This window comes from Ruminococcus sp. MSJ-25 (assembly GCF_018917825.1).
Classification (GTDB): domain Bacteria; phylum Bacillota; class Clostridia; order Oscillospirales; family Ruminococcaceae; genus Hominimerdicola; species Hominimerdicola aceti.
Genome location: NZ_JAHLPI010000014.1, coordinates 1 through 115,343 on the forward strand (window position 1 = coordinate 1; position 115,343 = coordinate 115,343).

99 protein-coding genes, 1 tRNA gene and 4 pseudogenes (1 of these 104 running past the window's edge) are annotated in these 115,343 nt (G+C 42.7%); 72 read left to right on the forward strand and 32 right to left on the reverse strand.

Annotated features, from left to right (window positions below; all coding sequences use genetic code 11):
• The coding region (locus tag KQH97_RS04155) for a hypothetical protein (RefSeq protein ID WP_216552903.1) at nt 1–229 on the forward strand (229 nt) is incomplete at its 5' end.
• Between the two features lie 291 nt (nt 230–520).
• Here KQH97_RS04155 and KQH97_RS04160 read toward each other — a convergent pair.
• Complete coding sequence (locus KQH97_RS04160) at nt 521–910, reverse strand: hypothetical protein (protein WP_216552905.1); 390 nt, start codon at nt 908–910, stop codon at nt 521–523.
• A 451-nt stretch (nt 911–1,361) separates the two neighbouring features.
• Between KQH97_RS04160 and tnpA the strand changes: the two are divergent.
• Nucleotides 1,362–1,775: pseudogene (gene tnpA / locus KQH97_RS04165) on the forward strand (IS200/IS605 family transposase).
• A 4-nt stretch (nt 1,776–1,779) separates the two neighbouring features.
• Nucleotides 1,780–2,878, forward strand: a pseudogene (gene tnpB / locus KQH97_RS04170) (IS200/IS605 family element RNA-guided endonuclease TnpB).
• Here tnpB and KQH97_RS08855 read toward each other — a convergent pair.
• Nucleotides 2,812–3,117: pseudogene (locus tag KQH97_RS08855) on the reverse strand (hypothetical protein); the annotation flags it as partial. The pseudogenes tnpB and KQH97_RS08855 sit on opposite strands and share 67 nt — an antisense overlap.
• Nucleotides 3,118–3,635: 518 nt before the next feature.
• Here KQH97_RS08855 and KQH97_RS08860 point away from each other — a divergent pair.
• The 3 genes from KQH97_RS08860 (at nt 3,636) to KQH97_RS04190 (ending at nt 9,238) form a co-directional block, all read left to right on the forward strand.
• Nucleotides 3,636–4,802, forward strand: a complete 1,167-nt coding sequence (locus KQH97_RS08860; protein WP_216552908.1) for an AAA family ATPase — start codon at nt 3,636–3,638, stop codon at nt 4,800–4,802.
• Entirely contained in the window at nt 4,799–5,317 is a 519-nt protein-coding gene (locus KQH97_RS04185; RefSeq protein WP_216552909.1) for a hypothetical protein, read from the forward strand. The genes KQH97_RS08860 and KQH97_RS04185 overlap by 4 nt, the downstream gene beginning before the upstream one ends.
• A gap of 387 nt (nt 5,318–5,704) precedes the next feature.
• Nucleotides 5,705–9,238: a leucine-rich repeat protein gene (locus tag KQH97_RS04190; protein WP_216552911.1), complete on the forward strand. Its 3,534-nt coding sequence runs from the start codon at nt 5,705–5,707 to the stop codon at nt 9,236–9,238.
• A gap of 188 nt (nt 9,239–9,426) precedes the next feature.
• Here KQH97_RS04190 and KQH97_RS04195 read toward each other — a convergent pair whose 3' ends face one another.
• From KQH97_RS04195 to KQH97_RS04240, 10 genes are all read right to left on the reverse strand, one after another.
• Nucleotides 9,427–9,684 (reverse strand): hypothetical protein, encoded by a 258-nt coding sequence (locus tag KQH97_RS04195; protein ID WP_117928428.1) that lies wholly within the window; start codon nt 9,682–9,684, stop codon nt 9,427–9,429.
• 4 nt (nt 9,685–9,688) lie between these two features.
• Nucleotides 9,689–10,159, reverse strand: a complete 471-nt coding sequence (locus KQH97_RS04200; RefSeq protein ID WP_216552913.1) for a hypothetical protein — start codon at nt 10,157–10,159, stop codon at nt 9,689–9,691.
• Nucleotides 10,160–10,438: 279 nt separating this feature from the next.
• Nucleotides 10,439–11,359, reverse strand: a complete 921-nt coding sequence (gene tsf / locus KQH97_RS04205; protein ID WP_022287299.1) for a translation elongation factor Ts — start codon at nt 11,357–11,359, stop codon at nt 10,439–10,441.
• 75 nt (nt 11,360–11,434) lie between these two features.
• The gene (gene rpsB, locus KQH97_RS04210) at nt 11,435–12,178 is read right to left on the reverse strand and encodes a 30S ribosomal protein S2 (protein WP_038671579.1); all 744 of its coding nucleotides are present in this window, start codon (nt 12,176–12,178) and stop codon (nt 11,435–11,437) included.
• Nucleotides 12,179–12,353: 175 nt separating this feature from the next.
• Nucleotides 12,354–12,644: a YlmC/YmxH family sporulation protein gene (locus KQH97_RS04215; RefSeq protein WP_038671581.1), complete on the reverse strand. Its 291-nt coding sequence runs from the start codon at nt 12,642–12,644 to the stop codon at nt 12,354–12,356.
• 64 nt (nt 12,645–12,708) lie between these two features.
• A complete protein-coding gene (locus tag KQH97_RS04220) occupies nt 12,709–13,494 on the reverse strand; it encodes a sporulation initiation factor Spo0A C-terminal domain-containing protein (RefSeq protein WP_216552915.1) in 786 nt (261 codons plus the stop codon).
• Between the two features lie 182 nt (nt 13,495–13,676).
• Nucleotides 13,677–14,447 (reverse strand): RNA polymerase sporulation sigma factor SigG, encoded by a 771-nt coding sequence (sigG, locus tag KQH97_RS04225; protein ID WP_117863719.1) that lies wholly within the window; start codon nt 14,445–14,447, stop codon nt 13,677–13,679.
• A gap of 138 nt (nt 14,448–14,585) precedes the next feature.
• The gene (locus tag KQH97_RS04230; RefSeq protein ID WP_038671587.1) at nt 14,586–14,795 is read right to left on the reverse strand and encodes a hypothetical protein; all 210 of its coding nucleotides are present in this window, start codon (nt 14,793–14,795) and stop codon (nt 14,586–14,588) included.
• 2 nt (nt 14,796–14,797) lie between these two features.
• Nucleotides 14,798–15,913, reverse strand: a complete 1,116-nt coding sequence (locus KQH97_RS04235; protein WP_253286365.1) for a phosphodiester glycosidase family protein — start codon at nt 15,911–15,913, stop codon at nt 14,798–14,800.
• Nucleotides 15,903–16,949 carry a bifunctional glycosyltransferase family 2/GtrA family protein gene (locus KQH97_RS04240; RefSeq protein ID WP_253286366.1) on the reverse strand — a complete coding sequence of 349 codons (1,047 nt, stop codon included), beginning with the start codon at nt 16,947–16,949 and terminating at the stop codon, nt 15,903–15,905. Before KQH97_RS04240 ends, KQH97_RS04235 begins: the two co-directional genes overlap by 11 nt.
• Before the next feature lie 217 nt (nt 16,950–17,166).
• Between KQH97_RS04240 and KQH97_RS04245 the strand changes: the two genes are divergently transcribed.
• Nucleotides 17,167–17,943 (forward strand): LytTR family DNA-binding domain-containing protein, encoded by a 777-nt coding sequence (locus KQH97_RS04245; RefSeq protein WP_181983769.1) that lies wholly within the window; start codon nt 17,167–17,169, stop codon nt 17,941–17,943.
• A 38-nt stretch (nt 17,944–17,981) separates the two neighbouring features.
• On the opposite strand, the gene sigE is transcribed toward KQH97_RS04245, so the two are convergent.
• The 8 genes from sigE to KQH97_RS04285 all read right to left on the reverse strand — a co-directional run bounded on the left by sigE (nt 17,982) and on the right by KQH97_RS04285 (nt 24,773).
• Entirely contained in the window at nt 17,982–18,701 is a 720-nt protein-coding gene (gene sigE / locus KQH97_RS04250; RefSeq protein ID WP_051706493.1) for an RNA polymerase sporulation sigma factor SigE, read from the reverse strand.
• Nucleotides 18,702–18,717: 16 nt separating this feature from the next.
• Nucleotides 18,718–19,548, reverse strand: coding sequence for a sigma-E processing peptidase SpoIIGA (locus KQH97_RS04255; RefSeq protein WP_216552917.1), 831 nt, complete (start codon nt 19,546–19,548; stop codon nt 18,718–18,720).
• Nucleotides 19,549–19,667: 119 nt separating this feature from the next.
• Entirely contained in the window at nt 19,668–21,080 is a 1,413-nt protein-coding gene (locus tag KQH97_RS04260) for an aminopeptidase (RefSeq protein ID WP_117856302.1), read from the reverse strand.
• A gap of 82 nt (nt 21,081–21,162) precedes the next feature.
• The gene (locus KQH97_RS04265; protein ID WP_022287287.1) at nt 21,163–21,825 is read right to left on the reverse strand and encodes a lytic transglycosylase domain-containing protein; all 663 of its coding nucleotides are present in this window, start codon (nt 21,823–21,825) and stop codon (nt 21,163–21,165) included.
• The gene (gene coaE, locus KQH97_RS04270) at nt 21,815–22,417 is read right to left on the reverse strand and encodes a dephospho-CoA kinase (protein ID WP_216552919.1); all 603 of its coding nucleotides are present in this window, start codon (nt 22,415–22,417) and stop codon (nt 21,815–21,817) included. The genes KQH97_RS04265 and coaE overlap by 11 nt, the downstream gene beginning before the upstream one ends.
• Nucleotides 22,414–23,433, reverse strand: a complete 1,020-nt coding sequence (locus tag KQH97_RS04275) for an L-threonylcarbamoyladenylate synthase (protein WP_216552921.1) — start codon at nt 23,431–23,433, stop codon at nt 22,414–22,416. The genes coaE and KQH97_RS04275 overlap by 4 nt, the downstream gene beginning before the upstream one ends.
• A 3-nt stretch (nt 23,434–23,436) precedes the next feature.
• Nucleotides 23,437–24,516 (reverse strand): peptide chain release factor 1, encoded by a 1,080-nt coding sequence (prfA, locus tag KQH97_RS04280; protein WP_216552924.1) that lies wholly within the window; start codon nt 24,514–24,516, stop codon nt 23,437–23,439.
• A 68-nt stretch (nt 24,517–24,584) separates the two neighbouring features.
• Nucleotides 24,585–24,773 (reverse strand): DUF951 domain-containing protein, encoded by a 189-nt coding sequence (locus KQH97_RS04285; protein WP_022287283.1) that lies wholly within the window; start codon nt 24,771–24,773, stop codon nt 24,585–24,587.
• 273 nt (nt 24,774–25,046) lie between these two features.
• On the opposite strand from KQH97_RS04285, the gene KQH97_RS04290 reads away from it, so the two are divergent.
• The 27 genes from KQH97_RS04290 (at nt 25,047) to KQH97_RS04420 (ending at nt 63,396) form a co-directional block, all read left to right on the forward strand.
• Nucleotides 25,047–25,502, forward strand: coding sequence for a MarR family winged helix-turn-helix transcriptional regulator (locus KQH97_RS04290; protein WP_117876180.1), 456 nt, complete (start codon nt 25,047–25,049; stop codon nt 25,500–25,502).
• A 15-nt stretch (nt 25,503–25,517) separates the two neighbouring features.
• A complete protein-coding gene (locus tag KQH97_RS04295) occupies nt 25,518–27,275 on the forward strand; it encodes an ABC transporter ATP-binding protein (protein WP_216552926.1) in 1,758 nt (585 codons plus the stop codon).
• Nucleotides 27,276–27,291: 16 nt separating this feature from the next.
• A complete protein-coding gene (locus tag KQH97_RS04300) occupies nt 27,292–29,070 on the forward strand; it encodes an ABC transporter ATP-binding protein (RefSeq protein ID WP_216552928.1) in 1,779 nt (592 codons plus the stop codon).
• Between the two features lie 220 nt (nt 29,071–29,290).
• Complete coding sequence (locus KQH97_RS04305; protein ID WP_038671606.1) at nt 29,291–30,565, forward strand: diaminopimelate decarboxylase; 1,275 nt, start codon at nt 29,291–29,293, stop codon at nt 30,563–30,565.
• Between the two features lie 151 nt (nt 30,566–30,716).
• On the forward strand, nt 30,717–31,028 hold the full coding sequence (gatC, locus tag KQH97_RS04310; protein WP_117927440.1) for an Asp-tRNA(Asn)/Glu-tRNA(Gln) amidotransferase subunit GatC: 312 nt from the start codon (nt 30,717–30,719) through the stop codon (nt 31,026–31,028).
• Nucleotides 31,029–31,068: 40 nt separating this feature from the next.
• Nucleotides 31,069–32,502 (forward strand): Asp-tRNA(Asn)/Glu-tRNA(Gln) amidotransferase subunit GatA, encoded by a 1,434-nt coding sequence (gatA, locus tag KQH97_RS04315; RefSeq protein ID WP_117856442.1) that lies wholly within the window; start codon nt 31,069–31,071, stop codon nt 32,500–32,502.
• A gap of 14 nt (nt 32,503–32,516) precedes the next feature.
• Nucleotides 32,517–35,390, forward strand: coding sequence for an Asp-tRNA(Asn)/Glu-tRNA(Gln) amidotransferase subunit GatB (gatB, locus tag KQH97_RS08865; RefSeq protein WP_216552929.1), 2,874 nt, complete (start codon nt 32,517–32,519; stop codon nt 35,388–35,390).
• 317 nt (nt 35,391–35,707) lie between these two features.
• Entirely contained in the window at nt 35,708–36,865 is a 1,158-nt protein-coding gene (locus tag KQH97_RS04325; RefSeq protein WP_253286372.1) for a glycoside hydrolase family 10 protein, read from the forward strand.
• A gap of 204 nt (nt 36,866–37,069) precedes the next feature.
• Nucleotides 37,070–37,903 carry a sulfide/dihydroorotate dehydrogenase-like FAD/NAD-binding protein gene (locus tag KQH97_RS04330; protein WP_046440370.1) on the forward strand — a complete coding sequence of 278 codons (834 nt, stop codon included), beginning with the start codon at nt 37,070–37,072 and terminating at the stop codon, nt 37,901–37,903.
• A complete protein-coding gene (gltA, locus tag KQH97_RS04335; RefSeq protein ID WP_117892367.1) occupies nt 37,903–39,288 on the forward strand; it encodes an NADPH-dependent glutamate synthase in 1,386 nt (461 codons plus the stop codon). The genes KQH97_RS04330 and gltA overlap by 1 nt, the downstream gene beginning before the upstream one ends.
• A gap of 94 nt (nt 39,289–39,382) precedes the next feature.
• On the forward strand, nt 39,383–39,715 hold the full coding sequence (yajC, locus tag KQH97_RS04340; RefSeq protein ID WP_117897579.1) for a preprotein translocase subunit YajC: 333 nt from the start codon (nt 39,383–39,385) through the stop codon (nt 39,713–39,715).
• 106 nt (nt 39,716–39,821) lie between these two features.
• Nucleotides 39,822–40,226, forward strand: a complete 405-nt coding sequence (locus tag KQH97_RS04345) for a TIGR04086 family membrane protein (RefSeq protein ID WP_117856332.1) — start codon at nt 39,822–39,824, stop codon at nt 40,224–40,226.
• A gap of 98 nt (nt 40,227–40,324) precedes the next feature.
• Nucleotides 40,325–40,468 carry a six-cysteine ranthipeptide SCIFF gene (gene scfA, locus KQH97_RS04350; protein ID WP_013498654.1) on the forward strand — a complete coding sequence of 48 codons (144 nt, stop codon included), beginning with the start codon at nt 40,325–40,327 and terminating at the stop codon, nt 40,466–40,468.
• A 118-nt stretch (nt 40,469–40,586) separates the two neighbouring features.
• Nucleotides 40,587–41,960: a thioether cross-link-forming SCIFF peptide maturase gene (scfB, locus tag KQH97_RS04355; RefSeq protein ID WP_216552934.1), complete on the forward strand. Its 1,374-nt coding sequence runs from the start codon at nt 40,587–40,589 to the stop codon at nt 41,958–41,960.
• A gap of 397 nt (nt 41,961–42,357) precedes the next feature.
• The gene (locus tag KQH97_RS04360) at nt 42,358–43,407 is read left to right on the forward strand and encodes a hypothetical protein (protein ID WP_216552936.1); all 1,050 of its coding nucleotides are present in this window, start codon (nt 42,358–42,360) and stop codon (nt 43,405–43,407) included.
• 166 nt (nt 43,408–43,573) lie between these two features.
• Nucleotides 43,574–44,320, forward strand: a complete 747-nt coding sequence (locus KQH97_RS04365) for an EAL domain-containing protein (RefSeq protein WP_216552938.1) — start codon at nt 43,574–43,576, stop codon at nt 44,318–44,320.
• Between the two features lie 18 nt (nt 44,321–44,338).
• A complete protein-coding gene (locus KQH97_RS04370) occupies nt 44,339–45,073 on the forward strand; it encodes a hypothetical protein (protein ID WP_207732694.1) in 735 nt (244 codons plus the stop codon).
• Nucleotides 45,074–45,117: 44 nt separating this feature from the next.
• Nucleotides 45,118–45,777: a signal peptidase I gene (locus KQH97_RS04375; RefSeq protein ID WP_216552940.1), complete on the forward strand. Its 660-nt coding sequence runs from the start codon at nt 45,118–45,120 to the stop codon at nt 45,775–45,777.
• A gap of 21 nt (nt 45,778–45,798) precedes the next feature.
• Complete coding sequence (locus KQH97_RS04380; protein WP_216552942.1) at nt 45,799–47,367, forward strand: hypothetical protein; 1,569 nt, start codon at nt 45,799–45,801, stop codon at nt 47,365–47,367.
• 36 nt (nt 47,368–47,403) lie between these two features.
• Nucleotides 47,404–49,518 carry a DUF2357 domain-containing protein gene (locus KQH97_RS04385; protein ID WP_216552945.1) on the forward strand — a complete coding sequence of 705 codons (2,115 nt, stop codon included), beginning with the start codon at nt 47,404–47,406 and terminating at the stop codon, nt 49,516–49,518.
• Nucleotides 49,519–49,572: 54 nt separating this feature from the next.
• Nucleotides 49,573–50,223, forward strand: coding sequence for a signal peptidase I (locus KQH97_RS04390; protein ID WP_216552946.1), 651 nt, complete (start codon nt 49,573–49,575; stop codon nt 50,221–50,223).
• Nucleotides 50,195–50,647: a hypothetical protein gene (locus KQH97_RS04395; RefSeq protein ID WP_117897570.1), complete on the forward strand. Its 453-nt coding sequence runs from the start codon at nt 50,195–50,197 to the stop codon at nt 50,645–50,647. Before KQH97_RS04390 ends, KQH97_RS04395 begins: the two co-directional genes overlap by 29 nt.
• An 18-nt stretch (nt 50,648–50,665) precedes the next feature.
• Nucleotides 50,666–50,893, forward strand: a complete 228-nt coding sequence (locus KQH97_RS04400) for a hypothetical protein (protein ID WP_022286677.1) — start codon at nt 50,666–50,668, stop codon at nt 50,891–50,893.
• A gap of 14 nt (nt 50,894–50,907) precedes the next feature.
• Entirely contained in the window at nt 50,908–51,858 is a 951-nt protein-coding gene (locus tag KQH97_RS04405) for a hypothetical protein (protein WP_216552948.1), read from the forward strand.
• Between the two features lie 35 nt (nt 51,859–51,893).
• Nucleotides 51,894–61,658 (forward strand): hypothetical protein, encoded by a 9,765-nt coding sequence (locus KQH97_RS04410; protein ID WP_216552950.1) that lies wholly within the window; start codon nt 51,894–51,896, stop codon nt 61,656–61,658.
• Nucleotides 61,659–61,687: 29 nt separating this feature from the next.
• Complete coding sequence (locus KQH97_RS04415; RefSeq protein ID WP_216552952.1) at nt 61,688–62,386, forward strand: hypothetical protein; 699 nt, start codon at nt 61,688–61,690, stop codon at nt 62,384–62,386.
• A gap of 32 nt (nt 62,387–62,418) precedes the next feature.
• Nucleotides 62,419–63,396 (forward strand): hypothetical protein, encoded by a 978-nt coding sequence (locus KQH97_RS04420; RefSeq protein ID WP_216552954.1) that lies wholly within the window; start codon nt 62,419–62,421, stop codon nt 63,394–63,396.
• A 107-nt stretch (nt 63,397–63,503) separates the two neighbouring features.
• On the opposite strand, the gene KQH97_RS04425 is transcribed toward KQH97_RS04420, so the two are convergent.
• The 5 genes from KQH97_RS04425 to KQH97_RS04445 form a co-directional block, all read right to left on the reverse strand.
• Complete coding sequence (locus tag KQH97_RS04425) at nt 63,504–63,749, reverse strand: TIGR03905 family TSCPD domain-containing protein (RefSeq protein WP_022286682.1); 246 nt, start codon at nt 63,747–63,749, stop codon at nt 63,504–63,506.
• 12 nt (nt 63,750–63,761) lie between these two features.
• The gene (locus tag KQH97_RS04430; RefSeq protein WP_117905156.1) at nt 63,762–64,934 is read right to left on the reverse strand and encodes an NADP-dependent malic enzyme; all 1,173 of its coding nucleotides are present in this window, start codon (nt 64,932–64,934) and stop codon (nt 63,762–63,764) included.
• Between the two features lie 91 nt (nt 64,935–65,025).
• Complete coding sequence (locus KQH97_RS04435) at nt 65,026–65,898, reverse strand: PHP domain-containing protein (protein ID WP_216552955.1); 873 nt, start codon at nt 65,896–65,898, stop codon at nt 65,026–65,028.
• 206 nt (nt 65,899–66,104) lie between these two features.
• Nucleotides 66,105–67,073 (reverse strand): RluA family pseudouridine synthase, encoded by a 969-nt coding sequence (locus tag KQH97_RS04440; RefSeq protein ID WP_216552957.1) that lies wholly within the window; start codon nt 67,071–67,073, stop codon nt 66,105–66,107.
• Nucleotides 67,074–67,081: 8 nt separating this feature from the next.
• On the reverse strand, nt 67,082–67,498 hold the full coding sequence (locus KQH97_RS04445) for a hypothetical protein (RefSeq protein WP_022286686.1): 417 nt from the start codon (nt 67,496–67,498) through the stop codon (nt 67,082–67,084).
• Nucleotides 67,499–68,385: 887 nt separating this feature from the next.
• Between KQH97_RS04445 and uvrB the strand changes: the two genes are divergently transcribed.
• The 14 genes from uvrB (at nt 68,386) to thrC (ending at nt 84,766) form a co-directional block, all read left to right on the forward strand.
• Nucleotides 68,386–70,356, forward strand: a complete 1,971-nt coding sequence (gene uvrB / locus KQH97_RS04450) for an excinuclease ABC subunit UvrB (RefSeq protein WP_216552959.1) — start codon at nt 68,386–68,388, stop codon at nt 70,354–70,356.
• Entirely contained in the window at nt 70,353–71,195 is an 843-nt protein-coding gene (locus KQH97_RS04455; RefSeq protein ID WP_117876157.1) for a GIY-YIG nuclease family protein, read from the forward strand. Before uvrB ends, KQH97_RS04455 begins: the two co-directional genes overlap by 4 nt.
• An 86-nt stretch (nt 71,196–71,281) precedes the next feature.
• Nucleotides 71,282–74,104 carry an excinuclease ABC subunit UvrA gene (gene uvrA / locus KQH97_RS04460; protein ID WP_216552962.1) on the forward strand — a complete coding sequence of 941 codons (2,823 nt, stop codon included), beginning with the start codon at nt 71,282–71,284 and terminating at the stop codon, nt 74,102–74,104.
• Nucleotides 74,105–74,604: 500 nt separating this feature from the next.
• Nucleotides 74,605–75,165 (forward strand): peptidase M50, encoded by a 561-nt coding sequence (locus KQH97_RS04465; protein ID WP_216552964.1) that lies wholly within the window; start codon nt 74,605–74,607, stop codon nt 75,163–75,165.
• Nucleotides 75,166–75,308: 143 nt separating this feature from the next.
• Nucleotides 75,309–77,162 carry a TIGR03960 family B12-binding radical SAM protein gene (locus KQH97_RS04470; RefSeq protein ID WP_216552966.1) on the forward strand — a complete coding sequence of 618 codons (1,854 nt, stop codon included), beginning with the start codon at nt 75,309–75,311 and terminating at the stop codon, nt 77,160–77,162.
• Complete coding sequence (locus tag KQH97_RS04475; protein ID WP_216552969.1) at nt 77,149–77,850, forward strand: TIGR03936 family radical SAM-associated protein; 702 nt, start codon at nt 77,149–77,151, stop codon at nt 77,848–77,850. Before KQH97_RS04470 ends, KQH97_RS04475 begins: the two co-directional genes overlap by 14 nt.
• Before the next feature lie 191 nt (nt 77,851–78,041).
• Nucleotides 78,042–78,386: a 50S ribosomal protein L19 gene (gene rplS, locus KQH97_RS04480; RefSeq protein WP_022286692.1), complete on the forward strand. Its 345-nt coding sequence runs from the start codon at nt 78,042–78,044 to the stop codon at nt 78,384–78,386.
• Between the two features lie 448 nt (nt 78,387–78,834).
• Complete coding sequence (locus KQH97_RS04485) at nt 78,835–79,671, forward strand: DUF6291 domain-containing protein (protein ID WP_216552971.1); 837 nt, start codon at nt 78,835–78,837, stop codon at nt 79,669–79,671.
• Between the two features lie 435 nt (nt 79,672–80,106).
• Nucleotides 80,107–80,742 (forward strand): signal peptidase I, encoded by a 636-nt coding sequence (gene lepB, locus KQH97_RS04490; protein ID WP_051706514.1) that lies wholly within the window; start codon nt 80,107–80,109, stop codon nt 80,740–80,742.
• Nucleotides 80,739–81,308 (forward strand): signal peptidase I, encoded by a 570-nt coding sequence (gene lepB, locus KQH97_RS04495; RefSeq protein ID WP_216552973.1) that lies wholly within the window; start codon nt 80,739–80,741, stop codon nt 81,306–81,308. The genes lepB (KQH97_RS04490) and lepB (KQH97_RS04495) overlap by 4 nt, the downstream gene beginning before the upstream one ends.
• Before the next feature lie 20 nt (nt 81,309–81,328).
• Nucleotides 81,329–82,225 carry a ribosome biogenesis GTPase YlqF gene (gene ylqF, locus KQH97_RS04500; RefSeq protein ID WP_022286696.1) on the forward strand — a complete coding sequence of 299 codons (897 nt, stop codon included), beginning with the start codon at nt 81,329–81,331 and terminating at the stop codon, nt 82,223–82,225.
• A 1-nt stretch (nt 82,226) separates the two neighbouring features.
• On the forward strand, nt 82,227–82,841 hold the full coding sequence (locus KQH97_RS04505) for a ribonuclease HII (RefSeq protein WP_117927414.1): 615 nt from the start codon (nt 82,227–82,229) through the stop codon (nt 82,839–82,841).
• Entirely contained in the window at nt 82,819–83,211 is a 393-nt protein-coding gene (locus tag KQH97_RS04510) for a YraN family protein (RefSeq protein WP_253286367.1), read from the forward strand. Before KQH97_RS04505 ends, KQH97_RS04510 begins: the two co-directional genes overlap by 23 nt.
• Nucleotides 83,212–83,275: 64 nt before the next feature.
• Nucleotides 83,276–84,766 carry a threonine synthase gene (thrC, locus tag KQH97_RS04515; RefSeq protein WP_022286699.1) on the forward strand — a complete coding sequence of 497 codons (1,491 nt, stop codon included), beginning with the start codon at nt 83,276–83,278 and terminating at the stop codon, nt 84,764–84,766.
• Nucleotides 84,767–84,838: 72 nt separating this feature from the next.
• Here the strand turns inward: thrC and KQH97_RS04520 are convergent, their stop codons facing one another.
• Nucleotides 84,839–85,003, reverse strand: coding sequence for a DUF1540 domain-containing protein (locus KQH97_RS04520; RefSeq protein ID WP_117856355.1), 165 nt, complete (start codon nt 85,001–85,003; stop codon nt 84,839–84,841).
• A 96-nt stretch (nt 85,004–85,099) separates the two neighbouring features.
• Between KQH97_RS04520 and KQH97_RS04525 the strand changes: the two genes are divergently transcribed.
• The 10 genes from KQH97_RS04525 (at nt 85,100) to pfkB (ending at nt 95,267) form a co-directional block, all read left to right on the forward strand.
• Nucleotides 85,100–85,810 carry a metallophosphoesterase gene (locus tag KQH97_RS04525; protein ID WP_216552976.1) on the forward strand — a complete coding sequence of 237 codons (711 nt, stop codon included), beginning with the start codon at nt 85,100–85,102 and terminating at the stop codon, nt 85,808–85,810.
• A 72-nt stretch (nt 85,811–85,882) separates the two neighbouring features.
• Nucleotides 85,883–87,163: a trigger factor gene (gene tig, locus KQH97_RS04530; protein WP_117856357.1), complete on the forward strand. Its 1,281-nt coding sequence runs from the start codon at nt 85,883–85,885 to the stop codon at nt 87,161–87,163.
• A 63-nt stretch (nt 87,164–87,226) separates the two neighbouring features.
• Nucleotides 87,227–87,817 carry an ATP-dependent Clp endopeptidase proteolytic subunit ClpP gene (gene clpP / locus KQH97_RS04535; RefSeq protein WP_022286703.1) on the forward strand — a complete coding sequence of 197 codons (591 nt, stop codon included), beginning with the start codon at nt 87,227–87,229 and terminating at the stop codon, nt 87,815–87,817.
• A gap of 14 nt (nt 87,818–87,831) precedes the next feature.
• Complete coding sequence (gene clpX, locus KQH97_RS04540; protein WP_216552979.1) at nt 87,832–89,097, forward strand: ATP-dependent Clp protease ATP-binding subunit ClpX; 1,266 nt, start codon at nt 87,832–87,834, stop codon at nt 89,095–89,097.
• A 406-nt stretch (nt 89,098–89,503) separates the two neighbouring features.
• Complete coding sequence (locus KQH97_RS04545; protein WP_117856359.1) at nt 89,504–89,794, forward strand: hypothetical protein; 291 nt, start codon at nt 89,504–89,506, stop codon at nt 89,792–89,794.
• 22 nt (nt 89,795–89,816) lie between these two features.
• Nucleotides 89,817–91,079, forward strand: a complete 1,263-nt coding sequence (locus KQH97_RS04550; RefSeq protein WP_181982707.1) for a replication-associated recombination protein A — start codon at nt 89,817–89,819, stop codon at nt 91,077–91,079.
• A gap of 206 nt (nt 91,080–91,285) precedes the next feature.
• Nucleotides 91,286–92,533, forward strand: a complete 1,248-nt coding sequence (gene glyA / locus KQH97_RS04555) for a serine hydroxymethyltransferase (RefSeq protein WP_117905178.1) — start codon at nt 91,286–91,288, stop codon at nt 92,531–92,533.
• A gap of 156 nt (nt 92,534–92,689) precedes the next feature.
• Nucleotides 92,690–93,625, forward strand: a complete 936-nt coding sequence (gene metA / locus KQH97_RS04560; protein ID WP_216552981.1) for a homoserine O-succinyltransferase — start codon at nt 92,690–92,692, stop codon at nt 93,623–93,625.
• A complete protein-coding gene (locus tag KQH97_RS04565; protein ID WP_216552983.1) occupies nt 93,622–94,302 on the forward strand; it encodes a YoaK family protein in 681 nt (226 codons plus the stop codon). Before metA ends, KQH97_RS04565 begins: the two co-directional genes overlap by 4 nt.
• 65 nt (nt 94,303–94,367) lie before the next feature.
• Nucleotides 94,368–95,267: a 1-phosphofructokinase gene (gene pfkB, locus KQH97_RS04570; RefSeq protein WP_216552985.1), complete on the forward strand. Its 900-nt coding sequence runs from the start codon at nt 94,368–94,370 to the stop codon at nt 95,265–95,267.
• Between the two features lie 195 nt (nt 95,268–95,462).
• Here the strand turns inward: pfkB and KQH97_RS04575 are convergent, their stop codons facing one another.
• Nucleotides 95,463–96,383 carry a S1 RNA-binding domain-containing protein gene (locus KQH97_RS04575; protein WP_022286716.1) on the reverse strand — a complete coding sequence of 307 codons (921 nt, stop codon included), beginning with the start codon at nt 96,381–96,383 and terminating at the stop codon, nt 95,463–95,465.
• A 425-nt stretch (nt 96,384–96,808) separates the two neighbouring features.
• On the opposite strand from KQH97_RS04575, the gene KQH97_RS04580 reads away from it, so the two are divergent.
• Together KQH97_RS04580 and KQH97_RS04585 are read left to right on the forward strand one after the other, a co-directional pair.
• Nucleotides 96,809–97,687: a fibronectin type III domain-containing protein gene (locus KQH97_RS04580; RefSeq protein ID WP_253286368.1), complete on the forward strand. Its 879-nt coding sequence runs from the start codon at nt 96,809–96,811 to the stop codon at nt 97,685–97,687.
• 120 nt (nt 97,688–97,807) lie between these two features.
• Nucleotides 97,808–98,590 (forward strand): AraC family transcriptional regulator, encoded by a 783-nt coding sequence (locus KQH97_RS04585; protein ID WP_216552987.1) that lies wholly within the window; start codon nt 97,808–97,810, stop codon nt 98,588–98,590.
• A gap of 86 nt (nt 98,591–98,676) precedes the next feature.
• Here the strand turns inward: KQH97_RS04585 and KQH97_RS04590 are convergent.
• Both KQH97_RS04590 and KQH97_RS04595 read right to left on the reverse strand, forming a co-directional pair.
• A pseudogene (locus tag KQH97_RS04590) lies at nt 98,677–98,808 on the reverse strand (alpha-amylase family glycosyl hydrolase); the annotation flags it as partial.
• 26 nt (nt 98,809–98,834) lie between these two features.
• Nucleotides 98,835–100,025 carry an ATP-binding protein gene (locus tag KQH97_RS04595; RefSeq protein ID WP_216552989.1) on the reverse strand — a complete coding sequence of 397 codons (1,191 nt, stop codon included), beginning with the start codon at nt 100,023–100,025 and terminating at the stop codon, nt 98,835–98,837.
• Between the two features lie 215 nt (nt 100,026–100,240).
• On the opposite strand from KQH97_RS04595, the gene KQH97_RS04600 reads away from it, so the two are divergent.
• The 3 genes from KQH97_RS04600 to KQH97_RS04610 all read left to right on the forward strand — a co-directional run bounded on the left by KQH97_RS04600 (nt 100,241) and on the right by KQH97_RS04610 (nt 102,077).
• Nucleotides 100,241–101,347 (forward strand): SGNH/GDSL hydrolase family protein, encoded by a 1,107-nt coding sequence (locus KQH97_RS04600; RefSeq protein WP_216552991.1) that lies wholly within the window; start codon nt 100,241–100,243, stop codon nt 101,345–101,347.
• Between the two features lie 98 nt (nt 101,348–101,445).
• Nucleotides 101,446–101,817 carry a zinc ribbon domain-containing protein gene (locus tag KQH97_RS04605; RefSeq protein ID WP_216552995.1) on the forward strand — a complete coding sequence of 124 codons (372 nt, stop codon included), beginning with the start codon at nt 101,446–101,448 and terminating at the stop codon, nt 101,815–101,817.
• Between the two features lie 184 nt (nt 101,818–102,001).
• Nucleotides 102,002–102,077, forward strand: a tRNA-Lys gene (locus KQH97_RS04610).
• 208 nt (nt 102,078–102,285) lie between these two features.
• Here KQH97_RS04610 and eno read toward each other — a convergent pair.
• From eno to KQH97_RS04625, 3 genes are all read right to left on the reverse strand, one after another.
• A complete protein-coding gene (gene eno / locus KQH97_RS04615; protein ID WP_117927404.1) occupies nt 102,286–103,581 on the reverse strand; it encodes a phosphopyruvate hydratase in 1,296 nt (431 codons plus the stop codon).
• A 411-nt stretch (nt 103,582–103,992) separates the two neighbouring features.
• Nucleotides 103,993–104,700: a 2-C-methyl-D-erythritol 4-phosphate cytidylyltransferase gene (locus KQH97_RS04620; RefSeq protein WP_216552997.1), complete on the reverse strand. Its 708-nt coding sequence runs from the start codon at nt 104,698–104,700 to the stop codon at nt 103,993–103,995.
• 71 nt (nt 104,701–104,771) lie between these two features.
• Nucleotides 104,772–105,917 (reverse strand): ribose-phosphate pyrophosphokinase, encoded by a 1,146-nt coding sequence (locus KQH97_RS04625; protein ID WP_046439785.1) that lies wholly within the window; start codon nt 105,915–105,917, stop codon nt 104,772–104,774.
• Between the two features lie 335 nt (nt 105,918–106,252).
• On the opposite strand from KQH97_RS04625, the gene murD reads away from it, so the two are divergent.
• From murD to rapZ, 9 genes are all read left to right on the forward strand, one after another.
• Entirely contained in the window at nt 106,253–107,644 is a 1,392-nt protein-coding gene (gene murD / locus KQH97_RS04630) for a UDP-N-acetylmuramoyl-L-alanine--D-glutamate ligase (RefSeq protein WP_117927402.1), read from the forward strand.
• Between the two features lie 26 nt (nt 107,645–107,670).
• On the forward strand, nt 107,671–108,687 hold the full coding sequence (locus KQH97_RS04635) for a M42 family peptidase (protein ID WP_216552999.1): 1,017 nt from the start codon (nt 107,671–107,673) through the stop codon (nt 108,685–108,687).
• A 6-nt stretch (nt 108,688–108,693) separates the two neighbouring features.
• Complete coding sequence (locus KQH97_RS04640) at nt 108,694–109,713, forward strand: M42 family metallopeptidase (RefSeq protein ID WP_118053967.1); 1,020 nt, start codon at nt 108,694–108,696, stop codon at nt 109,711–109,713.
• Nucleotides 109,710–110,486 carry a hypothetical protein gene (locus KQH97_RS04645; RefSeq protein WP_216553002.1) on the forward strand — a complete coding sequence of 259 codons (777 nt, stop codon included), beginning with the start codon at nt 109,710–109,712 and terminating at the stop codon, nt 110,484–110,486. Before KQH97_RS04640 ends, KQH97_RS04645 begins: the two co-directional genes overlap by 4 nt.
• Nucleotides 110,479–111,750: a methionine gamma-lyase family protein gene (locus KQH97_RS04650; RefSeq protein WP_216553004.1), complete on the forward strand. Its 1,272-nt coding sequence runs from the start codon at nt 110,479–110,481 to the stop codon at nt 111,748–111,750. Before KQH97_RS04645 ends, KQH97_RS04650 begins: the two co-directional genes overlap by 8 nt.
• 27 nt (nt 111,751–111,777) lie before the next feature.
• On the forward strand, nt 111,778–112,737 hold the full coding sequence (gene hprK / locus KQH97_RS04655) for an HPr(Ser) kinase/phosphatase (RefSeq protein WP_022286731.1): 960 nt from the start codon (nt 111,778–111,780) through the stop codon (nt 112,735–112,737).
• Nucleotides 112,738–112,776: 39 nt separating this feature from the next.
• Complete coding sequence (locus tag KQH97_RS04660) at nt 112,777–113,499, forward strand: phosphatase (RefSeq protein ID WP_216553006.1); 723 nt, start codon at nt 112,777–112,779, stop codon at nt 113,497–113,499.
• A 45-nt stretch (nt 113,500–113,544) separates the two neighbouring features.
• Nucleotides 113,545–114,459, forward strand: coding sequence for a UDP-N-acetylmuramate dehydrogenase (murB, locus tag KQH97_RS04665; protein WP_216553008.1), 915 nt, complete (start codon nt 113,545–113,547; stop codon nt 114,457–114,459).
• Between the two features lie 61 nt (nt 114,460–114,520).
• Nucleotides 114,521–115,343 carry the 5' portion of an RNase adapter RapZ gene (rapZ, locus tag KQH97_RS04670; protein WP_216553135.1) on the forward strand. Its footprint extends 35 nt past the window's final position, so only the first 823 of its 858 coding nucleotides appear in the window; its start codon is at nt 114,521–114,523; the stop codon falls past the right edge of the window.

The window sequence follows — 115,343 nt, forward strand, 5'->3', positions numbered from 1 at the left end:
TGTAAGAGACGGGAAAGGTTATTCATTTGAAATTCTAAGAGGAAAGGTTCTTTATGGTCAAGCCTATAAAACCAAAGCCATTTTTTCGTATAATAAATTTTCGCCGACAATACACTATGTAACTGGTCCTTCGACCCGCTCGTCATTAAATATGATCCAAAATCTTATGAATTCGTACAAACAGATATCAGGAGCCGATATTGATAGGTTAAAATTAGGACTATTCTAAATAGAATAAGCTGCCACAGATTTTTCTGTAGCAGCTTATTTTTGTTTGTGCTATTTCTTCTTGCGAAGATATCCGTCATCATCATATTTCTTAGCTATATGCTGTGCAGCTTCTCTTTTGGTATAATGTTGCGATCTGACTATATACCAAAAATCATCAAGATCGATCAAGTTTTACACCCTCTTTTTTTTATTTAATTCTATACTATATTATATCATATTTTCTAAAAAAGTTTACATTTATCAACACGGAAGTTGAAATAGCCAAGTTCAGAGGATGCCGCTTCTTATCTTATTTCTCATTCCAGTACTTATCCACATACTTTTCTGCATCTTCCTGTGCCAGCTCATACTGTTTCAGCACAAGTGAGATAGTCTGTTCTTTTGTTTGGCCTAGTTCTCGAGCAATTAAAACAGCCCCTCTAACGCCTTCTTCAAAACCTTCGTCATGGATACACTTTTCATCACGTTCACTAAAACTTGTAATACACAAAAGTTCCACCTCCGATTTGTTTTTTCTGAGAAATCTCTTTATTGCAAAGCTTTCAGGCATTTCATCGATAGCTATATCCACAGCTTCTTCTATACCCATTTCTTTGCATAGAGTTCTAACTTTTTCTACAAACCACGAATAGTTCATCAATGGTTTGCACGCATTAAGCAGTTCTTCGTTGTTGCCCATATTAATATTAAGCATTAATACCGAAAGTTCTATATCCGACTCTTTTTCAAAGCTGTCAGATAGTTTGAGAACTTTTCTTTCTTCCTGATAATCTGTTCCGTTGTAGAAACAAATACATTTTGGCGTAGGCAGTTTAAATCTTTTTCTTAAATATAGGCTCAGATTGTTTTGGCACGATTTCAGTTTCTTCGCCAGTGCTCATATTGAACACTTCCTTTCTGTTATTATACCTCTTTTCAGAGGCTTATGTCAAGTCTATTTTTCCTCTGTTGCTGACCTCAACAAAAGAAAAAGGTCAACAAAAAAGAGAGCATCTTATATTTAACCATATATAGCAAGAAGTCCCCCACCTCTTAGGTGGTGGATGAATTGCCTCTCTACGATACTTGACCAAACTTGAGAAAAATGCTATACTGAAATCAGTCGAATGAAAGAGAAAGGCTGAAAAACTATGGAATTAGACAACAACGCACATTCAATATTTTTGTTGCACTATTATTTAGTGCTTGTAGTAAAATATCGTAGACAGGTTTTTTATGATGAGATATCAAAACGATCAAAAGAGATATTTGAGTATATATCACCAAAATACAATATTACTTTGCAGGAATGAAACCATGATAAGGACCATGTACATATATTATTCAAAGCACATCCCAACTCGGAAATCAGCAAATTCATAAACGCATATAAAAGTGCAAGCAGTAGACTTCTGAAAAAAGAATTTCCGCAAATACGCCAAAAACTTTGGAAAGAATATTTCTGGAGTCAGAGCTTTTGTTTGCTAACAACAGGTGGAGCATCGATTGAAGTGATAAAGAAATATATCGAAAGCCAAGGACAAAAAAACCGAAAAAGGAAGTGAAACCATGGCGAACAAGGCATACAAATTCAGAATATATCCAAACACAGAACAGCGGGTCTTGTTTGCTAAGACTTTTGGCTGCGTTCGATTTGTATACAATCGCATGTTGGCGGATAAAATTAAGTATTATGAAAAAACCAGAAAAAAGTTGAATAATACACCCGCTCAATACAAAAAAGAATTTGAATGGCTGAAAGAAGTAGACAGCCTTTCACTAGCAAATGCTCAAATGAATTTGCAGACAGCGTACAACAGTTTTTTTAGAAGTCCTAAAATTGGTTTTCCGAAATTCAAATCCAAGAAATCTAACCGCAAGAGTTATACAACAAATTGCATAAACGGAAATATTTTGATGGAGAATGGTTATCTGAAACTTCCGAAAATCGGCTTTGTTAAGCTGAAACAGCATAGGCAAATTCCATCTGATTACAAGCTGAAATCTGTTACAGTTAGCCAAACTCCAAGCGGAAAGTATTATGCAAGCGTTCTTTTTGAGTACGAAAGTCAAGTACAAGAAAAAAGAGCCTCATAATTTCTTGGGTTTAGATTTTTCCATGCACGAGTTGTACAAGGATAGCAATGGAAATGAACCATCATATCCAAGATACTACAGACAGGCTGAGAAGAAACTAAAACATGAACAACGCAAGTTGTCCCTTATGCAAAAAGGCTCTAAGAATCGAGGTAAACAACGTGTCAGAGTTGCAAGACTACATGAAAAAGTAGCCAATCAGCGTAAGGATTTTTTGCACAAACAATCAAGGCAGATAGCCAATGCTTATGATTGCGTATGCATAGAAAATCTGGATATGAAAGCAATGTCACAGGCTCTGCATTTCGGCAAATCTGTTTCGGACAACGGTTGGGGAATGTTCACAACGTTCTTACAATACAAACTTGAAGAACAAGGCAAAAAGCTTGTTAAGATAGACAAATTCTTTGCAAGCAGTCAGATTTGCTCGTGCTGTGGTTACAAAAATCCCGAAACAAAAAATCTTGCGGTTAGAGTATGGGTTTGTCCAGAATGTGGCACACATCACGATCGAGATGTGAACGCTGCAATCAATATCAGAAACGAGGGCATGCAAATCGTTTTCGCATAATGATAGATCAAAAACCGTGGGACACACGGGGTTAGCTCGCTTATGCTTAGTACATTAGTACTATCGAACGAGAACCTACTGCTTGCTTTTGCAAGAGGAAGCCCCCACCTCTTCTGGTGGGGGAGGATGTCACTGCCCGAAAAATCAAAGTTTGTTAAATTCGAGCACTCTGAAAAACAATAGGCAGGAATCACATCACTTTTGCAATTCCATTTGACTGAACTTAGTTTTTCACAGCTATAAAAGGAGCGTCCTTTACCTCCTTATATTTCCACTGATTTTTATATAAGTAAAATCTCAAAATGGAAAATGAAATCAATGAAAACACTTATAGCCTCTGATAGGTATGAAGATATAAGTTTTGGTATAAAATTAAACAATGGAAATATAGGGCATGATAGCGATGTATATAACTTTCCATATTTCTGTTCTTTTCTCGTTAAGTCTTTTCTTAAACAAACATTTTGATTTATCACAAACAAAGTATAGACATTTTATGCGAAATGTGATATTCTTATATTATTTCCATTGTTAATATTGCACTTTGACAAATGTTGTCGAAACGAGCAGACATTCTGATTATACCCAAAGAATGCCTGCTTTGTTTTTTTGCAATGAGATTGATTTTTCTGTATAATGGGCATACTATAGATAATAAATGTTAAAGTTACACGAATGTAAAAACAAAATATTTGTTTTTACGCTTGACTTTTTTAATTGATTGTATTATAATAATATTGAAAGGAGCTGATAATCGGTGATTAAAGTTTTAAAAATATCTGCCGAAGGTCTTCCACTATGCGATGGAAAATGTGAAATCAACTTTATCAATACACAAAGAACAACCTCGAATGATACCGAAGGAATGTTTAAACTTTCTTCCTCAAACGCCAACAGGCTGTATACAAATAATATAGAAAGTTTTTTTGGAATCAATGCTTCCGGAAAGACCACAATTTTAAGGCTTATTTCTTTTGTTTTTTCTGTTTTAAACAACGAGCAAATAAATAATATAAAATACTGTGGAATACTTGGGGAAGGCAACGAGCAGAATGAGATTGTTTTTAATATTGTATTTGCAAACTGCGATACTGTAAACCTGCTGCACACAGTTATTAAATATGCAGATGAACACTATATAATAACTGAGGAATATATTAAGTCTAGAAAGTTGCTCGCATCTGACAACAAAACAAGCATCTTTGACTTTTCTTCGGCAACAATGATAATGAAAAGGAAAGATGACGAACAATACCTAGTAGACGATATGAGCATTATCGTGGGATACAAAAAAGCAGAAAAAACAACGATCGTATTTACTGATATGCTTGAAATCACAAATATGAACAGGCTCAAACTCTTAAAAGAATATCCTCTAAGCGTTCTATCTTATTTTGATTCCAAGATAGAATATATAAATACTAGGGAAATCAACGGAAAAACGGTTATATATCTTAAGTTCCGAGGAGAAAAAGAGAAAATTCTATATGATCTTGCAGAACTCAATACCTATTTATCTTCAGGAACGATAAAAGGAATAAATATTTTTGGAAGAGCTATATCTCTTTTTGAAACTGGAGGATATCTTATAATTGATGAACTAGAGAATCACTTCAATCAGGAGATCGTGTCAACGCTGATAAGATTCTTCACGAACAAAAAAGTAAATCCGCATGGGGCAACCCTTATTTTCTCCACACATTACTCCGAACTCCTTGAACGCATAAAAAGAAATGACTGCATTTATATTGTGGAAAACAAAGATAAAATCACAATAACTCCATTAAATGAACGAATGCAGAGAAATGATGAAAATAAAGTGCAATCGTTTAAAAGTGGGCTCATAGGCAATACTGCTCCTTCATATGAAGCATATATCCAGCTCAAAAAAAGTATCATAAATAAGGTGGAGACAAAGCCATGACAGAAGAAGTATATATAGCCTGCATCTGTGAAGGAGCTGCAGAAGAAACTATAATTGATATTTTACTTGATAATGATAAACTTATATTTTCAAGAAAAGATATGATTGAAGAGGACCCCATAAGATGCAGGGGCGCAAAAAACTTTGAACGAGAATACTTGAATAAAAGTTTTTCAAAGAAAATAAGGATATACCGCATTCTTGATTCAAAACGAGAAAAATTCAAGCTTAGTGATGCATATAAAGATAAAGTTGAGGTCATTAACGTCATCACCTCTCCCGAAATTGAGATGCTCGTTATTATCAGTGAAAATAAATATAATGAGTATAAAAAGTCGAAAGAAAAGCCAAGCATATACTGTGTGAAAAACTTGAAATTCAAAAATGTAAAGAGTGAGAAATTTATAACACACTATTTTTCGGATGTTACAAAGCTGATTTCTGCTATAAAAGAATATAGGCGTGTGTCAAAACCGGAACCTGAGTTCAAGTTTTTAAGCGATTTACTTAAATAATAGGGAAACACCTTTGTTTGCTCTTGCCAAAATTAATATAATATAATGTTACTGGAAATATCTTATTCTGTCATTACATGGGAGCTATAAAGATGCATTCTATAAATGTCCACTTTGCAACTGACCTTCTACAAAATTAAAATCTAGCGTTTTGCCTATAATTTGACGAGTCGCAAGATTTTCTGCTGATGTATTTTTTGTGCAATGGTCACATTTTAAGTTACTATCTTTTGTGCATTTGTAACGAATTTTTATAGAAAGTTGTTTTTGTAAGTCCGAAATTTGACTATGTTTTTAACTTACGCTATAATTAATTATAGAAAGAAAACAACAATTAAGGTCTTTCACATATATAATAATTTGCTAAAAAAGCGGAAAGGGGTAATTATGAAAATAAACATTAAAAGAATCATAGCAGGTGTTATGGCCGCCGCTATTTTATCTTCTTCGACTATAATGCCTTCATTAGCTTTAGAAGAAGCGTATTACGGCGATAATGAAAAGGCATTTATAGAAAGTCTTGATAAGAATTTGGATACATATTCAAAGGTAAGAGCCATTGCAAATTATGTATCTAACATAGATGACGCTAATAAAAACTGTCAGGTCGCAGCGGGATATATGTATACCCTCTGTGAAGCAACAGGAATAAGATGTTCCATAAGAACTAGAGCAAGGAACGATACGATCGCTGCTCAGGACCACGTTAACAATGTTGTTGATATAGATGGAACTCCATATATTGTTGATGCAAATTTTGCTAAAGGAAAACCTTTATTCTATTCTGCTGTTAATTATCCATATTACTGCAGCAACTCAGAACATAAGTCAAGAGGCTTTTCTGACGGCAAATTTGTATACCATGTACTTGATGATGGCACACTTACAATCTGCGAGTGTTTGATGTGGGACTATAGCAATGTTGTATTTCCAACAGAAGCAACAAATCCAAAGACTGGAGAGACAATAAAGGTCACTGCTGTAAACAATATTGAGTTTGTAGATTCAAACGCAGTAAGGAGCGTTACAATTCCTGACGAAATTGTAACGCTAAGAGAAAGAGCGTTTTATAACCTTAAGAGTCTTGAAAAGGTAACTTTGGGTGCTGGCATCACAGCATTGCCAGCTCATTGTTTTGACGGCTGTGAAAAGCTTTCAGATATCAATCTTGACAACGTTATAAGCTATGATGATGAAAGCTTGACCGGAACGAGCCTCTCTAGCGTCACAGTGAATTGCAATGCAACATTTCTGGCAGGATCCTTTAATAGCAATAAGAGTCTCGTGTCAATAACTCTTCCAGACAATCTTATAAGCATTCCCAAATATATGCTGGCAGACTGCACCAATCTTGTGGATTTCAAACTTCCAACAGCAACAACTGAGATTAAAGATATGGCCTTTGCGGGTTGTACAAAGCTCGAACTAACAGTTCCGGATACAGTTGTGACTTTTGGAAGGAATTGTTTCGAAGATGTCAAAATGGTCTACTGCACATCCAACAGTGCCTGCGCTAAGTATTGTGAAGAAAACGGCGTAAAGTATAAGCTAACAGACGTTGCACCACCAAATGCAAATGATTTTGAGGTAACTCTTTCTGAAGACTCTTTTGTATACAGTGGTTATGAGGAAAAGCCAGAGAATGTTACTGTATACTATAAAGGAAAAGAACTTTGGGGAGCAAGCCCATATGTGGATAATCCGGATTATTCGGTTCAGTATACGAACAATATAAATGCAGGAACAGCTTCCGTCGTTATAACCGGTATGGGTGATTATATCGGGACAAAGGTCGTTAACTATACGATCAATCCTCTTGCTCTCACAAGCAAGAGCTCAAGAATAAACTTCGCCGACGGTTCAATGGGACAGTATAAATGTACCGGTTCAGAGATAAAGCCAAAGATCAATGTGTTTAAGAGTGACGATGATACACGTCTGACTGAAGGCAAGGATTATAAAGTATCCTACTCGGATAACATAAATGCAGGAACAGGAACTATAAAAGTAACCTTTATGGGTAACTATACAGGTTCCATTTCCAAAACATTTAAAATAACCCCAGCTCATCAGCACACATTTGGCTCTTGGAAAATAACAAAGGTCCCTACTTGCACAACTGACGGAGAGCAGAAGAGAAGCTGTACAAGTAAGGACTGCGGCCATTATACCGAAACAGCAACGATTCCAGCTAAGGGACATTCATATAAGATAACAAGTGAAGCCAATCCTTGCACCGGTGGTAAGGTAACATATACTTGTTCAAAGTGTGGTGACTCATATACAGAAGACGTTGCAGCTCAGGGACATAAGTATGTTGATACGGTTGTTGCTCCAACTTGCACAACTGGCGGATATACACTTCACACCTGTTCCGTATGTAAAAAATCATACAAGGATAACGAAACGCAGCCAACTGGTCACAAGTATATAACTAATACAGTTGAAGCTACTTGTGAGACAGACGGATATACTGAAAAAAAGTGTTCTAATTGCGATTATTATACAAAAACCATTATTCCTAAGAAGGGACACACTCCTTCTTCCGAATGGACAGTAATAAAGCAGACTACTTGCGCTGAAGCTGGTGAGCAGGTAAGATACTGTACGACCTGCAACAAGATCATTGAAAGAAAATCCATAGATAAGCTTGCTCATACACCTGCAGACGAATGGATAATAACAAAACAGCCAACTTGTGCTGAGTTTGGTGAACAGGTAAGATACTGTACGATCTGTGGAGAGGTCGCTGAAAAGCAGGAGATAACAAAGCTTCCTCATACGTCAAGTGATTGGATAATCGATAAGGAAGCGGCTCCGGGTATAGCAGGCTCCATGCATACAGAGTGTACAGTGTGCCATGAAAGGCTTGAAACGGCAACAATACCGGCTCTTGCTAGGATAGATATAAGTGAAGCAGACGCTACGCTTTCAACGTCAATATATGAATATGACGGTGGATATATGAAGCCTGGCGTTGTTGTAAAGCTAAACGATACATTACTTGTCGCAGGTAAGGATTATACTGTATCATATATCAATAATAAGAAGGTTGGTACGGCAACCGTGATCGTTAACGGAATTGTACATTATACTGGTTCTATTTCAAAGACCTTTACTATAAATCCTGCAAAGCAGAACATTCAGAAGATTGAAACCAGATACGGCGGTTTCTTTGTGGACTGGGCTCAAAAGGGAAGTGCTACTGGTTATGAAATTCAGTATGCGACAAACTATGGCTTTACAAACGCTGAAACAAAGAGACTTACGGCAAATAAGCCGGATACAGTCACAATAAGCGGTCTTTATCGTGGACGCAATTACTTTGTAAGAGTACGTTCTTACACTATTGTAAGAGGTTCTACATACTATGGAGAATGGTCTCCTATAAAAAACGTGGTAACAGCGTCCAAGAATATGTCTTCTGTATCTATCTCAAATATTTCTACCAAGAGTTTTACCGGTAAGGCTATTGCACAGTCAGCAAAACTCAAGCATAGCGGAAGTACACTAAAAAACGGCAGAGATTACACGGTTTCATACAGCAGCAATAAGAATGTTGGCACAGCTACTATTAAGTTTACTGGCAAGGGCTCATATGGCGGTGTTGTAACTAAGACCTTTAAGATAAACCCTGCAAAGCAGAATATACAGAAGCTTAAGTCAAAGAGCAGATCATTCTTTATCGACTGGGCTCAAAAGGGAAGTGCTACTGGTTATGAAATTCAGTATGCAACAAATTCCAAGTTCAGCGGAGCTAAAAAGGTAACTGTTACAAACAACAAGACCGATAAAAAGACCATTTCCAAGCTGAGTGGCAAGAAAAAGTATTACGTTCGTGTAAGGTCCTACACAACTGTAAAGGGTAAAAAGTACTATGGTGCATGGTCCTCTACAAAGAGCGTAACTACTAAGAGATAACGCTTATTTCCTAATATTCTCCTTTATTATATTTTTTGAGGGTATGAGTTTTTTTGAGCTCATACCCATTTTTCTTCATATATAAAGAAAAGCGGTACCCTCTTTTCAGAGGATGCCGCTTCTTATCTTATTTTTCGTTTCAATACATTTTTAGATAGTTTTTCAGTTTCGCTACTAAAAAAGCTACACTACGCAAGATATTTTTTAGTGTGTTCTGTCTGCTCAAAAACGAGCTTGCCATTCTTTTCACGGCGTATCAGCAAAACCAACGGACACGGAGTATCATCAAGAAGTCCATTTGAACCTTTGCTTGGATCACGGTAAGACAACGCCACCGTATTCTTATTCCAGGATTGTGACAACTTTTCAGCCGTATCAAAGTTAAGCCCCTGCTGCTTGCAATAATCTTTAATTTCGTTTCTCCATTCATCAAAAAGTTTGCACATAATATCACTCCTTTTGGAAAGTAAGATATTGACCTTGTGAGTTATAAATAACGCTTGTGTTATGCTTGAAACACTTGAGTATCTCGTGATCTCCAAGGGAAGCAACCAAGCAATTATATCCGGTACCGGGGTGTGTATGCCCACTCCAACGATAGCCCTGAGCTGCAAGCTTTTTAGCCTGCTCGGTATCAAGATTTACCATTGAGGAATTACCACGAATTATGAGCCTATTCTTGCCCTTTGTGAACAATGCGAACTCATCACCTGTGTGAGCAGTCAACGCCGAAAGATCAGCCATATTAACGCTTTTCTTATCGACTATTACTTTGCTGTCAAACTCAGAAAGCTTTTCGAGTAGATCCTTTTGGCGATTATTAAGCTCAACACCAAAAGTAAGAACAGCGTTTGGATTGCCCTTACCTGTATGTTTCTGCTCAATAGGCAATTCAATAGGTTTTTCTATTGAATTTATCATTATATTTTCAACTACATTTCTATTATTATACCTCTTTGCAGAGGCTTCTGTCAAGTCTATTTTCCCTCTGTTGCTGACCTCAACAAAAGAAAAAGGTCAACAAAAAAGAGAGCATCTTATATTTAAGACACTCTCTACTGAAGACATATTAACTTGTATTTGCATTATATCGCATAGTCGAATGACGCAGTATAATAAAACTTGACAAGTTACAATCAAAAGCCCATAAAAAAAGTCCCTCGGCTCACCACCGAGGGACTTTCATTTATGTCAGAAAGATTACTTTGTCATTGCTGCAACTTCGTCAGCGAAGTTCTCTTCCTTCTTCTCTACGCCTTCGCCTCTCTCGAAACGAACGTACTCAACAACGTCGATCTTGCCGCCAAGCTTCTTAGCTACAGACTCAACGTACTTGCCAACAGATACCTTATCATCCTTAACGAATGCCTGCTCAAGGAGGCAGTTCTCAGAATAGTATTTGCCGATCTTACCGTCGATGATCTTGTGCTTAACCTGCTCAGGCTTGTTAGCCATCTTAGGATCCTCAGCCATCTGAGCCAGCATGATCTCTCTCTCCTTGTCAAGAGCGTCAGCAGGAACAGCCTCTCTGTTCAGATATGCAGGATTCATAGCTGCAACCTGAAGTGCACAGTCCTTACCAGCAGCAAGGAGCTCAGCATTGTCAGCTGCTATATCAGAATCAAGCTTTACCATAACGCCGATGCTGCCTGCACCGTGAACGTAAGGAACAAGAATGCCTTCCATTCTCTTGAATCTTCTGATTACCATGTTCTCTCTGATCTTGATGAACAGATCCTGAAGTGTCTCTTCAACTGTCTTGTCACCGCCGCTGATCTTTGTTGCCTTAAGTGCGTCAACGTCAGCAGGGTTTGTCTCGATTACTGTATCAGCAACTGCTGCAACGAAAGCCTTGAACTCATCATTGTTAGCAGCAAAGTCTGTTTCGATGTTTACTTCAAGAACGCAGCCTACGTTGCCCTTAACTACAGCTGTGCAGATACCCTCTGCTGCAACTCTGCCGCTCTTCTTAGCCTGTGTAGCAAGTCCCTTTTCACGGAGAAGTGTTACTGCCTTTTCCATATCGCCGTCAGCTTCTACAAGAGCCTTCTTGCAGTCCATCATGCCAACGCCTGTTGCTGTCATAAGTTCTTTGATCTCTGCTACGGATACCTTACCCATTATTATTCCTCCTAGTGTTTTATATCGAAATAGGCAGACAAATATACTATAAATGCCTGCCTGAAATTTCAGCTCTTATTCAGCAGCCTCGTCAGCTTCTTCCACCTTATCTGCCTCTTCAGCGGACTCAGCGTCCTCACCCTGTCTGCCTTCGATTATAGCGTTAGCCATGCAACCAGCGATAAGCTTAACTGCTCTGATAGCGTCATCGTTACCTGGGATAACATAATCAACATCGTCAGGATCGCAGTTTGTGTCAACGATAGCTACTACAGGTATGCCAAGCTTCTTAGCCTCTGCTACAGCGATCTTTTCCTTTCTTGGGTCAACAACGAAAAGTGCGCCTGGAAGCTTCTTCATGTTCTTGATACCGCCCATGAACTTTTCAAGCTTTTCTATCTCAAGCTTCAGCTTAACAACTTCCTTCTTAGGGAGAAGGTCGAATGTGCCGTCCTCTTCCATTGTGTGGAGCTGCTCAAGTCTCTTGATTCTCTGCTGGATCGTCTTGTAGTTTGTCATCATACCGCCGAGCCATCTTGCATTTACATAATGTGCATTAGCTCTCAGTGCCTCTTCCTTGATAGAATCTCCAGCCTGCTTCTTTGTACCTACGAAAAGTACCTCTTCGCCATTAGCTGAGATGTCACGGATAAACATATAAGCTTCTTCAAGCTTCTTAACGGTCTTCTGAAGATCGATGATGTAAATTCCGTTTCTTTCTGTGAAAATGTATGGAGCCATTTTAGGGTTCCATCTTCTTGTCTGGTGACCAAAGTGTACACCAGCTTCAAGAAGCTGCTTCATTGATACTACTCCCATTGTAGTAACCTCCTGTTTGGTTTTAGATTTCTGCTTTCGCAGATGTTTTTATCCTCCGGACGGCTTTACTTGCTTTCACCTGTCTTACGGCAGGACCAACGGCAAAAACCTGTCCGTGCGAATTGCTTTAATATTATATCATATTTTCTGTTTCATTTCAAGAGCTTTCGACAATTTATTTTAACAAATTTTCGATTTTTACAGTTCTGCTCTTTGTGCATACTGCACTATCGTTGAATTTTACAAGTATGGTATCTTCGCCGATAAGCTCAATATCCGAGCATTTTATGATAATATCCTCATCTCTGCCCATGATACCGAAAGCCCTTGGTTTGCCATAGACGATCAGTGAAACTATATTCGCTCCCTGAGTATCCATTTCTATATCATCAACATAGCCTATTTTCAGTCCTGTTCGCATATTGACGACCTCTTTATTTCGTAAGCTTGAAAAACTACATATCATGAAACCTTCCCCTTTCAAAAAAAGTGCATACCCTTTATAATAGGTATGCACTTTGGGGATCGTCCTATGTATGATCGTTTTTGTTTTTGTAATACATCTCCAACTGATCGTTATACAAATGCTTTATATATAAAGCTATTGTGTTTATGTACATTGCATTTGTAGGCTTTGTTCCGTTAGCAAGGCAACTTTCAAAAAGCATTTGCTTATCCACAGGCTTCATTTTTTCCCAGCCTGAAACTATAGCACTTCTTGTTGAGCGTTCAATAGCTGCAGCGTTTTTTCCGTATTGTTTTTCAATGTCCTTATAAAGTTCGCCTATTTGTACTTTATTACCGCTATATTTGAATATAATAAGAAATATCATGTAGTAGATATGGTCATATCCTGAATGCTTGCGGTTTATGCCCGTTGATGTTATGATCCTATGTATCTCCTTTGAAATATTCTGTTTAAGGATATCAGGATCGACAGGTATCCTTTTTAGCTTGTCAAGCATATAGTGGCATACGTTCTCAGCGTTGTATGGCATAAGTATGTGCAGAATATCATCATAATCGAGAAGAATACGGATCGTTTCTGTGTCATCATAAGTGTAGATGTTATATATTATGGGATGAATGTCATCTTCGTGAAGTATCTCACGAAAATGCAGAAGCTTTTTATATCCCAGCTTACAGCAGTCAATAACGATAACGTCAGGAGTATATTTTACAGCACCTATCTCAAGCTCTATTTCAGTATCACCGCATATATGGACCTTTGTACCCTTGCGTCTCAGTTCCTCGGTCAACAGTTTATGCTGGCCGTCATATGACTCGGAAATAAGGACCGAATATTCAGTCAGCATACACTTCAACTCCCTTATGACGATTTAACATAATAATACCTACATATATTATATCAAATTTTTTGACTGCAAGCAACTTTAACGGCACATTATTAATCGAATTGTTTCAAAAATGTGACTGTAATGTAATTGTATATATCAAAAATATTCATAAACGTCGATTTAACGTATTGCGACAGACGTTAGATACTTTTCTTGATGTGTTCCAATGCACCTTTTTCAAGCCGTGATACCTGTGCCTGAGAGATGCCAATATTTTTTGCTACCTCCACCTGAGTTTGTCCTTTGAAAAAGCGCAGGAAGAGTATATTACGTTCACGAGGCTGAAGCTCGCTCATGGCTTGCTTCAATGAAAGCTCTTCAAGCCAGCTTTTATCGTCACAGTTGTCGCTCACCTGATCCAACACATAAAGAGCGTCGCCGTTGTCAGAATACACAGGCTCATAGAGTGAGACCGGGTCGGTTATGGCTTCAAGGGCAATGACCACCTGACTAGGCTTTTCGGTGATAGTGTCTGCTATCTGCTCAACAGTAGGCTCTTTCTGGTTTTCACATATGAGCTGTTCTTTTGCCTGCATTGCTTTATAAGCAAGGTCACGGAGAGAACGGCTCACCCTCATGGGTTGAAAATCACGAAGAAATCTTCTAAGCTCTCCTGCTATCATAGGCACAGCGTAGGTAGAAAACTTCACATCAAGAGAGGTATCGAAATTATCTATCGCCTTGATAAGCCCCACAACACCCACCTGAAAAAGGTCGTCAGGGGAGTCGCTTCGACTCACAAACTTCTGCAAAACGCTCAGCACGAGCCTGAGATTGCCGTTTATAAGCTCCTCACGGGCTTTCTTGTCACCTGAATGGGCTTTTTTCAAAAGCTCCAGCTTTTCCGACTCTTTCAGCGTTTTAAGCTCATTGGTGTTCACTCCGCTTATCTCAACTTTATTGTACTGCATCGCACGCTCCTGTTAAAAAGCAGCATTTTATGCTGCCGTGATAATATAATTATTACCTTTCAATCAGGAACTATACAGATATTTTTCAGGAAAATCTGACCATAAAAAAATGCAGAGCCGTGTGACTCTGCATTAGTTCTATTCTTTTCTGTCGCTCTTGCGCTGATAGTAGACCGCTAGTATCGCTGTTATTATGGCTGATATGCAAAATGCCAGCAGAAGCTTGTTGGATATTTTTCTGTTTATGAAATTCATTGTAGGGTTGAGTATATCCAATATCCAGAATACAATGAACATTCCCGCAAGTATTATCGTGATATGTGGGAGAATTTTGCTTAGTCTTTTCATTTTTATCCTCCTATATAGATAATGTCGCTGAGGTCACGTCCACCGCCGTCAGGAGCGTTCACAATGCTGTTGTTGAAGTACATCATAGCGGACTTTCCACCGTCAAGATTGAACGCAGACATACAGCCCTCATCGCTCATGATAGCCGCAAGCTCGCTGAGAGTTGCGCCCTTTGAGTAGCCTTCGTTTCTGCCGTCAACTGTCACGAAAATATAGTGGCCTGCCGACACACAGCCGATAGCTGAACGTGGATTTGAACTGTTGAGATATTTTGTTGTGTTGAACGTTTCAAGAACGTTGCCACTTCCGTCAAGAAGTGCAGGACCAAAGTTCCAAGCCTGCCATGCACCCTTTGCTATAACAGCGTCGCTGTCATATTCAGACGGGGAGTAGGTCTGCATTGTGCCGTCTGTGAACAGCACGCACACGTCTGCGTCGTTGACATCATCACGGTATTTTATACCGTTTCTTATAACGATACTGCGTTCCGAATTACCATAGAAATCACCGTTTATGGCGAAAAGAGCTTTGTTTTCCACCGCCATACTGAATACTGAGTCCTTGATGTTCTTACCGAATTCTCCGTCTGCAAAGGCGGCTTTTATCTCGCTTGCGCTTGTGACATAAACATCAGCCACAAAATAGGTTATCTTGTTGCTGCCCTCACCGATAGATTTTTTGTATACTGTCACCTGAGCATTGTCAGTTGAAGCCGAACCAAGCTCCTCAGAGGTTATGGCACCGTTTGTTATACTGCTTATAGCATTCTGGTCTGAACGATAGTCGGCAGTGTCCTGATTGCCCCAGTTCCTGTGGTTCGTCTGCTCAGTACGCAGTGTGGTTGTAGCCTTTTCTGCCTGCGGAGCTGTTGTGGTAACTGCAGGCTCGCTATCGTCCTGTGCTGTGCTTTCTTCCTGCGAGTTGTCAGCCGCATTTGGCAGGGTGAAGCTACCCTCTGCGGAGCTGTCAACTGTTGCGATCACTTCTCCCTTTACTCCTGAACTTTGCGGCATAACGTAGTCAAAAAGCATGAACACGCCTATCGCTGCCGCTGTAAGCACGACGTCCGTTATGACCATTGCCCAGACAGGCATTGGCTTTTTTGTCTTATTCGTCAATTTTTCTTTCCCTCTTTCTGAAAACGAAACTTTTTTGCGCCGCCCAGCTTATAAAGAAAAGCAGCACTTCTATAAGTATTTTGCTGATATATTTGTTGTGTATGAGATATTTCACACATAGCTCCAGCATTATTGTGTTTGCAGCTAGTATGAATGCGGCAAGCAGAAAGTATTTTGCGGCTGTCTTTGCAATGCCTTCCTTATTTTTAAAGACGAACTTTTTGTTCATCGAAAAGTTGAAAATGGAGCTTATCACTCTTGCGCATATGTTAGAAAATGCTACGCTCCCGCTTATCATTGCGAAAATGCTGTAGAAAATATAGTCCACGCAGAAGCTAAGAAGTGATGAGCAGGAGAATTTCAGTATATCCTTGTATATCCTCCATGAGTCTTTGACAGGATTAAAATGTGATGACTCGTTTTTGCCAAGATAAACAGTTTCGATAGGCACTTCATAGAATCTTATGCCTTCTCTTGCACATTCAAGCAGCATATTCATCTCAAACTCATATCTGTCACCGTTTACCGACAGCATAAAAGGTATGAGCTTTGAGGAAAAGCCACGCAAGCCCGTCTGCGTGTCGCTTACCTTTACTCCTGCGGCAAATGAGAAAACGAATTTTGTGATGTTGTTGCCGAATTTGCTTCGCAGTGGTATCTTTCCTGAAAATCTGCGACAACCCATAATAAGCTTGTCAGGGGAGCTTTTCAGGGCTTCCGACACCCTTATTATATCCTCCACCTTGTGCTGTCCGTCTGCGTCTGCAATGACGATGCCCACAGTGTCGGATTCATGTTCTTTTATGTATTCAAGTGCGGTTTTTATGCCACGCCCCTTGCCTTTGTTTACCTCATGGGTGAGAACTATGGCTTTTTTTGCGGCTTCGGCAAAAATCGGCAGCTTATCCTTGCCGCTGCCGTCATTAATGACTATTATATGAAAATCGGTCAATGAAGATATATCGTCAATAACAGCCAGCATTTTTTCATCAGGCTCATAAGCGGGTATCACCGCATAAAATCTATCTATCGCCAAGATATCTTCTCCTTTCATTTATCGTATGGTCTAAGTATATCACATATGCTTTAAAAATACAATAAAACTTCTGAAGAATTTATACATAGTTTATCTGTCGAAATTTTGCGAAAATGAAATTGTGTCAGTATTATTGACAAAATAATAAAAATGTCGTATAATAAAAGATACAATAAAAAATGTACAAATTAATTCAGCAAACGGAGGATTTGATTTCATGGAATATAGAGTTCTTGAAACACGTTCAGCCGATATTCTCACTAAGTACTACAATAACGAGATAGACAGCTTTCTTAATGCCTGCCATGAAGACATTCTGTGGATAGGTCCCGCTGAGAAGCATGTGATACGCACCAGAGAGGCGCTTGTTGATGCTTTTTCGCAAGAAGAACACAAGCTTGAATTTGTGCTCAGCGACCTAAAGGTGTTTTCCATAGGTCTTACTGAAAGATCCTGCGAGGTCATAATGTTTTTCATTTTGGATACGATTTGGCCTGACAGCAGTGTTGGGAGAGCAGATCAAAGGATACAGTTTTCATGGGTGAGTGAGAACGGCGAGGAAAAAATAAAGCTTTGTCACATTTCCAATGCAATTAAATATGATGAACGTGACAGGATATATCCTGTACATTATGAAGAAATATACAAGAAAAATGTCTGTTCAGGTGAAAGGCGTACAAAGAGAGTGATAGTAAATGGCGTAGACAGGTCGCTTGTTTTTCTGGATAGGTCGTGGATAGCTTATGTGGAAAGCAGTGGCAGTCACTGCGTCATATATACCATTGACGGCTCTTTTGAATCAGTGCAGAGCCTTAAGGTGTTTGAAAGACGATATAGGGATATGTTTGTGCGCTGTCATGAAAATTATCTTGTAAATCCTGAATATGTAAGCCGCATAAGCCGTTACAGAATAGAACTTACATATGGCAAGGTGATCCCTATTTCTGAGAAGAATTATACTGCTGTGAAAACAAAATTATCCCATATAACATAAAAACTGGTGAACATTTTGCGTGTTCGCCAGTCTTTTAATCAGCATATTTTTTCTAAATTTCGCCGTATGGATTTTATTATCCGCTTTTCAAGTCTTGATATGTAGGATTGGGATATACCGACTTCATCAGCGACCTGCTTCTGGGTCATTTCTTTTTTGCCTGAGAGCCCGAATCGCATTTTCATTATCTGCTTTTCACGAGGGCAGAGCTTTTCGATCTCCTCCAGAAGAAGCTGTTTCTCAACTTCGCTTTCTATGCCCTTGTTCACGGTGTCGTCATCGGTGCCTAGAATATCGGATAAAAGCAGTTCGTTGCCGTCCCAGTCAACATTCAGCGGTTCGTCTATGGATATTTCATTTTTATACTGATTTGATTTTCTCAGAAACATAAGTATCTCGTTTTCTATGCACCGTGAAGCATAGGTCGCGAGCTTGATGTTTTTATCAGGACAGAAGGTGTTCACAGCCTTGATAAGCCCTATAGAGCCTATTGAGATAAGATCCTCTATGCCTGTGCCTGTTGACTCAAACTTCTTTGCTATATATACCACAAGCCTGAGATTATGCACGATAAGCAGTTCTCGGGCTTTTTTCGGGTCTGTTTCAAGAAGCTCAAAGGCTTTTTTCTCTTCCTCTTTGTTTAGGGGCGGCGGTAACGAATCTGCACCATTTAGGTAATCTATAGTTTCGGGGTCGTCTGAAAACAAACGGCTCAAAAATCTGTTCAGCCCTAGAGCGAGTGTTTTAAGTGTTGTCATTTGTATTCCTCCTGTATTATCCCAGCAATGCGGGGTTGAATATAGCCCGTGACTTTCCGTTCAGCGAGGGCTTTATGCCCACATAGCACCTGACGTTGTGTACACGGTCTTTATCGTCGATTATCTTTACGCTTCCTGCGGCGGTTATGTGGATAATTCCCTCTCCGCTAACAGTAGAGCAGGGGATAAGCCTGAAACCGCTTAGAGGGTCAGGCTCGTCACGGTCAAGGTCATAGTGATAGAAAAGCCTGTCACAGCAGAAAACCACCACTGGCGTTCCTGTGAAGCTGTCGCAAAGTCTGTTCCCACTGTCGCATATGGCAGGGACTTTCACTATACAGCCACCATTTTCGTATATGGCTTCGTATTTTGCGACCCTGTTGAAACACCTGCGTGTGATGTTCTCATAAAGACAGAGCAGACCATATGCTATACCGCAGGCAAGGGCAAGCTTAAATAGAGAGATGTCAAAATACACAGTGAGGTTTCTGAAAAAAATCACCTTGCTCCCTGATATCTGCCAAAGGGTCACCACTATACCCGTGAAAACTGCGTCCACTGCACTGTATATGATAAAGTATCGAAGTAGTTGCCAAGGGTCTTTACACCCAAAGGCTATAAGCACTGTGAATACCGCACTGACAAGCTTTATCACCACAATAAGAACTGCAGCGAAATATCCTCTGCTGTCTATAGCCATAACAAGCGACGAAAGTCCTCCCACCGAGCAAGCTGTCAACAGCCGCAGCGGACTTATGACCTTGTGACATACCCTGCCTGCCGCCTCCAGCATGATAAGCGTCATAATGGCGTTTGTCACAAGTAGTATATCTATGTAAATTTTCATGGCGTTCCTCCCTTTGATATTATGATAGCACTGCTTGAATGGAAAAATTGTCGCAATGGGGACAAAAAAAGATCCGCCTTCCCCAAATGGGAAAGCGGATATGCTTATTTGATATCAAATTAGTCAGCAAAGAAAACTGAGAAAGCCTTATATGCCATATAAGTGTCTATCTTCGAGGTTATCTCAAATGGTGCGTGCATTGAAAGCACTGGTACGCCAACGTCGATAACGTTCATGTCAAGGTTTGCGATATACTGTGCGACAGTTCCTCCACCGCCGCCGTCTACCTTGCCAAGCTCGCCTGTCTGCCAAACGATGTTGTGTTCGTCAAAGAGTTTTCTTACTCTGCCCACAAACTCAGCAGAAGCATCGGAAGTGCCTGACTTGCCTCTTGCACCTGTGAACTTTGTGGCAACAACGCCGTAGTTTATCTGTGATGAGTTTCTTATCTCGAACGGCTCTGAGAATGTTGGGTCATATGCCGCATTTACGTCTGCTGAAAGGCACTCGGAAGCAGAGATAACGTTTCTGCCCTCAAGTCCGTATACCTTTGCAAGGTCAGCAATGAAGTATGGCAGATATGAGCTGTTAAGTCCTGTGTTGCCGTCACTTCCTGTTTCTTCCTTGTCTGTGAGTATGGTCATGCAGGTCTTTTTAGGGTCTTTGCATTTGAGGATAGCCTGCAAAGCTGTGTATGCACAAACTCTGTCGTCCTGACCATAAGAGCCTACCATGCTTCTGTCAAAGCCAACGTCCTGTGCCTTGAATGCAGGAACAGCTTCAAGCTCTGCGGAAACGAAATCGTCCTCTACAATGCCATATTTCTCGTTAAGGATAGCCATTATGTTGAGTTTTACCTTGTTTGAAACAGCGTCATCTCTGAATGGTCTGGAGCCTATGAGCAGATTAAGCTCCTCGCCCTTGATGAGCTGTGGAGCAGGTCTTTTCATCTGAGCGTCTGCAAGGTGCGGCAGGATATCAGTTACGCAGAAAACAGGGTCGTCCTTGTCCTCACCGATATTTACCGTAACGCTTTCGCCGTCAGCCTTTATAACAACGCCATGAAGCGACATTGGAACAGTTGTCCACTGATATTTCTTTATGCCGCCGTAATAGTGTGTCTTGAACAGGCAAAGTTCCTTGTCCTCATAGAGAGGGTTCTGCTTGAGGTCAAGACGTGGTGAGTCGATATGAGCGGCAGCAAGTCTGATACCTTTTTCAAGACCGTCCTTGCCCATAACTGTAAGTATGATAGCCTTTCCTCTGTTTACAAAATAGAACTTGTCGCCGGCGTCATACTTCTTGCCCTTTTCATAAGGCTTGAAGCCTGCTTTTTCAGCCTGAGCCACTGCCTCGATAACAGCCTCACGCTCTGTTTTTGCAGTGTTCAGAAAGCTTTTATAGCCCTCGCAGAACTTGTCTGCCTTTTTGAGCTTTTCTTCGCTAAGGCGAAGTCCACCGTTTTTCTTATCCGAAAGAAGCTTTTCTGCAAGCTTTTCGCCCTCGGACTTTTCTTTCTTCTTGTTATCCATTGTAAAGTCCTCCTTTTAATATATTCTTATTGAAACTGCGTTACAATGGGCGGACACTGTTCGCCCCTGCGCATGGTTTTGCTTAACTGTTTTCTGTAATATCCCCATGACTGCTGAGTATATCCTTATAATTGTCATAGGCTTTGCGTATCTTGCGCACATAGTTTGAAGTCTGGTCATTTTCGTCAGGTATGTCGCTGACTTTGAAATTGTCAGGGTCAACAGTGCCGTTTTCTATCCAACTGTCAACAAGATTCATTCCGCAGTGATATGCCGCCGCTGTCAGCTCTACTGAACCGTCATACTTTTCCATAAGATAGCTGAGATAGTATGTGCCATATTGGATATTAAGCTCAGGGTCGAACATATCGTCATAGGTGTTGTCACGCTGATCGTCAAGGCGATATTTTATCCAATCGTATGCGTCCTCCATAAGCTGCATAAGACCTCTGGCACCCACTGATGAAACAGCGTCCTTATTAAAGCCGCTTTCCACTTTTATTACAGAGAACACAAGCACAGGGTCGCACTTGTACTTGGTGCTGTATCTTATTACATACTCCTCATAATCTGTAGGATATGAAAAAGAGTTCGGAATATCCTTTGCCTTGTTGATTATCTGCTCGTGATAAAGATATGTGAGCCAGCCTATACCGCACAGCAGAAGTATGACTGCTATGAGTACGGGACCTTTTTTTATGTGCCTTTTCTTTTTACGCCTGCTGTTTTTTCCATTAGCCGCCATTATATCTTTCCTTTATTGTTTCTATGACCTCACAGGTCTTTTGGAATGTGTCATTCACAGAGCCGTTGTTCTCAATGACGAAATCGCTGTGAGCTTTGAAAAATTCCATAGTATGCTGAGAAGAAAAACGCTTTTTTGCAAGCTCCGCCGTAATACCGTCCCTTTTGGTTATCCTTTCAAGCCTTATGCCAAAGTCTGCCACAACGCTTACGATAACACTGCAAAGCTTATCCGCACCTGCTTCAAAAAGGGTCGGTGCGTCAAGAAGAACAAACTCGCTCTTTGTAGCGTTTATCTTTTCGTCAATAAGCTTGTTTATAAAAGGGTATATGGTATCATTGAGCATTTGAAGCTTATTCTTATCTGAAAAAACTATCTCCCCGAGCTTCTGTCTGTCAAGAGAATAGTTCTCGTCAAAGCAGCTTGGGAAAAGCTTTGCAAGCTCTTTACAGCATTCGCTATCAGCGTTTGTGACTTCTCTTGCGACTATATCGCAGTTTATTATCTCAAAGCCATTTTCTCTGAAAGCGTCCGATATAGTTGTCTTGCCTGCACCGCTTTGACCTGTAAGCCCTACTACTGTTTTTTTCACAGTTTCACCACCTGAAAGCCTGCGGCTCTTAAAAGTCGGTTATACACTGCAAGCCCCACGCCGTCTTTGTTAGGACAGCGTGCAAAAACTTTCTTTGCACCTATATCGTCAAGCTCTCTGAGGACGTCAAAAAGCTCTTTTGCCTGTTCCTCGTCATTTGCGCCATAGCAGATATGCGGGATATCAAGCTCATCACAATCGCTGTCAGTGAACACCATAAGAGTGGTGTCATTGTCAGCGTGAGTTTTCACATATTCTCTGAAAGCTTCAAGACTGCTGTCAATGATAGTCACATCAGCCTTTGGGGCATAGTGCTTGTATTTCATGCCAGGGGAGCGGACTTTTACGTTCTCACCCAGCTTTTCCAAAACGCCCTTGTCGATAAGAACGTTCGGGGTGATCTCCATAAGATCCTCGGCTGAGATAAATCCCGGTCTGAGAAGTCTTATTCCGTCCTCGCCTTCAAAGCTTATGACAGTTGATTCAACACCCACTCCGCAAGCTCCGCCGTCTATTATGGCAGGTATCCTGCCGTGCATATCGTTAAGGACGTGCTGTGCTGTTGTAGGTGATGGGCTGCCTGAAAGGTTAGCCGACGGTGCGGCGATAGGGAAGCCGCAGGCTGAGATAAGCGCTCTTGCCACCTTATGTGACGGCATTCTTATGCCCACTGTGTCAAGTCCTCCGCTCGTTACCATTGGTATTTTTTCAGACTTTGGCATTATCATTGTGAGAGGTCCTGCCCAAAATTTTTCTGCGCACTTTACAGCAAGGGACGGTATCTTATCCACAAGTCCCTCAAGCTGAGAAATGTCAGATATATGCACTATTAGAGGATTGTCGGCAGGTCTGCCCTTTGCGGCGAATATTTTTCTTACAGCCGCTTCATCAAAAGCGTTCGCCGCAAGACCATATACAGTTTCCGTCGGCATACCAACGACTTCACCCTGTGAGAGCAGCTTTGCGGCATATGCTATGCTGTCCTCGTCAGTGCCCAGTATTTTTGTGTCAAACATTTTTTATTCTTCTTCCTGACTTGCAAGCTTGGCAGCCTGATCGGCTGTTGCAAGTGCGTCGATTATTTCATCAAGTGCGCCGTTAAGCACCTGTTCAAGTCTGTAGATAGTAAGACCTATTCTGTGGTCGGAAATTCTTCCCTCAGGATAGTTGTAAGTTCTTATTCTTTCGGAACGGTCACCTGTTCCCACTTGTGAACGTCTGTTATCTGCTATTTCCTTGTTCTGTGCCTGAACTTTCTGATCGAGAAGTCTTGAACGGAGAACTTTCAGAGCCTTTTCCTTGTTCTTGAACTGCGAACGCTCGTCCTGACACTCAACTACCATGCCTGTAGGCAGATGAGTTATTCTGATAGCGGAAGATGTCTTGTTGATGTGCTGTCCGCCTGCTCCTGATGAACGGAACACGTCTATTTTCAGGTCTTTTTCTTCGTTAAGGTCAAGCTCCACCTCATCAGCCTCTGGAAGCACGGCAACTGTAACAGTAGACGTGTGAACTCTGCCCTGTGACTCAGTTTCAGGTACACGCTGAACCCTGTGTACTCCGCTTTCATATTTAAATCTTGAATAAGCTCCCTCGCCTGACACGCTGAAAGTTATTTCCTTATAGCCGCCAAGCTCTGTTTCGTTGGCGTTCATGACCTCTATAGTCCAGCCCTTTGAAGCGGCATACATTGAATACATTCTATAAAGAGAGCCTGCAAACAGCGCAGCTTCCTCACCGCCTGCTCCGCCTCTTATCTCTATGATAACGTTACGCTCATCGTTAGGGTCTTTCGGCAGCAGGAGAAGCTTAAGCTCTTCTTCAAGCTTAGCCATATCTTCCTTGGATTCTTCAAGCTGCATCTGCACCATTTCCTTGAAGTCCTTATCCATTCCGCCTGCGTCAAGAAGTTCAAGAGCCTCGTCATTGGCAGCCTTTGCCTTTTTGTATTCGCCGAACTTTTCAACTATCGGCGTAAGTGTCTTGTATTCTTTCATAAGGCTCGTATACAGTGAAGTGTTGTTTACAGTTTCAGGCTGCATGAGCTTTTCGTTTATTTCATTGAATTTATCTTCGAGTGCTTTGAGTTTTTCAAACATAGTTATATTCTCCTGTCATTTTTATTTCATATCATACATTTGTTATATATCATAAATTGCGAGAATAGCTATGACTCAGCCTCTCTGATAATAGTTTTTACGTTCTTTTCGGCTTTGCTGCGTACTATCATGAACTCTCGTCCGCAGCCCTCGCAGCGCAGCTTGAAATCCATGCCTGAGCGCAGAACTATCATTCTGTTACTGCCGCAGGGGTGACTTTTCTTCATTACAAGAATATCGCCTTTTACAATATCCATTTTGCACCACTTTCCTTTCTTAAAAGGTGAAGCAGAGCGAATACTCTGCCCATACATCATTATTATAACACATTTCTCCCTTTATTGCAATAGCGGAGAGGGCGGTTTTATTGCTGTACAAATATTATAGTCCATATATTTGATTTTTGTTGCATTGTTACAAAAACGACATTATAAGAAGCTGAATTTACAAAATGTTCATTGAACGCCCTGCTGAAAAGTGTTAATATTAGATTGTTCAAATTTGAAATATCTAATATTGGAGGTTTGACAATGAACGATAACATGACAACAGCAACGCATATGTTTGATCATTCAAAGAAGCTTGCAGAAGCATATGAAAAGGTCATGCAGCCCCTTTGTAAAAAGCTCGATATGCCAAAGACTGCCCTTGACGTGCTTATGTTCCTTGCGAACAATCCTGAGTTCAACACAGCGGGTGATGTGTGCAGATACAGGAATATCAAGGCGGCGCTTGTGTCTTTCCATGTAGAAAAGCTTGTGGAAGCAGGCTTTGTTGAAAGGCAGGCGGTAAAGGGCGACAGAAGAAAATGCCGTCTGGTCTGCACAGAAAAGGCCCAGCCTGTTATAAAAGAGGGCAGAGAGCTGCAGAAAAAGTTTGCACAAAAGCTTATCGCTGGCTTTTCGGACGATGACATGGCACATTTCAAAAAATGCCTGCATATCGTTAGCGACAATATAGACAGCATTCTTAAAGAATGTATGTAGAAGGAGGTAGCAACTATGATAAAACTGCTTAAAAGGATGGGCAAGCGTGAGGTGCTTATGGCTGTTCTCTGTACACTTCTGGTGCTGGGACAGGTGTATTTTGACCTGACGCTGCCTGACTATATGACTGACCTGACAATGATGCTCAACACGGCAGGCAGTGAAACTTCCGATATCCTGAACGTCGGACTTAAAATGCTTGGCTGTACCCTTGCAAGTGCCGCTCTTGCTATCGGCTGCGGCTATCTTTCCGCAAAGACTGCCTCAGGATTCAGCTACACAATAAGAGAAAAGCTTTTTAACCACGTTATGGATATGGGCAGCGAGGAGATGCAGGACTTTTCCATACCTAGTCTTATAACAAGGACAACAAACGACATTACACAGATACAGATGATAATATCAATGGGCTTGCAGATGATAATAAAATCGCCTATCATGGCGGTTTGGGCTGTTATAAAGATACTTGGCAAGAGCTGGGAGCTTTCAGCGGTGACTGCGGCGTTCGTTGTGGTGATATGCGTATTCGTTCTTGCAGTAATGGCGACCTGCATACCGAGATTCCGTATCGTTCAGAAGCTAACTGATAAAATAAACCGTGTGGCAAGAGAAAATCTCACAGGCATAAACGTTGTCCATGCTTTCAATGCTGAGAAATATCAGAACGACAAGTTCGATGTTCCAAGCAAGGATATGATGAACACACAGCTTAAAAACCAGAGAATGTTCGCACTTATGATGCCAGTTATGAATATCGGAATGAATGGTCTGACCCTTGCTATCTACTGGCTTGGTGCAGTGCTTATCCAGCAGATAGCCCTGACGGCAGTTCAGGACAGGATAACGCTTTTCAGCAACGTTGTTGTTTTCAGCACATATGCCACATACGTTGTAATGTCATTTATGATGCTCGTTATGATATTCATGATGCTCCCTGCGGCTCAGGTATCAGCAGAGCGTATCAACGAAGTGCTTGAGCGTGACGTGAACATAAAAGAGGGAAGCGTCAGCGAGGGAAGAGAGCAGGGCACTGTGGAATTTAAAAACGTTTCTTTCAGATATCCTCATGCCTCTGAGGACGAGCTGAGCAACATAAGTTTCAAGATAAACAAGGGTCAGACCCTTGCCATAATCGGTGCAACAGGAAGCGGCAAGACAACGCTTATAAGCCTTATACCAAGATTTTATGACGCAACAGAGGGCGAAGTCCTCGTGGACGGCGTAAACGTAAAAAACTATAAGTTTGACACCCTTTATGACAAGCTTGGATATGTCACACAGAAGGCTGTGCTTTTTGCAGGAAGCATAAGAGAAAACGTATTTTTCGGCGAAAGCGGTGCACCTGAAACTGACGAGGAGCTTAAAAACGCTATCGGGCTTTCTCAGGCGGAGGAGTTTGTGAATAAGCTTCCTGACGGCACAGAGCATATGATATCTCAAATGGGCAGAAACGTTTCAGGCGGACAGAAACAGCGTTTGTCTATTGCAAGAGCGCTTTCAAGAAAGCCTGAGATACTTGTATTTGATGATTCTTTCTCAGCCCTTGATTACAAGACAGACGCAAAGCTCAGAGAGGCTCTTAACGAGAAACTTAAAGACACGACAAAGATAATCGTTGCGCAGAGAATAAGCACTATCCGTCATGCAGACAAGATAATAGTCCTTGACCGTGGCGAAGCCGTGGGCATGGGTACTCATGAGGAGCTTATGAAAAACTGCGACGTATACAAAGAGATAGCACTTTCACAGCTTAGTGCGGCAGAGCTTGCATAGAAAGGGGGACTGCACAATGAGAAAATACGAAAAGGCTAGTAAGGGCGAAATGGCGTCCGCTATGAAAAAAATAATAGAGTATATGAAAGGCAGTGTAGGTATCGTTGCAGTGGCATTGGTTCTTGCGGCGCTTGGTGCGGTGCTGACTATTATAGGGCCTGACAAGGTGGGCGAGATAACCGACCTTATGGCAGACGGACTTATGACAGGCATTGACCTTAAAGCGGTGGCAAGGGTAGGAATTTTCCTTGGAGCGATATATATTTCAAGCTCGCTGTTCACATTTATTCAGCAGTATATAATGGCGACAGTCACCCTGAAAATGTCATACAGAATGAGAAGCGACCTTTCAAGAAAGATAAACTGCGTTCCGCAGAAATATTTCAACTCACATTCACAGGGCGATATACTCAGCCGTATCACAAATGATGTATCAACTTTACAACAGGGTCTTACAAACAGTCTTCCGACCATAATCAGTGCGGCGGCACAGTTTGTTGGCTGTCTTATAATGATGTTCGTTACAGAATGGCGACTTGCACTCATCTCACTGTTCATCACATTCTTCGGACTTTTCCTGATAGTTTTCATAATGTCAAAATCACAGAAGTTTTTCCTAGACAGACAGGAAAGCCTTGGTAAGCTCAACGGCTATGTTGAGGAGATGTATTCGGGTCACGAGGTGGTAAGGATATCCCGCGGAGCAGATAATGTAAAGAAACATTTCGCCGGACTTAACGAAGCTGTATACAACGCAAACTGGAAGTCACAGTTTCTTTCAGGCATGATGCAGCCACTTATGAACGTTATCGGAAACCTTGCATACGTTGCGGTATGCGTTTTCGGCTCGATGCTCGCTCTTAACGGCACTATCACATTCGGCGTTATAATATCGTTCATTCTTTATGTAAGACTTTTCACATCGCCTCTTGGTCAGATAGCTCAGGGCATGACAAATATGCAGACAGCTTCCGCCTCAGCTCAGAGAATATTTGACTTTATCGAAAGCGAAGAGCTTTCAGACGAGAGCGGAAAGAGCAGTGAAGTCCCTGAGGTAAAGGGCAACGTAAGCTTTGAAAATGTACGTTTCAGCTATCCGGATACTCCTGACAAGGTGATAATAAAGAACTTTTCCGCAGAGGTAAAGGCAGGTCAGAAGGTGGCTATCGTCGGACCTACCGGTGCAGGAAAGACCACAATGGTAAATCTGCTTATGAGATTTTTCGAGATAAACAGCGGAAGTATCTCCATAGACGGCACGCCTATCTCACAGCTGAGCCGTGAAACGGTGCACAATATGTTCAGCATGGTTTTGCAGGACACATGGCTTTTTGAGGGCACTGTAAGAGAAAACCTTGTATACAACATGGAGGGCATAAGCGACGAGTCCCTTGAAAGAGTGTGCAAAGCCTGCGGTCTGGATAAGTTCGTTCATACGCTCCCTGAGGGCTTTGATACAGTGCTTTCAGAAAGCGTGGCAATATCCGCAGGACAGAAACAGCTTCTCACTATCGCAAGGGCAATGCTCCAGAACGCGCCTATGCTCATACTTGATGAAGCAACATCTTCTGTCGATACGAGAACGGAGCTTCTTATCCAAAGGGCAATGGATAAGCTTACAAAGGGCAGAACGAGCTTTGTTATCGCACACAGACTTTCGACTATCAAAAACGCAGACCTGATACTTGTTATGCGTGACGGCGACGTTATCGAAAGCGGAAACCATGAAACCCTTATGGCAAAGGGCGGATTTTATGCCGAGCTTTATAACAGCCAGTTCGATCAGGCTTCATAAAGCAGGCTTTTATATGCAAAGCACACGGCTTTTACGGCTGTGTGCTTTGTGCTTTTTTTACTAAAATGGGTGTGACAGTGGTGTGGCTGTATTGAAAAATGACAATAAAGTGTATTTTATTTCTTAAAATCAGATATTTCACTTGACTAATCCGTATTAAAATGGTATGATAAATATGTATTTTTATAAAATATATTATTTGCAGAAGGATTGATATATAATGAAAACACCATTTATAACTAAGGAAAAGGCTGAGGAGATAATCAAGCAGTATCCTACACCTTTTCATATCTACGACGAAAAGGGTATCAGACAGAGAGCCAGAGATCTTTACAAGGCATTTAGCTGGAACAAAGGCTTCAAAGAGTATTTTGCTGTAAAGGCTACCCCTAACCCATTCATTTTGAAAATACTCAAGGAAGAGGGCTGCGGCGTTGACTGTTCTTCTCTTACTGAGCTTATGATGAGCGACTGCTGCGGATTCAGCGGAAGCGACATCATGTTTTCTTCAAACGTAACTCCAAAAGCGGATTTTCTCAAGGCAAGAGAGCTTGGCGCTTATATCAACCTTGATGATTTCACACACATAGATTATCTTGACGACCTTTGCGGTATTCCTGAAACTATCTGCTGCCGTTTCAATCCGGGCGGACATTTCGAGATAGAAACTCAGATAATGGACAACCCTGGCGAGGCTAAGTACGGCTTCACAAGAGAGCAGCTTTTTGAGGGCTTCAAGGTACTTCAGCAGAAAGGCGCAAAGCATTTCGGACTTCACGCTTTCCTTGCTTCAAACACTGTTTCAAACGCTTATTATCCAAAGCTTGCAAGAATACTTTTTGAGCTTGCTGTTGAGCTTCATGAAAAGACGGGTGCAGACATCAAGTTCGTAAACCTTTCAGGCGGTGTTGGCATAGCATATGAGCCTGACAAGCCGCAGAACGATATCTTCGCTATCGGCGAGGGCGTTCGCAAGGCATTTGAGGATATAATGGTTCCTGCCGGTCTTGGGGACGTTGCTATCTTCACAGAGCTTGGCAGATATATGCTTGCTCCGTTCGGTCATCTCGTTGCTACCTGCACACATCACAAGCACACATACAAGGAGTATGTTGGACTTGACGCTTGTGCCTGCAACCTTATGCGTCCTGCTATGTACGGTTCATATCATCACATCACAGTTCTTGGCAAGGAGAACGCTCCATGCGACCACAAGTATGACGTAACCGGCGGTCTTTGCGAGAACAACGATAAGTTTGCGATCGACAGAATGTTGCCTGAGATAGACACAGGCGACATCATCGTTATCCACGACACAGGCGCACACGGCTTCTCAATGGGTTACAACTACAACGGAAAGCTCCGCTCAGCAGAGATACTTCTCCATGAGGACGGCTCTTTCGACATGATAAGACGTGCCGAAACTCCTGCTGACTATTTCGCAACATTTGATTTCACTGATATTTTCGATAAATATACAAAGAATAATAAGTAATGGTGCTTAGATCCACAGGGAATTTCTCTGTGGGTCTTGCTGTTTTTGGGCGTTTGATGAGCAAATATTAAAAAAATCGGAATTTATGTGATTTTTGCTTGCAAAATAGTATGAGATGTAGTATAATATTAAATTGAATTGGTGTATTTTTATGCCTAATATTAAGAAAGGTCAGGGATTATATATGGATTTGAACATGGTCAAGTATCTGGCAGAGCTTAGCAAGCTGGAATATTCCGATAAAGAGCTTGCAGCCACAGCCGAGCAGATGACTGATATTATTGATCTTATGGATACCGTAAAGGAAATCGACATTACCTATGACGATCTCAAGGACAATCATGATGTTTACCTCAACGATCTGAGAAAAGACGAGGTCATCGAATCTATGCCTACTTCAAAGGTCCTTTCAAATGCAGTGAATACAAACAACTGCTTTGTAGTGCCTAAGGTCGTAGAGTAAATTTAACAGGAAGGTAGTGTGAAATTTGGACGTTTCTTCAATGAAAATCCGTGATATGCGTAAGGCTCTTGACAGTAAGGAAATTTCCGCTAAAGAGCTTGCACAGACATATTTTGAGAGAATAAAGAAATATGACGATAAGGTAAAGAGCTTTATCACTGTTACTGAGGAAAAGGCTCTGGAGCAGGCTGAAAAGGCTCAGGGCGTTATCGATAAGGGCGAGGCAAAGGCTCTCACAGGAATACCTGTGGCAGTAAAGGACAATATTTGTACAGAGGGCGTAAAGACCACTTGTGCGTCAAAAATGCTTGAAAACTTTGTTCCGCCTTATAATGCGACCGTTATGGAAAAACTCGACGCTGAGAATATCGTAATGCTCGGCAAGACTTCCATGGACGAGTTCGCAATGGGAGGCTCTACACAGACCTCCGCTTTTGCAAAGACTAAAAACCCTTATGATCTTGACCGTGTACCTGGAGGCTCATCAGGCGGATCTGCTGCGGCAGTTGCTGCGGGACTTGCTCCTGTTGCTCTTGGTACTGATACAGGCGGATCTATCAGACAGCCTGCTGCTTTCTGCGGCGTGACAGGTATCAAGCCAACATACAGCAGAGTTTCAAGATTTGGTCTTGTGGCTTTCGCTTCATCTCTTGACCAGATAGGCTCTATCGGTCTTGACGCTCATGACTGTGCTATCCTTCTTAACGAGATATGCGGTTATGACTTCCATGACGGCACAAGCTCAAAGCTTGAAGTGCCTGACTTCACTGCAAAGATAGGCGAGTCAATGAAGGGCATGAAGATAGCACTCCCTAAGGAGTTCTATGCAGAGGGCATCAATGATGAGGTAAAGGCTGCCGTTTTAAAGGCTGCTGAGGAATATAAGGCAATGGGCGCTGAGCTTATCGAGTGTTCAATGCCGTCGCTTAAGTATGCTGTTCCTTGTTATTATCTTCTTGCCTGTGCTGAGGCGGCTTCAAACCTGTCAAGATATGACGGTATCAAGTATGGTCACAGAACGCTCACAGCTGACAGCTATGAGGAGCTTATAATCAAGTCACGTTCAGAGGGCTTCGGCGAGGAAGTGAAGAGAAGAATACTTCTTGGAAACTATTGCCTGTCAAGCGGATATTATGACGCTTACTATAGAAAAGCAATGGCTCTCAGACAGCTTATAAGAAAAGAATACAACGATATATTCGAGAAGTGCGACGTTATTCTTACGCCGACAACTCCTGCTGTTGCATACAGCCCTGAGATGACTTCCGACCCTGTTCAGATGTATCAGGCTGATATATGCACAGTTACAGTAAATATCGCAGGTCTGCCTGCAATATCAACTCCTTGCGGCTATGACAGCAAGGGTATGCCTATCGGTATGTCTGTTATAGGCAGAAAGTTCGACGAGGCAACTATCATCAAGACTGCCGACGCATACGAAAAGGGCTTCAAGCCTGTTGCGCCAAAGCTTTAAGGGAGGTAAGACAAATGGAAAAATGGAGAACGGTCATCGGCCTTGAGATCCACGCCGAGCTGCTTACCAAAACTAAGATCTTTTGTAACTGCTCCGCTGAGTTCGGAGGTGCGCCAAATACAAGATGCTGCCCTGTATGTACAGGTATGCCCGGTACTCTGCCTATCATCAATCAGCAGGCTGTAGAGTATGCTGTAAAGGCAGGATATGCGCTCAACTGCGGTATCAACAAGTTTTCGGTATTCGACAGAAAGAACTACTTCTATCCTGACCTGCCAAAGGCATATCAGATATCACAGCTTTACAGACCTATCGTAGGTCCCGGATATGTACCTATCGAGGTGAACGGTCAGAAAAAGAATATCAGAATAAACCATATCCACCTTGAGGAAGACGCCGGTAAGCTCGTTCATGACGCTTTCAACGGAATCTCAATGGCTGACTATAACAGATGCGGTATCCCGCTTATCGAGATAGTTACTGAGCCTGATATAGCGTCAGCAGAAGAAGCTATGGCTTTTGTTGAGCAGATTTCTTTGCTTTTGCAGTATGCAGGCGTTTGCGACTGTAAAATGGAGCAAGGCTCACTGAGATGCGACGTTAATATCTCTCTTATGCGTCCAGACGCAACTGAGTTCGGTACTCGTGCGGAGATAAAGAACATCAACTCTATCAAGTCTGTGGGCAGAGCTATCAAGTATGAGGAAAAAAGACAGGCGCTTCTTCTTGAAGCTGGCAAAAAGGTCGTTCAGGAAACAAGGCGTTACAACGCAAACAGAGATAAGACAACTTCAATGCGTACAAAGGAAAACGCTAACGACTATCGTTATTTCCCGGAGCCTGATATTCTTCAGGTGAACCTCACTGACGCTCAGCTTGATGAGATAAAGGCTAAGCTGCCTGAAATGCCAAGCAGCAGATTCAAGAGATACACTGAGGAATACGGTATTTCTGAGATAGACGCAAAAACGCTTATCCAAACAAAGATAATCTCAGATTTCTTTGAGAATGCACTTAAGAGATATAACAATCCTAAGAGCGTGGCTGTGTTCATTCTCGGCGAGTTTATGAGAAGAGTAAATTTGGGCGAGATAGATATAAACAATATCAGCTTTACACCTGAGGAATTTGCAGAGCTTGTTGAAATGGCTGATACTGAAAAGGTATCAAAGAACGACGCTAAGACCGTGTTCAGAGCAATGGTAGAAGAGGGCGGCAAGCCTATGGACATTGCAAAGAGCAAGGGTATGATAATCACTGTAGATACTGCAAAGGTTGAGGCAGGCGTTGACGAGATACTCGCCGCAAATGCCGCACAGGTAGAGCAGTATAAGAACGGCGAAACAAAGGTATTCGGCTTTATCATGGGTCAGTGTACAAAGGCTCTCAAGGGCGTTGCAACACCTAAGATAATCAAGGAAATTCTTGAAAGCAAGCTGAAAGCTGCCGCCGCAAGTGCCGCTTCTGATGCAGAGAAGAAAGAGGACGTAAAGGATAACGTTATCGACACTTCAAAGCTCACAAAGTATGAGAACGCTGATAAATATGTACCTGAAAATGACGGCAAAATGCTTATGATAGATACGGCTGACGTCAAGAAAGAGTTTATGCTTGCTGACGCTAAGGCTAACATGGGCAAGGAAGTTGAGTTTTCAGGCTGTGTTCACAGAATAAAGAACATGGGAAGCATTGCATTTATCGTTGTAAGAACCTCAAGAGATGTTATACAGACAGTTTACTCTGCTGACAACTGCAAGGATTCTATCGAGGGTCTGAGAGAGGGCTTCTTTGTAAACGTAAAGGGTATCGTTAAGGAAAACCCTAAGGATTTCAACGGTCTTGAAATAGAGCTTGATTCTATCAAGCTTATCTCAACGAATGCCGCTGAGCTTCCTTTAAAAATATCACAGGGCAGGCTTAACTGCACAATAGAAGTAAACCTTGATAACCGTGCGGCTTCACTGAGAAACCCTTATGAGAGGGCTATATTCAAGCTCCAAGAGGGTCTTGTTCAGGGTATGCACAAGTTCATGCAGGCAAACAACTTCACTGAGATACACTCGCCAAAGATAGTTGCTCAGGGTGCAGAGGGCGGCGCTAACATCTTCCGCCTTGACTATTTCGGTAAGTCTGCGTTCCTTAACCAGTCACCGCAGTTCTATAAGCAAATGGCTGTGGCATTCTTTGACAGAGTTTATGAGATAGCACCTGTATACAGAGCTGAAAAGCACGCTACTTCACGTCATATCAACGAGTATATCGGTCTTGATTTTGAAATGGGCTATATCGACAGTATGTATGACGTTATGAAGATGGAGATCGCAATGCTCAAGTCCATTTTCGAGTATATCAAGGAGAACTATCAGAACGAGTTGAAGATACTTGACGCTGACGTTCCTGAGATAAAGGAAGTTCCGTCTATCAAGTTCGCTGACGCTATCGAACTGCTGAGAGGCGGCGAGGGAAGCGGCAAGAAGTTCGATCTTGACCCGGAGGACGAGGTAAACCTCGGCAAGTATGCAAAGGAGAAGTACGATTCAGACTTTATCTTTGTTACACACTTCCCATCATCAAAGCCTCCGTTCTATGCAATGAACTCTAGGGAAGACCCAAGAGAGGCATACAAGTTCGACCTGCTGTTCAGAGGACTTGAAATTACTTCGGGCGGTCAGAGAATACACGATTATAACGAGCAGGTAGAGAAGATGAAGGCTCAGGGACTTGACCCTGATGATTTCAAGAACTATCTTGAGGCTCACAAGTATGGTCTGCCACCTCACGGCGGACTCGGTATCGGTCTTGAAAGACTTCTCATGAAGCTTCTTAACAAGAACAACATCAGGGAAACATCACTGTTCCCAAGAGATATCAACAGACTTCTTCCATAGTCTGCAAATATGTTTATCAAAGAACGGGCAGGTCTGTCCGTTCTTTTTTGTATGGGCGACCTGAGGTCGTCCGCATATCACCATGCCATTTTTATGTTTTTTGCTTGGCAATAAGACGAAAACGGGACGTCGGGGGCGCCGTCCCCTACAGTATTTGAATATAAGCTGAATATTTGTCCAATAAGAATAGTATAATTCAATGAAACTGATTCGGAGGACTGATATTCTTGAAAAAAATTCTTACTTTACTTATTTGTTTTTTGACCCTTTGCTCCTGCGGAGGTGAGGTAAATTCCCAGAGGGACAGGCTTGTGACTATGGAAAAAGCATCGGTGATACCTGTGCGCGGAGAGAAAAACTACACTGATGTGGAAACGTCACACAAGCTTAATTATACTGTGCAGAAAGCCATATGGATATCCTATATTGACCTTGCGGATATGCTTACAGGGAAAAGCTGCGAGGAATTTCGTGTGAATTTTTCGCAGGCGTGTGAAAATGCTTTGAGCATAGGTTGTAATACGCTGTATGTTCACGTCAGACCTTTCGGGGACGCTATATACGACTCGGAACTTTATCCTGCATCAAGATATATGACAGGCGTGGCAGGTGAGCAGAGTGACTTCGACCCGCTTGATATAATGATACAGACTGCACATGATAAGGGGCTTTCTTTTCACGCATGGATAAACCCTCTTAGGTGCGAGAACGAGGAATGTTTTCAGACTTATGACAGCAGCTTTTTGCTGAAAAAATGGTATGATGAGGACAACGGCTATCTTGAAAGCGTTGATGGCGACAGCCATTTGTGGCTCGATCCTGCTTATGATGAGGTAAGACAGCTTATAGCAGAGGGTGCAGCGGAGCTTGCAGAAAATTATGATATTGACGGCTTGCACTTCGACGATTACTTTTATCCCACAACTGACGAGGATTTTGACGCTCAGTGCTTTTCTGCTCAGACGGAGTTTGACGATCTGGCAAAATGGCGGCTGAACAATATCTCCCTTATGGTGGGGAAGATATACAGTGCGGTAAAAGCAGTGGATAAGGATATTCTGGTGGGAGTTTCTCCGCAGGGAAATATGGAAAATAACTATGAGTATATGTACGCTGATGTGAAAAAGTGGTGCAGCGAGGAGGGGTATATAGACTATATCTGTCCGCAGATATACTTCGGTTATGAAAATTCTGTCAAGCCTTATGAGGATACCCTACAGCAGTGGGCTGATATCTGCACAACTGATGTTACGCTGGTGGCAGGGCTGGGAGTATATAAGATAGACGACGAGAGTGAATTTTCTGAAAATATCGGCATTATCGGCAGGCAGATAAATGACGCTGTAGTTAGTTATAACTACGCAGGAGCGGCGGTATACGGCTATGCAAGCTTGTTTGGTGGCAGTGATAGAGGTGTTCAGGAGCAGGAGTGTATCGAAATTGCTTTTGATAAACTTGATACATCTGTAAAATGATATGCGATATATAAATTATGGCATGTTAAATGTAAACAAATTGTGATATATTATTATAAAATTTATGGAAGTAAACAAAAAACTATTGAAATTTCTTTTTAAATATAGTATAATGTTATATGCTGTAAGGCGATAATAGAAAATGTTTTTGTATTATTTGCCTAAAACAATATTATTTTGCTAATTATTCAGGGAGGGATTTTAGTGTACAAAATCGTAACAAGAAGACAGCTCAACGACGCTGTTGTTCTTATGGAGATCGACGCACCTTACATTGCCGCTAAGGCTGAGGCTGGTCAGTTCATCATCTACAGAGTTGATGAGAAGGGCGAGCGTGTTCCGCTCACTATCGCTGACTATGACAGAGAAAAGGGCACGATCACAATTATTTTCCAGGTAGTAGGTGCATCTACAACTGAGCTTGCAAGACTTAATGAGGGCGACTATATCCATGACGTTGTTGGTCCTCTCGGCGTTGCCACAGAGTATGACGAGGGTATCAAGAGAGTTGCAGTAGTAGGCGGAGGCGTTGGCTGTGCTATCGCTTATCCACAGGCTAAGAAACTCCACAGCATGGGCGTTGAAGTTGATCTTATCGCAGGCTTCAGAAGCAAGGATATTGTTATTCTCGAGGACGAAATGGGCAAGGCATCTTCACATCTTCACATCTGTACAGACGACGGTTCATACGGCTATCACGGATTTGTTACAAACAAGCTTCAGGAGCTTATTGACGGTGGTGCTAAGTTTGACGAGGTCATCGCTATCGGACCTGTTCCAATGATGAAGTTCGTTTGCAAGGTAACAAAGCCTTATGACATCAAGACACTCGTTTCACTCAACCCTATCATGATCGACGGCACAGGAATGTGCGGCGGATGTCGTGTAACTGTTGACGGCAAGATCAAGTATGCTTGCGTTGACGGCCCTGACTTTGACGGTCAGAAGGTAGATTTCGACGAGCTTATGAGAAGAAACTCAACTTATAAGGAGCAGGAAAAGGCTCACTTGTGCAGACTTACTGGAGGTGTAAGATAATGGCTAATATGAGTTTGACAAAGACTCCTATCGCAGAGCAGGAGCCAAAGGTAAGAGCTAGAAACTTCAAGGAAGTTACTTTGGGTTACACCCCTGAGCAGGCTATAGAAGAAGCTCAGAGATGTCTTAACTGCAAGCACAAGCCTTGTATGACAGGATGTCCTGTAAGCGTTAGGATCCCTGAGTTTATCGCAAAGGTAGCAGAGGGCAAGTTTGAAGAGGCTTATGCTATCATCAAGACAACAAACGCTCTGCCGGCTGTTTGCGGACGTGTATGTCCACAGGAGCATCAGTGCGAGGGCAAGTGTGTAAGAGGTATCAAGGGCGAACCTGTCGGTATAGGCAGACTTGAGAGATTCTGTGCAGACTATATGATGGACAAGGCGGTTGCCGTAGAAAAGGCTGAGCCAAACGGTCATAAGGTAGCTGTTGTCGGCGGTGGTCCTTCAAGCCTTACAGTTGCAGGTGACCTTGCTAAGCTTGGTTACGATGTAACTATCTATGAGGCATTCCATACAGCAGGCGGCGTTTTGATGTATGGTATCCCTGAATTCAGACTTCCAAAGGCTATCGTTCAGCACGAGATAGACAATCTGACAAACATGGGCGTACATATCATGACAAACATGGTTATCGGCAGAGTTCTTTCTATCGACGAGCTTATGGGCATGGGCTATGAAGCTGTATTTGTAGGTTCAGGCGCAGGTCTTCCAAGATTCATGGGTATCGAGGGCGAAGGCCTTGTAGGCGTTTACTCTGCTAACGAGTACCTTACAAGAATCAACCTTATGAAGGCATACAAGGACGATTATGATACCCCTATCATGAAGTCAAAGAACGTAGCTGTTGTCGGCGGCGGTAACGTTGCTATGGATGCTGCTCGTTCTGCAATGAGACTTGGCGCTGAGCACGTTTATATCGTATACAGACGTTCAATGGACGAGCTTCCTGCAAGAAAGGAAGAGGTTCATCACGCTCAGGAAGAGGGCATTGAGTTCCTCGTTCTTAATAACCCTGTTAAGATAGTTGGCGACGAGAACGGTCATGTAAACGGCATGGAGTGCATCAAAATGGAGCTGGGCGAGCCTGACGCAAGCGGCAGAAGACGTCCTATCCCTATCGAAGGTTCAAACTTCATTCTTGACGTTGATACAGCTATCATGTCTATCGGTACATCACCTAACCCACTTATCAGAAGTACAACTCCTGGTCTTGAAACAAACGATCACGGCTGCCTTATCGTTGACGAGAACGAGTCAACAACTAAGGAAGGCGTTTACGCAGGCGGTGACGCTGTTACAGGCGCTGCTACTGTTATCCTCGCTATGGGCGCAGGCAAAAAGGCTGCCGCTGCTATCGACGAGTATATCAAGAACAAGAAATAATTTCTTGTAAATGAAAATTATTTGTTAAAAGGCTTGAAGTTTGTGCAAATATCTGATATACTAATATAGTATTATTAGATTTGGAGGTCTTTTGATGAATTTGTCAGCAATTATTTCAGTTTTGGCAGCTGAGCAGAGTTCACCTGCATCACTTGCCATGACTTTTATCCCACTGGTACTCATAATCGTGTTCTTCTATTTCTTTATTATCCGTCCGCAGAAAAAGCAGGATAAGAAAGACGCTGAGATGAGAGATAACCTTGAGATAGGTGACGAGGTCGTTACAAACGGCGGAATCGTTGGTATCGTGTTCTCTATCAAGGACGACACTGTTGTTATCGAAACAGGCGGCGACAGAAGCAAGATCCGTGTTAAAAAGTGGGCTATCGCTAAGAACGAAACAATTCATGACGGTGACGTAAAGTAAATATCGCTGTTGAGGGACGGGTAGTTTTATCCGTCCCTTTTTGTGTTCTTATTGTCCGTGGCTTTGAATATAATTTCTTTAGGATATTCAGTGTGGGGGTGCGGATATGAAAAATAACAGGCTTTTTGGGGGCAGAAAGCTTTCTGTGCTGTCATCTACGGCAATTTCTGCCTGCGTGGGGTGCGGTGCGATATTTGTTGCTGTGCTTGCTTTTGCGTATGTTATCACTAAGATAGATGCCACCGATCTTATGCTGTCGGTGATGTCAACAGCGGCACTTGGTATCGGGGCGTATGCAGGGGGATATGTCTGCGGAAAAAGGCAACGCAGAAACGGTCTGCTGTCAGGCGTGCTGTGCGGAGTGTTCATTTTTCTTATCATTGTTATACTCAGTGCACTGTTTTCAAAAGCTGCTGAAAGCTTTTCTGTGTCTGCAAAGCTTGTGCTTACCCTTGTGTGTGCAGGCGTAGGCGGAGTTGTAGGGGTAAATTCTAAAAGCAGCCGTTTTTGATAAGGATAAATATTTATACTGCATTAACTATTCGTTCATAAAACATAGTGGGATATGTGGTATAATTAGTGTAAATCAATTATTGGAGGTAAAATCCTATGAAACATATCAAGACGATCAATAAGGCTAATCTCAAGAAGACTGCTGCTAAGGGTGGCTGCGGCAAGTGTCAGGCATCATGTCAGTCAGCTTGCAAGACCTCCTGCACAGTTGCTAACCAGAAGTGCGAGAGAGAGGCTTAATATTCCGATCTTTCTGAGGCGTGCGAGCGTACACACGCCTTGCTAAAGGGACATTTTTATGTCCCTTTATTTTTGTATAAATTTGTATATGAATATAAATACGAAAGGTGATTTTTAAATGATACACAAGTTTAAGCTTGGCGGTTTTAATGCACTGCTTGACGTGAACAGCGGCGGAGTACATATTATAGACGATCTGACATACGATCTGCTTGACAATGTTGAGCCGCCTTTTGACGAGAAATGTCCTGAGGACGTTGTAAGAAAGCTGTCAAAGATGTATGACAGCAAGGATATCGAGGATTGCTATGAGGAGATAGTTTCTCTTTATAATGACAAGATTTTGTTCAGCGAGGACGATTACGAGAAGTATGCCCTGTCTGCTGTGGCTTCGCCTATCAAGGCAATGTGTCTGCATATTGCTCACGACTGTAACCTGAGATGTAAATATTGCTTTGCTTCAACAGGCGATTTCGGTCAGGGCAGAATGCTTATGGACTATGAAACAGGCAAGCGTGCTATAGATTTTCTTATAGAGCGTTCAGGAGACAGAAAATTTCTTGAGGTGGACTTCTTCGGCGGTGAGCCGTCACTGAATTTCGGTACGGTAGAAAAGCTTGTTGAGTATGCACGTTCACAGGAGGAGCCTCACAATAAAAAGTTCAGATTTACTGTTACCACAAACGGCGTACACCTCACTGACGAGATGATAGACTTCATCAACAAGGAAATGTACAACGTTGTTCTGTCTATCGACGGAAGAAAAGAAGTCAATGACAGAATGAGAGTGCGTGTTGACGGTTCAGGAAGCTATGACAGGATTATCCCTAACTTTAAGAAACTTGTTGAGAAACGTCCTAAGAACAAGGATTGGTATGTAAGAGGCACTTACACAAAGTATAATCTTGACTTCTCAAATGATGTAATGCACCTTTATGATCTGGGATTCGACCAGATATCCGTTGAGCCTGTTATGGCAGACCCTAGCGAGCCTTATGCTATCACTGAGGCTGACCTGCCGAGGATCTTCAAGGAGTATGAGATACTTTCCGAGAAGATACAGAAGATAAGGGACGAGGGCAAGTTCATAAATTTCTTCCACTTTATGATAGACCTCGACCAAGGCCCTTGTGCGATAAAGAGACTTAGGGGCTGTGGAAGCGGAAACGAGTATGTTTCAGTTACTCCTGACGGCGACATTTATCCATGCCACCAGTTCGTTGGTATCACTGAGTTCAAAATGGGCAATCTTTACGAGGGCACGTTCAACGAGGAAATGAAAGATATGTTTGCTCACGCTCACGTTTACAACAAGCCTGAGTGCAAGAAGTGCTGGGCTAAGTTCTATTGCAGCGGCGGCTGTAACGCAAACAACTACATTTACGCAGGGGATATCCACAACGCACACAAGCTTTCATGTCAGATACAGAAGAAACGTCTTGAATGTGCTATCATGATGAAGGCTGTTAAAATGCTTGACAGTGCAGAATGAATGTTAAAAATCTGTAAATTTTCATGTGGCGTATAGAACTGTACATATATTATTTTAAAGCGTTCTAAAACGTTTGAAGTTTAACAAAAAAAATTTGCCGAATGATCGTTTTAAAAAGCACGGAATAACAAATGACGTTATTTCGTGCTTTCTGCTGTTATGACATAGTATGATCATGTCGGAAAATAGCAAAATGTGTCTGAAATATTAATAAGTATTAAGATAAATATAATGTATACTAAGCTGGTAGCTTATTGACAAAGCGGGTCAGATTTAGTATAATATTGACATAAACAAAAGGCGCTTGGCGGTCATGTTACCGCAAATCGGCTATAACTAGCGCCCTCTGTATCGGACAGTATAAAACGACAAATTATTATGAAAAGGACGAAGAGATATGAAAACTAATGAAAAGAAGAATACTTCTGCTAAGAAGAAACTTATACCTGCAGTTGCAATGCTCACAACTTCCGCTGTAATGCTTTCTACTGCTACTTATGCGTGGTTTACGCTCAATAAAACTGTTGAGGTTGACGGACTTAAAATGACCGCTACTGCGGCTGATGCTCTTGAAATTTCTCTTGGTGGTGTAACAAATACAACAAGAGTGAGAAATGGCGGTACTTTAGCAGATAATCTTGCTGTACAACCTAAAGATACTGATGACGAGCTTAGCTGGACAAGTGTTATTAATGTAGGCGAGTATTACGATAAGGTTTCTTATATTAAGCCGTCTTCTTCTGTAAATGGAATTAATTTCTTTGAGGCAACTGACCCTGATAATGGTGGTAGAACTGCAACAAAGTTTACAACAGCTACAAACGACTCACTTTTGACTAAGAGGTCTAAATTGGACGTTGAGGGTACACTTAAAAATGATGAAGAGACTAACAAGGGATTTTACGTTGATGTTCCTGTTCATTTGAGAACTTCAAAGCTGAAAGATGGAACTAATACATCTTCTGATGTATTCTGCAAGATGCTGATTACTGACCCTAAGACAGGAGAAAATATGCCAGAGGGTGACCTCTATAAGGCAGTTAGAGTTGCAATAATTCCACTTACAGCTGAAGGTACCCTTGATACTTCTTCTAAGATTATTCTTGGTGCTGATGATGGATATTATAACGCGGGTCAGGCTGTTGCTTCAACTTCAGATACAACACGTTCTAGTGTAACAGTAACAAAGACTAATAGTGCAATAGCTCAAGATGGCACACAAACACTTGTATCATTTGATACAACTGTTGATATTCCTTTGGCTACAAAAAGTGGTACATATGGTCATACTGACTTTGTTGTAAGAGTATGGCTTGAGGGTGAAAGCACATCTTGCTTTGATGCTAACTCTGCTCAGGATTGGAATATTGATTTTGTTTTCGCTCTTGATAAAAATGAAAGTTCATTTACTAGTTGGAATGGACCAGCAACAGGTACAGGTGTATAATCAATAAACAATAAAACAAAAAAGACGCCGAAGAAATTCGGCGTTTTTTGGTAAATGGGCATAAAAAATAATTTCCCATATTTGGGGAAATATCCCGATTTTTCTTTACTTTTTGTCGAAAATATGCTATAATAAAACATTGGAACAGGAAAGGAAGTGACTTGCTTTGAGCGGTAATTCAACAGTTGACGGCGTTCGTGCCGTTGAGCTTTTCTATAGACCTATAAAAAATACCGACAGTGGCAGGGTCACTTTTTTGCAGTCGCAAACAAGGCTCAATTCTCCTGTTATGGGAACGCTCATGCCTGCGGATTATCTCCCTGTGGCTCAGCTTTCCGACCGATGTGTTAGCATTTTCAAGCTTGCTTTCGTTCAGCTCTTGCAGGCTTTGGGCAAGTTCCACGAAAGGGAAGTGGACGTTGATTGGGCAAGCGTGTTCATGCCTGCAAGGTTTTTAAGGCAGACGGAAGCTCCGAGAGTTGTGGCAGATTATTGCGATAAGTTTGGCGTGAAGTATGAGCGTGTCTGCTTTGAGTTGTCGTCTGACGTGCTTGATAAAGCTGACAGCACAGCGGCAGATAACGTGGCTCTTATGAGAAGACAGGGCTTTCATTTTCTGCTTACAGGCTTCGGCACTGAGGGTTTTAAAATGCTGAAAACAGCCGAGTTCAAGGTAGATAATATCATGCTTGACGGCTCAGTGGCTCAGGTTCTTGGTAAGAGCGACAGGTATGATACCTGCGTGAACTCTCTGCTGAATTTCGTTTTTGACCTTAATGCTGAGGTCATAGTTGACGGAATTACTGATGATAAGCAGGTGAAACAGCTCAGCGGTATGCAGTGCCTTTACTATTCGGGAGAAAATGCAGGAAAATATATTGCGGAAAGATACGTTCGCAATAGAAATGAGTAATAAACGGGTGATACGGTTTTGGACGGTAAAAATATAGATAAAAATACAAGAGTAGTCGATACCCTTGCACTTCGCAGGACCGCCAAGGAAGCTAAACGCTATGTGGTATTGATGAGATTGCTTAAAATACTTGCCATTATACTTATCGCTATCGTGGCGGCGGCTTATGCGGTGTCTTATTTTTACGACAAGTATGGTAGCTTTACAGTTAAGATAAGTAAGTATGATATGATAAATCAGGGGCTTACTCTTTCGGAAACTCCTGACTATACCACGAGCAATTCAAGGCTCAATGCGGATATCCTCTATGATATGACAAATATCAGTGGCGAAGATCTCCCTGATAATATCGACAAGATAAACGGCAGCCATAATGGCGAGGGGTATATAGCTTATACTTTCTATCTCATAAATTCCGGTAAAGACACACTTAGCTATGACAGCGAAATGACTATCGAGAACGTCACGAACGGTGTTGATGAAGCTATCAGAGTGGAGCTTTTCGTGAATGGAGAGAAAACTGTTTATGGTAAAACAAAGTCTGACGGCAGTGGTAAGGAAAGCGATTGTGACAAGGAGTTTGCCTCCTCTACTGAGGTCATGAAGGACCGACGTGAAAAGCTTGGTCCTGGTGAGAAAGACAAGTATACAGTAGTTATATGGCTTGAGGGAAATGACCCTGATTGTGTTGACAAAATAATCGGTGGCACAATGAAGCTTGGTATGAATTTCAAGATCGTTGAAACAACTTAAAGAATTAGAAGGGAGGAAGCCTCGGGTTTCCGAGGTTTTGAATTATGAAAAAAGCTTTGAAGATCGTTTTTAATGTTATCGCATGGGTGGTGCTTATCTTTGCACTGCTTATAACAATTCTCGTGTTCTCGTCCGATAAGAATAATGGTACGGCAAGTCTGCTGGGATATATCCCGCTCACAGTTGAATCTGACTCAATGAAGCCAACTTTCAAAAAAGGCGATCTTATTATCTCAAAGGAAATAGACGATATCAATTCTCTGAAAAAGGGCGACGTTATCACTTTCTGGACTCTTATAGAGGGCAAAAAGGTGAAGAATACCCACCGTATCGCAGAGGTACTCAATGATAACGGCACTGTAGGTTTTATTACACGAGGCGATGCTAATAACTTAGATGATACATACACTGTTTATGCAGGTGATATAATCGGTCAGTGGGAAGGTGCAAAAATAGGCGGTTTCGGCAAGGTAATGGATTTTCTCAGAACAAAAACAGGATTTTTCATTTGCATACTTTTGCCGATAGCACTGTTTTTCCTCTTTGAGCTTTATAAGCTTATCGCAACCATAATCGAGATAAAGCGTCCTGCTATCACAGAGAGCGATGAGGAAGAAATAAAAAGACGTGCAGTTGAGGAATACCTTGCACAGCAGAAGGAAAAGGAAGAGGGAAATGCACAGCAGGAGAAAAATGACAAATAACTGCTGCTTGGGTGATACATTATGAATGGATTTCTGAAATGGTTTTTTGTTTTCATGTCGTCAATGCTTGCAGGCTTTGGGCAGATCTTCAAGGGTCTGTGGAACGGCATAAAACAGATCTTTAATATAAAAAACTACATAAGAATATTCAAGACCTACTCGGCAGACTTTGGTGCGCTGGGCTGGATACTTTCTGTGCTTGCAATTATCGTTGTTGTGGCTATCTTTGTGCTTATTATTTTTATGATAGTGCTTGCTGTGAGAAAGTACATAAGATTCAGACACTCTATCGTCAGCAACGAGGATCTTATCGAAGAAATATCTGACCTGCAGCGTCAGGTGGTCAAAATGACCAAGGAAAAAGATGAGATCATGGCAATGAAGGTGGCTCAGCTTGGCGTATATGATAACACCGCTCTTGCAGAAGGTGAAACAAAGCTTGCAGAGGGCGAGCAGATGCCTGCACAGGGCGAAGTTCAAACCACTGTTGACGGCGTTGTTCAGACTGCCGACTGCCGTTTTTCAAAGCTTATCGAGGTGGACAATTTCTACAAGACATACGAGCCGCCTGCTTACAATAATGACATCACCCTTAGCGGTATCTGCGAAGCATACAGAAACTTTGCCTGCTCAAGAATGCACCTTTATTATGACATAAAAACTATCCGACTTTTCATTGCAGGCATGGCTTCAACAAAGCTCATTATCCTGCAAGGTATCTCTGGTACAGGTAAAACATCATTGCCATATTCATTCGGTAAGTTCTTGCAGAAAGATACCACTATTGCTTCTGTTCAGCCGTCATGGCGTGACAGAACTGAGCTTTTCGGCTATTTCAACGAGTTCACGAAGAACTTTAATGAAACAGAAGTCCTCAAAAGAATTTATTCTTCTGAATACAATGACGATGTAAACTTCATACTTCTCGACGAGATGAACATTGCGAGAGTAGAATATTACTTTGCAGAAATGCTCTCGATTCTTGAAATGCCTGATCCTGCCGAGTGGGAGCTTGATCTTGTTCCTAACGTGTGGAGTACCGACCCTGTTCGCCTTGACAAGGGCAAGCTTCGTATTCCGCAGAACATTTGGTATATCGGTACTGCAAATAATGATGACTCTACGTTTACAATTTCGGATAAGGTATATGACCGTGCGCAGCCAATCAATCTTGACGCAAAGGGCGTTGCTTTTGAAGCGCCTGACACGCCGCCTATGAGTTTAAGCTTTGAACATCTTGATACACTCTTCAAGGAAGCTTTTCAAATGTATCCTGTTTCACAGGACAGTCTGAAAAAGATCCAGCAGCTTGACCTGTGGGTAATTGAAAAGCTGAGAGTGGCTTTCGGTAACCGTATACTTAAACAGATGAACTTGTTTGTTCCTGTATATGTTGCCTGCGGTGGCGAGGAGCTTGACGGCATTGACTATGTGCTTGCCACAAAGATATTCAGAAAATTTGAGTCGCTTAACTTGGCAATGCTAAGAGAAGAGCTGAAAGAGCTTTGCACCTATATGCAGAAACTTTTCGGCAGAAACACTATGAAAGAATCTATCGCATATCTTGAAAGATTGCAGAAACTGTACTAAAATTTGTACTCATAAGCTTTGAGAGGAGGGACGGGCATGAGCGAATACAACGAACAGCGTGCAGCTTTTGATAAAGCTGTAAAGACGTTTGACGGCAATAACAGCTTTGCGGCAGCCCGTGCCTTGCTTCTTTCGGGCGAAAAAACTGTATCTTTTAATCGTAAGATAATCGAGAAAAATATAGATTCGTCCTGGCTTACAGAGATAGAAAAAGCTTTGCCACATCTTGATACGGTAATAAGAAATCCAAGAAACACCATTAAAGAAGTGGAAGAGATCGTGCCTATCGCTATGTCAAGGAAGATAACGGTAGAGTCCATAAAACATCTTGGACAGCACACCGATCTTATTCAGGATATCGACAAAAAGACTGGAAAGATAACTCCGTCAAAGATACTCAACATTCATAAAGAAGAAACTCTCGATACATATGAAAATAGATTTGTAAATACCCTTATTGACAGGCTATACATTTTTATAAATATAAGATACAATAAGCTTGTCCAGACCGCAGAGGCGCAGGAGGCTTATTCTTTTAATTACGATACCGTGGCTGACAGCGGCGACGGCAGAAAGGTCAACATAAGTTTTAAGATAGAAACTGTTGACAGTCTTGTCGGCGGCAGCAAGGATACTGACGTTTGGGCAAGGCTTGAAAGGGTCAAAAAGGCTATCGAGGGCTATAAAGGCTCAGTGCTTTGTACCACTCTTGGCAACGCTTTTATCAGACCGCCTGTTATGAGAACAAACGCTATCACTAAAAATGTGGACCTTATGGCGTGTCTTACCCTTTGGCAGTTTATTGAAAGCTACGATAAGGCAGGCTACGAGGTCAACGTTTCTGATACTGCACAAAGACCTGATGATTCTTATATCGAGGATATATATGGTCTGACCGCAATGAACTATATGCTTTTCCGCTCATATACCCATGGGGCAGACAAGTCGGAGAAGCTTAAAACCATAAAGAGCAAGACCCTCGCACCAAAGGTTGTAAGGCGTTTTGATAAGCAGACGTCTGATAAATATGATGTCATAGTTGGCGATGGTGAACAAGGTAGTGCAAGTAAGACAGATATGGGTATGACTGCCGAAGAGGCAGGAAACCTTACGGCAGAGCTTGACCGTATAGTTGAGATAGAAAAGCAGTTTCTCAAAGACGAGGAAGACCGTAAGAGGGCTGAGGAGCTTGCGGCTGCAGAAGCTGAAAGAAAGCGTGCCGAGCAGGAAAAGCTGGAGCGTCAGCGGCGTGAGGAAGAAGAGCGCATAAGGCTTGAGCATGAGGAAGAAGAACGCAGACGATTGGAGCTTATCCAAAAACAGCAGGCGGAGCAGGCTGCAAGAGAAAAGGCGGAGCGTGAGGAACGTGAACGCCGTGAGAAAGAGGAAGAGATCAAGCAGATCGCAAGACGCAAAAGGCAAATGGAAGAGCGCCAACGCCGTGAAGAGGAGCAGCGTGTCCGTGAGGAAAGAGCCAGGATCCGAGAGGAGAAAAAGCTCGTCCGCAGCAGCCTTGGATCTGCTATGGATCAGCAGATCAGCACGAATGAAGAAGCCGTGTCTTCAAGCTTTGTGTCAGAGTATGAGTCCCCTGAGATCGCTGCAAAAAAGGCGAAAGAAGCACAACAGCAGCGTGAGCAGGAACGTCGTGAGCGTGAACGTGCTGAGCGTCTTAAAGCTGAACGTGAAAGCTTTGAAAATAAAAATATCAATGAGATATTTAAAGAATATTCCAAAAATCCATATTACATGGCAAAACGTGGCATAATATATGTTCTTGCTCACGCATTTGGGATCATACCTGTTGTGACGGATAATCCGGACTATATCAGGATGTTCAAAGTCAAGAAGGAAAAAGAACAGGCTGAGGCAGAGAGAAAACGTGCAGAGCGTGAAATTGAGATTATCTATGAAAAATATGCTCCGTATCTGAAATATGATGTAAAGAGGCGTATCAAAAACAGGCAGTTTAAAAAGAGAAAACGTCTTGAGCGAAAGAACAGACCGCCAAGATCATATATTCCGCCACAGCGCACTGCTGAGGAGCAGAAGGCTATCGACACTGAAATGAAACGACTCTATAAGGAGTATCATGTTTCAGCAGTTGGCAGAATGGCAAGGCATTTGAAAGAGAAATATAGCAAACAATAACACGGAGGGAGCGTCGGTATCATCGGCAAGGCGTTGAGGATAGTAAAAATAGCTTTGACAATACTTGGTTCTGCCGTGTTTGCGGCACTGCTGAGTGTGACGGTGTACATAATGGTCTGCGGCTGTATCGGCAAAACAGCAAGCATTTTTGGTTACAGCGTACTGAAGGTCGTGAGCGGAAGTATGGAGCCGTCTATACATGAGGGTGACTATATTTACATTAAAAGGACGGATACTGACAGCTTAAAGGCAGGGGATATCATTTCGTTCTACTCTCAAGATAATAGTATTAAAGGCGAGATAAATACTCACAGGATATCTGAGGTTTTGAGCGACGGCACTTTTGTTACTAAAGGCGATGCTAACAAAATAGAGGACAGCGTGACGGTGCAAAAAGTCAGCATTATTGGAAAATACTATGGAAAGCTCAGATTTTTCAAGTGGCTTGGGTCATTTGCATCAACAAAGAAGCTCCTCATTCTGTTTGTGATAATCCCAACAGTTTGCATGGCTGTGTATGAGGTAAAAACTATCGCTGAGATAAAAATATATTCAAACCGTGATGAAGCCTTGAAAGCGGCTGAGGAAGAAAAGGAAAAGCTTATGCGTGAGGCTGTTGAAAAGGAAGTTCAGCGGCTGAAAATGCAGGAAAACGAGAAAAAGGAGGCGAACAGCTTTGAATCAGGAAAAGATAATGAAGGCTAAAATGATAACGGCTATCGTTATTTGTATTGCGGCACTTGCAGGGCTGTTCGTTTTTATCGGGCTTTATATGGACAAGTCCGAGGAAGTCAGAAAGACTTACATCGCTAAGTATATGGAAAATCTGTCTGCCGCCTCTGAGGAGATAGACACTTATCTTGAAAGCGGCAAGGATCTTCCAACGAGATATAACATGATACTTTCGGATATGGGTGCGGCAAGGTCGCTGGTGTTTCTTATCGACGATTACACGGAGGAGCAGAAGGCTATAAATGAGCTTCATTATTGCTTTGTGAAGTATCCCGAACAAATGCAGGGCAAGCTTGAGGACGTAAAAAAAGCACTTGACCATATCACCGAAAATCTTGACAAAGGCTATAGGGAAGTCAACGAGATAGTTGATTCGGTTGATAAAATGGGAAATTAATGCAAGGAGGACAATAACGTGAGCAGTAAAGGGCAGCTTAAAAGAGAAATAAAGAAATGCAGACTTACTATTGAGGAGATAGAGCGTAAGAGATCACGTTCACAATCAGCACTGGTTCAGGCAATTCTTTTGCAGGAAGAGCCTAACGAAATGGACGTTGAGTGGTTCAACAAATACACAGGCGAGATAACCGCTTGCAGAAACCACATGATAGAATTGCAGAAAGAGCTTGACTCGATGAAATAATGGAGGTCGCCAAATTGGCTGAGCGTAAAGTGATAGAGAAAGCAGACAGCGAGGAAGAAAAGAAGAAACGCAAACTGCTTATTATAAAAATAATACCAGTTGCAGTGCTGGCATTTATACTTATTGCGGTCAGCTTGGCTTGGTTTACCATTGATAAAGCCCTTGATCTTGATTCATTTGGAATGAAAAGCGTAGATTCGCCATTTGAACTGAAAACAGTAGGCAGTGCCAATGTGCTTAAAGCTGAGATACTTGACAGCAATGACTACTCTAAGGTGTCTGATGGGAGCAACATCACTTCTGACGAGAACAACAAGATCTACTGGCTTCTTGATGAAGAAAGCGGTATGACGAATGGTATTAATCCTGGTAGTCATGGAAAGCTTACTTTTTATGTTGTCCCGAACCAGTCGGGAGAAATGGAGATACAGTTCAAGTTGAGTATCACGGGGTATGCAGAGAATAAAAACGAAGACGCTGTTTCTTATGAAAAGGTTACTGAAGAAGAAGTAACTAGATTTATGAATGGACATATCATGTTTTTTGAGAAATATGATGAAAGCACTCATACATATTCCGATTTTCTTAGTGATGAAACATTCACAAGGACGTTTAAAGATTGTAAGGCTGACGTTCCGCAGGAAGTGAACGTATATTGGGTGTGGCCGAACACGCTTGGTCAGATACTAATGAAAAGCACAGATGAAAATCTGACAGAGAAAAATGTGCTGTTTGGTGATAACAGTGAAGAGCGTTTGAATTTTGCAAAATATATAAAGGGTAATTTAAGCTTGTTCTTGTCAGGTGATGCCGATAAAGAACAAAATAAAACAGTTATTGAGAAAATACTTAATGGTGATAAATACAGCACAGCACAGTTATCATCACTAAGCTCCATGTATAATGACGCTGACGAAAAGATAGGTACAAAGGTGCAATATATCCTTGTTGAACTAAACGTATAGATAAGAATATTAACTTTGCACGGAGGCAGTTGAAAGTGAAAGCTAATAGAAATCAGAAAATTAATAGAATATGCCGCAAGCTTTACAGCAAGTATCGCAAGAATGTTATTTCTTTAGTTACCGCCGCCGTATTGCTTGTCACGAGTATGCCGCTTGCAGACATTTCAGGTGTTGTGTCCAAAATGGTATCAACTGTCACCAATGCTATTACGGCTATGGCGGCAGATACATATACTGACATAACTAACGATATCAAAAATGGCGTTTATACTATACAGAATGCAGAAGATTTTAAAAAGCTTCTTAATGCAGACCCTTCTGTTTATCAGAATATCACTGTATTGTTTTCAAACAACCAATCTCAGTTTAAGGCTTCTGATTTTACAGGAATAGAAAAAGGACTTGGCAATGAAGAATATCCTTTCATGGGAACAGTCAAAGCAAATGAGGGTTCAGCTATTAATCTTCCTATTAATTTTGCTCTGTTTGAATATCTTAGTGACAGTGCAAATTTAGATACTATTATTTTTGCTAGACCGGAAGAAAAAAATTCAGCTTTGCTTGCTGAGAATGTTATACACGGTGATGTGGCTTCAGCTAATAAGTGGAGAATAAAAGCTGATCCTGTAGATGATTCAGGTGCTACAATTTATAAATCTTTCACGTCTGTTATAGGCAATATGAAAAATGGAGCAATGGTCAATCTGGACATCACTCTAAGTAATAATGTCAAGGCGGAAGTATCAGGCGGGGATAATGCCGGTCTTGCCTGCGGCACTATGGACGAGAACGCAAGCCTCGCTGTAAGCCTGTCAAGCGGTTTGCTTGACATTTCAGGTAAATCGAACGCAGGTGTATTTGTTGGAAAAATGAGCGTCGGTGCAACGTTGAACATTGACAAGTGCAATGCCTTGACAGACGTAAATATATCCGCAAACAACGCAGGCGGACTTGTGGGAAGTGCAGAGAATGCAGAAATAAATGTTGGCGAAGGTGTCACCCTTACCATGACCGGAAGCGTTACAGGTTCTGTAACTGCGGGCGGTCTTTTCGGCTCTTATACATACAGTAAAGCCGACGAAAAGACATTTGATATTTCAAAATTCAGTGGCATGAAAATGGCACTTGCTTGTTCATCAGGAGATACCGCTGACAGTGCGGCTGTTGGCTCTGTTTTCGGAGTGCTGACAAACAGCACAGATAGTGTAAAAATTAGTATCACTGGCACCGCTAATGATATTATTACTTCAAACTTCAAGGGTACTGTCAGGGCAGGCTTTTATGGTGGTATTGTCGGAAGATATTCTGCCAATTCTCTTAAATCTGAACTTGCACTCAGCGAAGTTACTGTAGATGTGACTGGCTCATGCAATGCCCTTGATTTTGGCGGCATTATTGGTAAGATAGGTGATAACAGCAAGGCTTATGTAAGCGTCAAGAATACCACTATAAGTATTAATAATCCCACATCATCACAAAATAATTATGGCGGACTTGTGGGCTATGCAGATCAGGCTTTTATTGATGTTTGCGGCAATGTCACAGTTACGGCAGCTGATGTTTCTGCAAACCAGAGTGTAGGTGGCATTGTTGGCAAATTTAATAAAAATGGCGTTGTAAGGCTTGGCGGTGAAACAAACCTTTCAGGCTTTTATCCTAAAGACCCTAACAAAAACGGATGTCAGATAGTAGGAAATAGAGGCAATGCTTTGATCTATAGCTTAAGCGGCTGGTCATTTACAAGGACAACTTCAAAAGTCATAGACGATATGGATTGGGGCGGAGTGCTTCGACTTAACAATTCCGATATGCTTGAGAGTGCTGGCGGTGTTCTGTCTTTTGATGAATCAGGGCATACTGTTACAATAAATGGATTTCCTAATAATAATATAACCATAAGCAATAGGGCAGATTTTGCTCGTGCGGCTTTGATAATGCAGCATGATAGCAATGATTTTGTTAAGTACAGCGAAAATTCTATAGATAAAACAGCAATACTTAAGGCGAATTTTACTCTTAGTGCAGATGTTGATATAAGCGACACAGGTCTTACCGGTTTTATGCGTGACAATGGTGAGGATACTTTCACAGGCACGCTTACTGGCAATAGTCATAAACTTACCATGACAGTGGGAACAGAAAATGATAAGATAGTTTTCCATACTCATAATGGACTTTTTGCAAAGACAAGCGGTGCAAAAATAAGCAATTTAACGCTTGTTTCAAAATTCAATATTGTTGGCGACAATGCTTCCGGCGGTGATGCTTGTTATATTGGTTCTGTTTCTGCATACAACAGCGGAGCTTTGACTATTGACAGCGTGACCGCCAATGTGACCGCAGCCCCAAGTGGTGATTTTACAAACTTTGTTGGCGGTCTTGTGGGGTATGTTGCTGATGTTGCTAGTGCAACAAACGACATTTCATTCAATAACTGTACTCTTAATGTCACCCTTAAATATAACAGTACAAAAGCAAATGACTGCACTGTTTTGGGCGGAGTTATTGGAATTGTTGATGGAGCAAAAACTGAAATTACAAAAAAAATCGTTTTTGATGAAGTAACGGTCAATGGCTCAATTGAGGATAAACATACAGGCTCTAATGCAAGAGTAGGCGGACTTATTGCTGAAGTTAAAGCAGTTGATGACAGAGGATTGAAAACGAATACAACGATTTGTAATAAAATAGATATAAAAAAAGTAGACATCAATGGTTTGACAATTACAACCAAAGTAAATAAAACAGGAAGCACAAGTGGTGGCTTTTTGGGACATAACTGGTATAGGGTCAAGGTTACGCTTTCTGATTTGAAAATATCGAATTCTAAATTAAATGCTAGTAGTTATGAGCTTGGAGGTCTCGTTCTTTCAACAACAGGATATTGGAATGTTAAAACTATCCATTTCGCAAATGATGTTAAAATTTCTAATAGCCGTTGCTTTAGATTTGGTATGCTTTCAGGAACACTATTTGGAAGAAGCTATGATTCATATGGTTTTGATTATATGAATGCAATTAATTATAATAAAGCTATTTGTGGTTCAGATGCAACATATTTTGAACTGACTGGAATAGGTGATAAAGGCTATGTTATAGATGACAGTACAGAACTCAGTTTGAGCAAATGTGAATATTTTGATGAAATAACTAGATCAAGTATTTATGGTGATGCTGCAAACCCTGTATCAGGTCAGAACGCCATAATTTCTATTCCTGCTGTTACAGATAGCGGAGAGCGATTACTCTATACGGACGGAAAGAAGTGCAATACTTATCAGAATCAGACTAAAAAAGACAAAAGCAACGCCACTGATTGGAAATCAAATCCAAGTGCAAGATATTATTATAATCTTGATGTATATAAAAATGGTAACGCCTCCACAGGCGGAGCTAAGGCTACTGTATGGAGTGCAAGAGTTTTTGCGGCGTCAAACATAAAAAATTATATTTGTGATAAAGACCCTGGTTTCCCTAAAGATGAAACAATAGATCTGCGTGGATATTCTTACTATCCTGTTGATACGAATAACCTAACTATTAGTTCAAGTTCAACTATTATTTTTGACAATAAAGGCTTTAATATGTCTGAAAAAGTGTTAAATAATAACCATCCCCGTCATACGAATGGTAATGATAGTGTTAATCCTAGTAAAAACGATGATTCTCGTACACAACATTACATGATGCAATGCGGACTTTTCAGAAATGAAAATGGAGCTGTTACCATAAGTGGTAATCTGACCTTTAAGGGAAATATCGGTAAAGTGAATGGTGGTTCAGGTGCATTGGTTTGCGGCTCGGTTGCTGACGACACCAATACTACAAAAAAATCTGTCAAAATTACCGGCAGTATCGTTCTTGATGATCTGTATGTGAATGATACTTCTCTAAGTTTAAATGGCGAAAATTCTTATGCCCCTTTGCTTATAAATAAGATAGGCAACATGACAGAGATCACTATACAAAATGTGTCACAGAAAAAACACAGTACGACCGCTGAGCAATATTACAAAGGCGGTCAGAAATACGCTGCAACAAGCCTTATAGGCGATGTAGGAAGCGAAAATGGTCAAAATATATCTCTGACTTTCTCAAATATCAAGCTTGACGCAAGTGATGTAAATTCAATTTTCAAAAATGCTACTTTGCTTGAAAGCTTTCAGCACTCTGACGGCGCAGGCTCTTCTGCAATATACAACTATAAATGGGAAGAAGATTGGGGAACAGAAGCAAAGCATAATGTAACCTACGGAAAAGAAGTGTCTGACACCAAGAAGAATGTTGACAATGACGGAAAGAGCAGGCAGAATAAATATCATGGTGATTGGAGCAGAGATGACAGGTATACTTCCCCTGTCAAAAATAACGCAACAGAGGAATACAGCTTTGCTAATTACAAGCCATATGTTTCTAAAACTGCTGTTACAGGTCAGACCGACAAAACTTATGATGAGATAGACGTAAACCTTGAGCGACCATATCTTATAGAGGGCTGCGGAACATACTCTGACCCGTATATACTTGACGCTTCTACTCTTGCCGAGGTCGCACGAGTTATCAGTACAGCCGCACCTACAAATGGCTGGGAAGTAAACTATAATGCAAACGCTTCTGCCGATAGATCGACTGTTGATGCTGGTAGTGCTTTTTGCAAAGGCACCAAGCATGAAACCTATACTTATAATGGTTCAGACAAATTCGTAAGCGGAACGAAAAACGTTTCAAAAGATAACCTTATCAAATATCTTTGCGAGGCTTATTACAAGATAGATGATGATATAGTTCTTGGCAGTTCTTTTGCAGGTCTTGGCGGAACATCAAACAGTTACGTTTTCAGGGGCGTTATAGTTGGACAGCAGAGATCCGACGGAACATATCCAACTATCACCAATAACTCTGCAAGCCCTCTCATCAGGTTCAGCAGCGGAAGTGTTGTAAAAGATATCAATATAAAATATACCAAAGAAGTAACGCTTTCAAAAAACAATAATAATAAATTAAACTATAGTACCGGAAAGACGGAGTATTATGGCGGTGTTATGGGCGTTGTGTTCGGTGGAGATAATATCATTGATAATGTCAAGGTAACAAATCCTAAGATAACATTTGCAAATAACGATAACAGCAAACAACATCTCATTACTGCAGGCGGATATGTTGGCGCTATCGTTTACGGCGGAGTTATTTTCAGAAATATGGGCAACGTTGCCAAAGATAGTGCGCTTACAATCAGCAATACTGAGGCGGTGGGCGAAAACGTATATACCAATCTTTTTATCAATCCATATATAGGCAGAGTTGTAAACGGCTTTGCTATCGAAGAGGGAAAAACGTTTGGTAAGTCAACTAACCTTAACAATGGCAGGAAAAATTATCTCATCACGCAGTTTAATAGTGAGCTAAGTGATGAAGAGAAATTAAATGTTATTGCCGGCACGACCAATACTATTGAAGTGCCTAATGCACAAGCGTTGTTTATGCTGTCTATCATATCACAGTCCGGTATGGGGTATACAGACCGTAAAAACAATACTTGCGGTTATGGTCATTATACTTTTACCCGAAATGCAGACTATTCAAAAGTTGGTACAGCTGCATTGACTTCTGATGATACAGATTACAAAACTGCGATCTCAGATTATCAAAGACTTGAATCAAACAATGGCAAAGTATTTGAAAATAAAGTGTCTGTAATGCTAAAAAAATATACAAAGCCAAGTGGAAATCTTTATGAAGCAAAGTGGGCACACGATCAAAGTAAGAAATTTACTGTTAAGCTCACAGGAAATGAAACCTATGACCTCACCGACACAGGTTTTCGTGGAATAAATCAGTTGTTTGATGCAGCAGATAGTAACCTGGGCGGCATTGACTGTGGATATACTTTGTCTTTGTCAACTATCCAGGGAAATGATAAGACTATAAAGCTCGATACAGATATAAAAGCCTATGCTGTGAAAATAACAGATAACAAGGGCGGTAACACTATTGAATTCCAAGATGTGGATAACTATAAATATCGTACCGCATTTGCCTCCGTAAAAGGAGTTGGGTTGATAAACTGTTCAACGTATGCTCTGACTGTAGATAGTCTTAAGCTTTCCGGCAAGATCAGCGTTAAGACGTATAACAACGACGGACAATCCTATGTTAATGAAGACCTTTCTACAGGTGGTATTGTTGGCGGAGTACAGGGTCAATGCAAGTTTAGCGGAATAACCTTGAACGATCTTGAGGTATCTGGCGCATATACTGTGGGAGGACTTATAGGAAAGTCAACAAATAATATCAATATAAGTGGCGTTAAGTCTGAAAACAGTGGCGTTTATGTGTATGGCGGATTTGAAACAGGCGGTCTTGTGGGAAGTTCTCAGAAGGGCAGCGAATTTAATGTTAAGGATTCCAAGATAACAATTAATAAAGTTGAATTTGCTAATCTTGATAAAGGCACAGGTACTTGGTTTGGCGTAGGCGGGATCGTAGGCTCTGCAAATATCAAAACGACAATAAGCAATGTCCGGCTTACACCTTATAATAAAGACAGCTTTATCGGCTCAAAAAAAGACAATAAACCCCTTGCTACCCAGACAATGAACGAGGGCGGTCTTATAGGATTGTCCAACGAAGTATGCACAATAGAAAGCACAAGCGTCAGCGTCGATGTTTATGGAAGTAATGCCGGCGGATTCGTTGGAATAAACAAAAAACAGTTGTCTGTCAATAAGAACTGTTATTATGGTGGAACGTCTGACACATCAGCTTGCGGTGTTTATGGCTATATAAGTTCAGGCGGAATGGTCGGCAAACAGAATGCGGCTGTGAACATATCAAAGTCTGCTGTAAAAAATGCAGCGATAGGTATACCAACTGCTAAAAATGGTGATGCAGGTATCGGAGGTTATGTTGGCATAAAAGCTAACGGTGATCTGAAGATAACTGATTGTGAAGTCAATAATGTTATGCTGTCAGCAGAAGATAAGTCCAATGGTGCAGGTGCAGGCGGTGTGATAGGCCATAATGACCGTGGAAGCACATATGCTTATGATATTCTCATAAATAAATTAAGCTATGTAAAAGGCAACAACAGCGTGTCTGTTTCTAACTTGATAGGTTGGAACATGGATAAAAATCTATCATCTAAATTTATTGGAGTATCGGTAAATAACACGAATTGTTTACCTGATATACAGTATTATGCTTCACAGATACCTACCAACTTTATCGCAGTTCATGCTGACTATAACGGCGATCAGAATAATACTCAAAATATCGGTGAGGGAAGCGGCACGCACGTTGATATCAATTCACCTTATGTCAACATAAATCCAAGCAAAACCGCTGGTGATAAAATTTTCACAGGCGATCTTGTTGGCGGAGATATGCAGACTATCATCAGTGACGCTGCTTCTTATACGAATGGCACAACCAAAAAATCCTATGGCATAAACAGTACCATAAAGACATATGCAGAGAATTTGGATAAATCAAAGCTTACAACATTCAAGCAAGCTTCCGAGCTTGATGTTCAGGAGCTAAACGATCTTCCTGTTCTGCTTATTGATGATAACTCATCGTTGAATATCACGCAAATGCTCGCAAAGTATATCTCAGTTCTGACAAATTGTGATGTTTGCGACAGCAGTTCAAATAAGCTGAAAACAACAGATCTTATGAATGTAAGCACAGCGACTTATGTGTATGATAACGATGTTTTGAAAAAATCAGACAAAAGCACTCTTACGTTTAACAGCAAGACAGGATATTTCAAGGTCACAGACGGTCAGTACGACAATGACGGCACAAATAGATTTACTGTCATTACTCTCGATTATACCGACCCAACGGGAAGTGGCAAAACTGCTCTTAGACTTCATATTCCTGTTTTTGTAAGAAAGGTGCTTGATTTCAGCTTCCAATCTTACGTTATCTCAGGCACAGACTATAACCATTCTCACTATACGGATAAAACAAAGCTTGCTTTTGAGAGCTTTGATGCACCTGTTACTACTTATTTTAAATATTCCTATTACAAATCCGCTAACGAATGGGAAAAAATGCTCAATAATGGTGATAGTCTGCTTTGGAGCTTTGATAAAAAGCTTTATCTTATTGGTGATAATGCCACTGACAGTGGTGTGCTTACCGATGATACAAAGCTAACTCTTGTTGATGCAAATAACAATGACAAGACTTATCATTCTACCGCAAGTGATGCTAAGTTTAATAAAACAACCGGTGAGCTTGACTTGACAAACATAAGTGGCTTTAAACCGGTCACAATGAATGATGTACTGTTAAGATATGCGTCGGTAACAGCTAAAGAATCATCTGACGGAACTCTCGTTGAAGCGGATGAAGCTACAGCTACTGTAAAAACAAGCGACGGCAAGTATTATAGACCTGCTGGGGAGGCTGAAACAGGCACTTATAAGATAACTGTTTCAGCGAACATTGATACACCCAAAAATGCTAATGACGAAATGATAATAAGCGAAAGCTATTATCTCACTATCATCATTCCGGAAAATGAAGGTTCAAAAAAGGTCATCAAGAACTTTGTGAATTATTATAGCGGTAATAAGCCAAGAAAGCTCAATGGCAATATTCCTACAAACCTTGTTCAAGTGACAAATAATGACACTGGTGCATATGTTATTGCAAACTTTTTTACACAGCTAGTAAGTGTGACGGCTCATGACCCAGAGGAGATAACAGCGTCAAATAATTTTGTCCGTGCGACAATGACGTCAAAGATAAGCATTGATAAGAGTCTTAGAGATACATTTAATGGCTATAAGAGTGACGATTTCAATATGTATCAGGCGTTTAAATTCTCTATGAAGAACTTTGATGAAAACGATGCGGGAGCTAATGCAAAGATCATTGCAGGAACTTCGGTGAATGTTGATTACAGCATTTTAAACAGTTCAGACACAGAGTTATCAAACGCAAAAATAAGCAAGACGGAAACACTTTCAGAAGCTAAAGACAGCTATATGCTGATGTATCCCGATTCGGTCTACAATTATATCAATAGTGACACAAATGGCTCTATAACTGTCAAGGCTGATATCAGCTTAACTTATGGTACTGCAGGGATCATAGATCAGTTTCCTGAGCGTAAGGACGGGGATACAAAAACCGGTATAGGCGTAAATGCGTCGTCTTATGTTGCATATAGCCAGAACAATATTGAGAACAGCTCTATCTCTGCAAGTGGAGATATGCCTGCCAGACGCTACTATAGAAAGGCAATGACGGTGGCACAGCTAAACTATAACGTTGCAGAGTCAACGGTTCTTGAGTCGAAGGATTCACCATTTTCGCAGCTTGGTATCAATGCCAAAGATATGACTACAGAAGAAATGGCAATAACAGCAAATGCTATCTATGATCTGTCTGCTTTGAGTCGGTCAACAAGGGACAGTGGCAAAAAAATACAGTATACAATGAGGTTGTATGTTAAGGACAATAGCGGCGAATATAAGCAGACAAACGATATTAGCAAATATCTCAGCAGCTTTACTTTGGAAAACGCCACATCAAACAGCGGTCTGAATGGCAAGGAGTGCGTTTTTACCACTGACTATAATGGCGAAGAACAAAACACAGCCGTTACGAAATTTACAGTAAAAACAGGCAAGGCTTTTGAGGAGCAGGGACTTACCTATGCAAACTACAGAGTTGAGCTTACCGCAGTATTGCTTAATGACAACAACTCAGTTGTTAATGGAACTACCGCAAGCGACTATGTTGTTTACACCAACGCAAAAATAGAAACAGGCTTTATAAACTAATAATAAGCAGGCATTTTCAGGAGAAAATTATGACAAAAAGCATTTTTGGAAAATTCAGAAAATTAGAAAAAAAGAAGAAGCTCCAGCTAGTCATAGCAGTATCTCTCTCGGCGGTACTGCTTGTGGCACTGCCTGTTTATGCGTGGTTTACTCACAAACGTTCTATTGCACTTACAACAAAAATAAATGCCCCTACTCAGCTTTATATCACCGCAGGAAACAAAGAATCTGTGGCAAATCTTGAAATGGCAGATATTGACGTTGAGGACGGCAATTATAAAGACTTTGTTTTCGGAATAGGCGGGGCAGATGTGCAAAAATATCAAATACAGCTTGCACATACAACGAATATCCCTTTTGAGTATGAGATATACCGTGCGAAAGATGTACCGGAAGCTGATAAAAATAATGATACTGTAGTTTATGTATCTGATGAAGAGAATAAAACGTTTTATTACAATATAGACGGCATTAAGATCCCAGGAAGATATCTCAACCGACAAGGCTCGGAGATACTTGCTGACAGCACGCTTCATGAAAAGTCTTATGACAGTTACGGCAATGTTCAGAAAAATTCCGAAGCGCTTTATTGGCAATCGGACGCACTGACGGTAATTGACAATAAAGACCCGTTTTGCGATTATTTTATAATAAGAGTAAAATGGAATGAAAATGTCCAAAACAATAAAGAAACTGATATGGTCTACCTGACAGTTCAAAGAAAGTAATATATCACCAGACAGAAAGGAGGGCGGCTACTATGAAAGACAAATTTATAAAAAAGCTTAAAAGATCGTGGCTTGCAATATGGATAGCTTTTGCGGCAGCCGCACTCAGCACTGTTGGCGTTTTGGCGGCTTATACCAGCGTTTCAAGTGTGAAGCGAGTTGTGTCCACACAAAAGGGAGCTGGCATGCTGTTTTCATCTAATTATCTTACAACAGATGAAAATGATCTTCCAAGGACGATAACTTTTAGCAGTATGGAAACCTCGCCTTGTGTGACAGTCAATGTGTGCAACTATCCGCAAACAATGATAAAGCACAATGATAAGGATATCACATACACCATTACAGTTGAGCTTGTGGACAGCGACGGAAATGCCGTTACCGGAGAAGAAGCTGCAAAATATTCAGTTGAATATAACGGTGAAAAAAAGACTTTTGAAGGTAATTCAAAAATCGAATTTTCTTCACTTGTGCTTACATCAGATGATTTCAACAAGCATGAATTTGTGCTGACCTTTGATAAGTCACAGCTCACAAAGTCTGATATATACATGAAAGTGACAGCCGCACCTACAGATCAGGCAGAGTTGAAAACGCTCTCCGCAAAGCTTGGCGTTATCTATATAAATGATAACACATCAGCAACATGGACAGGCACATTCATTGACAATGCTACCTCGCCTAAAGATCTTGACGGCTTCAACTACCGCCTGTCAGGCAGTGGCGAGGGTACTGTCACCCTGACTTGGAATACGAACTATGTTGACATCAGCCCATGGTTTAAAAACACTTACAGCCTAAATGTTTCCACAGATGTAAATACAAAAATTGCCACTGCAACTATGAAAGTCGATTCTGCCGAGAAAAATCAATATGATATTCAGTTCTATCGAACGAACGGCATAAACGGTGCGGAGCAGTGGTCTGACGGTAATCATACCGATATTACGGTGAATGGAACGGGATTTGTTTCAATGAGTTTCACTCAAAGCACAGCGACAGAAAATTAGAATATGTACAAAAAAACGGACTGCAAACAAAATGCAGTCCGTTTTTCTGTAGGGACGAACAGTGTTCGCCCGTTTTTTTATATCCGTGTAATGTTCAGTACGAAAGCTTAGAGTGCAGACTTCAAAGCCTCAGCAAGCTGAGCAGGACATGATGTGCCACGTCCGTTGCAGTCGATACCCTCAAGTCTGTCAATAACGTCTTGAACCTTCATGCCCTCAACAAGCTTTGATACACCCTGTGTGTTGCCGTTACAACCACCTGTGAAATGCACTTTCTTTACGATACCGTCCTCTACTTCGATATCTATTTTTCTTGAACATACTCCCTTTGGAGTGTAGCTGATCGTTGCCATTTGAAAAACCTCCTATATCCTTGCTACGCCTGTTTCTCTTGCAGCCTTTGCCACAGCCTCAGCCACAGCGACCGGTACTGATCTGTCAAAAGAGTTCGGCAGTATAAATTCCGCATTGAGCTTGTCCTCAGGCACACAGCCTGCGATAGCCTTTGCTGCAGCCATTTTCATTTCCTCGTTGATGTCAGAAGCCCTTACTGCAAGCGCACCCTTGAAAATGCCAGGGAAAGCGATAACATTGTTTATCTGGTTAGGAAAGTCTGAACGTCCTGTGCCAACGATAAACGCACCTGCCGCCTTTGCTTCGTCAGGCATTATCTCAGGTGTCGGGTTAGCCATTGCGAAAAGTATAGGCTTATCGTTCATGGATCTGACCATTTCAGCGGTCACAAGCTTTGGCTTGGAAACACCTACGAAAGCGTCTGCACCCTTGAGTGCGTCAGCAAGAGAGCCGTGGAGCTTGTTCTTGTTTGTAACCTTTGCCATTTCAGCGTGAGCCTCGTTAAGATAATTGTCGCCCTCGCAGATTATTCCCTCACGGTCTACCATGATAAGATTGCCGATACCAAGAGAAAGCAAAAGCTTTCCTATAGCACAGCCGGCCGCACCTGCACCGTTTATTACCAGTGTGATATCCTCTATCTTCTTGTTTGCTACCTTGCAGGCGTTCATAAGTGCCGCACCGACAACGATAGCAGTTCCGTGCTGGTCGTCATGGAAAACAGGAATATCAACTTTCTCTTTGAGTTTTGCTTCTATCTCAAAACACCTTGGAGCGGCAATATCTTCAAGATTTATACCACCGAAACTGTCTGATATCATAGCGATAGTATTTACAATTTCGTCAACGTCATTGGACTTTATGCAAAGCGGAAAAGCGTCAACGTCTGCGAACTCCTTGAAAAGTGCACACTTGCCCTCCATAACAGGCATACCTGCCAGACCGCCAATATTGCCAAGACCAAGCACAGCAGAGCCGTCTGTGATAACAGCCACAAGATTTGCACGTCTTGTAAGCTCATATGAAAGGTCAGGATCTTTCTGTATTTCAAGGCAAGGCTGAGCAACGCCCGGAGTATATGCGAGAGTAAGGTCTTTGGCATTGTTTACCTTTGCTCTCGAGCAGACCTCTATCTTGCCTTTCCATTCTCTGTGTTTCTGTAGTGATTCTTCCATTACGTTCATTTTATACAGTCCTCTCTATTACAGCCAAACTAGGCTTTGTTACGCATTAAAGGAACATTACCGCATGATAATGTCCCTTTATTATACCATATTATTTCTCTGTTTTCACAGCCGCTTTGTTAGCTTTTTGTGAATTTATATGAATGAGCTTGAACAGCTTATCAAGATTTTCTTTATCAGTGGTCATGCTTCCGATATGCGTCATAGTTTCGTTATACAGACCGTGGAAGTCAGAGCCGCCTGTTACTATCAGGTCATGTTCCTTTGCGATGTCTGCAAGCTTCTGCTGTTGAGTTGGAGTAGCAGAGTGATGATATGCTTCAATTCCGTCAAGCTTGCCTGCCTCGATAAGTTCAAGGAGCAGCTCGGTGTTGTTGAACATAACAGGGTGTGCCATAACAGCAACGCCCTTTGCGGAATGTATAAGGTCAAGCACAAAGTTTACGTCAGGATATTCACGGGTCACAAGACATTCGCCGTTTGGATATGCAAAAAGCTTGTCGTTCACAGAGCCGTAAAGCTCAGTGGCATAGCCGTAATTTACCAATGCCCTCATGATATGCTGTTTGAAAATGCTTTTAGAGCTTTTTGTGTAGCGCAGTACAGCATCGGCAGGGATAGGATATCTAGCCGTCACCTTTTCTATCATTTCCTTTGCGCAGTCTTTTCTTATCTGGCATGACTTCAGGCAAAGACCTTCCAGCCTGTCAGGCTTCTGAGGCGCATAGCAAAGAATGTGTACTTTTGAATTGCGCTTCTTGTCCCATGCGGAAAGCTCTACCGCAGGAATGACCTTGACCCCATAACGTTCGCCAAGTATTTGCGCTCTGCTTGATGATGAAAGAGTGTCATGGTCTGTTATCGCAAGAAAGTCAAGTCCCATTCTTTTTGCCTGAACAATGACCTCTTCTATACCAAGCGAGCCGTCAGACAGCGTTGTGTGACAATGCAGATCTCCTGTCATACCTTTGTTCCTCCAAATCTATAAAATATATCTGTCATTTTCTGTATATATAGTACAGCCGTTAAATTTGACTAAATAATTATAACATATTTTATATACATTTGCAAGCACTTTTGAACAATTTACACAAAATTTGCACGAAAATTATATTATTTTGTCGTATATGACAAATCCACAGTGTCGAAATAGTGCGATTTAACGAAATATCAGAGCTTATATCCGAAGAATTGTTCGCAAAACCATACGTCTTTAACCTGAAAGCTCTTGCCGTTCAGATATTCAAGTATACCTGCGTCAGTGGTGAATTTAAAGGTGAGCTTGTACGAATAAAGTGCCTGCGTTTTCACATTGTATGCACGGTTGACTTTATTTATTCCGTATTTGCCGTCGCCGAGAAGTGGATAGCCAATGTGAGCAAGGTGCGCCCTTATCTGATGCGTTCTGCCTGTGATAAGGTCAACTTCAAGAAGAGCAAGTTCATCAGCCTTGTTTTCCGCAAGCACACGATAAGAGGTTATCATGGTGCGGCTGCCCTGAAACTTTTTGTCGGATACCCTGACGGTCTTTGTCGTCTCGTCCTTTTGATGATAAGCCGTGAGCCGAGCAGACTTTTCCTTTGGTATGCCAACTGTCACACAAAGATAGAGTTTTTCAAGCTCTCTGTCCTTAACTTTTTGATTAAGCACACGCAAACTTTCAGCATTTTTCGCACATATGACGATGCCCCCTGTGTTGCGGTCGATCCTGTTGCAAAGGGCAGGAGCGAAAGACAGCTCCTCCTCAGGACGATATTCGCCCTTTTCATAAAGATAGTGCTGTATCCTGTTTATAAGCGTGTCCGCCGAGCCGCTTTCGTCCTCATGTACCACAAGTCCGCACTTTTTGTCGCAAAGGATAATATTCTCGTCCTCGTAAATAATATTCAGTGCAGAGGGTGCGGAAAGAAATGCAGGCTTGCCGCTGTCGGTATCAAAAAATTCGTCATTGATGTAAAGCTGCATAACGTCACCGCAAGCAAGCCGTGTGGATATCTCACAGCGTTTGCCGTTGACCTTGATACGCTTCAGGCGCAGATATTTGTACAGCAGATTTTTAGGCAGCTTCGGCACAGCCTTTGTGAGAAACTTGTCAACACGCTGACCTGCGTCATTCTGATTTATGGTAAATTCTCTCATGCCATACCTCAGAGCTTCACACGAGCGGAGAATCCTCCGTCAATAAGCTCGTCAAGACCCGTGCTGTCAGCACCGCTTTCACGGAGAAGCAGAAGAATTTCTGACATATCGCAGGCTTTGCCTTTACGGCGGGATATTTCCTCTTCACATTTGATAGCATATTGTAAAGGCTTTTTGTCAGCAGGGAAGTTCACATCTGAGCCTTGAGCGATGAGCCATTTGATGAAATCAACACTTCGCTTGTCAGGCTTGAGAACACCGTCCTGCTCAACAAAGTCAGCACTTTCGATAGCAGTGAGCAGGAAAGTAAGCCCGTTGCTGTCAGTGTCGTTGTAGTCCACATCATCAGAGATGAATAAGAATTTAAGCTCTTCCAGTTCACGCTTTGAGAGGGTGTAGTTATATTCGTCATATGATCTATTCATGTTACGTCCTCCTGAAATTATTACTATAGTGATATTATAACCTAAAGTGTGGGAGAATGCAAGAGGGGAGCGGTATTAAGTGAGGAATGAGGAATGAGGAATGGGAAGAGCCCTGAGCGCAGCGATTTTGCGGCATGACAAACTCTCCCGAATAATCTGTAGGGGCGAACACCGTTCGCCCGTGCTCAGGATTTGCTGTAAATTCAGGATTGTCGGGGAGAATTTTTTGCTGCCGAACCTTGTTGTTGCCGTGGGCTTATTACTTCGACGAGCGAACACCGTTCGCCAGTGCTCAGGATTTGCTGTAAATTCAGAATTGTCGGGGAGAATTTTTTGCTGCCGAACCTTGTTGTTGCCGTGGGCTTATTACTTCGACGAGCGAACACCGTTCGCCCGTGCTCAGGACTTGCTGTTAATTCAGAATTGTCGGGGAGAATTTTTTTGCTGCCGAACCTTGTTGTTGCCGTGGGCTTATTACTTCGACGAGCGAACACCGTTCGCCCGTGCTCAGGACTTGCTGTAAATTCAGAATTGTCGGGGAGAATTTTTTTGCTGCCGAACCTTGTTGTTGCCGTGGGCTTATTACTTCGACGAGCGAACACCGTTCGCCCGTGCTCAGGATTTGCTGTAAATTCAGAATTGTAGGGGTGCGGTGGGATAATTTTGTTTCTATATCAAAATGTTGTTGCCGTGGGTTTGTTTCTTCGACGGGCGAACGGTGTTCGCCCCTACACATACATCGAGCTGATACCGCAGGTTGAGTAACAATACCAGTCCGAAAAATTGTACATATACGCAAATTCAAAAAATATTGATAAAAAAGCCTTTACAATTAAAAATAATTGTAATATAATGATTAAAACAACTGTTCGATTGAGGAGGCATTTATGGATAAGTTTCAGCTTGTTTCAGATTATAAGCTATCGGGCGACCAGCCCGAAGCAGTGGACGCTTTAGTAAAGGGTATCGAAAGCGGCATGAGAGAACAGACCCTTATGGGCGTTACAGGTTCAGGCAAGACCTTTACTATGGCAAACGTTATTGCTAGGATAAACCGTCCGACGCTGGTGCTTGCCCATAATAAGATACTTGCCGCTCAGCTTTGCTCTGAGTTCAAGGAGTTTTTTCCAAACAATGCCGTGGAATATTTTGTGTCCTACTATGACTATTATCAGCCTGAAGCCTATGTGCCTAGCAAGGACGTTTATATCGAAAAGGACAGCTCCGTTAATGACGAGATAGATAAGCTTAGACATTCCGCTACCTCCGCTATCGCTGAACGACGTGACGTTATCATCGTTGCCAGCGTTTCTTGTATCTACTCCCTTGGCGACCCTGAGGAGTATAAGTCCATGGTGGTGTCTATACGTCGTGGTATGGAGAAATCCCGTGACAGGCTTATCGCCGACCTTGTGGGTATCCAGTATGAGCGAAACGATATAAATTTTGTGAGAAACAAGTTTCGTGTCAGGGGAGATGTGGTGGAGATATTCCCTGCAAATTCCACAGACACTGCCATAAGAGTCGAGTTCTTCGGCGATGAGATAGACCGTATCACAGAGATAAATGTTGTCACAGGCGAGGTGCTTTGCTCCCTTGCTCACGCTGCAATTTTCCCTGCTTCTCATTATATCGTCAGCCGTGATAAAATGCACGATGCTATCGAGGAGATAAAGCAGGAGCTTGACGAGCGTATCAAGTATTTCAAAGATAACGATATGCTTATCGAGGCTCAGCGTATCGCACAGCGCACTAACTATGACATCGAAATGTTGGAGGAGATAGGCTTTTGCAGTGGTATCGAGAATTATTCCCGAGTGCTTGCAAGACGTCCCGCAGGCTCTACGCCATTCACTCTCCTTGACTTTCTGCCTAAGGATTTTGTGCTTTTCGTGGACGAATCACACGTTTCTCTGCCGCAGGTAAGAGGTATGTATGCAGGCGACAGGGCAAGAAAGCAGACACTGGTTGACTATGGCTTTCGCCTGCCGTCAGCAATGGATAACAGACCGCTGACCTTTGATGAGTTCTATTCTCATATCAATCAGGCAGTTTTCGTGTCCGCTACCCCTGGACCTATCGAGCAGGAAAAATCGCAGCAGATAGTGGAGCAGGTAATAAGACCAACAGGACTTCTTGACCCTGAGATAATCGTAAAGCCGACTGAGGGTCAGATAGAGGATCTGCTCAGCGAGATAAATATGCGCACAGCTAAAAATCAGCGTGTGCTTGTTACTACTCTTACAAAGAAAATGGCTGAGGATCTCACAAACTATCTAAAGAGCTTTGACGTCAAGGTGAGATATATGCACCACGATATCGACACTATCGAGCGTATGGAGATAATCCGTGACCTGCGTTTGGGCGAGTTTGACGTGCTTGTGGGTATCAACCTGCTGAGAGAGGGTCTTGATCTGCCTGAGGTAACTCTTGTGGCTATACTTGATGCCGATAAAGAGGGCTTTCTGCGTTCTGAAAGCGCGCTTATACAGACCATAGGCAGAGCCGCTCGAAATGCCGAGGGCAAGGTAATAATGTATGCCGACACGGTGACACGTTCAATGGAAAAGGCTATCACCGAAACGGAGCGACGCCGTGCAATACAGATGAAGTTCAACGAAGAACACGGCATAGTTCCGAAAACTATCGTCAAGGATATAAGAGATGTAATAGAAATATCCACCAAGGAAGAGGTGGAATACGAGGCAAGGCAGAAAACAAAGCTTTCAAAGCAGGAAACTGCAAAGCTCATAGAAAAGCTCACAAAGGAAATGAAAGAGGCGGCAAAGCTGCTTGAATTTGAGCACGCCGCATTCCTGCGTGATAAGATAGCGGAGTTAAAGGGCGAGAAGAAATGACAGAGCTTTATTTATCCGATTTGATGAAGCTTGGCGGTATCGACCCTGACGAAGCAGTGCTTATAAGGCACTCTGTCGGCGACATAGCATTTGCAAAATGCTATGAAAACGGCTCTGAGAGCATTGAACAGTATACACGCCTGCAAGCGGAGCATTTTTCTGACGGCTTTAAATATTGGCTGGTTTTCATTGGCGAAAAGGGCAGAGGTGCTAGATTTTTCGGGGCTTATACAGTAAAAGGCAAACACCCTGCCACGCCTGATAATATGCCCACAGGTTTTCCTGTGCCTGAGATGTTTGAAAGAAACGTTTATCAATATGACCTGGAAGCAAACGATTTTCTTTCGGATTATCAGGGAAGATTAGTCATAGATTGGGGCAACGCCGCAGTTGCATGGCACCAAAAAGCCACAAACCCTAAGAAAATAATAGCTGTGAACTCACAAGATTTTGTGGGCTATGATAACTTGATATTGAGCTTTGGACAGCTTAAAGATATTGTTGAAAAGCCTAATGTCTATGATAAATACATCTCAGCCCTGAGTGCTGTAAAAGCTGTTTATCTTATCGCTGACCGAAAAACAGGCAAGCAATATATAGGCTCTGCCACAGGTTCTGACGGACTTTTCGGCAGGTGGAAAGAGTATGTAAAAACTTTTCACGGCGGAAACAGCGGTATAAGAGATTATCTTGCGATATCATCAGATAGCTACAAAGATTTTCAGTTTTCCATTCTTCAGATATTTTCAATGAATGAGTCCAAAGAGAAAATACTGAATTGTGAAGCCTTGTGGAAAAATAAACTTCTGACCAAAGATTTTGGTCTAAATGACAATTAGTGAGAAAATGTAGTGGCGAACAGTGTTCGCCCGCCTGCATACCAATATGTGATTTTTCAATACCAAAAGGAGAGTAAAGAATACCAATGCCAATTAACGAGATAGTTATAAAAGGTGCAAGAGAGCATAATCTCAAAAATGTTGATGTTACCATACCGAGAGATAAGCTTGTTGTTATGACAGGTCTTTCGGGTTCGGGTAAATCTTCTCTTGCATTCGATACCATATACGCCGACGGTCAAAGACGTTATGTTGAGTCGCTGTCATCTTATGCGAGAATGTTTTTGGGTCAAATGGATAAGCCTGATGTTGACAGCATAGAGGGACTTTCCCCTGCTATATCCATAGACCAGAAAACTACTTCCAAAAACCCACGTTCAACTGTGGGTACTGTCACGGAGATATATGACTATCTCAGACTGCTTTACGCCCGTATAGGTGTGCCGCACTGTCCTGTCTGCGGAAGAGAGATACGTCAGCAGACTGTTGACCAGATAGTGGATAAAATAATGGAGCTTGACGAGGGTACAAAGATTCAGCTTTTAGCTCCTATCGTCAGAGGACGTAAGGGCGAGCATACAAAAGAGCTTGACCGTGCAAGAAAGTCGGGCTATGTGAGAGTGCGTATCGACGGCATAACCTATGACCTTTCGGAAGAGATAAAAATAGAGAAAAATAAAAAGCACACTATCGAGATAGTCGTTGACCGACTTGTTATCAAAGAGGGCATAAAGTCCCGTCTTACCGACAGTATCGAAACTGTTTCTTCGCTTACAGGGGGACTTGTGGGCGTTGACGTTATCGGCGGAGAGGAAATGCTTTTCTCTCAGAATTACGCTTGCCCTGAGCATGGCGTATCCATTGACGAGCTGACACCGAGAATGTTTTCCTTCAACAATCCTTTCGGTGCTTGCGAAAAGTGTACTGGTCTTGGTGTGTTCAAAAAGATAGACCCTGAGCTTATTATCCCTAACAAAGACCTTTCCATAAGGCAAGGTGCGATAAAAGCAAGTGGCTGGAACAGCCTTGAAGAAGGCTCTATCGCAATGATGTATTTCAACGCTATCTCAGAAACTTACGGCATTTCCCTTGACGAGCCTGTGAAAAATCTCGACAAGGACGCTATAGACGTTTTTCTGTACGGCACGCAGGGTCAGAAGCTTCACCTGAAGCGTGGCAACAAGTTCTATAAGGCTGACTATCAGGCTGAATTTGAGGGCGTTATACCAAACCTTGAAAGACGTTACAAAGAGTCTAACAGCGATTGGGCAAAGGCTGATATAGAAGCTTATATGAGCGATGAAAAGTGTTCTGCCTGCCATGGTGAAAGGCTTAAAAAAGAAAGCCTGAGCGTTACAGTTGGCGGAATAAATATCGCAGAGCTTTGTCACAAGTCGGTGGCAAAGGCACTGGAGTTTTTTGAAAACCTTGAGATAAGCGACCGTGACAAGCTTATCGGTGAGCAGATAATAAAAGAGATAAGGTCACGCCTTGGCTTTCTCAAAAGCGTTGGACTGGAATATCTCACCCTGTCACGTTCCGCAGGCACTCTCTCAGGCGGCGAGAGCCAGCGTATAAGGCTTGCAACGCAGATAGGCTCATCACTTGTGGGCGTGCTGTATATCCTTGACGAGCCGTCTATCGGTCTGCACCAGCGTGACAATGACAAGCTTATCGCAACCCTTAAAAGGCTTCGTGACCTTGGCAATACCCTCATAGTGGTCGAGCATGACGAGGACACCATGCGTGCGGCAGATTTCGTGGTTGACGTTGGACCGGGAGCAGGCATTCACGGCGGAGAGATAGTCTGCGCAGGAACTGTTGACGATATAATGAAGTGCAAGCGTTCTATCACAGGACAGTATCTCAGCGGTGCAAAGAAAATACCTGTCCCTGAAACACGCAGAGAGGGCAACGGCAAGTATCTGAAAGTCATCGGTGCAACACAGAACAATCTGAAAAACATAGATGTTGAGATACCTCTCGGCACTTTCACCTGTGTAACAGGTGTGTCAGGCTCAGGCAAATCATCACTTGTGAACGAGATAATCTATAAGGAGCTTGCAGGCAGATTAAACCGTGCGAAAATACGCTCTGGAGCGTTCAAGGAAATGCAGGGCATAGAGCATCTTGATAAGGTAATAGATATCGACCAGTCGCCAATAGGCAGAACGCCAAGGTCTAATCCTGCCACCTATACAGGGGTATTCACCGACATCAGAGAACTTTTCGCTCAGACCGCTGATGCAAAGATGAAAGGCTACGGCGCAGGACGTTTCTCATTCAACGTCAAAGGCGGAAGATGTGAAGCCTGCGAGGGCGACGGTATAATCAAAATAGAAATGCACTTTTTGCCTGACGTTTATGTACCGTGCGAGGTATGTGGCGGAATGAGATACAACCGTGAAACGCTGGAAGTCAGATATAAGGGCAAGAACATCTATGACGTGCTTGAAATGACAGTGGAAGAGGGCGTTGAGTTTTTCAGCGCTATCCCTAAAATAAGCCGTAAGCTTGAAACACTGTATGAAGTTGGTCTTGGCTATGTGAAGATAGGGCAGGCGGCTACAACGCTTTCAGGCGGTGAAGCGCAGAGAGTCAAGCTTGCAACAGAGCTTTCAAAAAGAGCCACAGGCAGAACTATATATATCCTGGACGAGCCTACCACAGGACTTCATACTGCTGATGTGCATAAGCTTATAGAGGTATTGCAGAAGCTTGCAGACGGGGGAAATACAGTGCTTGTTATCGAGCATAATCTTGATGTGATAAAGACCGCAGACCATATCATAGACTTAGGCCCTGAGGGTGGTGACGGCGGCGGAACTATCGTTTGCACAGGAACTCCTGAGGAGATAGCGAAGTGTGAGAAGTCGTATACGGGGCAGTATTTGAGGAAGATGCTGTAACAAATGAGGAGTGAGGAGTGAGGAATTGGCATAGCTGACCCTTGTGGCTCTTCAGTACGAGGTAAATGTATGCACCGAGTTTATTCTGCTATATGGTGCAGAGGGGTGCAGAAATGAAACTACCAAACAAAAAATAATCAAAGCGGTGTCGAGAAATAAAACTCGCACCGCTATTTCTATTATCATAAAAGCACCAGCAAAGAGCGTAGCGATTTTGCGGCATGGCAAACCATAGTGCCAAAATGTAGGGGACGGCGCCCTCGACGTCCCGCTATCCCTCGCCTGCGGAATTATTGGCAAACGTCACAATAATGTATCCCGAATAATTCGGCATCAGGGGTGTGATAATCACAGCGTTGCCCCTCCATTTAGCAACCAAAAAAATCCCAATATCGAAGATATGACAGTTATGGTGTTATCTCTCCGAGCGGGACGTCGAGGGCGCCGTCCCCTACACATTATTTGAGCAAATTCCGAATATACATATTTCGGTGATGAACTTGTTTAAGCTAAAAATCAAAAATACGACTTATGGAATTTCATTCAGCTTTTTCTTTGTTATAGCCCTCGTGACGATATGCTCTGCGACCCAAACGGAAAAATTGCTCATGACCCTTATGAGCTGCGCACTCCACGAACTGGGTCACCTCGTACTCATGACCGCTTTCGGAAGCTCACCGCAAGAAATTGTTGTCTATGGAGGCGGTATCCGCATTTCCCCTGATAATAAACAGCTGTCTAAATACCACGAGCTTGCTGTGCTTTTCGGTGGCGCAGCAGTAAATTTTGCCCTTTGCCTGCTGTCATATATGGCAAATGGTGGTGGCTTTTTCTGTCAGGTGAATTTTCTACTTGGTGTGCTGAACCTACTGCCCTTTCGCTATTTTGACGGTGGCAGGATACTCGCCTTGCTTGCCAATGGCAAGGTCTGCGAGTTTTTCAGAGCGGTATTTATTCTGCTCTCAGCGGCGGCTATGATACATATGATACTCCACGGCACCGTCAGCATATCATTTGCCGCAACTTTCTGCTTTATCGTCCTCTCCGAAGTCATATATTAACACTTTGCTTATTGCTTTTGTAATAAATATTTGGTATAATCAAAATGTATTGGCATTTGCACTTTTACTGTAGGGGCGAACAGTGTTCGCCCATTTAGTGCTTGAATGCTTGTTATGTACATTCAATATCGGAGGATAAAACTTTGGAAGAACTGAAAAAGAAAATAGAAAAGCTGCTGCTTAAAGTTCAGCGTCCGTCAAGGTATATAGGCGGCGAGGTGGGCAGCGTTGTAAAGGATAAGGATAAGGTGGACGTGCGGTTCGCTTTCTGTTTTCCTGATACTTATGAGGTGGGTATGTCACACCTTGGCATGAAGATACTTTATGGTCTGAAAAATGCCCGTGAAAATTGGTGGTGTGAGCGTGTCTTTATGCCTGAAGAGGACTACAACAAACTCATGCGTGAGAACGATATCCCTCTTTACGCTCTGGAGAGCCTTGACCCTATAAAGGATTTTGACTTCATCGGCTTTACGCTCATGTATGAGCTTTCTTATAATAATGTGCTTGAAATGCTCGACCTTGCAGGCGTGCCTGTGCTTGCTAAGGACAGAACTGAGCTTACGCCCCTTGTTATCGCAGGCGGTCCGTGTGCCTGCAACCCTGAGCCTATGGCTGACTTTTTCGACCTGTTCATTCTTGGCGAGGGTGAGGAAGTCAATGTGGAGCTTCTTGAACTTTACGAGAGAATGAAACCTTTGAAGCCTACAAAGCAGGAGTTTCTAAGAGAAGCCGCAAAGCTGGAGGGTGTTTATGTTCCGTCTTTCTATGACGTGGATTACAACGAGGACGGTACTGTGAAGTCTATCACGCCAAACGTCCCTGAAGCACCTGCCAGGGTCAAAAAGCGTGTTATCAAGGACTTTGACAAGGTATATTACCCAGAGGGCTTTGTTGTGCCGTTCACTCAGATAGTCCATGACAGAGCGGTGGTTGAGGTACTGAGAGGGTGCATAAGAGGCTGTCGATTCTGTCAGGCAGGCTTTATCTACCGCCCGTTCAGAGAGAAAAGTATCGACACCATAAAGAACGAAACAAAGTCCCTTTGCGAGCAGACAGGCTATGAGGAAGTTTCTCTTTCGTCACTGTCAACAAGCGATTACACTGAGATAAACAAGCTTTTGGAAAATCTTGTGGAATACACTGACGCAGAGCAGATAAACCTTTCGTTGCCGTCGCTGAGAATAGACAATTTCAGTGAAGAGCTTCTGGAAAAAATAAAGTCCGTAAGAAAAAGCGGTCTGACCTTTGCACCTGAAGCAGGCACTCAGCGTCTGCGTGACGTCATAAACAAAAACATAACCGAAGAGGAGATAATGCGTACCTGTCGCACTGCCTTTGAGGGCGGATACAGCACTGTAAAGCTTTATTTCATGCTTGGTCTGCCGGAGGAAACGCTGGAGGACGTTGAGGGTATCGCAAAGCTTGCGCAGAAAGTCCTTGACCTTTATTACGAAACACCAAAAGAAAAGCGCGGCAAGAGCGTACAGATTTCAGTTTCTACTGCAACGTTCGTACCAAAGCCTTTTACTCCGTTCGAGTTCGAGCCGCAGGCAACGCCCGAGGAGATAAAAGAGAAACAGGAACACCTTTTCAAGAGCCTTACAAGCCGTAAGATACGCCTTAGCACTCACCAATCTTATACATCTATATTGGAAGCAGTTCTTGCAAGGGGTGACAGACGTCTTGGTAAGGCGATATACACCGCATGGAAAAAGGGTTGCTATCTTGACGGCTGGGACGAGCATTTCAAGGCTGACAAGTGGCAGGAAGCATTCGAGGAGTGCGGGCTTGATACAAGCTTCTATGCTCACCGCAGACGTTCTTATGACGAGATAGCGCCGTGGTCGCACCTTGATTATCTTGTGAGCCACGAGTTTTTCGTTCGTGAGAACAAGAAAGCACATCAGGCAGTGACTACACGAAACTGCAAAGAGGGCTGTTCAGGCTGTGGCATAAAATGCGAATACGGAGGTGTTTACTGTGGCAAACGCTGAGCCGAAGAATGTAAATCTCCGCTTGGAGAGATTTGAATACAGAGCGGTATTTTCAAAAACAGGCAGAGCGAAATACATTTCTCATCTTGACCTTATGAGAGCCTTTCAGCGAGTGTTCAAAAGGGCGCACCTGCCAATATGGCACACTCAGGGTTTCAATCCTCATGTGTATATAATGTTCCCACTGGCGTTGCCCCTCGGCACTGACAGCAGGGTAGAGATAATGGACTTTGCTCTCACTGAGGATATCCCATACAACGAGGTTTTGGAGCGAATGAACGCTCAGACGCCTGTTGGTCTTGAGATAGTGAGCGTGTCAAAGCCTGAGCATAAGCATACCGACATTACAGCGGCGGAGTATGTGGCAAGGCTGAAAACAGATAAGAGCGTACATGAAGTGGCGGAGCTTTTCAGCAAGTTCATAGCACTTGACAAGATAGAGATAGAAAAGCGAACCAAGAAAAAGACTATCAATCTTGTGGATATAAAGCCGCATATCACAGTGCTTGACAGCAAAGAGCTAGAGGACAGCTTTGAGGTGACATTAAAGCTGCCCTGCGGAAGCTCCTTCAATCTTAATGTGAACGTAGTCATAGACACGTTCTGTGAGCGTTATGGTATAGAAATATCGGAAATTTATACAGAACGTACAAAAATACTCATGGCAAACGGCGAAAATTTTATATAAATATCCTTGCAAAAGGTTTTGAGATATGGTATAATATTAAAGCATTTGAATTACCGTCGGTTCTTCCGACGAGAGTTAATGCCACGCCTTTGAACGAAAGGCACGACATTAAAGCGGGCAGTCCTCTGGCTTTGCAGCGATAGCTGCCATAAAGCGAATGAATGTCTGAAAATATTAAGGAGGAATTTAAAGTGGACGCTTTAAAGCAGATTTCTAATTCAAGCCTTAAATCCGAGGCACCTGTTATCAACGTTGGTGATACAGTAAAGGTACACGTAAGAATTACAGAGGGTGACAAGTCCAGAATCCAGGTATTCGAGGGCACAGTTATCGCTAAGAAGCACGGTGGAATCCACGAGACATTCACAGTTCGTAGAGTAGCTCACGGCTGTGGAATCGAGAGAGTTTTCCCTGTTCATTCACCTGTAGTTGAAAAGGTAGAGGTTGTACGCAGCGGTAAGGTTCGCCGTGCTAAGCTCTATTATCTCCGTGACAGAGTTGGTAAGGCAGCTAAGGTCAAGGAAGCTATCAGATAATTCTTTCTATAAAAACGAGTCGGCTTTGGTCGGCTCTTTTTTTTATATCCACGACTGAGTTGTTCGCACGATATACGGTAGGGGCGAACAGCGTTCGCCTGCATATATCGCCCGACAATTTTATGATATTCGTACATTCGTTATATTTTCACAAAACATGTAGGGCGTCGTCCCCTACAGTTCTGAATTTGTACAAGTTCTGAGCATGGGCGAACACTGTTCGCCCCTACAGATTATTTGGGATAGTTTGTCTTGCCGCAAAATCACATGACATTTCACCGTCACATTGCACAAAATATTAGCACTTGATTTGTGCAAACAAATGATTTATATTTTAATTTGGCAACATTTCTGCAATTGTTGCATTTTTTATGCAACAAAAAAGGTCTTTTTCGGGATAAGTAGAGGGGGATAATTGCCCTCGATCCACAGAGAAAGGACGATAAAAATGGCAAAGAATTTTCACACAGACAACAAAGCGTTCATGCTTTACAAAGACTGGGAGGACATTTTTCAGGCGCTTGACAGCAGGGAAGAGATAGGCGAGCTTGTCATGGCGCTGTTTGCTTATGCAAAGAGGGGAGAAACTCCAAAGCTTTCAGGAGGAACAAAGATAGCGTTTCTTATGATGAGGGCCGCTATCGAGCGTGACGGCATTGCATGGGAAGAGACGTGTGCTCAAAGGAGCGAGTGCGGTAAAAAGGGCGGCAGACCTAAAAAGTCTGATGAGTCAGGGAATACTGATGAAAAAGCTGAGCAGACAGCTGCATCAGCAGATAATGCAGAAGAAAAACCTCAGGGTATAAATGATACCGCAGAAAAACCAAAAGCTTTTTCACAAACCAAAAGGTTTTCAGAAAAAGCAAAAAAAGCTGATAAAGATATAGATATAGATAAAGACAAAGATACAGATATAGATATAGACAAAGACAAAGATATAGATAAAGCTATAGATAAAGAGAAAAAGAAAGACGCAGGGACAGCGAAGTCTGTCGTCAGGTCTTTCGGCACACACAAAAATATAATGCTCACATCAGAGCAGTATAACGAGCTTGAAAGCAGGTGTCGGTCTGTCGGTCTGTCTTTAGAGAGCTATATATCTAAATTATCTCAATGGCTGTTTACCAAGGGCAGGCACTGCACAGACCCATACCGCATAATCTCAGGCTGGCTTGACAATGATTCAAAGAGAAAGACTGCGGCAAAGCCCAAGAACAAACAAGGCTGCGATCTGTCGTGGTATGACGATTTTGCCATGAATGTTGATCTGTCAAAGTTCCTGTAGGGGGTGTTTTGCTGTACTTGCCATATCTGCACGATGTATGTGTAGGGGCGAACGCTGTTCGCCTGTCGAAGTAGCAAACCCTGATTATTACATTGTTCGGTAGATGTAATAACTATCCCACCGCATCTACAATTCAGAATTATGGCAAATTCTGAGCACGGGCGAACACTGTTCGCCCCTACAGATGTTGCCGATAGTTTCTTCTGCCGCAAAATCGCTACGCTCGGTGCTTGTGCACAACTCTGTTCAGCTATGCTCATTCCCCATTCCTCATTCCCCATTCCTCATTCCTCATTCCTCACTTAAACCCTCCGCTCCCCCTATCTCAAAGAAATTTTCCTTACCCCCTTGTAATTTGTTTTGAAATTTGATATAATAAATCTATATGAGTATTTGACGGCTTTTGCCGCCTTTGGATAAAGGATCGAGGCTTTTATGGACGATAATAAAAAATTCGGCGATGTTTCTCAGGAGGATATTGACAAGGCTAAAAAAGCCGCCCCTGACGACCTAAAGGAAAAACAGCCCGTGAATGTTATGGACGAGGTCTTTGAATGGGCTGAATCTTTCGTGTTCGCTATGTTTATGGTGATCCTGATTTTTACTTTTTTCTTCAGGATAGTTCTTGTTCAGGGTCCTTCTATGCGTGAGACCTTGCAGGATCAGGACAGACTTATAATCACTCACATAAATTATACACCGCAAAAGGGCGATATCGTTGTTATCAACAGCGAAAAGCTTGGCAAAACTATAATCAAGCGTGTTATCGGCACAGGTGGGGATAAGGTTGTCGTTGATTATAATAACAATACTGTTACAGTAAACGGTAAGGTCATTTCAAATGACAATATCAGGGAAGCTATGTATAACACTAATCTCTTTGATGAGGAATATGAAGTGGAAGAAAATGTTTTTGAGTACGACGTGCCTGAGGGCAAGCTGTTCGTCATGGGCGATAACAGAAATAATTCCACAGACAGCAGAAGGATAGGCTTTATCGACCCATCTGACGTGCTTGGTAAGGCAGTTTTAAGGCTTTATCCATTTGACAGCTTTGGTAAGGTAAGTTGAAAAAGCAGGGTAAAAGAGCTGTCGATAATCTGTTCGACTTTCTTGAGATAATAGTCATGGCAATGTTTGTGGTCGTGCTTGTTTTTACTTTTGTGTTTAGAACAGTGAATGTACAAGGACAGTCAATGCAGGACACTCTTTTTGAAAATGATTCTCTTGTTATATCAAAACTGCTTTATACGCCAAAGCAGGGGGATATAGTTGTTGTCAACTCGTCTGTTCTTGACAATAGGATAATCAAGCGTATCATTGCCGTAGAAGGGCAAAAGGTCGAGATAGACAACAAGTCGGCTGTAGTCAAGGTCAACGGAGCGGTGCTTGATGAGAGCTATATTAAGTGCGACGGCAGCTTTGATGACGAGTATTTTGATGAAAGATACTATAATAAAGAAAGTGAAGTTTATGAATATGAAGTGCCTGAGGGATGTTGCTTTGTAATGGGCGACAACCGAAATCATTCCACAGACAGCCGTGTAATAGGATATGTGCCTTATGACGAGATAGTCGGCAGAGTGCTGTTTCGATTTGCGGCAGGCAATGATGAGGGCGTTGGTAAGGTAGATTGAGTTAGAGTAAGGAGGAAGATATGAGCGAAGTATCTCACGTTCAGTGGTTTCCTGGACATATGGCAAAAACGCGCCGCATAATGGCGTCAAATCTGAAGCTTGTGGACGCAGTGGTGGAAATAACTGACGCTCGTATCCCGTTTTCAAGCAGAAACCCTGAAATGAAGCGTATCGTAGGCTCAAAGCCAAGGCTTGTGCTTCTCAACAAGGCTGATTCAGCCGACCCTGAGGTAACGGCAATGTGGCTGGACTATTATGCAAAACAGGGAATAACTGCACTTGCTACAGATTGTAGGAGTGGCAAAAACGTAAGCAAGTTTTATGGAAAGCTCAAAGAGCTTTTAAAGGACGATATTGAGAAATGGAATGCCAAGGGTATGTCTGGCAGACCTATAAGAATAATGATAGTCGGTATACCAAACGTTGGCAAGTCGTCATTTATCAACAGACTTGCAGGGTCAAGGCTTGCAAAAGTTGAGGACAGACCCGGTGTTACAAGAGGTAAACAGTGGGTGAAGCTTGACGAGGGCTTTGAACTTTTGGATATGCCCGGTGTGCTGTGGCCAAAGTTTGAGGATAAGCTTGTTGGCGAAAGGCTCGCATTTACAGGTGCGGTCAAGGACGATATTATGGATATGGAATATCTTGCCTGTCGTCTGCTTGAGTTTTTGAAAGAGAACTATCCTGAGCTTATCGAGAAACGTTATGGCATCAGAACAGATGATATAGAGCCTGCTGACGAGGAAACTATCGGCTGTGTGGTAGGCTTTGAGCTTCTTGAAAGAATAGGCAGAAAGCGTGGCTTTTTAGTTTCTGGCGGAGAGATAAATACCGAAAGGGCAGCCATTACGGTTATGGACGAGTTCAGAAACGGTACTCTCGGCAGACTTACTCTTGAAAAGCCAAAGGGGTATTGATATGACGCTCAGCGAGTTTGACAACGAGATAAGAAAAGATCATAACGTGGTGTGCGGCTGCGATGAAGCTGGCAGAGGTCCTCTTGCAGGAGATGTGTTTGCAGCGGCTGTGATATTTGATAAGGACACAGTTATAGAGGGGATAAACGACAGCAAAAAGCTTACAGCGAAAAAGCGTGAGGAGCTTTTTGATGAGATAATGGAAAAAGCAGTTGACTTTTCTATACAGACCGCAACAGTGGAAGAGATAGAGGATATAAATATACTTAACGCCGCAATGCTTGCAATGAAAAGAGCGGTGGAGGATATGGATACAAAGCCTGACGTCTGCCTTATTGACGGGAACAAGACCCCTGAGGGTCTTGAATGTCCAGCCATAGCGGTGGTAAAGGGAGATGCCAAAAGTCAGGCAGTGGCGGCGGCTTCAATTCTTGCAAAGGTCGCAAGGGACAGGTATATGGAGCAAATGGCTGAACAATATCCTGAGTATCGGTTTGAGAAGCATAAGGGCTATGGCACAAAGCTCCACTATGAGATGATAGACCAGTATGGACCATGCGGAATACATAGAATGAGTTTTCTCAAAAAGTATTATGCAAAGAAAAATGGGCATTGACCATACCCAGCGCCGAAAGGCTGGCAATATCGGGGAGGACGCAGTTTGCGGCTTTCTTGTAAGACACGGGTATGAGATAATAAAGAGGAATTTTACTGTCAGAGGCGGTGAAATAGATATAATCGCAGAGAAAGCGGATATCATAGCTTTTGTTGAGGTGAAAACAAGAACCATAGGCTCTATGACCTCGGCGGAGGAAGCTGTTGACCTTAGAAAACAGCGGATCATCATCAGAACTGCGCAGGCTTATTTGCAAAATGTTGCACAGCCTTTGCAATGCAGATTTGACGTTGCGGTAGTTGAAACTGAGGGCGGTAAGGTAAAAAAGCTGAGATATTATGTGAACGCTTTCGACGCAAGCATGAAGTAAAGACCGTATGGTCTGTAAATAGCCGACACCTGTCGGACATCTAAAACAAGAAGGGTTGTTGTTTATGTTTTACAAAAGTACAAGAAACAGCGAAGTAAAGGTTTCGTCTGCACAGGCGATAGCACAGGGCATTTCTGAGGACGGCGGTCTTTTCGTTCCGTCTGAGATACCTGCCATAACACTTGATGATATCAAGGCTCTTGGCGAAAAAAGCTACGCTGAGAGAGCATTTTTCGTTTTCTCAAAGTACCTCACAGATTTCACAGAGGCTGAGATACGCTACTGTGTAGAGGGTGCTTACAACACAAAGAATTTCGACACAGACAATATTGCAGAGCTTGCTCACCTTTTTGACGGCACTTATATGCTCGAATTGTGGCATGGTCCAACTTGTGCATTTAAGGATATGGCTCTCCAGATACTTCCATATCTGCTCACAACTTCTATCAAGAAGCTTGGCGTTGACAAGAAGGTAGTTATCCTCGTTGCTACATCAGGCGACACAGGTAAGGCTGCTCTCGAGGGCTTCAAGGACGTTGAGGGTACAGAGATACTCGTGTTCTATCCTGAGGACGGCGTTTCAGCTATGCAGAAAAAGCAGATGACAACTCAGGAGGGCGGCAACGTCGGCGTTTGCGCAATCAAGGGCAACTTTGACGACGCTCAGACAGGTGTTAAGACTATCTTCACAAGCAAGGAAACTGCCGACAAGCTTGCTGAGAACGGCATGATGTTCTCCTCTGCAAATTCTATCAACTGGGGCAGACTTGCACCGCAGATAATCTACTATGTATCTACATACGCTCAGCTTGTTGCTGACGGCGAGATCGAGCTTGGCGACAAGATAAATATTGTTGTTCCAACAGGCAACTTCGGCAATATCCTCGCAGGCTACTATGCAAAGCATATGGGCGTTCCTGTTAATAAGCTTATCTGCGCTTCAAACGCAAATAACGTCCTCACAGACTTTATAAAGACAGGTATTTATGACAGAAATCGTCCGTTCCATACAACTATCTCACCTTCTATGGATATCCTTATTTCCTCTAACCTTGAAAGACTTCTCTATCACCTTAGTGGTTCTGACGACGCTCAGATAAGAGAGTGGTTCGGCAGCCTTTCCAAGACTGGCAGATATGAGGTAACAGACGAAGTGAAGAAGGCTATCGCTGACGAGTTCTATGCAGGCTGCTGCGACGATGAGCAGACAAAGGCTTGCATCAAGGAGATCTATGACGAGTATTCATACACCTGCGACACTCACACAGCCGTTGCAGTGAAGGTGTACAAGGACTATGCGGCTGCTACAGGCGACAAGACAAAGACTGTTATCGCTTCAACAGCAAGCCCATATAAGTTCTCAGGTTCAGTTCTTGCAGCTATCGGTAAGGATACAAACGCTGACGAGTTCGGTCTTGTTGACGAGCTTGCCGAGGTTTCAAAGATACCTGTTCCTGCTTCACTTGCTGCGCTTAAAGATAAGGAAGTAAGATTCACAAAGGTGATCGACAAGGCTGATATGAAGGACTACATCTACTCAGCTCTGGGTATTTGATATGTACCCGTCCGACTATTGTCGGGCGGAGGTCAGCGCACAGCGTATGTCCACTGACCATGGCGAGGGGAATTAGCCTCTTGCCTTGAATGTCTTGCACTCTGTTTCGTCACAGCAGTTAGGGTCGGTGCAGGTACAGCCTACGTTGATCTTGCCTGCGGTACATTCGCAGTTGTTGCTGTTGTAAACGCATTTGTCTACGTTGCAGTGGATACCGTAAATTCTATCCTTCTCCATTTGTACATCGCTCCTTCCGCAGCTTTTTGCTGCAAAAGTAGTATGTGCATGAGTGGTCGGGATAATACATGAAGTTTCTGGAATGGAGGAAAAACCGTGAGCCTATTTGCCATTGCCGACTTGCATTTGTCGCTGGGTACAGATAAACCAATGGATATATTCGGTGGCTGGTCTGACTATGTGACAAAGCTTGAAACAAACTGGCAGAACAAAGTTCGTCCTGAGGACACTGTGGTGATACCCGGCGATATCTCGTGGGGAATGAATTTTGAGCAGTCGAAAAAAGACTTCGAGTTCATAAATAAGCTAAACGGCAGAAAAATAATATCCAAGGGCAATCACGATTATTGGTGGAACACCAAGAACAAAATGGATAAATTTTTTACAGAAAACGGTTTTGATACCATAAATATCCTACATAATAATCATTACAGCTATGACGGCTTCGGCATATGCGGAACGAGAGGTTGGATAAGCGATAACGGCGAACCTGCGGATCAGAAGGTTCTGGCAAGGGAAGCAGGCAGACTTGCACTCTCTATCGAGTCTGCGCAAAAGGCAGGCTTAGAGCCTGTGGTGTTTTTGCATTATCCACCGCTTTTCGGCAATAGCTGCAATTATGATATGCTTGAAGTGCTTCATAAATACGGCATAAAAAAGTGTTTTTACGGACACCTTCACGGAAGAGCCCACGCTTATGCAATAAACGGCACTCGTGACGGAGTGGAATATCGGCTTATAGCTAGTGATTTCTTGCATTTTGACCCATTGGACATAACGAAAATTGTGCAAAGTGACAATTTATAAAAAAATGCTGGAAATGACAATATATTTGTGCTATAATGTATAAGATACATTTATATAATGGAGGAATAATAAATGAGTTTAAAAGCTACAAACAATGTTGAAACCAATAAGTACGAGCTTGAGATCGAGATCTCTGCTGAGGATTTTGAGGCTGCAATAGAGAAAGCTTATCTTAAAGCAAGAAAGAATATCGCTATGCCTGGCTTCCGTAAGGGTAAGGCTCCTAGAAAGCTTATCGAAAAGGAATACGGCGAGCAGGTATTTTTTGAGGACGCTGTAAATCTTCTGTACGCTCCTGTTGTAAACGGCGCAGTTGAAGAGTCCGGTCTGGAACTCGTTACTCGCCCAGAGGTAGAGGTAACTGAGATCAGCAAGGAAAACGGTGTAAAGCTCAAGGCAACTTGCATCACAAAGCCTGAGGTTGAAGTTAAGGACTATAAGGGTATAGAAGTTGAAAAAGTTGTCAATCCTGTAACTGATGAGGATATCAACAAGCAGCTTGACGCTCTCAGAGAGAAGAACGTTACTGTTGAAACAGTTGACGACAGAGCTGCTGAGAACGGTGACGACGTTGTTATCGACTTCGAGGGCTTCAAGGACGATGTTGCTTTCGAGGGCGGTAAGGCAGAAGATTTCACACTGTCACTTGGAAGCGGTCAGTTCATTCCTGGCTTTGAGGATCAGATCGTTGGTCACAATGCCGGTGAGGAGTTCGACATCAACGTAACATTCCCTGAGGAGTATCAGGTAAAGGAACTTGCAGGCGCACCTGCTGTATTCAAGATCAAGCTCAAGAGCATATCAAAGAAGGTTATGCCTGAGCTGGACGACGATATGGTAAAGGATTCAACAGAGTTCGATACAGTTGACGAATACAAGGCTGACGTTAAGAAGAAGCTTGAGGAAGCTAACGAGAAGCACGCTGATTCTGAGGTAGAGGCTAAGATATTCGATAAGGTCATCGAGAACATGACAGCTGAGATCCCACAGGTTATGTTTGACAACAGAGTAAACGAGATGATCAGCGAGCTGGAGCAGAGACTTGCACCACAGGGCATCTCACTTGATCTCTATATGCAGTATACAGGTCAGACTATGGACACTGTAAAGAAGGCATATGCTGAGCAGGCTGAGAAGCAGGTCAAGCTCAGACTTGCACTTGAGAAGATCGCAAAGCTTGAGAATATCGAGGTAACTGAGGACGAGCTTAAGGCTGAGTTCGATAAGCTTGCTGAGGCTTACAAGCTTGACGTTGACCAGATCAAGCAGTTTATCCATGATGACGACCTTAAGAAGGATATTGCAGTTGGCAAGGCTGTTGACCTTATCAAGGACGCAGCAGTTATAAAGTAAGATAATTTATGCTTTCGCCCGCATGACCTTATGCGGGCGAAAATAGATTAAGGAGGCAATTTTATGGCATTGGTACCTTATGTAGTGGAACAGACAAGCAGAGGCGAGAGAAGCTATGACATTTATTCCCGCCTGCTCAATGACAGAATAATCATGCTCTGCGACCAGATAGACGACGCAGTGGCAAGCGTAGTAGTGGCACAGTTGCTTTATCTTGAGGGACAGGATCCTGAAAAGGATATCGACCTTTATATAAACAGCCCCGGAGGAGTTATCACAGCCGGCATGGCTATCTATGATACTATCCAGTATATCAAGTGTGACGTGTCAACTATATGCATGGGTATGGCTGCTTCAATGGGTTCATTCCTGCTTTCAAGCGGCACAAAGGGCAAGAGATTTGCTCTGCCAAACAGTGAGATACTCATTCATCAGCCTCTTATCGCAGGCGGCGGAATTTCTGGTCAGTGTACAGATATCAAGATACATTCTGACCACATGGTAAAGACCAGAGAGAAGCTCAACAGGATACTTGCCCAGAACACAGGCAAGCCTATCGAGCAGATCAACATCGACACTGAGCGTGACAATTATATGACAGCTCAGGAGGCTCTTGAATACGGTCTTATCGACAAGGTAATAACTAACAGATAGGTTCGGTGAAATAAATGGCTAATGATACAATAAGAAAATGCTCGTTCTGCGGCAAGCCTGAGGACAAGGTTAGAACACTTTTTTCAGCAGGCACGAGCCACATTTGTGACGAGTGTGTACTTTATTGCTATAATGTTCTGGCTGAGCAGGAGGGACTTCCTAAAACGAAGCAGCGCGGCAAGGGTAAAAATGCGGCCGACAGCGGCATAACCCTTAAAAAGCCTGCGGAGATAAAGGCAGTTCTTGACGAGTATGTTATCGGGCAGGAGGAAGCAAAGATAGCGCTTTCTGTTGCGGTATACAATCATTACAAGAGAATTTTGTCACTTAATGACGATGATGACGTAGAGATACAGAAAAGTAACGTTTTGCTTCTTGGACCAACAGGAACAGGAAAGACTTTGCTTGCACAGACTTTGGCAAGGCTTCTGAACGTGCCTTTTGCTATTGCTGACGCTACTACGCTCACAGAGGCAGGCTATGTAGGCGATGATGTTGAAAACGTGCTTACAAGGCTTATTCAGGCGGCAGATTATAATGTTGAGGCGGCTCAGAACGGTATTATTTATATCGACGAGATAGATAAGATATCAAGAAAGTCGGAGAACGTTTCTATCACAAGAGATGTAAGCGGTGAGGGCGTACAGCAGGCACTTCTTAAAATAGTAGAGGGCTGTGTGTCCAATGTGCCTCCACAGGGTGGCAGAAAGCACCCGCATCAGGAATTCATACAGATAGACACCAAAAACATTCTGTTTATCTGTGGCGGAGCTTTTGAGGGACTTGACAGTGTTATCAAGAAGCGTACAGAGTCATCATCACTTGGTTTTGGCGGAAAGGTCAAGAGCAAGGAGGACGATAACAATGTGATGAAGAGGGTAGTACCGCACGATCTTGTGAAGTTCGGCATCGTACCTGAGCTTGTGGGCAGACTTCCTGTTATCACGGTTCTTGACGAGCTTGACGAGGACGCACTTTGCAGGATCTTGACAGAGCCAAAGAACTCGCTTATCAAGCAGTACACGAAGCTTTTCAAGCTTGACAACATCGATTTTGAGATCACAGAGGACGCAAAGCGAGAGATAGCCAAGAGGACTATTGAAGAAAAGACAGGAGCAAGAGGACTTAGGGCGATAGTTGAGAAGATACTCACAAAGCTCATGTTTGAAGCACCATCTGATGATGAGATAGTTGGCATAAAGATAACGGCTGAATGTGTTCGTGGCGAAGCAGAGCCTGAGATAACTCGTGCGGTAAGCTCGGCCAGAAAGAAAAAATAGTACAAATCTTTGTACAGTTAAATGAGAGGTGGAGTATTCTGCCTCTTTTTTTGTTGCATATCTGCGTTATCCGCACATTATTTATTTGTTTAACAAACCATGTAGGGGCTGGCGCCCTCGACAGCCCGCTTTTTGGACGTTACATCTTGTAATTTATTGCACAAACTTTGAGAAAACGCACAATTTGTGGTAGGGACGAGCATTGTTCACCCGTTTCGGTCGCTTGCATAAATTTGTCACAATCAAAAAAATTCGACACTTCGATATCGGGACGTCTACATTTTGTTGTTTACGATACGAGGTCATGAAGCTAATGGGCGACACTCCCCACTTTGACCGCATTTTCCCTTGAATTATGCGGAAATATGTGCTATACTAAAGAAAATACACTATAGGGGGTATCCATATGAATGAACTTATCCAACAGTTTATTACTGATGAAGTCACTGCTCTCACTTACTCCGACCTTTGGAACTTCGTCAACTCCAACTCCATTTGCCGTGGTACTTTCGAGGGCAATAATCACATGATCATGAAAATCTCCTCTAATCAATTTATTATTTATCGCATTTGCCTTGGTATGGAAAACACCAAATATCAGGAAGCTGTTCTTGTTGCAAAAACCTACCTGCTTAAAAAGATAAATAGCATGGCTTATCAGCTTCATTTAGAGGATATTCAGAACATTTTAGACTAATTGCTTTTAAGGAGATCATAAAATGAGTGTGCCTTTGGCTGAACGAATTAGACCCAAAACCCTTGATGATATTGTGGGACAGACCCACCTGTTAGGCGAAAATAAACCTCTCAGACGTATTATCGAAAGCGGTAAAATACCGAATATGATTTTTTACGGCCCGTCAGGTGTCGGCAAAACTACGGTCGCAAGAATGATAGCAAATAATGCTAATATGACTATGCATAAGCTTAACGGCACAAGTGCTTCTATTGCTGATATCAAGCAGATAGTTGCTGAAACTGAGACACTCAGCGGAATTAATGGTATCTTGCTTTATCTTGACGAGATACAGTATCTTAACAAAAAACAACAGCAATCGCTTCTTGAATACATTGAAAACGGCAAGATAACTCTTATCGCTTCTACCACTGAAAATCCGTATTTTTATGTGTACAATGCTATAATTAGCCGTTCAACTGTGTTTGAGTTCAAGCCGTTGACTTCGGAGGAGATCTTGCCTGCAATAAAGCGTGCTTTTCAGCTTATGGCTGATGAGTTGGGGCTGAAACTGCGTCTTGAAAATGGTGTGTTGGAGCATATCGCAAGGGGCTGTGGCGGTGATGTGAGAAAGTCAATAAATACAGTTGAGCTTTGCATACTTTCGGCAGATAATGACGGTGAAAAGCTCACCGTGAACCTTGATAATGTGAAGCTTCTTACTCAGCGCAGCAATATGCGTTATGACCGTGCAGGAGACGAGCATTATGATATCCTGTCGGCTTTGCAGAAGTCCATAAGAGGTTCTGACGAGAACGCCGCACTTCATTATGCCGCACGGCTTATGGAAGCTGGGGATATCATTTCTCTGTGCAGACGGTTGCTTGTTATCGCAAGCGAGGATATAGGACTTGCGTATCCTATGGCGGCGGTAGTGACGAAATCCTGCGTTGATTCGGCATTGCAGTTGGGACTGCCTGAAGCGAGGATACCATTGGCGGAAGCTGTGGTTCTTCTTGCCACTGCTCCAAAATCAAATTCCGCTGAATCAGCAATAGACGCAGCTTTAGCAGATGTGAGAAACGGTGATTTCGGAGATTATCCACGGCATTTGCAGAACAAGCATTTTGACGGCGAGGGCGCTGTTATCAAAGGACAGCATTATCTTTATCCCCATGATTATCCGAACCATTGGGTAAAACAGCAGTATCTGCCTGATAAGCTTGTGGGAAGAACTTATTATCAGTATGGTGAGAATAAGACAGAGCAAATGGCGAAAGCCTATTGGGAGAAGATAAAGAAGTGAGAAATGAAAAATCAGTGAAGAGTGAAGCGTTCTTGTGGCTGTAGATCGTATTCTACAAAAATAAATCGCCTTGGGCGATACCTTAATTCCTCACTCCTCACTCCTCATTCCTCACTATAAAAAATTTTCGTTGACATCAAAAGAAAAATACGTTATAATAAAAGAGAACGGAATGTCCGTAAAATTTTATGATGGGAGTAATTTCGATGAAAATAATGGATACTATCGGCTTTGTTGAAAATGTCGATAAAGAAGTCGGCGAAGCAATGGAAGCCGAGCTGGCAAGACAGAGAAGAAATCTTGAGCTTATCGCAAGCGAAAATATCGTTTCACCTGCCGTTATGGCTGCAATGGGTTCTGTGCTTACTAATAAGTATGCTGAGGGATATTCTGGCAAGAGATATTATGGCGGCTGTCAGTGCGTTGACGTTGTGGAGGATATAGCTGTTGAAAGGGCTTGCAAGCTCTTCGGTGCTAAGTATGCTAACGTTCAGCCACATTCCGGCGCTCAGGCTAACACTGCTGTTTATTTTGCTCTTCTTAAGCCGGGCGACACTGTTATGGGTATGAGCCTTGACGCTGGCGGACACCTTACACACGGCTCACCTGTAAACCTTTCAGGTAAGTATTTCAACTTCGTTCCTTACGGCGTAAATGACGAGGGTTATATCGACTACGAGGCTCTTTACAAGCAGGCTAACAAGTGCAGACCTAGACTTATTGTTGCAGGTGCAAGTGCTTATCCAAGAGCTATCAATTTTGAGAAGCTTTCTGAGATAGCAAAGGCTGTTGGTGCATACCTTATGGTAGATATGGCACATATTGCAGGACTTGTTGCCGCAGGCTGCCACCAGTCACCGGTACCATATGCTGACGTTGTTACAACAACAACACATAAGACCCTGAGAGGACCAAGAGGAGGACTTATACTCACAAACAACGAGTATATAGCTAAGAAGATAAATTCTGCTATTTTCCCAGGCACACAGGGCGGTCCTCTTATGCACGTTATCGCTGCAAAGGCAGTTTGCTTTGGCGAGGCTCTCAAGCCTGAGTTCAAGGCATACGGTGAGCAGATCGTAAAGAATGCACAGGCTCTTGCAAAGGGACTTCTTGACAGAGGCTTCAATCTCGTATCAGGCGGCACAGACAATCATCTTATGCTTGTTGACCTCAGACCTTTCCACATTACAGGTAAAGAGTTTGAGAAGAAACTTGACGAGGTTTATATCACTGTAAACAAAAATGCTATCCCTAACGACCCTGAGAAGCCATTTGTAACCAGCGGTGTAAGAGTTGGTACAGCGGCAGTTACCACAAGGGGACTTGTTGAGGAGGACATGGACGTTATTGCAGAGTGTATGTATCTCACAGCCACAGACTTTGACAATAAGGCTGACGAGATCAGAGAAAAGGTAAACGCTATCTGCAAGAAATATCCACTTTACGAATAATTGTACGGATCTGAATACTGTTGATACACAAAGGGAGCGGCTTTGGTCGCTCCCTTTTTCTCAATAATATATGAATAAATCTCTCTTTTGGTTGATTTTTAACAGAGATCGTGTTATAATAATCTTTTAGAGTATAATTAAAAGGTGGGATATACTTTGCCAATTAAAATACCAAATGACCTTCCTGCGTTCCAAACGTTGGAAAAGGAGAATATATTCGTTATTCCCGATGACAGAGCCGCTCATCAGGACATTCGTGCCTTGAAGATCGCTATTGTCAATCTCATGCCTGACAAAATTGCGACAGAAACGCAGCTTCTGCGTCTTTTGAGCAACACCCCTCTTCATGTTGATATCGACCTTATTCAGATGAGCAGTCATATGTCAAAAAACACCTCTTTGGAGCATATGCTCGCTTTCTACAAGAACTTTGACGAGGTGTGCGATAACCGATATGACGGTCTTATAATCACCGGTGCGCCTGTTGAGCAAATGGAGTATGAGGACGTTGATTACTGGGACGAGCTTTGCAGAGTTTTTGAATGGTCAAAGACCAATGTTTTCTCAACTATCCACATATGTTGGGGCGCTCAGGCTGGACTTTATTATCATTATGGCGTTCCCAAATATCCTTTGAAAGAGAAGATGTTTGGCAATTTCAAGCACCATATCGACTATCCCGAAAGCATTATTCTTAAAGGCTTTGGAGATGTTTTCCATTGTCCGCACTCACGCCATACCGAGGTGCGTCGTGCAGATATCGAAAAGGTGGACGATCTTATAGTGGTGGCAGTGTCAAACGAGGCTGGTGTGCATCTTGTTTCAGATAAGACGCAAAGACAGTTTTTCCTGTTCGGTCACTGGGAATATGATCGTGAGACCCTTGCAAAAGAGTATTTCAGAGATAAGGAAAAGGGGTTGCCTATACAGATACCATATAGCTATTTTCCTGACGATGATCCGCAAAACAAGCCTATTTTCAATTGGAGCTGTTCGGCTAATCTGCTTTATTCAAACTGGCTCAACTACTGCATTTATCAGAAAACGCCATATGATCTTAACGAACTTGAGCCACTGGGGGCTTCACAATGAAGAATGGCAGACATATAGCTGAGTTTTACGGCGTTGGAGTAATGCTCGCAATAGTGGGCGGCTATCTTGACGCTTATACCTACATCAGCCGTGACCACGTTTTTGCAAATGCACAGACAGGTAACATGGTGTTGTTGGCTATCAATATCAAAGAGGGAAGCTGGCTGAAGGTCTTTCTTTATCTCATGCCTATACTGTCCTTTATGCTTGGCGTGCTGATAGTGGAAGCTGTGAAGCTGAAATTCAATGAACACCCTAGGATACATTGGCATAGGATCATAATCGGTGTGGAACTTGTGGTGCTGACTATCGTGGGATTTATCCCTGACGGTACGCTTAACACATTGGCGAATATCCTAGTTTCTTTTACCTGTGCAATGCAGGTGGAGGGTTTTAGGAAAATGGACGGAAAGCCTTTCGCTACCACAATGTGTACTGGCAATCTTAGAAGCGGTACGGATAACCTGTTTCAGTATTTGAAAACTAAGGATAAGCTAAAGCTTAGTAATGCAATGCAGTATTATGGCATAATCCTTTGCTTTATAGGTGGAGCGGCAGTGGGTGCATTTGTCACAGAATTGCTTGAAACTAAGGCGGTGTTTGTCGCTTTGACAGGACTTGTTGTTGCTCTCTGCATTTTAAGAAGCGACGACGATAAATTAGCAGAAGGTAAGTGACAATCACCCACAAGCTTCAGGACAGAAATATCTTACAAAAGCAAATATCAAGGAGGTAATGTAAAATGGTATATACTGTAACATTCAATCCTGCTGTCGACTATGTTGTTCATACAGGGGAAATGAAGCTTGGGTCTACCAACCGCTCAGATAGGGAAGAGATGTATTTCGGTGGCAAGGGTATAAATGTGTCTGTAGTTCTTAGAGAGCTGGGCATTCAGTCAAAGGCACTTGGCTTCACTGCAGGCTTCACAGGTGAAGCTATCGAGAACGGACTGGCGGAAATGGGAATTGATACAGATTTTGTTCATCTCAAAAACGGTAATTCCCGTATAAATGTGAAAATAAAATCTGCTGAGGAAACAGAACTGAATGGTCAGGGTCCTGATATAGATGATGAGGCTGTGAATAAGCTTTTTGCAAAGCTTGATAAGCTTCAGGACGGAGATACGCTTATACTCGCAGGAAGCATACCTGCCTCGCTTCCTTCTGATATCTATGAGAAGATACTCGAAAGGCTTGCACACAAGAATATCAGAACAGTTGTGGACGCAACAAAAGACCTGCTTCTCAATGTGCTTAAATATAAACCTTTCCTTATCAAGCCTAACAACCACGAGCTTGGCGAGATGTTCGGAGTGACACTCACTAATGATGAGGAGATAGAAAAATACGCACGTAAGCTTAAAGAAATGGGTGCTGTGAACGTACTTATCTCAATGGCAGGGGACGGCGCAATGCTTATTGACGAAAACGGTGAAATACATCGCTGTGGAGTATGTAATGGTAAGGTGAAAAATTCCGTTGGTGCAGGCGATTCAATGGTGGCAGGCTTTACCGCCGGTATATTGCATGGCGATTATGAATATGCTCTTAAACTTGGCACAGCCGCCGGCGGTGCGACTGCTTTTTCTGACGGGCTTGCTCAAAAAGAAAAGATCGCAGAGCTTCTTGAAACTCTCTGAAAAAATATAGGGATAGGGAGGAAATATTATAATAGTTGACCTATTAAAAAAGGGTATTCCTCTTAATGATTCTAACAAGTCAAAAGGCACTGGCTTCAATTGGAAGCCAATGCCTTTTTTATCTCTTGTTTTGCTGTGAAAACAAGTACAAATTATAGTACAAATAAATTACAAGTACAAAAATATGTACGTTTATCACACGAATTCAGAGCATATATTTTTGTAACATTCATTGGTGGAATAGACCCATTTTGTGAGCCTGCCGCTGGTGATGAAATAGTTTATCTTTGAGGGAAAAACGCTGTTTTCAAATACGTCTACGATAATGAGCTTGACTTTCATTTTTTCGGGGATAAGAGCTTTTATGTAAACGCTTGCTGCCTGCCCCACACGCACATTTTCTCTTGGTTCTGCAAGCCCTGCAAGGTTAGGAGCAAGCTCTATAAAAATACCGTATGGTTCAATGGAGCGTACTATCCCGCCTACGGTTTCTCCTGTGGAGAACAATGCTGCATTTTCTTCCCATGTGCCTAAAAGTTCTTTGTGAGAAAGGCATATCCTGTCCTCGTCACAGCTTTTTACCACAGCATATATGTCCTGACCGTTGAAAAATCTGTCGTTGGGGTGGGTGATGCGTGAGACGGATATGGCGTCTATTGGTATAAGTGATGGAAGACCGCAGCCGATGTCAACAAAGCACCCGAAAGGCTCAAGGTGTGTTACCTTTGCCGGTATAACGTCCCCTGATGTGAGAGTACTTATATATCGTTCAATGCACTCTTCTTGTGCAAGACGCCTTGACAGCCTGCATATGACCTCGCCCTTTTCGTGAACAATATCAGTCACCTTGAAGCATACCGTTTTGTTTACCCTGGAAAGTAACGCTATGTCTTTTGTTTTGCCTTCTTGTATTCCGATTGCTCCCTCTGATCTTGGGATTATTCCTTTGCCAAAGGGAAGCTCTACTATTATGTTGTGTTCGCTGTCACAAAGCACAGCATGACCCTCAAGTATCAACCCCTGAGCCATTGCCTCAGCCATTGTTCGTTCGCTTTGAAGATAATATCGGTTTTCAGGGCTGTTGAAGATCTTGCCCTCAGGTAAATATTTTTTCATTATTTTGCCTCTTTCCCCACAGATTTTTTTCAAAACAGCAGGATCTCTGTGGTTGATCCATTGATTTTGTTCATATTCTGCACACATTTTCTTTGTGATAATTGTGCGTGAACTCTTGCTGATACAGTAAATTAATATTCAATGTGCTGAAATATTAGTACAATTTTTATATTCTTTGCTTCAAATTATAAACAAAAATCAAAAAAACTATAAAAAAGCTTGACAAATGCAATTGTGCGTGTTACAATAGTGTAGTAATTTGTAATCAGTTTGTAACTTTCTTAACCGTTATCGTTACAGATTGATACATAATTTTAATCGACCGTAATAAAATTAAATAGCGGCACAGACATGACCGCCGCTAATTAAAAGAAAGGGTGTGAATTGGCAATGCAGCGTGTATGCGTTGTAAAGCCGTATTATTAATGGATCATTCAGCAAATTTTATTTCAGCAAAGAATAAGTCACTGAAAGTTATAGTGATGTTTATAGCAGCACTTATGACATTTTTGGTAATGACAGAGGGCTTTAGTGCCGATGCTGCTGCGGCAAAGCTTTCAACTCCTAAGATGACCGCTCAGATCAACTATGGAAGTGACTTCACTCATCCGTATAACAAGCAGACAAACACTATCAAGGTGCATTGGAGTAAGGTAAGAGGTGCTTCAAGCTATGAGCTGTACATCAAGGGCGGCAAATATAAGAGCTGGAAGAAATACAAGACAGTCAAGAATACGAACTGCACTGTTACAGGTCTTCAGAGAACAACTTCCTATCAGTTCAGAGTAAAGGCTGTAAATGGCTCTGCCGCTTCTGCTTACTCAAAGACACAGACAATAAAGACAGCGAGAATGGACTTCAACAAGGCAGGCTGGGAAGCAATGTGCCGTATAGTTTATCATGAGGTTGGTAAGATGTCAGGCTCAGAGTGGGATAAGCCTATCGTTTATGTTGCAGATTGTGTTGCAAATCAGTATGTTGCCGCAAAGTACACAAAGAATGCAATGTGGAGATCCTACTATGCAAGATATAACAATATTCAGGATATAATTTATAGGAGCGGCGGATTTATGTCATCTGCTCAGCTCTCAAGGGACGGAGCAAATTATTCAAACGTTTCCAGAAGAGTAAAGCAGGCTGTTTTTGGTGCAGTGTATGGCAAAACTCACCTTAACGGTATTGCTAATGACTATAATGTTTACTTCTGGTGCAACAGAAGCTACAAGACAAACAGCAGCAAGATAGCTTACTCATTTAAAATTCCTTGGGGTTATTTCAATGTCTGGAGAACCTATTGGGGATAATTGTAATACTATTATAGAATTATGTGAAAGAAGAGCAGAACAAAGCGTCTGCTCTTTTTTCGTTGACAAGAATGCAGCGGTGTGGTAAAATGAAGTTGATAAAAGCAGGGAGGAATCAGAATGCTTGTGGGTGCGGTCGGCTATAATTATCGCCATAGAAAAGATTTTATTATGGATTGTCCTCAAGGGGTGGGCTGTCCTCTTATATTGCTCATAAAAGAACCGTCGGTGTTCGTTATAAGTGGTATCGAGCATAGGGCTGAGAAAAATTCTTTTATCCTGCTTTCACCGGATACCCCCGTGAAATACCATGCCGCAGAAGAGTTTTATACTGACGATTGGCTGTATTTCAATTATGAGCAGGGCGATAATGAAAAATTTGAAAGGCTTGATATTCCAAAAGATACACCGGTTTATCTTGGAAATATTGATGAGCTTAGTCAGATAATGCGCTCGGTAGCATATGAGTATCAGCTCATGAAAGAGGGGCATGAGGAAGTAACACGGTGCTATATGGAGATCTTTTTGTTAAAGCTTGCAAGACAGCTAAAGTGTACAGACAAGAAGTCCTGTATTATTACTGACAGGAACAGCCGCTTTATGCAGCTCAGAGCGTACATATACGCAATGCCTGAGGACATCGCAGACGTAGGCAGCATGGCATGGGATATGGGTATAAGCAGGTCAAGTTTTCAGCATATGTATAAGAAAATGTTTGGAGTGAGCGTCATGACAGACGTTATAAGCGCACGAATGGAAAGAGCCAGTCAGCTTCTTGCAACGACAAATCTCAGCGTAAGGGAAGTGGCTGAGAGGTGCGGTTATACTAATGAATATGGTTTTATGAAACGGTTTAAAATGCACTTTGGAAAAACTCCAACGGAGTTTCGGAGTATGCTTTAGACGGCATAACAAAAGAGGTCAAGGAATGTGTCCCTGACCTCTTTTATGTTATTTTATTCTTCAACAAATACAGCGGCAGAGCCTTTAATAACATCGTTAGTGTCATAACGCGGAGCGACTGTGTAATAGTCCTCAACGTCATAGCCTGCGTCGCCAAAAGGTGATTTGAAGCATGGGTTTATCCAAATAGCGTTACACCCCAGCTTGCAGATTTAGTCATGATAATTACTCTTGAATATATGTATTAGTCTTCCATGCCCTTCATGTATTCCACGAACTGCTTTGCAACTCTTGGAGAACGTCCTGCTCTCGAAAGCGCATAAGCCTCAGCCTTTTGAAGCACCTCATCAATAGGAGTTTTAAGCTCGTATTGCTTTGCAAGCTTCTCAACTACATCAAGGTATATCTTCTTGTCAGGCTTCTGATATGTGACAGTAAGTCCGAAACGGTCTGACAGTGAAAGAAGCTCCTGCATGGTGTCCTTGAAGTGTATCTCATCACCCTCTCGTGAGGAGAACGTCTCGTGTACAAGATGTCTTCTGTTTGAGGTAGCATAAATGCAGAGATTGTCCGCAGTTGATGAAACGCTTCCTTCGAGGATAGCTTTCAGTGCAGCAAAATCATCATCGTCCTCTGTGAATGAAAGGTCGTCTATGAAGATAATGAACTTCAATGGATTTTTGCTTACCGTTTCTACAATGGCTGGTATCTCATGGAGCTGTTTCTTTTTAAGCTCGATAAGTCTAAGACCCTTGCAGGCATATTCGTTTGCTATGGCCTTGACAGTTGAGGACTTGCCTGTACCGCAGTCACCATAAAGCAGAACGTTGTTGGCAGGCTTGCCTTTCAGAAGAGCAAGAGTGTTGTTGATGACTTCCTGACGCTCACGTTCGTAATTGTGCAGGTCGGAAAGCTTTATGTCATCAGGATATTCAACCGGAACTATCTTGCCGTCTTTGATAACAAATACATGATACTGTGAGTAAATGCCGTAACCGTACTGCCCGATAGCGTGTATCCTGTCGGCATATATCTGCGAGAAGTCAAGCTTTTGTGTAGCATATCTTGGCAGGAAACCGTCATAGTCTATCTTTGAGATTATCTCGTTACTTGGTATCTGTGAAAGCTCCTCGATAACGGCAAGCTCGTTTGCAAGACATTCCTCCAAAAGCGCGCCTGTCTCCTTGCCCTCGCCTTTTTTTAGCATAAAAAGGTTTTCATTTTCAAGAACCAGCTTGAGCATATATTCTGTAAGATTATCCGAATATGCAAAAAGCTCAGCCACAAAATCTGAGTATTTTTCTATAGCCTTGTCGCTGTCAGATTCGCATACAGCAAGTGTGTCAAGTAGCTTTTCAAAGACAGGAACTTCATGTAAGCTCTTGAATATTACTAATGTGTGTGCCTGACGGCAGAGTGCCTTAAAATCGTGCATTATGAACACTTCTTTCTTCATATTGTATATTTATTCTTTATTATACAACATATCATTACTTTTCGTCAACATCTACATTGCACGATTTTAACAAAAAACATTACCGCTTTTTGTAGCTTAAAGCAAAATATTTTTGCCCGTTATGATTTACTTTTGTTTTGAAAAATGCTATAATACTATAATAGACCATTATAGAAATAAAAGGAGAAATGGATATGACGGACAAAAACGTATCTATCATGAATATCGGCAGTATGGGTTATCTTCCGCAGGTATTCAAAAAGATAGAGAATGAGAAAAAGCTTAACATTGTTTATTTGGGTGGCTCCATAACAATGGGCTGTAATGCTACAAAAACTGAGTTAAGATATGTTGACCGCAGTGCAAAATGGTGGCAGACGAATTTTCCTGAGGCGGAGATAAGCTACTTCAATGCCGGTATTGGTGCAACTACCTCGCAGTTTGGTGTGGCAAGAGTGCAGGAACACGTCCTTGACAAACAGCCGGACCTTGTTTTTGTTGAGTTTTCGGTAAACGACAGCAGTTCGCCCCTATTTATGGAAACATACGAGAGCCTTGTAAGACGTCTGCTGAAAGCTGAGAGCGTCAAGGCGGTTGTGCTTATAAACAATCTTTTTTACGATACAGGCACAAATGCACAGGGTATACATAACGCTATCGGTCTGCACTATGACCTGCCCATAGTCAGTGTGAGAAACTATATTTTTCCTGAGATTCAGCTTGGAAACGTTTGTCTTGCAGACTACACAGCGGATATGCTCCACCCTACAGACCTAGGTCACAAGATGATAGCTGACCTTATCTGCAATCTGCTTGATACAGAATATTCATACTATAAAAAGCTCGGCGCAGAGAAGAAGCCTGCACTTCCTGAGCCTTTTACAGCAAGCAGATATGAGGACGCACAGCGTTTTCAGAACTATAGCTGTTCGCCCGTTATGGAGGGCTTTGAGCCTGATACTCATGCGGCAGAGCAGTGGAGTGACCCATTCAAAGGCGGCTGGATAGCTCACAAGCAGGGAAGTTGTATTAAATTCAACGTGAGCGGCGGTATTATAATGGTGCAGTACAGAAAGACTATCAACAAGCCTGCGCCTGTTGCATATGCTGTCATAGACGGTGACAGGCAGAACAAGGTTCTTCTTGACGCAAACTTTGACGAGGATTGGGGCGATCTTTGTTGCCTTGAGGAGATATACAGCGGAGCAAAGGGAGAACACACTGTTGAGATAGTTATTGACACAGAGGGTAAAGAAAATAGCGATTTTATGCTTATTTCTGTCATTACAGCAAACAAATAGAAACGTAAACAAGTGAAAAATTTTACTCGAATCTATTGACTTTATGACATAACGATTGTATAATAAATATATATTATTAAATTAGGAGGCATTCACTAATGAACGATTTTTTCAAAATTGCTGACAAGTACCTCAAGCCGGTAACTATCGGTGCAGGTGTTGTTCTGGGTCTTGCAGTTACATATGCGGCAGGAAGCTATCTTTCAGGTATGAGCAAGCTTGCAGGCGGTTTCTACACATTCATGTATGTGCTGTTCTGGATAGCATTTGTTCTTCTTGTTATTTGCGGTATTTATGCACTCTTCAAGAAGTATGCAGGCTCTGTTCCACAGCAGAACGCTCCACAGCAGACATATGCACAGCCACAGGCTCAGGCTGCACCACAGGGTGAAAAGTTCTGCCCTACTTGCGGAGGTAAAGTTCCGGCTGGAAATCAGTTCTGCCCTAACTGCGGCAACAAGATAAACTAATTTTAAAGTTTTGCAGATAAAACGCCCTTGATTTTCAGGGGCGTTTTTTTGTTAGAAAACGCATAAAAGTATGCCAAATGGGGAATAAATATGTGCAGTTTGGAAAAAGTGAAAAAATTCTCGAAAACCCCTTGACAAATGGGCGGAAAATTGGTATAATAATTAAGTCGTTGCAGGACGATATGAGTTATTAGCTCAGTTGGCAGAGCATTTGACTTTTAATCAAAGGGTCCGGGGTTCGAATCCCCGATAGCTCACCACTAGGGAAATATCCTTAGTCAAGATCACGCCTTACTTTGTTAGGGCGTGATTTTTTTATGTCTGTTATATGTGATGATAAAATGGACAAGCAAGTGGTGATGAGCGAGCGACATCAGGACGCCACTACAACGCATTTATCCAACAAAAAAAGCAGCCCCAACGGACTGCTTTTTCTGAGCTTTCGCTTGATCCTTATATGACAAAAAACTATCTGGTTACGTTAAATGCGCCCATTTGTGGATAAACTGCGCTTTCGCCAAGTTCTTCCTCAATTCTGAGAAGCTGATTGTACTTTGCAACACGCTCACTTCTGCTTGGTGCGCCTGTCTTTATCTGGCAAGTGTTGAGAGCAACTGCAAGGTCAGCGATAGTTGTGTCTGCTGTTTCACCTGAACGGTGTGAAGAAATTGCAGTGTAGCCTGCCTTGTGAGCCATTTTGATAGCCTCAAGTGTTTCGGAAACTGAGCCTATCTGATTGAGCTTGATAAGGATAGAGTTGCCGCAGCCGAGGCTGATGCCCTTTGCAAGTCTTTCTGTATTTGTTACGAACAGATCGTCGCCAACGAGCTGCACCTTGCCGCCAAGCTCCTTAGTAAGAAGCTGCCAGCCCTCCCAGTCCTCTTCGTCGAGAGCGTCCTCGATAGAGATGATAGGGTATTTTTCAACGAGTTTCTTCCAGTGTTCGATAAGCTCGGCGGAAGTAAATTTTGTGCCGGCCTTTGGAAGAACGTACTCGCCCTTCTTTGAGCCTTTCCACTCGCTTGACGCAGCGTCCATTGCAATCATGAAGTCCTTACCCGGCTCATAACCTGCATTCTTAACAGCTTCGAGTATATACTGGATAGCTTCCTCGTCGCTTGCAAGGTCAGGAGCGAAGCCACCCTCATCGCCTACAGAAGTAGCAAGTCCCTTTGATTTAAGCAGGGCAGCCAGAGCGTGGAAAACCTCAGCGCACCAGCGGAGAGCTTCCTTAAAGCTTGGTGCACCAACAGGCATTATCATAAATTCCTGAACGTCAACAGTGTTTGCAGCATGAGCGCCGCCGTTAAGAATGTTCATCATAGGAACAGGAAGTCTGTTTCCTGATATGCCGCCGAGGAATCTGTAGAGAGGGATATCAAGAGAGATAGAAGCCGCTCTTGCAGCAGCGATAGAAACAGCGAGGATAGCGTTAGCACCAAGCTTTGACTTATCCTTAGTGCCGTCAGCCTTTATCATAGCCTTATCAACGGCATAGATGTCAGAAGCGTCAAGTCCGCAGACAGCGTCATTTATAGCGGTATTGATATTCTCAACAGCCTTTGTAACGCCCTTTCCGCCATATCTGCCCTTATCGCCGTCACGAAGCTCAAGGGCCTCAAACTCGCCTGTTGACGCACCGCTCGGTGCAGTGCCTCTGCCCACTGTTCCGTCTGCGAGATATACCTCAGCTTCAACAGTTGGGTTTCCTCTGGAATCCAGAATTTCACGTCCGATTACTTTTACGATCTCAAGATAGTTCATAATATAAGCTCCTTTTTAATATTATGCAGACTACCCGAACGCACCACCATTCGGGCTGACGACATTTCGCTCTTGTCATCATAGAGAAGTCTGCATGATTTATTCTCACTAGGTTAGTAGTTACTAACCACATTTATTTTACCACGTGCGAAGCCGTATGTCAATCTTAGTTAGGCATAACTAATATATTTTATAGGTATGCACAAAAGGTGTACTGCCTGCAGACATGGCTATTGTCTTTTTGAACAACAAATAAGCTTTGCGAAACTTTTCGTTTGTTATTATTGACAAGCTTTGTGAGAATATTCGTTTTTGGCGTGATCTTATTTATGCTCAAAACCGCACAAAGCATGGTAGGGTATAAAAAAAGCGGTGCAGAGATTTTTCTCCCACACCGCCTTGATTTATTTCTCATTTCTCACCTAACTCTGCAAGAGCATTCGCCATTCTCAGATCACTATCTGTGGTTATCTTGAAATTCAATGCGTCCCCGACGACAAGGTATATATCCTCATTGCAAGCTGTAAACACAGAACAAGTATCCGTCAGCTTTTTATTTTGCTCCTCGCTAAGCGAATAATAATTCCTCCTCAGATCCCCAAGTCTGAAAGTTTGCGGAGTTTGTGCCTGATAAAGCTCGCTTCTGTTAAGCGTTTCTCTGACCTTTTCGCCGTCAGATCTTATTATGGTATCAACCGCAGGCATATAAGTTCCGCAGGCGGAATGTTTCGCCATTGCACTTATATTGTCCTTTATTATCTTCTCCGTCACGAACGGTCTTACAGCGTCATGGGTGAGTATTATGTCCCCTTCATTCTCACCATGTTCAGCGACTATTGCCTCAGCTATGTTCATTACAGTGCCGTTTCTGTCAGCTCCGCCGTCTATGACTCTTATACGCTTTTTGTCTATCCCGAAGCGTTCAAAAAGCTCGTCAGTGTATTCGTGCCAGTCAGGTTTTATGCCCACATAAGCCATATCTATCTCTTCCACTGCTAGAAACGCTCTCACTGTTCTAACGATAACAGGCACTCCGCCTATCTCTATAAACTGCTTTGGTATAACCGCACTTTTTACCCTAGAGCCACAGCCCCCTGCAACTATCCCTGCAAATATCATTTTATCTTCTCCTCATATAAAAAAAGTTCGGGACAGCCGTCCGCCCCGAACTTTATCGTTTTGTATTGAATTTACTTTATGCCGTATTTTTTCAGCAGAGCTTCGATCTTTGTGTGTGGGTCGATGACCTGTGAAATTGACTTGTCATGATTGAGTGATGCAATGAAGTAAGCAATGTACTTAGAGCAGTCTACCTCGTAGAACCATGGGCTTGAAAGCAGCTCAGGAGTTCTGTATGTGAGGTTTGTGCCGAATACGCCGTCGATTATGCCGTCAGCATAAGCCTTGTTGAATGCTTCAAGACCATTTGTGAAAATTGGATAAGTAGCATAGCAGTAGATCTTGTTAGCTTTACGCTTTTTAAGCTCTACAGCGATATCCAGCATCGACTCGCCTGATGAGATGATATCGTCAGCGATGAAAACGTCCTTGCCGGCAACGTCATTACCCATGTATTCGTGAGCAACGATAGGGTTTCTGCCGTCGATGATAGTTGAGTAATCTCTTCTCTTGTAGAACATACCGAGGTTTACGCCAAGAACAGAAGCGTAGTACATATTTCTGTTGATAGCGCCCTCGTCAGGGGAGATTATCATGAAGTGATCCTTGTCAGGTCTGAAATCTGAAAGGTTTTTAAACATTGCCTTGAGAACCTGATAGGAAGGGATTATGTTGTCAAGACCCATGAGCGGAACAGCATTCTGTACTCTTGGGTCGTGAGCGTCAAAAGTAAGGATATTTGAAACGCCCATAGACTGAAGCTCCTGAAGAGCAACTGCACAGTCAAGAGATTCTCTGTAGTTTCTTCTGTGCTGTCTGCCACCGTAAAGGGAAGGCATGATGATGTTTATTCTGTGAGCCTTACCGCCTGCAGCCTGGATTATTCTTTTAAGATCCTGATAATGATCGTCAGGTGACATACTGTTTTCCCTGCCGAAATAGTTGTATGTGCAGCTGTAGTTTCCTACGTCGCAGAGAATGAAAAGATCGTCGCCTCTGATAGATGACTTGATAAGGCCCTTGCCGTCGCCGGAAGAAAATCTAGGACAAACAGCCTCAACAAGGAAAGTATCCTTAACAAATTCGTTTTCATTAGCCCATTTTGTAAGATAACCGTCTACCTTCTTGCCAAGCTCGGAAGCGCCTGCCATAGCAATAAGACCAAGCGGTGCAACTCTTGAGTCATTGTCGAACAATACATTGTCAGCATTACCCATTATTATCATATCCTCCAATACTAATTGTTGTCTGACCTCAGGTCAGTACGAAACATACCAATATACATATATTATACTTTATAAATCCCGATTTTACAATAGTTTTTTCGCAAATAATAAATTTTTCTCACTTTTCACAAAAAACACACTGTTACTGCGGCACATTTAGACACAAAAATCAAGTAAACGTTTGCTAACCGCACGACAGGTAAACTTTTTTTGCATATATAAAAAAGTCCTTGCGTTTTTGGATAAAATGATATATAATAAAATAGAATAGGTATGTGTGCAGTATATTGCACACAACTGACAGAATTATTGAAGGAGTTAATGATATGACAAAAGCACAAAGATATTTCATGGAAATAAAGGATAAGAGAGTAGCGTTCATAGGAACGGGCGTAAGTCACCTTGAGCTTATAAAGCTTTTTCTCTCAAAGGGCATAAGATGCGTTGTCTGCGACAAAAAGACAGAGGACGAATTTGATGAGCTTATCTATGAGGAGCTTTCCGCAAAGGGCTGTGAGTTCTCATTGGGCGAGCATTATCTTGATATCATCTTTAATTGCGATATAGTTTTCAGAACACCCGGTATGTACTATAATGATGAAACTATCACAAAGGCAAGAAAAGCAGGAGTTGCCATTACATCAGAAATGGAAACTTTCTTTGACCTCTGCCCATGCAAGATATACGGTGTAACAGGTTCAGACGGAAAGACCACCACAACTACACTTATCAGCGAAATGCTCAAAGCCGAGGGCAAACGTGTCCATATCGGCGGAAATATCGGCAAGGCTCTTCTGCCTATCGTTGAAACAATGTCAGACAGCGATGTTGCAGTAGTTGAGCTTTCAAGCTTCCAGCTTATCTCAATGAGACAGTCGCCAAACGTTGCCGCTATCACAAACATCACTCCAAACCACCTGAACGTTCACGGAACAATGGAGGAGTATATCGGTGCAAAGGCTAACCTTATCGCTCATCAGAACGGATATTCAAGAACTGTACTCAACGAAGATAACGAGGAAACAATAAAGCTTGCAGACCTCGTAAGAGGAAAGCTTGTCACATTCTCTCTAAAGCACCCTGTTCAGACAGGCGCATATCTTAATGACGACGGTATGCTTTGCTACACGGAAAAGGGCAGAACTACAGAGATAGTGCACAAGGACGATATAAGGATACCTGGTATCCACAACGTTGCGAACTATCTCACAGCTATCGCCGCAGTATGGGGCGAGGTATCTATCCAGAGCATAGTTCAGGTAGCAAAGAACTTCGGCGGCGTTGAGCATAGAATTGAATTTGTAAGAGAGATAGACGGTGTTAAGTGGTATAACGATTCTATCGCCACAAGCCCTACAAGAGTTATCGCAGGACTTAATTCATTCAATCAGAAGCTTATTGTTATCGCAGGCGGCTATGACAAGAAGATACCTTTTGAGCCTCTTGCCGAGCCTGTGAACAAGAACGTGAAAATACTCATTCTTCTCGGTGCGACAGCAGACAAGATAGAAAAGGCTGTTACAGAAAGTCCGCTCTATCCTGAAAGCGGTCTTAAGATAGTAAGAGTAAAGACACTTGAAGAAGCTGTCCTCACAGCACAGAAAATGGCTGAAAAGGGCGATGTTGTCACACTTTCACCAGCCTGCGCAAGTTTTGACCTCTATCCTAACTTTGAGGCAAGAGGCAGACATTTCAAGCGACTTGTGAACGAACTCTAATTTTATAAAAAGCAGGGATATGTATTATGGATACATTTGAGATACTGTCGCAGCTTTGCTCTGCGGCAGGTGTATCGGGAGCGGAAGGCTCAGCGGCTGAGGCTGCGGCAAAGCTCCTTGAAGAGTATGGCGAAGTCACCTTGGATAACGCTCTTGGCAGTGTTATCTGCAAGGTTGGAAGCTGGGAGGACGGCAAGCCTGTTATGCTTCTTGACGCCCATATAGACGAGATAGGCATGATAGTCACATACATCACAGAGGACGGCTTTTTGAAAATATCAGGCTGCGGTGGCCTTGATACAAGGCTTCTTTTGGCTCAGCAGGTGACAGTTTACGGCAAAGAAAAGCTCACGGGCATCGTGACTTCAACTCCGCCTCACCTTGAAAAAGACAGCTCTGTCGCACCTGACCTTGACAGCGTTTTCATAGATATAGGTTTCACGAGCCGTGAAAATGCAGCAAAGTATGTTTCTCTTGGTGACAGAGTGCTTATAGAAAACAAAGCCGAAAGGCTCGCAGGAAGCCGTGTGACATCTAAAGCAATTGACGACAGGTCAGGCTGTACGGCTATCCTAAAGACTTTGGAGTTTCTCAATGGTCAGCAGACAGCTTATAATATCGCAGTGTGCTTTTCAACTCAGGAAGAAGTTGGCGAGCGTGGTGCAAAAACAGCCGCTTTTGATATCAATGCAGACTATGCAGTGGTGGTTGACGTTTCCTTTGCAAAGACCCACTATGAGAACGAGGAAGAATGCGGCATAATGGGCAAGGGAGCGATGATAGGCATTGCTCCGTCCCTTTCACGAGAGATGTCAGATAGCTTTATTAGCCTTGCAGAAGAAAAGGGCATACCATATCAGCTTGAAGTCATGAGCGGAAAAACAGGCACAAATGCCGATGCTATCGGTGTGAGTGGAAGCGGAACAAAATCCGTTACCATATCCATTCCGGAAAAGCATATGCACACGCCTGTTGAGATAGTGGATATAAATGATATTGATAATACGGCTCTGCTTATTGCAGAATATCTGAAAAGAGTGTAGATATTTATGTTGGATAAACTGAAAGACCTCTGCCTCCTTGACGGCATTTCAGGCGACGAGGGAGCGGTAAGAGAATATATAATAGATAAAATAGGCGATAAAGCTGAAATAAGGGTGGATAACCTTGGCAATGTCATAGCTTTCTGTAAGGGCAAAAAGACGCCTAAAAACAAGATAATGGTGTCTGCTCATATGGACGAGGTTGGCATGATAGTCACCTATGTGAATTCTGACGGCACGCTGAAAGTGTCATCAGTTGGCGGTGTTGATCCAAGAGTTGTTTTCGGCAGACGTGTCAAAATCGGTAGGAATAACGTCCTTGGCGTTGTGGGCGGAAAGGCTATCCATAACCTCACAGCCGAGGAGAGAAAAAAGTCTGTGCCTTTTGATAAGCTTACCATAGATATAGGTGTTGACAGCCGTGAGGAAGCCTTAAAGCTTGTGCGCCTTGGGGACAGTGTGAGATTTGTTTCCGATTTTGTAGAGTTCGGCGAGGGCTTCGTGAAGTGCAAGGCTATAGACGACAGAGCAGGCTGTGCAATAATGCTCAGAATGATAGAAGAGGGCGTGGAGTATGACACATATTTCACCTTCGTGGTGCAGGAAGAGATAGGTCTGCGAGGCTCGACCTGTGCGGCGTTTACTGTTGCGCCTGATTATGCGGTGGTGCTTGAATCCACAACTGCGGCGGATATTCCATCGGCTTCTGGAGAGAAAAGGGTATGTGAGCTTGGAAAAGGTCCTGTTGTTTCATATATGGACAGACACACAATGTATGACCGTGAGCTTTTTGAGCTTGCATTTTATGCGGCAGAGGAGAACGGCATACCATGCCAGACCAAAACAATGGTGGCAGGAGGAAATGATGCAGGTGCGATACACGTTTCCCGTGGCGGCGTAAAGACAGCCGCAGTGTCGCTCCCTTGCAGATATCTTCATTCTCCAAGCTGCGTGATAAATAAGGCGGACTTTGAGAACGCTTATGTTCTTACAAAATTGATCTTGGATAGGACTTATAACAAATGATCTATGAAACCAAAGAGATCAGCTCAGAACTGCTGAGCGGTCTTAAACCTAACAATTATACAAGGCGTATAAAGTCGCACTTTGCGGCATACGGCACAGGGTATGATTTTCTGCATTTCTATGCCGTTGAGGAAAATGGAGAAAAGCTTGGTATCATATCAGTATTCAACGCCTCTATGATGATATCGACTTTCAAGGATAAGAAATTCGACGATAAGGTATTGGGCGAGCTTGCAGGGTTCATTCTTATGAATAAGCCTGCCGCCGTGGAGTTCGAGGCGGAGTATTCAGACAAGCTTGCAGAGCTTACTAAGACGGAGTATAAAGGCGACAAGCGGACGGAGTTCAGTTTTGTTGCAAAGAACGATATCCCGCCCCTTGACGTGAACGAGCTTCCAAAACTCGATGATGTTTTCAGGATACTCGCACCGTGTTTCCCTGCAATAAAAAATTCCTATGAGCTGTGGCTTACGGATACTTCCCACAGAGTAAGGAGAGGACTTTCACAGTCGTTCCTGCTGGGTGATTACACCACTGCCACCATACAGTATATCATAGATGGAGTGGCACTTGTGGGACACGTTGGAACGATACCTGAGGAGCGTGGAAAGTTCCATGCAAGACAGCTTTTGTATTGGATAGGTGAAAAGCTCACACAGGACGGCTTTCAGGTGAGATTGTTTGCAAGACCCCATAGAGTGAGTTATTATGAGGAGATAGGCTTTAAAGCCTGCGGAATAGATCTTGTATTGGAGAGAATTGAAAATGAATGAATGTATATTTGATATAGACCCAAAGCTTTTATCTCTTGCCTCCGAGGCAGAGAATGAGTGCAGGGAGATGTTTGAGAAAATAGACAGCAATGCCGAGTATAACGGACAGAAAGTGCTGAAAGCTTTTATCGACAATCGTGTGAGCGAGGGCTGTCTTAAAGGCACAACAGGTTACGGATACGGCGACATGGGCAGAGATACTATAGACAAGGTGTTCGCTCAGGCGCTTGGCGGTGAGGACGCTTTGGTAAGACACACCTTTGTGAACGGTACTCACGCACTGTCTACCGCACTTTTCGGCGTGCTTAGAAGCGGAGACACAATGCTTGCCTGCACTGGAAAGCCATATGATACTCTTGAGGAGATAATCGGTATAAGAGGTGAAAAGGGCAGCGGCTCACTTATTGATTTCGGTGTAAAGTATGAGCAGGTAGACTTGGTGGATGAGATGTACCCTGACTATGATGAGATAGCAAAGAAAGCCGTTGGTGCAAAGATAGCGTATATCCAGCGTTCAAGAGGCTATTCTCTCAGACCGTCACTGACAGTGGAGATAATCGGAAAGATAGCAGAAACTGCGAAGAAAGCTAATCCTGATATAATCGTCATGGTGGATAACTGCTACGGTGAGTTTGTTGAAAGAAAAGAGCCGCTAAGCGTTGGTGCAGATATTATAATAGGCTCGCTTATCAAAAATCCGGGCGGTGGAATAGCCTCCACAGGCGGATATATCTGCGGCAGAGCAGACCTTGTGGAAAAGTGTGCCGACAGGCTCACCTGCGTTGGCATGGGCAAGGAAGTTGGTTGTTCACTTAACCAGAACAGAGAAATGCTTCTTGGCTTTTTCTTAGCACCGCAGGTGGTCGCTTCTGCTCTTAAAACATCAGTTTTCGCCTGCCGTTTCTTTGAAAAACTTGGCTACAAGACTCTCCCTGAAAGCGGCGAAACAAGAACGGATATAATCGCATCTATTCTTCTTGAAAACGAGGAAAACCTTGTGGCTTTCTGTCAGGGAATACAGAAAGGCTCGCCGGTTGACAGCTATGTTACCCCTGAGGCATGGGATATGCCGGGTTATGACAGCAAGGTTATAATGGCGGCAGGAGCATTCACAATGGGTGCGTCCATAGAGCTTTCAGCAGACGCACCTATAAGACCGCCGTTTGCCGCATGGCTTCAGGGCGGTATCACATACCCAACAGGCAAAGCAGGCGTTATGCTTGCCGCACAGGAGATGTATAACAAAGGTTTACTTAGAATATAAGATTTGACTTGAAAGGAATGATATTCAATGGCAGAGATATTCAGCGTTACTGTCGAGGAGATAATCAAACAGCTTAATATGGAGATAATCTATGCTCCTGAGAACATCAGCAGCCTTGTTGTTACCGAGAATGATTGTAACAGACCTGGACTTCAGCTTATGGGATTTTATGAGTATTTCAATGCAGAGCGTGTTCAGATATGCGGAAATATGGAGTTTGCTTATCTTGCTTCACTTGACGAGAAAACAAGATATGAGAGGATAGACGCTCTTTTTGCTACAAAGATACCACTTTTTATCGTGGCAAGAGGTCATGAGCTTTACCCTGAAATGGTAGAGATAGCCAAGAAATACGGCGTGCCTATCGCAAGAACTCAGGACAGCACAACAGCTTTTATCGCCGCACTTATCGGCTATTTGAACGTTGAACTTGCTCCGAGAATAACACGCCACGGCGTTCTTATCGAAGTATACGGCGAGGGTATCCTTATCGTGGGAGAGAGCGGCGTTGGTAAGAGCGAAACAGCTATCGAGCTTGTAAAGAGAGGTCACAGACTTGTGGCTGACGATGCCGTTGAGATAAGAAAGACATCAAACAGAACGCTTGTCGGCTCTTCACCTGATAATATCCGTCACTTCCTCGAACTGAGAGGTATCGGTATCATCAACACAAGACGTCTGTTCGGTATGGGTGCTGTAAAGGTCAGCGAGAAGATAGACCTTATCGTAGAACTTGAGCCTTGGGACAGCACAAAGATATACGACAGAATGGGCGTAGACAACGAGTATACAACTATTCTCGGAATCAAGATACCGAGCCTTACCATTCCTATAAAGCCGGGCAGAAACCTTGCTGTTATCCTTGAAGTTGCGGCTATGAACAACCGTCAGAAGAAAATGGGTTATAACGCTGCCGCTGAACTTTTGCAGAATCTTGGTCTGCAAATGGACAAGAAAGACAAGGTCAAGAACTGGGATAATTTCTAAAAACACGCATATACTTTTTTAAATAGGAGATAGATCATAATGCACTTACAGGGAGATATGCACACGCACACTATAGCTTCAACTCATGCTTACTCCACCATAACAGAGAACTGCCAGTGGGCGGCAAAATACGGAATGAAAGGCATAGCAATGACAGACCATGCCATGAAAATGCCTGACTCGCCACATATCTGGCACTTTGTGAACCTTGGCATACTGCCGAGAAAGATAAACGGGATAACCGTCCTCAGAGGCATAGAGGCTAACGTTGTGAGCGATGACGGCGAGCTTGATACTGACGAAAAGCTGCTTTCAGGACTTGAATGGGTGGTGGCGTCTATGCACAGTGCCTGCTATACTCCCTCGACACCTGAGAACCACACTAAAAGCTGGCTGAAAGTCGCACAGAACCCTCAGGTGGATGTCATAGGTCACTGCACCACCGCACCTTTTATGTTCGATTATGAAAAGGGCGTAAAGGCGTTCAAGGAGTACGGCAAGCTTGTGGAGATAAACGAAAGCTCATTTGCGTGCAAAAGGTCGCCCAGAAGAAACGTAGTGGAGCTTTTGAAGCTTTGCAAAAAGTATGAAGTGCCTGTGGTCTTTGATTCAGACTGCCATTTCTGTCAGCTTATCGGTCAAACACCGAAAGTGGCAAAGATAGCGGAGGAACTTGATTTTCCTGAGAAGCTTATCATGAACAGTGATTGGGAAAAGATAAGGGAATATGTTCTTACGAAAAGACCAAACCTCGATATTTAAAACGATGAAAGGAGAAGCCCTCACAAGGGCGTTTTACAGATATATATGAATACACAAAAGCTGCTTGATCTTGCCTCAGAGCTTGAATGTAATGTTGTCTACAACGAGCCGCTTTCAAAGCATACCACATTCCGCACAGGCGGAGCGTGCACTGCAATGGTGGATATAAGCTCAGAGGAAAGCCTTGCAAAACTTGTTAGAGCCGCACACGAATGGAACGTAAGATATATTGTTGTTGGAAATGGCTCAAATCTTCTCTTTGATGACAGAGGCTTTGAGGGCGTGGTGTTCCTCATGGGTCAGTCAGTGGACGAGATAAAAATGATGAACGAAAACACCATATACGCCGAGGCTGGGTGCAGCCTTATAAAGCTGTGCAGATTCGCTCTTGAGCATAACCTCACAGGACTTGAGTTTGCATATGGCATACCGGGAACTGTGGGCGGTGCTATATATATGAACGCAGGTGCTTATGACGGTGAGATCAAAAACGTTATAACCTCTGCGAACTCCGTGAGGGCAGACGGTACTGTACATACTACAGAGGCAAATAAAATGGCTCTCAGCTATCGAAGCAGTTGTTATCAGAAAAACGGCGAAGTCATAACCTCAGGAGTGTTCAGACTTGAGGCAGGAGCGTATGACGATATTCAGGACAAAATGGTGGAGCTTATGGGCAGACGCCGTTCAAAACAGCCACTTGAATATCCAAGTGCAGGCTCGACCTTTAAAAGACCTGAGGGACAGTTTGCAGGAAAGCTCATTGAGGACTGTGGTCTGAGGGGATACACAGTGGGAGGAGCACAGGTGTCTGAAAAGCACTGCGGTTTTGTGGTGAACAAGGGTGGTGCAACAACTGAGGATATTATGTCGGTGATAAGACACGTTCAGCACATTGTCAAAGAGCAGACAGGCTATCTTCTTGAATGTGAGGTAAAGATAATACCTTACAAGGAATAATTTAAATAGGGATCAATAAGTGATGATTTTTTTTCAGCTTTGTAAGAAAGGAATGAACGTTATGCAGTTTGTGATAATTACTGGTATGTCAGGATCGGGAAAATCAAGTGCCGTGAATGTGCTTGAAGATATGGGATATTACTGCGTTGATAATATGCCGCCTGAGCTTATCCCAAAGTTTGCAAACATATGCAGTCAGTCTGACGGAAAAATAGACAAGGTAGCGTTTGTTGTTGATATAAGAGGCGGCGACCTTTTTCTGAAGCTTCAAGACACAGTAAAGCAGCTTCAGGGCGAGGGCGTGAGTCTTAAAATACTTTTCCTTGACAGTTCAGATGACGTTATCGTGAGAAGATACAAGGAAACAAGAAGAAAGCACCCTCTTGACGAGGTGTCATATGGAAACATAAGAAAAGCTATTGAAACTGAGCGTGAGATATTAAGACCTATAAAAGCACAGGCTGATTTTTATATAGACACGTCCAGAAGCTCAACAGCTCAATTTAAGGAAAGGCTTTATTCCATATTCCTTGGAAACGACGAGTTTATGCATATTGACGTTCAGTCGTTCGGGTTCAAGTTCGGTGCAATGAGCGAGGGCGACCTTGTTTTTGACGTAAGGTGTCTGCCTAACCCGTTTTATGTACCTGAGCTTAAGAACAAAACAGGTCTTGACAAGGACGTTTATGATTATGTTTTGAGCTTTGACGAAGCCAAAGTGCTTCTAGGCAAGCTAACAGATCTTATCGACTATCTCATACCTCTTTACGAAAAAGAGGGCAAGTCACAGCTTGTTATAGCGTTCGGCTGTACGGGCGGAAAGCATAGGAGCGTTACCTTTGCAGAAGCAGTTGCGGAGCATCTGAGAAAGCAAGGTCACAGGA

What these genes read in the sequence shown, in the direction of transcription:
- KQH97_RS04430 (WP_117905156.1), bottom strand. Translation starts at nt 64,934, where the DNA reads ATGAACGTAATGGAAGAATCACTACAGAAACACAGAGAATGGAAAGGC.
- murD (WP_117927402.1), top strand. Translation starts at nt 106,253, where the DNA reads ATGACAAAAGCACAAAGATATTTCATGGAAATAAAGGATAAGAGAGTA.
- KQH97_RS04565 (WP_216552983.1), top strand. Translation starts at nt 93,622, where the DNA reads ATGAAGAATGGCAGACATATAGCTGAGTTTTACGGCGTTGGAGTAATG.
- KQH97_RS04420 (WP_216552954.1), top strand. Translation starts at nt 62,419, where the DNA reads ATGAAAGACAAATTTATAAAAAAGCTTAAAAGATCGTGGCTTGCAATA.
- gatB (WP_216552929.1), top strand. Translation starts at nt 32,517, where the DNA reads ATGGAAAAATGGAGAACGGTCATCGGCCTTGAGATCCACGCCGAGCTG.
- KQH97_RS04605 (WP_216552995.1), top strand. Translation starts at nt 101,446, where the DNA reads ATGAACGATTTTTTCAAAATTGCTGACAAGTACCTCAAGCCGGTAACT.
- ylqF (WP_022286696.1), top strand. Translation starts at nt 81,329, where the DNA reads ATGAGCGAAGTATCTCACGTTCAGTGGTTTCCTGGACATATGGCAAAA.
- KQH97_RS04255 (WP_216552917.1), bottom strand. Translation starts at nt 19,548, where the DNA reads ATGAAAATTTACATAGATATACTACTTGTGACAAACGCCATTATGACG.
- lepB (WP_051706514.1), top strand. Translation starts at nt 80,107, where the DNA reads ATGGACGATAATAAAAAATTCGGCGATGTTTCTCAGGAGGATATTGAC.
- uvrA (WP_216552962.1), top strand. Translation starts at nt 71,282, where the DNA reads ATGCCAATTAACGAGATAGTTATAAAAGGTGCAAGAGAGCATAATCTC.
- KQH97_RS04295 (WP_216552926.1), top strand. Translation starts at nt 25,518, where the DNA reads ATGATAAAACTGCTTAAAAGGATGGGCAAGCGTGAGGTGCTTATGGCT.
- KQH97_RS04600 (WP_216552991.1), top strand. Translation starts at nt 100,241, where the DNA reads ATGACGGACAAAAACGTATCTATCATGAATATCGGCAGTATGGGTTAT.
- KQH97_RS04595 (WP_216552989.1), bottom strand. Translation starts at nt 100,025, where the DNA reads ATGCACGATTTTAAGGCACTCTGCCGTCAGGCACACACATTAGTAATA.
- gatA (WP_117856442.1), top strand. Translation starts at nt 31,069, where the DNA reads ATGAAAATCCGTGATATGCGTAAGGCTCTTGACAGTAAGGAAATTTCC.
- KQH97_RS04305 (WP_038671606.1), top strand. Translation starts at nt 29,291, where the DNA reads ATGAAAACACCATTTATAACTAAGGAAAAGGCTGAGGAGATAATCAAG.
- KQH97_RS04185 (WP_216552909.1), top strand. Translation starts at nt 4,799, where the DNA reads ATGACAGAAGAAGTATATATAGCCTGCATCTGTGAAGGAGCTGCAGAA.
- KQH97_RS04345 (WP_117856332.1), top strand. Translation starts at nt 39,822, where the DNA reads ATGAAAAATAACAGGCTTTTTGGGGGCAGAAAGCTTTCTGTGCTGTCA.
- KQH97_RS04160 (WP_216552905.1), bottom strand. Translation starts at nt 910, where the DNA reads ATGGGCAACAACGAAGAACTGCTTAATGCGTGCAAACCATTGATGAAC.
- pfkB (WP_216552985.1), top strand. Translation starts at nt 94,368, where the DNA reads ATGGTATATACTGTAACATTCAATCCTGCTGTCGACTATGTTGTTCAT.
- KQH97_RS04435 (WP_216552955.1), bottom strand. Translation starts at nt 65,898, where the DNA reads ATGACAGGAGATCTGCATTGTCACACAACGCTGTCTGACGGCTCGCTT.
- hprK (WP_022286731.1), top strand. Translation starts at nt 111,778, where the DNA reads ATGGCAGAGATATTCAGCGTTACTGTCGAGGAGATAATCAAACAGCTT.
- KQH97_RS04190 (WP_216552911.1), top strand. Translation starts at nt 5,705, where the DNA reads ATGAAAATAAACATTAAAAGAATCATAGCAGGTGTTATGGCCGCCGCT.
- KQH97_RS04620 (WP_216552997.1), bottom strand. Translation starts at nt 104,700, where the DNA reads ATGATATTTGCAGGGATAGTTGCAGGGGGCTGTGGCTCTAGGGTAAAA.
- KQH97_RS04275 (WP_216552921.1), bottom strand. Translation starts at nt 23,433, where the DNA reads ATGTTTGACACAAAAATACTGGGCACTGACGAGGACAGCATAGCATAT.
- gatC (WP_117927440.1), top strand. Translation starts at nt 30,717, where the DNA reads ATGCCTAATATTAAGAAAGGTCAGGGATTATATATGGATTTGAACATG.
- tsf (WP_022287299.1), bottom strand. Translation starts at nt 11,359, where the DNA reads ATGGGTAAGGTATCCGTAGCAGAGATCAAAGAACTTATGACAGCAACA.
- KQH97_RS04455 (WP_117876157.1), top strand. Translation starts at nt 70,353, where the DNA reads ATGACAGAGCTTTATTTATCCGATTTGATGAAGCTTGGCGGTATCGAC.
- KQH97_RS04645 (WP_216553002.1), top strand. Translation starts at nt 109,710, where the DNA reads ATGATCTATGAAACCAAAGAGATCAGCTCAGAACTGCTGAGCGGTCTT.
- KQH97_RS04485 (WP_216552971.1), top strand. Translation starts at nt 78,835, where the DNA reads ATGGCAAAGAATTTTCACACAGACAACAAAGCGTTCATGCTTTACAAA.
- tig (WP_117856357.1), top strand. Translation starts at nt 85,883, where the DNA reads ATGAGTTTAAAAGCTACAAACAATGTTGAAACCAATAAGTACGAGCTT.
- KQH97_RS04585 (WP_216552987.1), top strand. Translation starts at nt 97,808, where the DNA reads ATGCTTGTGGGTGCGGTCGGCTATAATTATCGCCATAGAAAAGATTTT.
- prfA (WP_216552924.1), bottom strand. Translation starts at nt 24,516, where the DNA reads ATGTTTGAAAAACTCAAAGCACTCGAAGATAAATTCAATGAAATAAAC.
- eno (WP_117927404.1), bottom strand. Translation starts at nt 103,581, where the DNA reads ATGAACTATCTTGAGATCGTAAAAGTAATCGGACGTGAAATTCTGGAT.
- murB (WP_216553008.1), top strand. Translation starts at nt 113,545, where the DNA reads ATGAATACACAAAAGCTGCTTGATCTTGCCTCAGAGCTTGAATGTAAT.
- KQH97_RS04660 (WP_216553006.1), top strand. Translation starts at nt 112,777, where the DNA reads ATGCACTTACAGGGAGATATGCACACGCACACTATAGCTTCAACTCAT.
- clpP (WP_022286703.1), top strand. Translation starts at nt 87,227, where the DNA reads ATGGCATTGGTACCTTATGTAGTGGAACAGACAAGCAGAGGCGAGAGA.
- KQH97_RS04325 (WP_253286372.1), top strand. Translation starts at nt 35,708, where the DNA reads ATGGAAAAAGCATCGGTGATACCTGTGCGCGGAGAGAAAAACTACACT.
- thrC (WP_022286699.1), top strand. Translation starts at nt 83,276, where the DNA reads ATGTTTTACAAAAGTACAAGAAACAGCGAAGTAAAGGTTTCGTCTGCA.
- rpsB (WP_038671579.1), bottom strand. Translation starts at nt 12,178, where the DNA reads ATGGGAGTAGTATCAATGAAGCAGCTTCTTGAAGCTGGTGTACACTTT.
- KQH97_RS04415 (WP_216552952.1), top strand. Translation starts at nt 61,688, where the DNA reads ATGACAAAAAGCATTTTTGGAAAATTCAGAAAATTAGAAAAAAAGAAG.
- glyA (WP_117905178.1), top strand. Translation starts at nt 91,286, where the DNA reads ATGAAAATAATGGATACTATCGGCTTTGTTGAAAATGTCGATAAAGAA.
- KQH97_RS04375 (WP_216552940.1), top strand. Translation starts at nt 45,118, where the DNA reads ATGAAAAAAGCTTTGAAGATCGTTTTTAATGTTATCGCATGGGTGGTG.
- KQH97_RS04445 (WP_022286686.1), bottom strand. Translation starts at nt 67,498, where the DNA reads ATGAATAGATCATATGACGAATATAACTACACCCTCTCAAAGCGTGAA.
- KQH97_RS04230 (WP_038671587.1), bottom strand. Translation starts at nt 14,795, where the DNA reads ATGAAAAGACTAAGCAAAATTCTCCCACATATCACGATAATACTTGCG.
- KQH97_RS04640 (WP_118053967.1), top strand. Translation starts at nt 108,694, where the DNA reads ATGTTGGATAAACTGAAAGACCTCTGCCTCCTTGACGGCATTTCAGGC.
- KQH97_RS04635 (WP_216552999.1), top strand. Translation starts at nt 107,671, where the DNA reads ATGGATACATTTGAGATACTGTCGCAGCTTTGCTCTGCGGCAGGTGTA.
- KQH97_RS04360 (WP_216552936.1), top strand. Translation starts at nt 42,358, where the DNA reads ATGAAAACTAATGAAAAGAAGAATACTTCTGCTAAGAAGAAACTTATA.
- KQH97_RS04650 (WP_216553004.1), top strand. Translation starts at nt 110,479, where the DNA reads ATGAATGAATGTATATTTGATATAGACCCAAAGCTTTTATCTCTTGCC.
- KQH97_RS04385 (WP_216552945.1), top strand. Translation starts at nt 47,404, where the DNA reads ATGAGCGAATACAACGAACAGCGTGCAGCTTTTGATAAAGCTGTAAAG.
- yajC (WP_117897579.1), top strand. Translation starts at nt 39,383, where the DNA reads ATGAATTTGTCAGCAATTATTTCAGTTTTGGCAGCTGAGCAGAGTTCA.
- KQH97_RS04220 (WP_216552915.1), bottom strand. Translation starts at nt 13,494, where the DNA reads ATGCTGACTGAATATTCGGTCCTTATTTCCGAGTCATATGACGGCCAG.
- sigG (WP_117863719.1), bottom strand. Translation starts at nt 14,447, where the DNA reads ATGCAGTACAATAAAGTTGAGATAAGCGGAGTGAACACCAATGAGCTT.
- KQH97_RS04510 (WP_253286367.1), top strand. Translation starts at nt 82,819, where the DNA reads ATGCAAAGAAAAATGGGCATTGACCATACCCAGCGCCGAAAGGCTGGC.
- scfB (WP_216552934.1), top strand. Translation starts at nt 40,587, where the DNA reads ATGATACACAAGTTTAAGCTTGGCGGTTTTAATGCACTGCTTGACGTG.
- KQH97_RS04260 (WP_117856302.1), bottom strand. Translation starts at nt 21,080, where the DNA reads ATGGATAACAAGAAGAAAGAAAAGTCCGAGGGCGAAAAGCTTGCAGAA.
- uvrB (WP_216552959.1), top strand. Translation starts at nt 68,386, where the DNA reads ATGGATAAGTTTCAGCTTGTTTCAGATTATAAGCTATCGGGCGACCAG.
- KQH97_RS04215 (WP_038671581.1), bottom strand. Translation starts at nt 12,644, where the DNA reads ATGATATGTAGTTTTTCAAGCTTACGAAATAAAGAGGTCGTCAATATG.
- KQH97_RS04300 (WP_216552928.1), top strand. Translation starts at nt 27,292, where the DNA reads ATGAGAAAATACGAAAAGGCTAGTAAGGGCGAAATGGCGTCCGCTATG.
- KQH97_RS04290 (WP_117876180.1), top strand. Translation starts at nt 25,047, where the DNA reads ATGAACGATAACATGACAACAGCAACGCATATGTTTGATCATTCAAAG.
- scfA (WP_013498654.1), top strand. Translation starts at nt 40,325, where the DNA reads ATGAAACATATCAAGACGATCAATAAGGCTAATCTCAAGAAGACTGCT.
- KQH97_RS04425 (WP_022286682.1), bottom strand. Translation starts at nt 63,749, where the DNA reads ATGGCAACGATCAGCTACACTCCAAAGGGAGTATGTTCAAGAAAAATA.
- KQH97_RS04245 (WP_181983769.1), top strand. Translation starts at nt 17,167, where the DNA reads ATGGAATATAGAGTTCTTGAAACACGTTCAGCCGATATTCTCACTAAG.
- KQH97_RS04195 (WP_117928428.1), bottom strand. Translation starts at nt 9,684, where the DNA reads ATGTGCAAACTTTTTGATGAATGGAGAAACGAAATTAAAGATTATTGC.
- KQH97_RS04575 (WP_022286716.1), bottom strand. Translation starts at nt 96,383, where the DNA reads ATGAAAAAATATTTACCTGAGGGCAAGATCTTCAACAGCCCTGAAAAC.
- KQH97_RS04380 (WP_216552942.1), top strand. Translation starts at nt 45,799, where the DNA reads ATGAATGGATTTCTGAAATGGTTTTTTGTTTTCATGTCGTCAATGCTT.
- KQH97_RS04550 (WP_181982707.1), top strand. Translation starts at nt 89,817, where the DNA reads ATGAGTGTGCCTTTGGCTGAACGAATTAGACCCAAAACCCTTGATGAT.
- KQH97_RS04545 (WP_117856359.1), top strand. Translation starts at nt 89,504, where the DNA reads ATGAATGAACTTATCCAACAGTTTATTACTGATGAAGTCACTGCTCTC.
- KQH97_RS04520 (WP_117856355.1), bottom strand. Translation starts at nt 85,003, where the DNA reads ATGGAGAAGGATAGAATTTACGGTATCCACTGCAACGTAGACAAATGC.
- KQH97_RS04625 (WP_046439785.1), bottom strand. Translation starts at nt 105,917, where the DNA reads ATGGGTAATGCTGACAATGTATTGTTCGACAATGACTCAAGAGTTGCA.
- KQH97_RS04200 (WP_216552913.1), bottom strand. Translation starts at nt 10,159, where the DNA reads ATGATAAATTCAATAGAAAAACCTATTGAATTGCCTATTGAGCAGAAA.
- KQH97_RS04440 (WP_216552957.1), bottom strand. Translation starts at nt 67,073, where the DNA reads ATGAGAGAATTTACCATAAATCAGAATGACGCAGGTCAGCGTGTTGAC.
- KQH97_RS04505 (WP_117927414.1), top strand. Translation starts at nt 82,227, where the DNA reads ATGACGCTCAGCGAGTTTGACAACGAGATAAGAAAAGATCATAACGTG.
- KQH97_RS04285 (WP_022287283.1), bottom strand. Translation starts at nt 24,773, where the DNA reads ATGGATATTGTAAAAGGCGATATTCTTGTAATGAAGAAAAGTCACCCC.
- gltA (WP_117892367.1), top strand. Translation starts at nt 37,903, where the DNA reads ATGGCTAATATGAGTTTGACAAAGACTCCTATCGCAGAGCAGGAGCCA.
- KQH97_RS04580 (WP_253286368.1), top strand. Translation starts at nt 96,809, where the DNA reads ATGGATCATTCAGCAAATTTTATTTCAGCAAAGAATAAGTCACTGAAA.
- KQH97_RS04265 (WP_022287287.1), bottom strand. Translation starts at nt 21,825, where the DNA reads ATGGCGGCTAATGGAAAAAACAGCAGGCGTAAAAAGAAAAGGCACATA.
- sigE (WP_051706493.1), bottom strand. Translation starts at nt 18,701, where the DNA reads ATGACAACACTTAAAACACTCGCTCTAGGGCTGAACAGATTTTTGAGC.
- clpX (WP_216552979.1), top strand. Translation starts at nt 87,832, where the DNA reads ATGGCTAATGATACAATAAGAAAATGCTCGTTCTGCGGCAAGCCTGAG.